Raw genomic sequence first — 113,885 nt, forward strand, 5'->3', positions numbered from 1 at the left:
GATGCGGCACGGGAAGTGCTGATCGCCGACATGACGGTCGCCTACAAGCTGTTCCGCGAGACCTTCACCAGCAAGGTCACCCTCGACCGGGAAAAGAACGAGATCCTGGTCGAGTATCTCGACGGGCCGTTCCGGCATCTGGAAAACCGCTGGAGCTTTTCGGATCTGGATGGCGCGCGCTGCAAGGTGCAGTTCTTCATCACCTATGACTTCAAGAGCCGCACGCTGGCCTCACTCATGGGCGCCATGTTCGACATGGCCTTCCGCAAGTTTGCCTCGGCCTTCGAGGCGCGTGCCGACGATGTCTATGGCCCGCCGAGGCTTGCCTGAGCTTCGGCGCAGGCCCGGCCTGCATGTGAGGAGCTAGCGCGCCTCGAAGGACTTGCGGATCTCCTGGAAACGGAACTTGCGCTGCACCGGCTCCTTAGCGGCCGCCTTTTCATCCTTGGGCGCAAGATCAAGGTCCTTTAGCGTCACCTGCTGCTGCGGGTTCATGCAGACGGGCGACCAGCCGGTTCCCAGATTGGTCTCGATGGCCAGCGCATAGCCAAGATCTGCTTCCTGTTCTGACCAGGCAACTGTCCTCGGGCGGACCCAATAGACCGTGTCGCAATACATCACCTGGACGAAACCAACCTGCGGACGGCGAAGCAGCTGATGGCTGCCGCGAAAGCGGTTCATCTTGTCACGCGAGATGATGTGAAATTCTTCGGCCGTACGCGCACTGTTTGCCATCGCGGGCGGGGCCGCAAAACCGAGAACACCGAAAAGGATGACAAACCACTTCACGACAGGATCCAATCGATTGGCCGGATTGCGTTCTGCAATCAGGGACGCTCGACGCCATTTTGCGTGACAACCGTTTATTAACGATGAGTATCGGCGCTCAAAATTTAATAAACAGTTACGTAGCCGGGCGCGATGGATCGCGTCCGGTGAAATGGTCTGGATTGTCTGTCGTGTTCAGCGACTGTGGTAGGTGCTGGAACTCTTGCTGTTGCCGGTCTTGCTCTTGAAGCCGTTGCTGATGTGCTGGAAGCGGTTCTCGAGCTTCGGCTGCTCGTAAGAGCCGCCATTTGCAACGATGAAGTCGTCCGCCTGAATTCCGATATCAGCGAGGCGAACCTGCTCCTGTGCGTCCTCGCAAAGCGGGCGCCAGCCTTTGCCGGCATTATATTCCAGCGCAACCTTGCGGCGGTTTTCGGCTTCCATGTGGGTCCAGGCGACAGTGGTCGGGCGCACCCAGTAAGTGCGTCCGCAGTAGGTGGCAGAGACATAGCCCTGGCCGGGCTTGTCCAGCACCTTGTGACTGGCGGAAAATGTTCCGTCAGTTTGCCGCGAGATCAGAAAGAAGTCACCCGGGACAGGCATGTCCCCAGCACTGGCCGAAGCGCCAAGCAGCGCGAGCCAGAGCGACGCAATCATTGCGCGCATATGTACCTCTGCATTTGGCGGAGCAGTTGTTTCAGCTCCACACAAGCTTCGGACATTAGCGGTCAGAGTTTGAAGAGCTCTTCAGAATTTCCGTAAAATTTGAAACAAGCTGGAGCGCGACACGGATCGCATCCGCCCGAATGGCCGCGCGTCCAGCGTCCGCAAACAGATGGGCCTCGGCCTCAGTTGATTGCCCGCGTGCGGCACAGGCGAAATGCACGGTCCCGACGGGCTTTGCCGCCGAGCCACCACCCGGGCCAGCAATTCCCGTGATGGCAACCGCAATATCGGCCCTTGAGCGGGCGAGCGCACCTTCGGCCATGGCGATGGCAACCGGCCGGCTGACCGCCCCATGCTCCGTGATCAGCGCCATCGGAACGCCGAGCATCTCGGCCTTGGCCTCGTTGGAATAGGTAACAAAACCACGGTCCAGCACGGCCGAAGATCCCGGCACTTCGGTCACCAGCCCGGCAACGAGACCGCCGGTGCAGGATTCCGCCGTTGCCAGCTTCAAACCGGCCTCGGCCATGCGCTTCACCAGGTCGGTGGACGCTGCCAGCAGGGGATCAGGATCTGTCATTCAAGGGCTCCTGCTCGCGGGGGATGGATCAGGCCTCGTCCTGCCCGGCAGGCAGACGCACGGTTGCGGTTGCGAGGGCTGCGATGCCCTCCTTGCGTCCGGTAAAGCCCAGACGCTCCGAGGTGGTTGCCTTGACCGAGACCCGGCCAAGGGGCAGGGCGCAGATCTCGGCAATCCTTTCGCGCATCGCATCACGCACAGGCCCGATCTTGGGGGCCTCGCAAACGATGGTCACATCGAGGTGAGCGACCTTGCCGCCCCGCGCCGCCACCAGGTCCAGCGCATGGATCAGGAACTGGTCCGAGGCCGCGCCTTTCCATTTCGGGTCGGAGGGCGGGAAATGGGCTCCGATGTCCCGGTCTGCAATTGCACCCAGGATGGCATCGGTCAGCGCATGCAGCACCACATCGGCATCTGAGTGGCCGGCGAGTTTGCGCTCATGCGGCACGGCGATCCCGCCAAGGATGACCGCATCACCGGCTTCAAAGGCATGCACGTCATAGCCGGTGGCCACACGGATATCGGGGTAGTTGGACCAGTCGGTCATGCGGGGGCGCTCCTGTTCAGCGTTGCCGCGAACCGGTCCACATCCATGCGGGCCCGGTCCAGATCGGCTCTCGTGGTGATCTTGTAAGTCTCGGCGGCGCCTTCCACCAGCCTCACTTTCAGGCCGGCCCATTCGGCAAGCGATGTGTCATCGGTAAAGGCGGTTTCGCCTGCGGCAAGGGCCGCGTGGTGGGCGGAGACAATCTCAGCAAGGCCAAATCCCTGCGGTGTCTGCGCCGCCCACAATCCGCTGCGGTCAACTGTTCCGGTGGCAAAGCCGTCCGGTCCGGCCCGTTTCAGCGTGTCGTGGACGGGGAGGGCGGCAAGCACGGCAAGATCGCCTGCCCGCAGCGCGGCCACCAGTCGCGTCACCACCTCGGCCGGCAAGAATGGCCGCGCCGCATCGTGGATGAGCACGTGGCGAACATCATCGCGACCGGCGGTCATCGCCTCCAGCCCCAGACGTACCGACGCCTGGCGGGTGTCGCCGCCAGTCACAGCCGGTAGCAAGCGCGCAGCCGCATCTGGAGACAGCGCCATGCGGGCCTCATCGTAGAGCGCATGGTCATCCGCATGGATCACCACCTGGACACGGTGAATATCCGGGCACGCACACAGCGCCTCCAGCGTCCAGGTCAGAACCGGCAGGCCTGCGAGCGGCAGGTACTGTTTCGGGGCGCTGTCGTCGGCAAGCTTCAGCCGTGTGCCGCGGCCTGCAGCAACGACGAGCGCATCGACGAGGGGAGGGCTTGTCATGGCGTTCTGTCCAGGAAGAGGGGCAAAGCTGCGGGGTTGCAGTGAACTGCCTGCAGATAAAGGCTTTCACCCGGAGCGCTCAACCGGTTATTTGCCGCACTTCCGCTCTACCGGAAATATGACGCTTGCCGCAGCGCAAAAAATGACTACTCTGTAGGCAGAATGAAACTTGCACACGATATGAGCACGATCAGCGCCTTTTCCCCAGCCGACCCCTTGGTCATCGGATCGCATCGCCTGGCGAATCGGGCGTTTCTTGCGCCGATGTCCGGCGTCTCCGACCTGCCGTTCCGCCGGCTCGCCGCCCGCTTTGGCGCTGGCGTCGTCGTCTCGGAAATGGTCGCCTGCGAGAGCCTTGTCGAAGGCGACGCCGAAACACGGACGCGCGCCGAGGGCGATGGCCTTGACCTGCATGTCGTGCAGCTTGCCGGCCGCGAGGCCCACTGGATGGGCGAGGCGGCCCGCATCGCCGAGGATGCCGGGGCCGACATCATCGACATCAACATGGGCTGCCCGGCCAAGCGCGTGACCACCGGCTATTCCGGCTCGGCGCTGATGCGCGATCTCGACCATGCCCTGACGCTGATCGAGGCAACCGTGCAGGCGGTCAAGGTACCGGTGACTCTGAAGATGCGGCTGGGCTGGGACCGGGATTGCCTGAACGCACCGGATCTTGCCCGCCGGGCCGAGAATGCCGGTGTCCAGCTCGTCACGGTGCACGGCCGCACGCGCAACCAGTTCTACAAGGGCGAGGCCGACTGGAAGGCGATCCGCGCTGTCGTCGAGGCCGTCACCATTCCAGTGATCGCCAACGGCGACTGCGTGTCCATCGCGGCCGCCGGGGACATGCTGGCGCAATCGGGGGCCGCCGGCGTGATGGTCGGGCGCGGTTCTTATGGCCGGCCCTGGCTGCCCGGACAGATCGGTGCCCATCTCAACGGCACGCCTGTGCCATCTGCTCCTGAAGGGGCAGCGCTCGCGGACCTCGCGCTCGAGCATTATGACGCGCTTCTGTCCCTCTACGGACTGGAGCTCGGCCGGCGCATCGCCCGCAAGCATCTGGGCTGGTATCTCGACCAGACCGACAACGTGCCCGGCGCCCTGCGCGCCGAGATGATGACCAGCGACAGTCCGGCCCGGGTGCGGGATCTGGCGCGGTCCTGGTTTTCCTCGCAGCCCTCAAGGAGCGCCGCATGACGACGCCTGCGCCCAGATCCCAGGACGGCCGGACGGCCGCCCTGACCACGGATGGCCCGACCATTCTCGATGCCCTGCCGCATCCGGTGCTGCTGGTGGCCCCGGACGGGGTGATCGAGGCGGCCAACATGGCGGCCGAGATCTTCCTGCGGTCCTCCGTCTCGGTGCTGCGCCGGCATCCGATTGACTATTTCGTGCCCTTCGGCAGCCCGCTGCTCACATTGATCGAGCAGGTGCGCGAGCGCGGCGCGCCCGTGAACGAATACAAGGTGGACATCGGCTCGCCGCGCATTGGTTCCGACCGGGTCGTCGACATTCACGCAGCGCCTGTGTCTGACCGGCCCGGTGCGGTGGTGCTGATGTTCCAGGAACGCACCATGGCGGAGAAGATCGACCGCCAGCTTACCTCGCGCGGCGCGGCGCGCACCGTCACGGGCCTTGCCGCCATGCTGGCGCATGAGATCAAGAACCCGCTCTCCGGCATTCGCGGCGCAGCGCAGCTCCTGGAACAGTCCGCCAGCGAGGACGACAGGGCGCTGACCCGCCTGATCATGGACGAGACCGACCGGATCGTGAAACTCGTCGACCGGATGGAGGTCTTCTCCGATGAACGGCCGATCGAGCGCGAGCCGGTCAACATCCATGTGGTGCTCGACCACGTGAAGCGGCTCGCCGACAGCGGCTTTGCCCGCGGCAAGCGCATCGTCGAGGATTACGACCCCTCGCTGCCCTTCGTCTATGCCAACCGTGACCAGCTGGTGCAGGTGTTCCTGAACCTCGTCAAGAACGCCAGCGAAGCCATCGGCAATGATCCGGACGGCGAGATCCGCATTACCACCGCATTCAGGCCGGGCGTGCGCCTTTCGGTGCCCGGCACCAGCGACAAGGTCAGCCTGCCGCTGGAGTTCTGCGTCAAGGACAACGGCCCCGGCGTGCCGGACGACCTGATGCCGCATATTTTCGAGCCCTTCATCACCACAAAGACCAACGGCTCGGGCCTCGGTCTGGCGCTGGTGGCCAAGATGATCAGCGATCATGGCGGGGTGATCGAATGCGAAAGCGTGCCGCGCCGCACGGTGTTCCGCATCCTCATGCCTGCCTTCATTGAACCCGAAACCCCCTTCATCGACAGGACCGCCTGACCATGCCGACCGGGACCATTCTTGTTGCTGACGACGATGCAGCAATCCGCACGGTGCTGAACCAGGCCCTGTCCCGGGCCGGCTACACGGTGCGCCTTACCTCCAACGCTGCCACCCTGTGGCGCTGGGTCAGTTCGGGCGACGGCGATCTTGTCGTGACGGACGTGGTCATGCCGGACGAGAACATCTTCGACGTGCTGCCGCGCATCAAGAAGCTCCGGCCAGACCTGCCGGTCATCGTCATGAGTGCGCAAAACACCTTCATGACCGCCATCCGAGCGTCGGAGAAGGGGGCTTATGAATATCTTCCCAAGCCCTTCGACCTGAAGGAACTCACCAGCATCATCGCCCGCGCGCTGGAGGAGCCCAAGCAACGCCGTCCGGTCGAGACAGAGGACATGGGCGAGAACATCCCGCTGGTCGGCCGCTCGCCGGCCATGCAGGAGATCTACCGCGTCCTTGCCCGCCTGATGCAGACGGACCTGACCGTCATGATCAACGGCGAGAGCGGCACCGGCAAGGAGCTGGTCGCCCGCGCGCTGCATGACTACGGCAAGCGCCGCAACGGGCCGTTTGTCGCCATCAACATGGCCGCTATCCCGCGCGACCTGATCGAGGCTGAGCTGTTCGGCCACGAGAAGGGCGCTTTCACCGGCGCGCAGGCCCGTTCTTCCGGGCGGTTCGAGCAAGCGGACGGCGGCACGCTGTTCCTCGACGAAATCGGCGACATGCCGATGGAGGCGCAGACCCGGCTCTTGCGCGTGCTGCAGCAGGGCGAATACACCACGGTCGGCGGTCGCACCCCGATCAAGACCGACGTGCGCATCATCGCTGCCACCCATAAGGACCTGCGCCAGGCGATCAACCAGGGCCTGTTCCGCGAAGACCTGTTCTTCCGCCTGAACGTGGTGCCGATCCGCCTTCCGCCGCTGCGCGAGCGCGTTGAGGACATTCCGGATCTGGTGCGCCACTTCTTCGCGCTGGCGGAGAAGGAAGGCCTGCCGGCCAAGCAGATCGATGCGGCCGCGATGAACCTGTTGCGCCGCTACCGCTGGCCGGGCAACGTGCGCGAACTGGAAAACCTCGTTCGCCGGCTCGCTGCGCTCTACCCGCAGGACGTGATCGGCGAAGGGCTGCTCGAGCAGGAACTGTCGACGCCGGTCGTGTCGCAGGCCTCCGAGGAACAGTCCGGCGAGATCAACCTCAGCCAGGCGGTCGAGCGTTATCTCAACGGCTATTTCGCCAATTACGGCGATGCGCTGCCGCCTCCGGGGCTCTACCACCGCATCCTGCGCGAGATCGAGTATCCCTTGATCGGCGCAGCCCTGGCGGCCACGCGCGGCAACCAGATCAAGGCGGCAGAACTCCTCGGCGTCAACCGCAACACGCTGCGCAAGAAGATCCGCGACCTCGACGTCCAGGTGCTTCGCTCAAGCCGCTAAAACGGCATTGCTCCCTGCCTCTGCGATGTTTCACCGCGCAGCGGCGATGGAACGGCGGAAGCGGGCGGCGGCGAGGGTGAACAGCGTCAGGCCGACGATGGTGATCATCACCAGCTTCGGCCAGATGATGGCAGCGCCCGCACCCCGGTAGAGCACCGCCTGTGCCATCGCCACGAACTGGGTCGAGGGCACCAGGCTCATGACCATCTGCAAGGCCTCCGGCTGGCTTTCGAGCGGGGTCTCGCCGCCGGACAGGAGGTTCATCGGCAGCACGATGAGGATGAACAGAAGGCCGAACTGCGGCATGGTTCGAGCCAGCGTGCCAAGCAGGATGCCGAGGGCCGAAGCGAAGAACAGGTAGAGCACGGTTCCGGCAAGAAACAGGGGGATCGAGCCAGCCACCGGCACCTTCAACAGCCCCTCGACGACAATCCAGAGTGAAAAGGCGACGACGGCGACGATCACCAGGCCGTTGGCCCAGACCTTGGCCATCATGATCTCGAAGGGCGTCAGCGGCATCGCTAGGAGGTGTTCCAGCGTGCCATGCTCGCGCTCGCGGATGACCGCCGCACCGGTGAGCACCACAGTCAGCATGGTAACGTTGTTGATGATCTCCATCACCGAGGAAAACCAGGCGCCGGTCAGGTTGGGGTTGAAGGCATAGCGCAGCACCAGGTCGAGCGGCATGTCCTGTGACAGGCCAAGGCTGCCCGCAAAGCGGTTCAGCTCCTGACCCAGCGCATTGGCAATGAAGTTGGCCCCGATCCCGGCCTGCATCATGGCGGTGGCATCGATGTCGAGCTGGAGTGTGGGAATCTTGCCCGCGCGCACATCCGCCTCGAAGCGCGACGGGATCACCAGCACGAACGAGTAGGTTTCGCTGTCGAGCGCCGCGTCGATCTTGCCATAGGAGATCCGCTCCGGCGGCAGGAACTCGGGCGGTCGCAGCGCCTCCACGAGCCGCAGGGACAGCTGAGAGCGGTCCTCGTCCACCACTGCGATGGAGACGTTGTTGAGATCGCTCTTCATGCCCTCGGCGGCCATATAGACGCCGCCGGTAAAGGCCCAGAGGATCAGGATCAACAGCACGGGATCGCGCCACAGCGACAGGATTTCCTTGAGGCCCAGGCGGTAGATGGTGGCAAGACGGCGCATGGCTCAGCGCTCCTGTTTCGGCAGCAGGAGGACGCAGGCAATGAGCAGCAAGGGGGCTGCCGGCAGCAGCGCCAGGAAGCTGCCTGACAGTTCCGCAAAGCCCAGTCCCTTGGTGAAGGTGCCGACCGCGATGGTCATGAAATGCGCCGTCGGATAGATCGCGCCGATGAAGGCTCCGGCTCCTTCAAGCGACGACACCGGCTGCATCATTCCGGAGAATTGCACCGCCGGCAGAACCGTGCCGATGGCCGTGCCAAAGATTGCGGCGACCTGTGTCGAGGTAAAGGTCGAGAACAGGAGGCCGATGGACGTCGTGGCGAGGATGTAGAGCACTGCACCGAGCGTGAGCGCTGCGAGGCTGCCCTTGATCGGTACCCCGAACACGAACACGGCGATCAGCGTCATCAGCACGAAATTGATAAGCGCCACAAGAACATAGGGTGCCTGTTTGCCGATCAGGAACTCAAGGCTGGTCACCGGCGTGACATAGAGATTGGTGATCGAGCCCAGCTCTTTCTCGCGCACCACGCTGACGGCAGTCAGGATGGCCGGGATGAAGACCAGGAGCAGCGCCATGACGGAGGGCGCCATGGCGTTGATGCTCTTGAAATCCTGATTGTAGAGGAACCGGGGTTCGATGGTCGCAACCCCGAGCGGCGGGGCTTCGCCTTGCTGTTGCCGATACTGGTCGACCAGATAGGCCCGGTTCAGCCCCTCGACATAGCCGGCAATCGTCTCGGCCCGGAACGGCATGGCCCCGTCGATGGTGGCAGCAATCTGAGGCGTTTCGCCTCTGAGCAAGGCCTTGCCGAAGCCGGGAGGGATCTCGATGGCGAGCGAGATGTCGCCGGATCTTAGGCGCGGCAGGATCTCCGCCTCGGACCGGATCGGCGCCTGTTCGGCAAAATAGCGAGAGCCGGAAAAGCTCTCGGCATATTGCCGGCTCTCGCGCGTCCGGTCCTGATCCAGAACGGCATAGGTCAGCTCGTTCACATCGGTGGTGATGCCATAGCCGAACACCAGCATCAGCAGCATCGTTCCCATGAGGGCGACCGCCAGCCGGACGGGATCGCGGCGCAATTCCTTGGCCTCGCGCAGCGAATAGGCCATCAGGCGGCGGCGCGACAGAAACGAAAACGGCGCCCGGCGTTTGCGGGCAGGGGCGTTGTCCACTGCGGGCATTGGCGCCGTTGTTGTGTCCTGCGGTGCAGCACCGGCCGGTGGTGCCGCGGATGCCGGTCCCTCCGGGCTTGCCGCCTCAAGGCAGGCGATGAAGGCATCCTCCAGATTGGCAGCACCATGGTCGCGGATCAGGTTCTGTGGCGTGTCGCAGGCCAGGACCTTGCCTGCATGCATCAGCGAAATGCGGTCGCAGCGTTCGCCTTCATTCATGAAATGCGTCGACAGGAAGATCGTCACCTGGTCCTGCCGGGCCAGGGTGATGAGCAGCTGCCAGAATTCATCACGCGCCACCGGATCGACGCCCGACGTTGGCTCGTCAAGGATCAGCACATCCGGGCGGTGCACGATGGCCACCGCCAGCGACAGGCGCTGGCGCACGCCAAGCGGCAGCGCATCGGGCAGCGTGTCCGCATGTTCAGCGAGGCGAAAACGGTCGAGCAATTCACCGATACGGGTCGTCACGTCGGCGGCCGGCATGTGGAAGAGCTGCGCGTGCAGCGTCAGGTTCTGGCGCACGGTCAGCTCGCCATAGAGCGAGAAGGCCTGCGACATGTATCCGACCCGTTTTCGGCTCTCCAGATTGGCCGCGTTGACCTTTTCGCCGAACAGGAAAGCCTCGCCCTCTGTTGGAGGAAGAAGGCCCGTCAGCATCTTCATCGTTGTCGACTTGCCGCAGCCATTCGACCCCAGGAACCCGAAAATCTCGCCCTTGCGGATCTCGAAGCTGACGTGATCGACGGCTGTGAAGGCCCCGAAGCGCTGCACCAGATCCCGGGCAACGATGGCCGGCTTGTCGGCATTGCCGGTGAAGGGCGGCACGATCAGTGCCTCATGCGGCCGGCCGGCGCGCTCCGGCAGGAGGTTGACGAAGGCTTCCTCGAGCGTTGCCCCCTGACCTTGCGCCTTCAGTTCCGCCGCCGTGCCCTCAGCCAGGATCCGTCCGGCATGCATGGCCACCAGATGCTCGAACCCTTCGGCCTCGTCCATATAGGCGGTGGCGACGATCACGGTCATGCCCGGCCGATCCGCGCGGATGGTCTCGATCAGCGTCCAGAACTGGCGGCGTGACAGCGGATCGACGCCGGTGGTCGGCTCGTCCAGGATCAGGAGGTCCGGGTCATGGATCAGGGCGCAGCACAGCCCGAGCTTCTGCTTCATGCCCCCGGAGAGTTTTCCTGCTGGTCGGTCCAGAAAGGAAAACAATCCGGTCGCCCGCGTCAGATCGGCAATCCGGCGTTGCCGCTCGGTCCGGTCCTGTCCAAACAGACGCCCGAAAAACTCCAGGTTTTCGGCCACCGTCAGGTCCATGTAGAGGTTCTTGCCGAGACCTTGAGGCATATAGGCGATGCGCGGCAGCACCTTGCGGCGCGCGCGCGATTGCGACAGGTCGGCCCCAAGCGCCTGGACCTTGCCACCCTGGCATTTGCGCGCACCTGACAGCAATGCCAGCAAGGTCGACTTGCCGACGCCATCGGGTCCGATCAGTCCGATTGTCCGGCCAGCCGGCACATCAAGCGACACGGCATCGAGGGCCAGAACCTTGCCGTAGCGATGGGTGACATCAACCAGCCGGGCGACCGGGAATGAGGCAGGGGTATCCGTGAACGGGGTCATGGCTGCCTCACGGCTGTTGCGGCAAGCGAACCTCTAGCATCGTCGGCCATGGTACGGGCGGCGCCATCATGACATAGGCCTCACCCGGCAGGCCGGTACGGACCTTGTCGATATGCTGGGCGAGCAGGGCTGGATCGATCTTCAGCTTGACGCGGAACATCAGCTTGTCCCGTTCGGACCGCGTCTCCACCTCGCGCGGGGTGAACTGCGCGTCGGCGGCAACGAAGGACACAGAGGCTGGGATGACGAATTCAGGTGCCGCATCCAGCACGATCCGCGCTTCGGCTCCGATCAGAACACGCCCGACGCTGCCGGTCGGCAGGAACACGGTCATGTAGACATCGCCAAGGTTGAGCAGCGTCAGCACCCGCCCGCCGGCCGCGACCACTTCGCCCGGTTCTGCCAGCCGGTACTGAACCCGCCCGGCGATCGGGGCGGTCAGCGTGCTGTCATTGATGAGCGTCGCGATCCGGCCAACTTCCGCAGCCGCGGCAAGAACCGTGTTTTCGGCATTGGCGAGCTGGGCGCGGACGGCGGCGAGTGCCGCGGCGGCGGTTTCCCGCGTCGTCTGGCGCTGATCCACTTCCTGCTGCGAGATATGGCCATTGCCGAGCAGCGTGCGGGCGCGTTCCAGCGCCTGGTCTGCGTATTTGAGTTCGCTTTCGCGCTGGACAATCTGGGCCAGAACCGTGTTCACGGCCTCGCGCGCGGCGGCCTCCTGGGCGAGCGCCCCGCGCCGCATGGCTTCCAGTTCCGACGTGTCGACCCGGGCGAGGACCTGACCGGCCGCAACGAGATCGCCTTCGGCGACCATCACCTCCATCACACGACCACCGGTGCGGGTCGCGATCTGGACGGTTTCCGCCTCGATTCGCCCGTTCGCTGTGGCGATGCCGTCCGGCAACGCGGAACGCCCCTGCCACCACCACCATCCGCCAGCAGCGCCGGCGATCAGAACAAGGGCCACCAGGGCCAGAAACTTTACGCGCGTGGTCATCTTGTGCGCCCCTCAACCTCAAGATTCCCCTCGAGAGTTATGCAGTGCACTCGAGGAACTGGCAATGCAGCTTGGCCTCCGTAGTGCTGCGGACCTGGGGGGCGAACCATCGTCCGTTGGCCGCAATCCTGTCGCAATTTGGCAACAAGGTGTGGTAACCATGTCGCTCTCGACATGCTGATTTGCCGATGGACCAGCCTGCAGCGACAGGCCCCACGCCTTGACCCAACCCAGATGCCACAGACGCGATGAGGACGGATGATACTGGAACGTGATCCGCGCGCGGATGTGGATCAGGGCTCGCGCGGCAAGCTTGGCCGGCGCGTCGGCCTCGCCGTCATGATCCTGTCGCTCGTCTCGATTGCCGTCACCTTCATGGTGCTGACGGGGGCGACGCCGATCGAGCCGACGCAGCAGGTCGTGAAGCTGTCGATGCTGGTCAACGGCCTCTTGGCCAGCGGGCTTGTCGCGGCGATCCTTCTCGAAATCTTCAAGCTGCTGCAGGCTCGGCGCAAGGGCCGGGCTGCAGCGCGGCTGCATGTGCGCATTGTCGCCATGTTCAGTCTGATTGCGGCCGTCCCGGCACTGCTGATGGCCGTCGTCGCCACGATCACGCTCGATCAGGGGCTGGACCGCTGGTTCGAGCAGCGCACGCGCCAGATCATCGACAACGCGCTTACCGTCGCCCAGGCCTATCTGCAGGAACATGCGCATGTGCTGCGCGCCGACCTGACAGCCATGGCCAGCGACGTCGACCGCGCCCGCGGCGTCTATGACTACGAGCCGACCCGGTTCGATTCCTTCTTCACCACCCAGGCGCAGCTGCGCGGTCTGCTCGCCGCCTTCGTGATGAAGGAGGACGGCACGGTCGTCACCCGCGTGGTGCTGGATCCGCGCGCCAACATCCTGCTGCCGCCCAATGACACCTATGCCAAGGCCAACGCCGGCGAGCCGGTCCTCATCGCGCCGGGCTCGTCAAACCTGGTCGGCGGGGTGATGAAGCTGCAGTCCTTCGAGGGCATGTATCTTTATGTCACACGCGGCATGGATCCGCGCGTGACCGAGTATCTACGCCTCGCCGAGGAAGGGGCGACCGAATACACCAAGATGGAGGAAACCCGGTTCGGGGCCCAGGTGGCTTTCGCGCTGATCTATCTCGGGGTTGCGCTGATCCTGCTGCTGTCCGCCATCTGGATCGGTTTCGGCTTCTCCAGCCGGCTTGTCGCGCCGATCCGCCGGCTGATCTCTGCCGCTGACCAGATCTCCAAGGGCAATCTCTATGTTGAGGTCGTGACCGAGAAATCCGAGGGGGACCTCGCCAATCTCGGCTCGACCTTCAACAACATGACCGGCCAGCTGCGTGGCCAGCGCGATGCGCTGCTGGCTGCCAACGAGCAGATCGACCGCCGCCGCCGCTTCACCGAAGCTGTGCTGTCCGGGGTGACGGCATCAGTCATCGGCATTGACGACGAGGGCGCCATCACGCTCGTCAACCGTTCCGCCCGTGCCCTGTTGCAGATCGAGGAGAGCGATGCACTCGATCGGCCGATCTCTGAGGTCATTCCGGAGCTGGCCGAGTGCGTCGCCGTCGCGATCCACAAGGAGACCGAGCGGTTCAAGGAAACCCAGATCACCCTGGTGCGGGGCGGGCGCGAGCGCACCGTCAATGTCCGCATCACGACCGAGCAGTCGACCCGGCGCGAGCATGGCTATGTGGTCACGCTGGACGACATCACAGACCTTGTCTCCGCGCAGCGCAACTCGGCCTGGGCCGACGTTGCCCGCCGCATTGCCCATGAAATCAAGAACCCGCTGACGCCGATCCAGCTGTCGGCCGAACGCATCCGGCGCCGCTATGGCAAGAAGGTCGAGGACGACCGTTCCGTCTTTGACCAGTGCATCGACACGATCATCCGCCAGGTCGGCGACATCGGGCAAATGGTCGACGAGTTCTCGTCCTTTGCCCGCATGCGCAAGCCCAGCAAGGCGCGGGCCGATCTGCGCAACATGGTGCGCGAGGCCGCCTTCCTGCAGACGGTCGGCAATCCGGATATCGAGATCCGCACCGAGCTTCCCGAAGGTCCGATCGAGGGCTTTGTCGACCAGCGCCTGATCGGGCAGGCGCTTACCAACGTGATCAAGAACGCTGCCGAAGCCGTCGCGGGCCGCACCGGCGAGAACCTGCCCAAGGGCCGGATCCGCATCGTGCTGCGGGCCGAGGGCGACAGGCAGGTGATCGACGTGATCGACAACGGTGTCGGCCTGCCGACAGAAAATCGCCAGCGACTGCTGGAGCCTTACATGACGACCCGGGAAAAGGGCACCGGGCTTGGACTTGCGATCGTGCGCAAGATCATGGAAGACCACGGGGGCGGCATCGAACTGCTCGATGCGCCCGGTGTCTGCGAGGGCGAGTGCGGGGCAATGGTCCGGTTGATCATCGGGCCTCAGGATGCGGCGGCGGAGGGGGCTGCCGTGTCACCAAACCACGACATCAAGCAAGAAGAAGTGACCGGCCATGGCCTATGACATCCTGATCGTGGACGACGAGACGGACATCCGCGAAATGATCGCGGGCATTCTCGACGACGAAGGCTACGGCACGCGCACCGCGTCCGACAGCGACACGGCTCTTGCCGCCATCAAGGACCGGCGCCCCTCGCTCGTCGTGCTGGACATCTGGCTGCAGGGCAGCCGGCTGGACGGACTGGCGCTCCTCGACGAGATCAAGGCGCAGGACAAGGATCTGCCGGTTGTCATCATCTCCGGCCATGGCAACGTGGAAACCGCCGTTTCGGCGATCAAGCGCGGCGCCTACGACTATATCGAGAAGCCGTTCAAGGCCGACCGGCTGCTGCTCATCACCGAGCGGGCGCTGGAGGCCTCGAACCTGCGCCGCGAGATCCGCGACCTGAAGCAGCGCTCCGGTGACACGGCCAAGCTGATCGGCGAGTCCAATGCCATCCATCAGCTGCGCCAGACCATCGAGCGGATCGCCGGCACCAACAGCCGCATTCTGATTTCCGGACCATCCGGTGCCGGCAAGGAGCTGGCGGCGCGTATGATCCATGACCTGTCGCCGCGCTCGAAGGGCCCCTTTGTCGCGCTGAACGCCGCAACCATCACGGCCGAGCGCATGGAAGAGGAGCTGTTCGGCGTCGAGGACGAGAAAGGCAACCTGCGCAAGGTCGGCGCGCTCGAAGAAGCGCATGGCGGCACGCTCTACCTCGACGAGGTCGCCGACATGCCACGCGAGACCCAGGGCAAGATCCTGCGCGTGCTCGTTGACCAGACCTTCACCCGCGTTGGCGGGGCCACCCGAGTCCAGGTCGACATCCGCATCCTGTCATCGACAGCGCGCAATCTGGAGCAGGAAATCGCCAACGGTGCGTTCCGCGAGGACCTCTATCACCGTCTCGGCGTGGTGCCGCTCCGGGTGCCGGGCCTGGCTGAACGGCGCGAGGATGTACCGGTTCTGGTGCGTCACTTCATGGAGCAGATCTCCTCCAGCGCCGGCCTGCCGATGCGCCGGATCGGCGAGGACGCCATGGCCGTGCTGCAGACCCACGACTGGCCGGGCAACATCCGCCAGCTGCGCAACAACGTCGAACGATTGATGATTTTGACGCGTGCCGATCCGGCTGCCGTGATCACCGCCGATCTGCTGCCGGCCGAAGTAGGGGCGATGCTGCCCAATCTTCCCTCGAACGGCGGCGGCGACCATCTCATGTCTGTGCCCCTGCGCGAGGCCCGTGAAATCTTCGAGCGGGATTACCTCCAGGCGCAGATCAAGCGCTTTGGCGGCAACATTTCGCGCACGGCCGAATTCGTTGGAATGGAACGATCGGCCTTGCATCGCAAGCTGAAGTCGCTAGGGCTATCGTGAAGCGCGTCTTGGCGCGGTGAGTCTATCCGGAGTTCAGGCCGATGAAGGTCGTTATTTGCGGGGCAGGGCAGGTCGGTTACGGCATTGCGGAGCGTCTGGCGGCTGAGCAGAACGATGTCTCGGTCATCGACTCCTCGCCCAAGCTCGTCAACGCCATCAGCGACCAGCTGGATGTGCGCGGCTTCGTCGGAAATGGCGCGCATCCTGATGTTCTGGCGCAGGCCGGCGCCGATCAGGCCGACATGATCATCGCCGTCACGCTTTATGACGAGGTGAACATGGTCGCCTGTCAGGTGGCCCATTCGCTGTTCAACGTGCCGACCAAAGTCGCGCGCGTGCGCGCCCAGAGCTACCTGCAGGGCCGCTGGCGCAACCTCTTTGCCCGCGAGCACCTGCCCATCGACGTCATCATCTCGCCGGAAATCGAAGTGGGGGACATGGTGCTGCGCCGGCTGGCGCTGCCGGGAGCCGCCGAGACGGTGCGTTTCGCCGACGACCAGGTCGTGATGGTCGGCATCGTCTGTCAGGAAGATTGTCCTGTTGTGGACACCCCGCTGCGCCAGCTGACGGACCTGTTCCCTGATCTTGGCGCCGTCGTGGTCGGTGTCTTCCGCGGTGGCAAGCTGTTCGTGCCGAAGAGCTCCGACCAGCTTCTGGTCGGCGACCTTGCCTATGTCGTCGCACGGCGCGACCAGGTCCGCCGCACGCTCGGCATTTTCGGCCATGAGGAACCGGAGGCCAATCGCGTCGTCATCGCCGGTGGCGGCAATATCGGCCTGTACGTTGCCAAGGCGCTGGAGCAGCGCCAGTCCAAGACGCGCATCAAAGTCATTGAATCCTCGCGCGAACGCGCCGTCGGCATTGCCAACGAGCTGAAGCGCTCGGTCATCCTGCATGGCTCGGCGCTGGATCAGGCGATCCTGGAGGAGGCGGACGTTTCCTCGGCCGACACGATGGTCACGCTGACCAACGACGACGAGGTCAATATCCTGTCCTGCGTCATGGCCAAGAAGATGGGCTGCCGCCGCAACCTGTCGCTGCTCAACAACCCGAGCTATCCGGCCTTTGCCAATGCATTGGGAATAGATGCCTACATCAGCCCGCGTACGGTGACGATCTCGCGTATCCTGCAGCACGTCCGGCGCGGCCGTATCCGCGGCGTCCATTCGCTGCAGAATGGCGCTGCCGAGGTGATCGAGGCCGAGGCGCTGGACACCTCGCCGCTGGTCGGCCGGCCGCTGCGCGACATCGACCTTCCCGATGGCATCCGCGTCGGGGCGGTGTTCCGGGGTGGCAAGGTGCTGATGCCCAATGGCGACATGCAGATCCAGGCTCGCGACCGCATCGTCATCTTCGCGATGGCCAACCGGGTGCGCCAGGTCGAGCAGATGTTCCGCGTCAGTCTCGAGTTCTTCTGAGCCGCAAGGCTCGCGCTGTTTTTCTTTCGTTGCAGGGATGTGATCCGATGAGCCGAGTTGCCTATGTGAACGGGGAATATGCCCGCCACGCCACTGCTGCCGTGCATGTCGAAGACCGCGGCTATCAGTTTGCCGATGGCGTCTATGAGGTCTGTGAAGTCTGGCAGGGCAATCTGGTCGACGGCCCGCGGCATCTGGACCGCCTGGAGCGGTCCTTGCGTGAGCTGCGCATCGACATGCCGATGTCGCGTGCGGCGCTCACCTTCGTGATGAAGGAAGTCATCCGCCGCAACCGGGTCCGCCATGGGCTCGTCTACATGCAGGTGACACGCGGTGTGGCCCGCCGGGATCATTTCTTCCCGGCTGATGACATCGCCCCTTCGATCGTGATCACCTCGAAGTCGACCAATCCGCGCGCCGGCGACAAGCAGGCAGAGACCGGCATTGCGGTCGTCAGCCATCCGGAAAACCGCTGGCCGCGCGTCGACATCAAGACCGTTGGCCTGCTGCCGAACGTGCTTGCCAAGCAATATGCGCGCGAACACGGGGCCAAGGAGGCCTGGTATGTCGATGCCAACGGCTATGTCACGGAAGGCGGCTCCACCAACGCCTGGATCGTCACCAAGGATGGCGTGCTTGTCACCCGGCCAGCCGAAAGCGGCATCCTGAAGGGCATCACCCGTTCGGTCGTGCTGGATCTGGTCGCCCGCGAGGGCATCCGCTTCGAGGAACGGGCCTTCACGGTTGAGGAAGCCTTTGAGGCACGCGAGGCCTTCGTGACGGCCGCCTCCACGCTGGTCATGCCGGTTGTGCAGCTCGATGGCCGGCCGATCGGCAATGGTCATCCCGGCAGCATCGCAACCGGACTGCGTCAGGCCTATCACAGCGCAAGCCATCTGGAAGAAATCCAGTAAACGTGTGAAATAGTAGTGGGGCAGTATGGCTGACTTGATATAGACTCAATCCGTGGACCCGGTTTTTACCGGGAGAGGCGGCAGCGTTTGTGTTCAGGGCCTCGCTTCCCGAGCCAGATAAAAGCAATTGTCAGATGCCACGGCCGGATCTGGCAGAAACAGGATAAGAAGACTCATGGCTGAGCGTGCGCAGAATCTCCAAGACACCTTCCTCAATCATCTTCGCAAGCAGAAGACCCCCCTCACGATCTTCCTGATCAACGGCGTCAAGCTTCAGGGTGTCGTGACGTGGTTTGACAATTTCTGCGTTCTTCTGCGTCGGGATGGGCACTCGCAGCTCGTCTACAAGCATGCGATTTCGACGATCATGCCGAATGGTCCGGTTCAACTGTTCGAGCCGGGCGAAGAAGGCTCCGACAAAGCGGGCGCCTGATTGACGCAGTCCACATCCTCCGACGATCCCTCGGACGACAACCGGCGCGGACCTGCTGCGCCGGATGACCTCCGGCGCGGCGAAACTGCGCCCGGCGACAGAGGTCCAGACCTTGACCGGCGCGCTCCTTTGTCCCGGGCGCTGGTCATTGAACCGATCACCCCGGAAAAGACCGCGCGAGGCACTGAAGCCGACCTCGCATCGACGCGCAGCCCGGAAGCCCGGCTGGAAGAAGCCGTCGGCCTGTGTGCAGCCATTGATCTCGACATTGCCGATGCGCTCATCGTGCGCGTGCAGAAGCCGCGACCGGCGACGCTTCTGGGCACTGGCAAGGTTGAGGAGATCGCGGCCCTGGTCGAGGCGCATGAGGTCGATGTCGTCGTGGTCGACCACGCGCTGACGCCGATCCAGCAGCGCAACCTGGAAAAAGAGCTGAAGACGAAGGTGATCGACCGGACCGGTCTGATCCTGGAAATCTTTGGCGCCCGCGCCCGCACCAAGGAAGGCCGGCTGCAGGTCGATCTGGCCCATCTCAGCTGGCAGAAAAGCCGGCTCGTGCGCTCCTGGACCCACCTTGAACGCCAGCGCGGCGGTGTCGGCTTCATGGGCGGCCCTGGCGAAACCCAGATCGAAGCCGACCGCCGCCAGATCCAGGAGAAGATCCTGCGGCTGGAGCGCGAACTGGAGCAGGTGCGGCGCACCCGCGACCTGCACCGCAAGAAGCGCAAGAAGATTCCCCAGCCGGTGATCGCGCTGGTCGGCTACACCAACGCCGGCAAGTCGACGCTGTTCAACCGGCTGACCCGCGCCGAAGTCTTCGCCAAGGACCTGCTGTTTGCAACGCTCGATCCCACCCTGCGCCGGATCAAGCTGCCGCACGGCCGCGAGGTCATCCTGTCTGACACCGTGGGCTTCATCTCGGAACTGCCGACCCATCTGGTCGCCGCCTTCCGCGCGACGCTGGAAGAGGTGCTGGAAGCCGATCTCATCCTGCATGTGCGCGACATCAGCCATCTCGACACCGAGGCGCAGGCCGTCGACGTCTCAAGGACGCTCGAGGCCCTTGGCGTCAGCCCGCAGACCGGCGCACCCATCGTCGAGGTCTGGAACAAGATCGACTGCCTGGACGGTGAGCGGCGCGACAAGCTCCTCGCCGCCAACGGCCCTGAGGGTGCCATCGCCCTGTCAGCGCTCACCGGCGACGGTGTCGACGCCTTGCTGGAGCGGATCGAGAATTTCGTTGCCATTGGCGATGACCGGTTCGATCTCGTTCTTCCCGTCACCGACGGTCACCTGCTGGCCGGCCTCTACCAGATCTCCGAGGTTCTGGCGCGCGAGGACACGGACGAGGGCATCGAGCTGACCGTGCGCGTCTCCGACAAGCAGCGCGGCAACTTCCGGGCGCGCTATGGGGCGTTCATTGAGGGGGCGGAGTGAGGGGCTGGAGCTCCTCGCTTGGCTTGATGACAAACCTCGACCTCTCCGAAGTCATCCCGGCCAAGCGCAGCGCCGAGCCGGGTCCGGAGAGTCCAGGTATCGATGTTTCCATCCGCTCATCCCTGAGAGACCTCGGCTCTCCGGTCCCGGCTCGAGCTGACGCTCGTCCGGGATGACGGCGGGTAGGCTTGTCGGAGGCCTGGGCAGGGGAACTGTCGGCAGGTGCTCCTACCTGATCACTTCCCCTTCGCCGCCTGCCACACCGCTTCCATCTCATCGAGCGTCATGTCCTCCAGCGCAACGCCGCGGCGGGTGGCTTCGGCTTCGATGGCGGCAAAGCGGCGGCGGAACTTGGCATTGGTCCGCTTCAGCGCGTCTTCCGGCTCCACTTCCAGATGACGGGCAAGGTTTGCCAGCGCAAACATGACGTCGCCCATCTCGTCCTTGATCGCATCCGGCACGTTGCCGGTGACAGCAGGCGCCGTGTGGTCCTTCAGCTCGGCTTCCAGTTCGTCGAGCTCTTCCCGGATCTTGGCGATGACGGGCGCAAAGCTGTCCCAGTCGAAACCGACCCTTGCGGCCCGCCGCTGGATCTTTTCTGCCTCCATCAGGGCCGGGAAGGCGGAGGGCACCGCATCGAGATAGCCAGGTTCCGTATCGGGTAGCCCCAGAGCCGCGCGGCGCGCCTTGCGCTCGGCCTTTTCCTCGGCCTTGATGCGGTCCCACATGCCCTTGGCCATGCCGGAGGTGCGGGCGGTGTCGTCGCCAAAGACATGCGGATGCCGGCGGATCATCTTCTTCGTGATCGCTTCCACCACATCGGGAAAGCTGAACGCGCCCTGTTCCTCTGCCATGCGGGAATGGTAGACCACCTGCAACAGCAGATCGCCCAGTTCCTCACGCAGGTCATCGAGGTCGTTGCGGCTGATCGCCTCCGCCACCTCGTAGGCTTCCTCGACCGTGTAGGGGGCGATGGTGGAAAAGTCCTGTTCCAGGTCCCAGGGGCAGCCCGTAACCGGGGTGCGCAGCGCTGCCATGATGTCGATGAGAACGGAAATGTCGCGGCCGGGCTTCATGGCGGTCCTCGCAAGGCAGATCAGACGGAATCAACTGGCCGGGAGCCTACAGGCTTCCCGGCCAGGTGCCTATGCCGGTTCGGCCCGCTCAGCCGCGCTGCGAGGGATGCCAGAACGTTGCGATGCGCTCGATCAGGGCAACAGCCGCATAGAACAGCGACCCGGCGAGCGCTGCGACCGCGATCTCTGCCCAGACCATGTCGAGGTTCATGCGTCCCACTTCCGTGGAGATGCGGAACCCCATGCCGACGATTGGCGTGCCGAAGAACTCGGCCACAATCGCGCCGATCATGGCGAGGGTGGAGTTGATCTTCAGCGCGTTGAAGATGAAGGGCAGGGCCATGGGCAGGCGCAACTTGACCAGCGTCTGCCAATAGGAAGCCGCATAGGTGCGCATCAGGTCCTTCTGCATGGCGTCAGCTGCGGCAAGCCCTGCGACTGTATTCACCAGCATCGGGAAGAAGGTCATGATGATGACGACTGCTGCCTTGGACGGCCAGTCGAAGCCGTACCACATCACCATGATCGGGGCGACGCCGATGATCGGCAGGGCCGAGACCAGGTTGCCGATGGGCAGCAGGCCCCGGCGCAAGAACGGCACCCGGTCGATCAGGATGGCCACGACAAAGGCGCTGCCGCAGCCGATGGCATAGCCGGCTAGCACCGCCTTCAGGAACGTCTGCTGGAAATCGGCCCAGAGCACCGGCACCGAATTGACCAGCCGCGCGCCAATGGCGCCGGGGGAGGGCAGCAGCACCTGCGGGATGCCGGCACCGACCACGACGAGCTGCCACAGCACCAATAACGTCGCGCCGAAGATCAGCGGGATCGCCAGATTGACCAGCTTCTGCGCGGATGGCGACAGGCCCCGCCAATGTGCCATCCGCTCCACGAACAGCCAGCTCGCAAACCAGGTGGCAATGGTGAGATACCAGAACCCGGGTGCCGCCAGTCCTGGATGGTTGGCGACAGTCTCGATCAGAAACCACGCCGACAGGAGCGTGACGAGGCCGATCACCAGATCCCCGACGCGGTGCCGGGCAAAGCCGAGGCTGTAGCGCACGCCGAGAATGGCGAGCACCGTGACGACGATGGACAGGCGCGGCAGGTCGAGCGCGCCAAGATCCGGCTGGAAGGCCGTGCCGGTGAGGCCGAGCACCGCGAAGACCAGCACGCCGATGGCAAGGCGCGCGGGCGTGTCGAACCGGGGAAGGCTGGTGGCGATCGAGCTCATCGGTTCATCCCCATTTTCGCAAGCGTCGCCTTTTCAAGAAGGCCGATCAGCGCCACCAGGCTGCCGGCAACGACCGAGGCCACCACCAGCGCCGACCAGATCTGCACCATCTGGCCGTAATAGGATCCGGCAAGCAACCGCGCGCCAAGACCGGCCACAGCCCCCGTCGGCAGCTCGCCGACGATGGCACCGACAAGGCTTGCGGCAATGCCGACCTTCATCGAGGCAAAGAGATAGGGCACCGCATAGGGCAGCCGAAGCTTCCAGAAGGTCTCGGCCCGGCTGGCGCTGTAGGTGCGCATCAGATCGAGATGGATGAGCTCGGGCGAGCGCAGGCCTTTCACCATGCCGACCGTCACGGGAAAGAAGGACAGATAGGTCGAGATCATCGCTTTCGGGATCAGCCCGGAAATGCCGATGGCGTTCAGCACCACGATGATCATCGGCGCAATGGCCAGGATCGGGATGGTCTGCGACGAGATCACCCAGGGCATCAGCGACTTGTCCAGCACCCGCGAATGCACCACCAGCACGGCGAGCCCGATGCCGAGCAGCGTGCCCATGACAAAGCCGGTCAGCGTCGAGGAGAGCGTGATGCCGGTGTGATAGATCAGGCTGCGGTTGGAGGTGATCTTCTTGTTGACGGTTGTGTCCCAGATCTCGACGGCCACCTGTGCCGGTGAGGGCAGGATGGGCCGCTCCTGCGCCAGCGTATCGTTGACCAGCTGCAGGAATGGGACATCAGTCTGTCCGGCGCGGGCGTAGATGTCGCGCTGGAACGGCGCATTCAGGGCAACGGCCGCCACATACCAGATGGCGACAATCGCCAGCAGGACCACCAGCACCGGGCCGACAGTGCCGGACATCAGGCCGAGCAAAGGGAGAAAGGGGGCGGACGGCGGCCTCAGTCGTCATAGGAGTGTCCTGCCTTCAGCCCTTCGCGCACGCGGTGGGCGACTTTCAGGAACTCCGGCGTCTCGCGGATATCAAGCGTGCGCTGGCGGGGCAGGTCACTGTCAATGATGTCATAGATCCGGCCGGGGCGCGGACAGAGCACCACGATCTTGGTGGAGAGATAGACCGCTTCCGGGATCGAGTGGGTGACGAAGACCACCGTCTTGTTGGTCTTGGCCCAAAGCTGGTGCAACTGGTCATTCAGGTGATCGCGCACGATCTCGTCGAGGGCACCGAAGGGTTCGTCCATCAGCAGCAGCTTCGGCTCGACAGCGAGCGCGCGGGCGATGGACGCACGCTGCTGCATGCCGCCCGACAACTGCCATGGGAATTTTTTCTCAAACCCCTTCAGGTTGACCAGCTCCATATTGCGCGCAATCCGCGCCTCACGCTCCTTCGCATCCAGCCCCATGATCTCCAGCGGCAGGGCGACATTGCCGGCGATGGTCCGCCAGGGATAGAGCGCGGCTGCCTGGAACACGTAGCCATAGGCGCGGTTCAGCCGCGCCTCTTCAGGGCTCATGCCATTGACTGCAATCCTGCCGGCAGTCGGCTGCTCCAGATCGGCAATGACGCGCAGCAGCGTGGTCTTGCCGCAGCCCGACGGACCGATGAAGGAGACGAAGTCGCCCTCGTCGATCTTCAGGTCGATGTTGGACAGCGCATGGACCGGTCCGTCGTTGGTCGCGAAGGTCAGCGACAGCTTCTCGATATCAATCACAGGCCCGGCCCGGTCCCCATGTGGGGCGGGGGTATAAAGTTGAGCGGCAGTGTTCATTTCATATCCCCTGGATTGCCCTGGTCCGTCCTGCTCATATGTTGGTGGCGTGCCAGCGGTCCTTGCGCGCCAGTCCTTGCTCAAACCCCGCTGGCGGGAATGCCGGTGCGTTCCACCTTGCGCGGGGCGACCAGGTCCTTCCAGGTCGACAGGGCCTTGTTGACGGCTGTGACCGGCGGGCGGGCGACGAACTCGCCGTGGCCTTCCCGGGTGTTGACCTTCGTCTCTTCAATGGCCACATGGCCGCGGGTGAGCGTGAAACGCGGCAGGCCCTTCACATGCTTGCCCTCGAAGACGTTGTAATCGATGGACGATTGCTGGCTGGCGGCCGAGATCGTCTTTTCCCGGTTCGGGTCCCAGACGACAATGTCCGCGTCGGCGCCCACAAGGATCGCGCCCTTCCTCGGATACATGTTGAGGATCTTGGCGATGTTGGTCGAGGTCGCGGCGACGAACTCGTTCATCGTCAGGCGGCCGGTCGCCACACCATAGGTCCACAGCATCGGCATGCGGTCTTCAAGCCCCCCGGTGCCATTGGGGATCTGGGTGAAGTTGCCGATCCCCGTGCGCTTTTGCGCCGTGGTGAAGGCGCAGTGGTCCGTCGCCACCACCTGCAACGAGCCCGAGGAAAGGCCGGCCCACAGGCTGTCCTGATGCATCTTGTTGCGGAACGGGGGCGACATGACGCGGCGGGCGGCATGGTCCCAGTCCGGATGGGCATATTCGCTGTCATCGAGCGTCAGATGCTGGATCAGCGGCTCGCCAAAGACGCGCATGCCCTTGGCCCGGGCGCGGCGCACGGCTTCGTGGCTCTGCTCGCAGGACAGATGCACCACATAGAGCGGCACGCCCGCCATATCGGCGATCATGATGGCGCGGTTGGTGGCCTCGCCCTCGACCTCTGCGGGCCGCGAATAGGCATGCGCCTCAGGTCCAGTGTTGCCTTCTGCCAGAAGCTTGGCCTGCATCTGGGCCACCACGTCGCCGTTCTCGGCATGAACCATGGCGAGTGCCCCCAATTCCGCGCAGCGCTGGAACGAGGAGAACATCTCGTCATCATCCACCATCAGCGCGCCCTTGTAGGCCATGAAATGCTTGAAGGAGTTGATGCCCTTCTGGCGAACGACGGTCTCCATGTCGTTGAACACCTGTTCGCCCCACCAGGTGACCGCCATGTGGAACGAATAGTCCGCCGTCGCCCGGCTGGTCTTGTTGTGCCACATGGACAGCGCGTCGAGCAGCGACTGGCCGGGGGAGGGCAGGCAGAAGTCGACCACCATGGTGGTGCCGCCGGCAAGCCCGGCGCGGGTGCCGCTTTCAAAGTCATCGGCCGAATAGGTGCCCATGAAGGGCATCTCGAGGTGGACATGCGGATCAATGCCGCCCGGCATGACGTAGCAGCCGGTCGCGTCCAGCACCTTGTCGCCGGAAAGGCCCTTGCCGATCTCGACGATCCTGCCGCCCTCGACCTTCACGTCGGCTTCGTAAGTCAGGTCAGCGGTCACCACGGTGCCGCCCTTGATCACAGTGCTTGCCATGTCTGTTCCCCTTTGTAGTTGCGCGATGCTCCGCGACCCTTGTTCTTTTTTGGTCCCTCGGCTCTCCGGTCCCGGGTCTCGTTTCACTCGCCCGGGATGACGCTGAACAATCTCAATCGGGTCGTCATCCCGGGCGTAGCGAAGCGAAGACCCGGGACCGGAGAGCCACGGTCTCTCAACGTCACCTGTTCAGATCACCGTACAAGTCCTGCCACTTCGGGTTCATCTTTTCGATCAACTCAAATTTCCACTGCCGGTGCCATCGCTTGATGCGTTTTTCCTGCGCAATCGCGCTTTCCACTTCGCTGTACTCTTCATACCAGACCAGTGATTTGACTCCGTATGTTGATGTAAACCCGGCGACTTTCCCATCGCGGTGCTCGTAAATCCTTTTTCCCAGTTCTGTCGTTACGCCAGTGTAAAGCGTCCCGTACGGTCTGGAGGCCAGGATATAGACCCACGCGGGCATTGCCTGTTCTCGCTTTTCTGTCTGCGTCCTCGGCTCTCCGGTCCCGGGTCTCGTTTCACTCGCCCGGGATGACGAAGATTGCATTGCTTGATCTTGACGATCTTACGTCACTCACCCAACCACTTCCGCCGTCTCCAGCACCGCATGCAGCAGCACGTCGCAGCCGGCGCCGGCCCAGTCCTTCGAGATGTCTTCCGCCTCGTTGTGTGACAGGCCGCCGACGCAAGGGCACATGATCATGGTGGCGGGGGCGACCTTGGCCGCCCAGCAGGCGTCGTGGCCCGCGCCGGAAATCAGGTCCATGTGGCTGTAGCCGAGCCGCTCAGCTGCCGCCCGCACGCTGGACACGAGTTTCGGATCGAAGGTCACCGGATCGAAATGACCGACGGCCTCCACAGAACAACCGACGCCGAGCGCCTCACAGATTTCGGCGGCTTCGGTTTCGATGCGGGCGCGCATGGCGTTGAGCTTGGCGAGATCCGGCGTGCGGATGTCGACCGTGAAGACCACCTTGCCCGGCAGCACGTTGCGCGAGTTGGGCGAGAAATTCACCTGACCGACGCCGCCGACCGCGCCGGGCTGGTTCTCCATCGCCACGGTCTGGACCATTTCCATGATCCGCGCCATGGCCAGTCCGGCATTGACGCGCAGGTTCATCGGCGTCGAACCGGTGTGCGCTTCACGGCCGGTCAGGGTGAACTCAAGCCACCACAGGCCCTGGCAATGGGTGACGACGCCGATCTGCTTGTCTTCGGCCTCCAGGATCGGGCCCTGCTCGATGTGCAGCTCGAAATAGGCGTGCATCTTGCGCGCGCCCACCTCTTCCTCGCCGACCCAGCCGATGCGCTTCAGCTCCTCGCCATAGGTCTTGCCCTCCGGGTCCTTGCGGCCATAGGCGTAGTCCAGGCTGTGCACGCCGGCGAAGACGCCGGAAGCGAGCATGGCCGGGGCAAAGCGCGCGCCTTCCTCGTTGGCCCAGTTGGTGACGACGATCGGGTGCTTCGTCCTGATGCCAAGGTCGTTCAGCGTGCGCACCACCTCGAGACCCGCCAGAACACCGAGAACGCCGTCATACTTGCCGCCGGTCGGCTGGGTGTCGAGATGCGAGCCGACATAGACGGGCAGGGCGTTTGGTTCGGTGCCCGGGCGGGTCAGGAACATCGTCCCCATCTTGTCGACGCCCATCGTCAGGCCGGCGTCCTCGCACCAGGACTGGAACAGCCTGCGGCCTTCGGCGTCGGCATCAGTCAGGGTCTGGCGGTTGTTGCCGCCCGCGATCCCCGGCCCGATTTTCGCCATGTCCATCAGACTGTCCCAGAGCCGGTCCGGGTTGATCCTGAGGTTCTGTCCCAGTGCTGCCATGATGCCGTTTCCCTGAAGCTGTGGTCCGTGTGATCTTGCTGCCTTGCCGTCAGTCGAGGCTGGGGAAGGTGAAGACCGCGCCGTCCTTGATGCCGGCCGGCCAACGGGTGGTGACCGTCTTCATTCTTGTGTTGAAGCGCACGCCTTCCGGCCCGTAGATCGAGTGATCGCCGAACAGCGACCGCTTCCAGCCGCCGAAGGAGAAATAGGCCACCGGCACCGGGATAGGCACGTTGATGCCGACCATGCCGACCTCGATCCGGTCGGCAAAGGCGCGGGCCGCGTCGCCGTCACGGGTGAAGATCGCGGTGCCGTTGCCGTATTCATGCTCGTTGATCAGCGTCAGGGCTTCCTCGTAGCCCTTGGCCCGGACGACCGAGAGCACCGGACCGAAGATCTCTTCCTTGTAGATCGTCATGTCCTTCGTCACCCGGTCGAACAGGGTGCCGCCAACGAAATAGCCGTTCTCATAGCCCTGAAGGCTGAAGCCGCGGCCATCGACCAGCAGCTTGGCGCCTTCCTTGACGCCCTGGTCGATGTAGCCCAACACCTTGCGCTTGTGCGCCTCGGTGATCACCGGGCCCATGTCGGCCGACTTGTCCGTGGCCGGACCGATCTTCAGCGCCTCGACGCGAGGGATGAGCTTTTCAACCAGCGCGTCCGCCGTCTTCTCGCCGATCGGAACCGCGACGGAGATCGCCATGCAGCGCTCGCCGGCCGAGCCATAGCCCGCGCCCATCAGCGCGTCGGCCGCCTGGTCCATGTCCGCATCCGGCATGATGATCATGTGGTTCTTGGCCCCGCCAAGCGCCTGAACGCGCTTTCCGTGGGCAGTGCCGGTGGAATAGACATATTCGGCAATCGGCGTGGAGCCGACGAAGGAGATCGCCTTCACGGCCGGATGCTTCAGGAGCACATCCACCGCTTCCTTGTCGCCGTGCACGACATTGAGCACGCCCTCGGGGAAGCCCGCCTGCCGGAACAGGTCGTAGACGAACATGACTGCGGAGGGATCGCGCTCGGACGGCTTGAGGATGAAGGTGTTCCCGCAGGCAACCGAGATCGGATACATCCACAGCGGCACCATGGCCGGGAAGTTGAACGGCGTGATGCCGGCAACGACGCCGAGCGGCTGGCGGTCGCAGTAGCTGTCGATGGCGGGGCCGACGTTGCGGGCAAACTCACCCTTCAGAAGATGCGGGATGCCACAGGCAAACTCCACCACCTCGATGCCGCGCGCCACTTCGCCAAGCGCGTCGTCATGGGTCTTGCCGTGTTCGGCGGAAATCGCGCGGGCAATGGCATCGGTGTTTTCGGTGAGCAGTTCCTTGAAGCGGAACATGAAGCGGGCGCGCTTCAGCGGCGGCGTGTCGCGCCAGGCCGGGAAGGCGGCCTTGGCCACCGCAATGGCGTCCGCCACCTCGGCTGCCGACGACAGCCCCAGCTCGGCCACCTGCTCGCCCGTCGCCGGGTTGAACACCGGCGCGACGCGCCCGGAATTCGACACGACTTCGCGGCCGCCGATGGCGTTGTTGATCTTCTTCATGGTCTGGATCCCCGGACTGTCCCTGGCGGACTTGTTGTCTTGTCTGGAAGGGCCCGCGCGTATCCGCGCGGGCCAAGAGTGCCGTGTCAGATGTTGCTCTGAAGCACGGTGCGCAGCTTGCCGAACAGCTCGTCGATCTGCGCCTTGGAAATGATCAGCGGCGGCGACAGGGCAATGATGTCGCCGGTGGTGCGGATCAGGAGGCCATCGTCATAGGCCTTGAGGAAGGCCGAGAACGCCCGCTTGGTCGGCTCACCGGCAATCGGCTCCAGCTCGATGGCACCGATCAGGCCGAGGTTTCGCACATCGATGACCTTCGGGCAGTCCTTGAGCGAATGCACCGCGTCTTCCCAGTAGGAGGCAAGCTCTGCCGCGCGGGTCAGGAGGCCTTCTTCCTCGTAGGTGTCGAGCGTGCCGAGGGCGGCAGCGCAGGCGACCGGATGGGCCGAGTACGTATAGCCGTGGAACAGCTCGATCATGTGTTCCGGACCCGTCATGAAGGTCTCGTAGATCTTGCTGCTGCAGAACACCGCGCCCATCGGGATCACGCCGGAGGTGATGCCCTTGGCCGTGGTGATCAGGTCCGGAACGACGCCGAAGTAATCCGTCGCAAAACCGGTGCCGAGGCGCCCGAAGCCGGTGATGACCTCGTCGAAGATCAGGAGAATGCCGTGCTGGTCGCAGATTTCGCGCAGGCGCTTCAGGTAACCCTTCGGCGGGATCAACACGCCGGTGGAGCCAGCCACCGGCTCGACGATGACAGCGGCAATGGTCGAGGGATCATGCAGCTGGATGACCTTGATCAGGTCATCGGCAAACTCGGCGCCATGCTCCGGTTCGCCCCGGGTGAAGGCGTTGCGGGCGGGATCATGGGTGTGGCGGATGTGGTCGACGCCGCCCAGCATGGTGCCGAAATGCTTGCGGTTGTTGACGATGCCGCCAACCGAGATGCCGCCAAAGCCGACGCCATGATAGCCGCGCTCGCGACCGATGAGACGCGTGCGCGACCCCTGGCCGATGGCGCGCTGATAGGCGAGCGCGATCTTCAGCGCCGTGTCGACGCTTTCCGAGCCGGAGCCGGTGAAGAACACATGGTCAAGCGGGGAGGGCAGCAGGGCAGCCAGGCGGGCAGCCAGTTCAAAGGCGCGCGGATGGCCCATCTGGAAGGCCGGCGCATAGTCCATCTCGGCCACTTGGCGTTGCACGGCCTCAACGATGCGCGGGCGGCCATGGCCGGCGTTGCAGCACCACAGACCCGCCGTGCCGTCCAGCACCTGGCGGCCGTCAGCGGTGGTGTAGTGCATGTCCTTGGCACCCACGAACATACGCGGGGCCTTCTTGAACTGCCGGTTGGCAGTGAACGGCATCCAGAAAGCTTCAAGATTGTTCGGAATGGCAGCGGTTGCAGCCGTATCAGACATGGTTCCTCCTTGCCGATCCATCGCTTGCGGACCGGTCTTGGCAGCAGCATTCAGCGCACGCGGACGGATCGAGCCGAACGCGGAAAGCACCCGAGCCTAGCAGCGGCGGGCGGACTTGTCCGGGATCGTCTTCAGTTTTTCCAATCGTGCTGTTCCCACTGGTCCTGCCGCTCTCTTGGCGGTGCTGGCAGGTCCGGTTGTCTCTCTGGATCGCGCCGTCCATTATGTTCGGATCTTGACGCTTGTCGTTGGACCGTGGCTGGCTTTCAATGACATCCTGTCCAGGCTATGCAGCCGGGGCGAGGCGTCCATGAAACCTGACCAAACGGTCAAATTGAGCCTATGAATACTTGACCAAACGGTCAAGATGATAATTTCATCGGCCAGATGATTTTCCCGGCACCCGCTTGCCGGAATACGACCTGCCGAACGCAGGGGAAACGGGAGCGCATGGATCGCAAGGTGTCCACCAGAAGTGCAGCACGGGCGGAAACGGAACGGGCGATCCTGTCGGCAGCAGAGGCCGTGTTTGCCGAGCATGGCTATCGGGGCGCAACGACCGGAATGATCGCCGAGCGGGCAGGGATCCCGAAAGCCAATCTGCATTACTATTTCGCCACCAAGGAGGCGCTCTACCGCCAGGTCGTGGAGAACATCTTCATGATCTGGCTTGATGCCGCCAACTCCTTCGATGACTGCGAGGACCCGGAGGAGGCGCTGACCCATTACATCACCACCAAGATGGACATCTCGCGCCAGCACCCGATGGGATCCAAGGTCTGGGCCAACGAGATCCTGCACCGGGCGCCGGTCATCCAGGACTATCTCGAGACGACCTTGCGCGAATGGACCGCCACCCGCATCGCCATCATCGAGCGCTGGGTTGGGGAAGGGCGCATGGATCCGGTCGATCCGCGCACGCTGCTCTACATGATCTGGTCGACCACGCAGCACTACGCCGACTTCATCCACCAGATCGAGACCCTGAACGACGGCAAGCCGCTGAGCGATGACCAGTTCGCCATCGCGAGGGATAATGTGGTGCGCATCATCCTGTCCGGTGTCGGCATCCGGGCGAGGGCCGCAAGCAGCGTCAAGGCGGGGGCAGCCAGATGAGCCCGACGCGCAGCACACCGAAATCATCTCCCTTGAAGCGCAAGCCCGGCCTGCGCAGCGCGCCAGCTGCGCGGCAGGTACCAGCCGACAGCGATGCCAAGCCGACCCGCATCCAGGAACGCAACCGCGCCCGTATTCTGGAGGCGGGCCTTTCCGAGTTCTCCCGTTTCGGCTTTGGCGGGGCGACGATCGAGAAGATCGCTGCCGGGGCAGGGATGTCGAAATCGAACCTGCTCTACTACTACCCGACCAAGACAGTGATCTACGAAGCCGTGCTCGAGCACATCCTCGACACCTGGCTGGCGCCGCTGCGCATGCTGGACGTAACCGGCGACCCAGCGGCAGAGCTGGCGGATTACATCCGGCAGAAGTTGAAGATTTCAGCCGAGTGGCCTGAGGCGTCACGCCTTTTTGCCTCCGAGATCCTGCAAGGAGCGCCGCAGGTGAAACCCGTGCTGCAGGGCTCGCTGCGCCTGCTGGTGAGCGAAAAGGCAGCCGTCATCCGCGCCTGGATCGCGGCAGGCAAACTCAAGCCGCATGTGGAGCCGGTGCATCTGATTTTCCTCATCTGGTCGGCGACGCAACATTACGCAGATTTCGAGACCCAGGTTCTTGCGCTAACCGGCAAGACGCTGAAAGACGAGACTTTCCGCGGCGAGGCAGAAGCAGCGCTTGTCGCCACCATTCTCGGAGGCGTGCTGGCATGAGCGACCGGGAGCCCCCAGTGCCGCCGGCGCCGCCGGTTCCACCAGCCCCGAGGCCACTCGAGATCGCGCCGGAAAGCCGCCGCATCACGATCAAGGGACGGCTGCATATCGACGAGCGCGACCTCAGCGAGGAGTTCATACGGGCGTCTGGACCGGGCGGGCAGAATGTCAACAAGGTCTCGACCGCGGTTCAGTTGCGCTTTCAACTTGACAACAACCGTACGTTGCCGGATGATGTAAAGCAACGGGCAGGGGAACTGGCCGGCAGCCGTCTGACACAGGCCGGTGAAATCCTCATTCAGGCCGACCGGTTCCGCACGCGCGAACAAAACCGCGAAGACGCGCTGGCCCGGCTGATCGAGCTTCTGGTCAAGGCCGCACACCGCGACAAGCCCCGCAAGGCAACCCGGCCGACGCTTGCCTCCAAGAAGCGCCGTGTCGACACGAAGAAACAACGCGGCGGCATCAAAAAGCTCAGAAGTGGCCGGCCGGATAGCGACTGAGCAGGACTGAGCTGGCGCGACAGCCGGCCCTGTCCCAACCTCGGCGTCATCCCGGGCGAGTGCAACGAGACCCGGGACCGGAGCGCCGAGGCTTCAAAAGGAAGCCATGAACTCGACGTGGTGCGATCGATTCAGCGATCTGAACACGCGAAGCCGAAAAGACCTGGGCTCTCCGGTCCCGGGTCTGCGCTTCGCTCCGCCCGGGGTTGTTTGTTGTCCGAGGTGCTAGGGTAAAGGGGAAGCTGCGACCCTTAACCCGCAGCTTCAGCGTCAGGCGACCGTCCCGGGGTCGGGTTTTCACCCGCTGTCATCATGGCTCCCTGACGCTTCCCTTTTCCCGCTTGGAGAGTTGATTGGGCCTCTGGTTGACACCCACGCCCGCAAACAATCCGAAGCACGTCAAGGATAGCACGGCCATGCCCGCCCTGCAGCAGCCTCCCGCCCATGTCTGCGGCTTCGATGTCGCCAAGGACAGCATCACCGCCTTCGACACCGCCACCGGCCGTGTCACGACCTTCCCCAACCGCTCCGCCAGCATCCGCAAGGCGCTGACAGGCCTGTCGGCCGACTGCCTGTGCGTGTTGGAGCCGACCGGCGGCCACGAGCGCCTGCTGGTGGGCGAACTGACGGCAGCAGGCCTTGCCTGCCACCGGGCCGATACCGTTAAGGTCAAGGCATTCAGCCGGTCCTTCGGCCGTCTTGCCAAGACAGACGCCATCGATGCCCAGGCTCTGGCCCGCTATGGCGAGGAGCGCTGGAAGACACTCGCCCTGTTCACGCCGGCCGATGAGACCCAGAGCACACTCGCCAGCCTCAATGCCCGCCGTCAGGAGCTTCTCGCCCTCAAGGTGGCCGAGCAGAACCGCTCAAAGATCCCCGGAGAGGGACCTGGCATCGCGATCATCCGCCGCTCCTGCCAGGTCATCCTGCGGGCGATCCTGCACGAGATCGAGGCCATCGACGCCGCCATCGAGGCGCTCGTCGACGCCTCGCCGCAGCTCGCCCGCCGGATCGAGGTCTGCTGCTCCCTGCCGGGCGTGGGCAAGCGCACCGCCATCACCCTCGCCGCAACCATGCCGGAACTGGGAACGATGGACCGGCGCCAGGCCGCAAGCCTCGCCGGGGTCGCCCCTCATCCCAAGGACAGCGGAACCCTCAAGGGATATCGCCGGATGCACGGCGGACGCTCCACCGTCAAGCCGGCCCTCTTCATGGCCGCCTTGTCCGCAAGCCGCGCAAACGGGCCATTAAAGGAGGTCTATCAAAGGCTTATCAACAACGGGAAGAAGCCAATCCTCGCAATCGCCGCCCTCATGCGAAAGATCATCGTCATCCTGAACGCAAGGATCAGGCAAAACGCACAACAACAGAGTTGATGACCGGGGAAACACGGGCGCTCGCCCAACACACTTGCGTCATCCCGGGCGAGTGCAACGAGACCCGGGACCGGAAAGCCGGGGCAGCGCAATGGCAACCGGAGCTGTCTTGCTCGTCCCTAAGCAAGAAGATGCTGTGCAGGCCTGCTGCAGCATCGGTGAGCCTCGTTCCAGGGGGCTGTCGACGGCACATGCACCCACGGCTCTGCCCATATCCGTAATTCGCATAAGATATATTATGGAACATATTTTGACGGATTGCCCAGTGAGCCTTTGGCTTCCTTGGCCCATGTCGCAGCCAGAGCTGCAAGGCCCACGCCGCGCCATCCGTTATGAGCCACGACGACGCAGGCCTCGGCCGAGTGATCTGGGGGCAACCAACGTGCCGTCCAGATCCATGCAGCTAACACCTCAGGATCAGCGGCTGTCCAGTCTGCTGCAAACGTCAGACCAGCGCCGTGTCCGGCACATAACGGCGCCATGGCTGGGAATACCGAACACTCACGTTGCGCGGGATACCGACTGAAGTTTCAACGGACTGAAGTGGCACTGGCGTTCCTGATACAGGGCTGTCAGATCGGCAGTGATGCCAGCAGTGATCAGATGACCGATCGGATCGGATTGCAGCAGCTGCAAACAGACATAGCCAATCAACACGTCCAAGGACCTTGCCGATTTCCGGCGATCAGGACTTGACTTCCTAAAGAAAAAAGCGTAACCTATTGAAATATATTGACTTTAATTGTTTTTCCAGGCGTTAGCGTGACGCAACCATCACGCCTGCGCCGACCATCAGCATGCCCGCACCTCGGTTAAGCGTCCGGATCCTTCCCGGGTCGCCCAGTGTTGTCTTTGCCTTGTGGCCAATCAGCACGTGGCCACCGATCACCACAGCCTCGATTAGGACGATGACCAGCAGCAGTTCCATGACGTTGATCACGGACAGCGGCTGCAAGCCAAGAACGCCGGGCAGAAGCGCCAGATAGAAGACCGGCATTTTCGGGTTGGACACATTGAGCACGATGCCCATCAGGAACAGTTTGACCAGCCCTCCCCGCATCCGGTGCGGCGCGACTTCCGGCTTCGTGAACCACATCCGGACGCCGATGTAGACCAGATACAGCGCGCCGGCATACTGGATGAAGCGGAGGTTCTGGTTCATCGCTTGCGCCAGCGCGTTGAAACCGACCGCCGCCATCACCACGAACAGGACGATGCTGCAGACGACCCCAGAGCCATAGGCAATGCCATGCATCGGGCCATGGCTCACAGTCTTTGACAAGATGGTCAGATTGTCCGGCCCGGGACTGGCGGCGAAAACGAAAAACGCCATGCCGAATGCCAGCAAGCTCATCGGATCCATGGCACCTCCTGTTCGCCCCGCATTTGTCCCCGGGTCCCGGCACCGTCCCGCCAGCGCAACTGAGGCAGTCGACTTGCCCGGTGCATCGGGCTCAGGCTAGCTCATCATCCCTACCTTGCAGTGCCTTGCGTGCCGCGTCCAGCCCATGGCCGGCCCGGCACAGCGCCGCAAGGTCCTTGCGGTCGCGGTCGCGGCGGGCGGCATCGTCTTCCTCAGACCATCCCTTGCGCCACGGACCAAGGCGGCGGCGCTGTGCGTAGCGGCGCGCAGCTGCGGCCGCATCGGTGTCATCGCGGGCGAGTGTTTCCTCGATGACGCCGCGGCTCACCCCACGGGCGCTCAGTTTCGCGGTGATCTGGCGGCTGGACGCGCCCTTGCGGCGCAGGCTGGCCACCTTTGTCTCGGCGTAGACCTCGTCATTGACGAGCCCGGACCGCGCGGCTTTCTCCAGCACGATCTCGACAAGCGGAAGAAACTCGGCCACATCGCGCTCATGTGCCCTGGCTGCCTTCTCGACACGCCGTGTCAGCACCCGGCGCAGGTTGGCGAGTGACGTGGCGTAGCGCTCCAGATAGGCCAGCGTGATCCGCGTCAGCCGCTCTTCGGTCGGCACGCGTGGCTTCTTGCGCACAGGTTTTGCGAGGTCGGACATGGGCGCGAGCCTACCGGATTCGCCCCGTGTCTGCCGGTGCGAATGCGGATGCCCGCTCAGTGGCCCCCGCCCCCGCCGCCCATGGGCTTGGGCCGTTCGACGAAGAAGATCGCCGCCAGCAGCGACAGGAACAGCAGCGTCAGGATCAGGAACACGTCGATGAAGGACATCAGGAACGCCTGTTTCGTCACCATGCCGCTCAGCGCCTTCAGCGCCGCAGTGGCCGCATCATCGCCGAGGCTCTGATAGGTCTGGGTCAGGCCGGCGAGCGTTTCGGTCACCGGGGCCCGCGCGCCGTTGACGCTTTCCTGCAGCCGCGCGTAGTGGAAATCCTGCCGCTGACTCAGCACCGTGTTGATGATGGCAAGGCCGACCGCACCGCCCAGGTTGCGCGTCAGGTTGAACAGACCGGAGGCATTCTTGATCATCTGGGGCGGCAGCATGCCGAGCGCGATGTTGTTGATCGGCACCATGCACAGCATCAGCGACGAGCCGCGCAGGATCTGCGGCAGCAGCAGCTCGTAGAAATCCCAGTCCTGCGTGATTCCGGTCATCAGCCAGGTGCCGGCGGCAAACCCGGCAAAGCCGATGCCCATCATCACGCGCGGATCCAGCAGCGACATCAGCCGTCCGGCCAGTGGCGCGGTCAGGAACATGGCCAGGCCGCTGACGAACATCGTCTCACCGATCTGCAGCGAGGTGTAGCCGCGCACGCCCGCCAGATAGACCGGATAAAGATAGGTGAGCCCGTAGAGCCCGATGCCAAGGACGAAGCTGAACAGGCTGCCCATGGCGAAGTTCTTGTTGGAAAAAGCCGTCAGATCCACCACCGGCTCACGGGCGGTGAAGGCGCGCCAGAAGAACACGGCGGCGCCCATCAGCATGACGGCCGTGAACAGGACGATTTCCTCGCTCTGGAACCAGTCCTCGCCGTTGCCTTCCTCCAACACGAACTCCAGCGAGCCGAGGAACACCGCCATGGCGGCAAAGCCGACCCAGTCGAAATGGTCGAACAGGCTGAGGTCGGGCTTGTCGAAGTCGATGAGCGTCACGGCCGCCAGCGTCACGAAGACGCCGGGCACCACGTTGATCAGGAACAGCCAGTGCCACGAGCCATAGTCTGTGATGTAGCCGCCAAGCGTCGGGCCGATGGTGGGCGCAAGCGTGGCGACGAGGCCGATGATCGGCGAGATGACGTTGAACTTCTCGCGCGGGAAGATGAGATAGGCCGTGGCAAACACCGTCGGGATCATGCCGCCGCCGAGAAAGCCTTGCAGCGCGCGCCAGACGATCATCTCCTCGATGGAGGTGGCGGTCGCGCACATCAGGCTCATCAAGGTGAAGCCGGCGGCCGAGATCGTGAACATCCAGCGCGTCGACAGCATCCGCGACAGGTAGCCGGACAGCGGGATCATGATCACTTCGGCGATCAGGTAGCTGGTCTGGATCCAGGGAATGTCGTCGGAGGATGCCGCCAGCCCCGCCTGGATTTCGGCAAGCGACGCCGAGACAATCTGGATGTCCAGGATCGCCATGAACATGCCGAAGACCATGCAGAGGAAGGTGAAGAGCTTGCGCCCTTCCCCGCCCCGGCTTGGCGCGTCACTGCTGGTCGCCGCTGCGCTGGTCATGCCGGGCCTAGTGCAGGCTGGCCGTGGCGGCGGGATCGGCAGCGCCCGTGCGGGTGTCCACTTCCACCACCACCGACATGCCGGCACGCAGAGCCTCGGCGCCCTTCTGGCTCATCGGCACGGTGATGCGAACGGGCACGCGCTGCACCACCTTGGTGAAGTTGCCCGTGGCATTTTCCGACGGCAGCAGCGAGAACACCGAGCCTGTCGCCGGGGATATGCTGTCGACAGTCGCCTCCAACACCAGTCCCGGATAGGCATCCACCTTCACCGCCACATGAGCGCCAGGGCGGATGTGGCCGAGCTGGGTTTCCTTGAAATTGGCGTCAATGCGGGTGTCGGTCAGCGGCACGATGGCCGCAACCCGGCTGCCCGGCTGCAGCAACGTGCCAACCTGCGCCGCCCGGTTGCTGACGATGCCCGCGACCGGCGCCCTGATGACGGTGAAGCTGAGGTCATACTCGGCCTTTTCCAGCTTGGTGCGGGCCGCAGCGATGGCCGCCTGCGCCTCACGCTTCTGGCCTTCCAGCACGCGGATATTGGCGCGGGCGACGTCGACAGCCGCTGTGGCGCTCTTCAGGTTGGCTTCTGCACTGCGCAGGTCGGCGATGGCCCCGTCGAGGCTTGCCTGGCTCGTCACCTTGCCTTCGGTCAGCCGGATCTGACGGTCGTGGTTGGCGCGGGCCTCGTCCGCCCGGGCCTGCATCGCTGCGACGGTCGCGGTGGCCTGGTCGACCGAAGCGTGCGCGGCCGTAATCTGGCTCGCGATCCGGTCAACCGTCGCCTCGGCGCTGGCGATCTGGTCCCGAGCGCCCTGCACGGCCAGCCGGTAGTCACCGTCATCGATGCGCGCCAGGATATCGCCTGCCTCGACGCGCTGGTTGTCGTTCACCTCGATGGCCGCGACGTAGCCCGAAACCTTGGACAGGACCCCGGTGATGTCGGTGGCAACATAGGCGTCGTCCGTGCCTTCCATGAAGCGGCCCTCGGTCCACCAGCCGTGGCCGACCCAGGACACGCCGCCAAGCGCCACCAGCGCAATCACGCTGAGAATGGTCTTTGCCTTCGCCTTGCGCCGGCTGCGATCGGACGGGATCGGCGACGGGTCTCCGGGGTTGTTCCGGGCACGGGTGGGGGAATGTGCTTCCGGTTGACCTATCGGAGACCCGCCGCCCGTCGCCGTCGCCTGGGGCGACCGGCGATCCGGGTCTGCTGCGGTGGAGGCAGCGGAAGTGTCAATCGAGGCGGGGACGCTGTCGGACACGGGGGTGATCTTTCCTTGGAACCGCACTGCGCGCCAAAAGGGGCATTGCGTATTGACTGAACGGTTCGGTCAATGGCTTATAGCGCTGTGCCCGCCCCCTTGCAAGAGGCCGGACATCGCCAAAAAGCACAACTGCAAGCGTCCAGTGGCGGGAGCAGCTGGCAAATTCGGGGCATTCTGGCAGGAAGTGACCGCGAATCTGGCACTCTTCCGCCAGATCGGGTCTCGGGGTTTGACAGGATCGGGCCAGATACGTACGAACCGGAACAAACGGCAGCAGCCCTGCCCTTCAACCATGGACACGAGATGACACGCGGAGCCACCAGGCCAACAGCCACGCCGGAAGCCACGCAAGCAGCCACGCAAGCAGCCACGTCGGCAGATGACCGGCAGGACAATGCCAAACGGCAGCAGATCCTCGACGGCGCGCGCCGCGTGTTCCGCGCCAACGGCTTCGACGGCACCAGCATGGATGCGGTCGCCCGGGAAGCCGGCGTGTCAAAGGGCACGCTCTACGTCTATTTCGACAGCAAGGAAGCCCTGTTCAAGGCGCTGATCCTGAAGGACCGTTTCGACCAGCCGGAAAGCTGCCTGCAGATCCCGGCGACCATCGGCGACCTGGAACACGACCTCAAGACCATCGCGGGCCTCTATCTGGCTAGGATGATGCAGCCGGACATGATCTCGATGCTGCGCATGGTCATCGGCGCCACTGAGAAATTCCCTAAGTTTGGCCCGCTGTTGTACGAGGAAGGCCCGCTGCGCGGGCGCGAGAACCTCAAGGACTTCCTGCGCCCGCATATCGCCGCCGGCGCCCTGGAGATCGAGGACGAGGACGTGGCCGCCTGGCACTTTCTTGACCTGTGCATCGCCGGCACGCTGCGGCGCATGCTGCTGAACGTCGGTGACGCCCCCACCGACGCGGAGCGAACCGCCACGGTCAACGCCGCCGTCCGCGTTTTCCTCAAGGCCTACGGGCGGAGCTAGCCGACCGAGATCCTGCCCTCGCCGAGGCGCAGCACCATGCCGTCATGGGCCGGAATGACGCCCCTGGGCAGTTCCTGCGTCAGGGCCGCGTGGTCCATGTCGTTGTGCATGTTAGTCAAAATGGCCTGCGCCGGCTGCAGGTCGGCGATCCAGCCGAGCGCGTCAGCGAGCGAGAAATGGCTCGGGTGCTGGGTCCGCCGCAGGGCGTCGATGATCCAGAGCCTGAGCCCGGCAAAGCGCGTCACCGCCTCCTCCGGAATGCCGGAGACATCGGGCAGATAGGCTACATCGTCGAAGCGGAAGCCGAGGGCATCGATGTCGCCGTGATGCACCTCGATGGGCAGGAAGCGGATGTCCCCTCCCTGCCCGCTGATCACCGTCTCCACATCCTTCACCAGCCGGAATTCGTCGAGGATCGGCGGATAGGACGAGCCCGGCGGCGTCTCGAAACAATAGCCGAAGGCCTCGCGCGAGCGGCGCGAGGTTTCCGCGTCCATGTAGACGGGAATGCGCCGGCGCTCGCGGATGGCAAACATGCGCAGGTCATCGATCCCGTGCAGATGGTCGGCGTGGGCGTGGGTGTAGAGCACGGCGTCGACGTGATCGACCCCGGCGTCCAGCAGCTGCTCGCGCATGTCCGGGCCGGTGTCGATCAGAACGGTCGTCACCCCGGCCTCACCGATCCGGCGCACCAGGATCGAGCAACGCCGCCGCCGGTTCTTCGGATTGCGCGGATCGCAGCTGCCCCAGTCATTGCCGATCCGGGGCACGCCGCCGGACGAGCCGCAGCCGAGGATGGTGATTTCCAGCTCTGCGCTCATGCGGCCTCCGGGCGCGGCACCTTGGAAAACAGTCGGAAGAAGTTCTCCGTCGTCTGCCGCGCCATCTCCTCCGGCGATACCCCATGCACCTCGGCCAGCGTCTCGTTGGTGAAGGCGGTATAGGCCGGTTCGTTGCGCTGGCCGCGCCGGGGCTGCGGCGCCAGATAGGGGCTGTCGGTTTCCACCAGCAGCCGGTCGCGCGGCACGCTGGCGGCAATCGCGCGGATCTCGTCGGAGCGCTTGAAGGTCAGGATGCCGGAGAAAGACACATAGAGCCCCAGCTCCACCCCGCGCCGGGCGAGCTCGGGCCCCGACGAAAAGCAGTGCAGCACCGCCGGGAAGGCGCCCTTTTCCATCTCGGCGCTCAGGATGGCGATCATGTCATCATCGGCATCGCGCGAATGGATCACCAGCGGCAGCTGGGTCCGGCGCGCCGCCTCGATATGGGTACGGAGCCCCTCGGCCTGCGCCTCGCGCGGCGACTTGTCGTAGAAATAATCGAGGCCGCATTCGCCGATGGCGACCACCTTCGGGTGCGCCGCCAGCCGCTCCAGCTCATCGGCGGTGATGTCCAGTTCCTCATGGGCGTTGTGCGGATGGGTGCCGACCGAGCAATAGACGCTGTCGTAATGTTCCGCGATTGCAAGCACTTGCGGGAACTTTCGCACGCGGGTCGAGATCGACACCATCAGCTTCACCCCGGCCGCATGCGCGCGCGCGATGACCGCATCGCGCTCCTCGGCAAAGTCGGGGAAATCCAGGTGGCAATGACTGTCGACAAGCATGGGACATCCTGTGGAAAACGACTGTAAAACTCTGTTGGTCACCTGTGAAGGAAAAGCCTCGGCGCGTCCGGCTTCCCCTGCTCAGGTCCTGATCCGGCACACCTGCCGCTTGCCGCAGCGCCCCTCTCCCCCCTTGAGGGGGAGATGTCTGCGACAGCAGACAGAGGGGGGTGTCAGCCTGTCGACACGAAACCACGTCCCGGAAGATCGGAGGGACCGTTACCCCCCCTCTGCCACCCTAACGGGGGCATCCCCCCTTAAGGGGGGGAGAGGGGTGCTGCGGCAAACGGCTCGGCATCGCCCAAGGGGCCAGACCCGGGCTTTCGCCCCTCCCCCTTAGCCCTCGCCCGCCTCTGCCTCCGGCTCGACATAGCGCGGGAAGGCCTGTTCCGGCTTGGTGATGGCAACGCCCGGAGCCAGCCGCCCGGCCGAGCCAAGCGTTGCAAAGCTGCGCTGGCCCGCCGGAACCTGCAGGCCATCAAGCAGCTTGGAGGCCGCCAGCGGCGTCACCGGCTGGGCCAGGATCGCGATCTGGCGGATCACCTCGGCCGTGACATAGAGCACGGTGTTCATGCGCGCTGGATCGGTCTTCTTCAGCGCCCAGGGCTCTTGCGCGGCGAAATAGCGGTTCGCCTCGGCAACGCAAGCCCAGACGCAATTGAGCGCATGGTGGATCTCCTGCTTGCCAAATGCCGCGCGGCAGGTCTCCAGCATCGCGTCCGCCTGATCCAGCATCGCCTGGTCGGCCTCCGAGAACGCCCCCGGCTGCGGCAGCGTGCCATCACAGTTCTTGGCAATCATCGACAGCGAGCGCGAGGCCAGGTTGCCAAGGTCATTGGCCAGATCCGCATTGATGCGGTTGACGATTGCCTCGTGGCTGTAGTTGCCGTCCTGCCCGAACGGCACCTCACGCAGGAAGAAATAGCGCGTCTGGTCCAGTCCGTAATGCTCAACCAGGTTGAACGGATCGATGACGTTGCCGACCGACTTCGACATCTTCTCGCCGCGGTTGAACAGGAAGCCATGTGCAAAGACGCGCTTCGGCAGCGGGATGCCTGCCGCCATCAGGAAGGCCGGCCAGTAGACCGCGTGGAAGCGGATGATGTCCTTGCCGATGACATGCACATCCGCCGGCCAGTAGGCCCACTTCGGATCGCTCTCATCCGGGAAACCGACGCCGGTGATGTAGTTGGTGAGCGCGTCGACCCAGACATACATCACATGCCGCTCGTCGTCCGGCACGGGGATGCCCCAGTCGAAGGTGGTGCGCGATACGGACAGGTCCTTCAGGCCGCGGCTGACGAAGCTGACGATCTCGTTGCGGCGCTCCGACGGGCCGATGAAATCGGCGTTGGCCTCGTAATGGGCCAGCAGGCGATCCTGATAGGCGCTGAGGCGGAAGAAATAGCTCTCCTCCTCGACCCATTCCACCGGCGTGCCCTGCGGGCCGTAGCGCACACCGTCCGGGCGAAGCTCCGTTTCGCCTTCCTGATAATAGGCCTCGTCGCGGACGGAGTACCAACCCGAGTAGCTGTCCTTGTAGATGTCGCCATTGGCCAGCATCCGGCGCCAGATCTCCTGGCTCGACTTGTAGTGCCGCTCCTCGCTGGTGCGGATGAAGTCGTTGTTGGTGCAGCCGAGCGTCTCGACCATCGCGCGGAACCGGGCCGAGTTGCGGTCAGCCAGCTCGCGGGGCGTAATGCCTTCCTTGCGCGCCGTCTGCAGCATCTTCTGGCCGTGCTCGTCCGTGCCGGTCAGGAAGAACACGTCCTTCCCGTCCAGCCGCTGGAACCGCGCCATGGCGTCCGTCGCAATCGCCTCATAGGCATGGCCGATATGCGGCACGCCATTGGGATAGGAGATCGCGGTGGTGATGTAGTAGCGAGGCTTGTCGGTCATCAGGGTCGGGCGCTTTCAGCGAGGGGCGGACAGGGTTCGGAGTAGGACCGGGCAAAGATCAGCGGCGGCGACGCGTTGGAGGAACGCTCAACCCGGCATTCGCATGACTTCGGAAAGGCTCCGGAACACGTCGATCACAACCTGTTTCTTGTCGAGATTGAGCGCTTCGGCATCGGCCGCCGCGCGGCCCATCTTTTCCCATACCTCCGTCCACCTGACAAGCCGGGAGGGGCTGGCAAGATCAGCTCCGGTCAGGCGCTTGTGCAGCCAGTCACGGGCCACGACAAGGAATGCATCCCAGTTGTCGGTCTGGCCCCGCGCCGCCACAAGATCGGCGAAGGCATGCAGCTTGATGACGTCGATCTGCGGCAGCCGGTCGGTTAGCGCCAGGAAGCCGCGGTTGACGGCCAGCCCCTCCCCGCCCATCAGCAACAGGGCAGACCGCAGGCTGCCGTCGGCAAAGCGCGCAACATCGGCCAGCGTCGCCGCGTCCGGGCGCTCGCCAGATACAGCCGGCAGCGCCTGTTCCAGCACGGCTTGTGGCAGCGGCATGAGGTCCAGCCGCCGGCAGCGGGAGCGGATCGTCGGCAGCAGGCGTCCGGGCGCATGCGAGAGCACCAGGAACAGGGAATTGGCCGGCGGTTCCTCGAGAATCTTCAGGAGCGCATTGGCCGAGGACGCATTCATGTCGTCGGCCGCATCCACGATACAGATGCGCCAGCCGGCGCCCGAGGCCGTGGTGCCAAAGAACGACACGGTGCGGCGCACTTCTTCCACCGGCAGCGCCTGCTTGAAGCGCTTGCCCTTGTCGTCCCAGGGGCGGCGCAGATGCAGGATGTTGGGATGGGCGCCGGCCGCCACCTGCCGCGCCACAGGATGCTCCGGCGCCACAGCCAGGCTTTCGGCCGCCGCTACGGCCGGTGAGAACCGGTCGGGATGGGCCAGCGCGAAGCGGGCAAAGCGGAATGCCAGCGTCGCCTTGCCGATGCCCTTCGGCCCGCCGATCAGCCAGGCATGGTGAAACCTCTGCGAGCCATAGGCCCCGATCAGTTCCCGCTCGGCCGCGTCATGGCCAAACAGGTGCATCTGGGCCCGGGGCAGATCGACACCATCGATGTCGTCGATTTCGGGCGCGGCCTCGATTTCCTGGACCCTAGCCATGTCCGGCCAGTCCCAGCCGCGCTTCCACCGTCTGCCAGATCGCGGCTTCGACCGTGACCGCGTCGCCCGTGCCGTCAACGACGGCAATCCGGTCCGGCTCGCTATCGGCCAGCTCCAGGAACAGCGCCCGCCGCCGCTCGTGAACGGCCAGCGTGTCGGTCTCAAAGCGATCCGGTGCGGCACCGGCCGGATTGTAGCTGCGCGCCTCAACCCGCTTCAGACCGATCTCGGCGGGCACGTCGATCAGGATCGTCAGATCCGGCTTGAGCCCGGCGGTCGCTGCAAGTTCCAGCAGATCCAGCATCTGCCGGTCGACCCCGGCCTCGCCCTGGTAAACCCGGGTGGAATCGGCGTAGCGGTCACACAGGACCCAGGCTCCGGCCTCCAGCGCGGGGCGGATGGTGGCATCGACGTGGTCGGCGCGGGCGGCAGCAAACAGCATCGCCTCACCGCGCGGCCCGAGGCTCTTGGCCTTGCCGGACAAGAGCACCTCACGGATCACTTCTGCGCCGGGCGACCCGCCCGGTTCACGCGTTACCGTCACGGCCAGCCCGGCCTTCTCCAGCCGCTCTCGCAGCCGGCGGATCTGCGTCGACTTGCCTGCGCCCTCGCCGCCCTCAAAGGTAATGAACCTGCCGCGCACCCTGACCTCTTGCCTGACGCAGCCCGAAAGCCGCCGGTTTCCTTACATCCAGCCGAACAGAAGTTCGGTCACGCCATTCAGCGCGCGCTGGCTCAGCGTGCCTTCAGCGATGCCGTCACCCGTGACCAGCGGTGCCTTGTAGACCACTGCGTCATCCGGGCCAATGACCCTCAGCTCTCCCGCCGGCGCACCGGGCGCAACCGGGGCCAGCAAAGGCCCCGAATAGACGAGCCTCAACCGGTAGCTCATGCTGGCGCCGAGCGGCAGCAGCACCGCGATCCGGTCCCGTGCCACGAGCGGCACAGCGGTCGCAACACCGCCGAACACCCGCGCTTCGCCCACCCTCGCGCCTGGCTCATAGAGCACCACCGTCGCAAAGCTGTCCCAGGCCGTATCGGCAAATTCCTTCAGCGCCGTCAAACGGGCCTTGTCCGTCGGCAGTCCGGCGAGCACGCCGACAATCCGCCGTCCCTCCCGCTCGACCGTGATCAGTCCGGAAAACCCATCCCGCTCCGACTGGCCGCCGCCGAACCCGTCCAGGCCGCGGATCTCGCCCAGGAACGGGTTCTTGTTGCGCTGGAAGATGTTGTTCCAGGTGAACTCCGGCCGGGTGAACAGCTCCAGCCTGTCCCGGTGCTGTCCCAGGAGGTGCCGCCCGAGCAGAGCCATGTCGCGGGCCGTGACGCTCGAGCCGTCGCCATCCTGTCCGGTGGAACTGGCAAAGCGCGAATTGGTCAATCCGATCGCCTTGCCGAAGGCCGTCATCCGCTCGGCAAAGGCCGCATCGGATCCTGACAGTCCCTCGGCCAGGATCAGCGCCGCGTCATTGGCGTTGTGAACGATCAAGCCGGCCAGCAGATCCGCCACGGCGATCTGGCTTTTCACGGCGGCAAACATAGTTGCCCCGCGCGACGGCGCTCCGCCCGTGCGCCAGGCATGTTCCGAGACGGTGTACAGCGTCTCAGCGCTGATCTCGCCTTTGGCCAGCGCATCGAACACCACCGCAGCCGTCATGATCTTGGCGAGCGATCCAGGCGAAAACGGCTTGTCGGCCTCCTTGGCGAACAAAAGCGTGTCGGCAGTCGTGTCATAGAGATAGGCGATGGGCGCCTTGGTCGCGACGACTTCGGCGGCCGCAACAGGGAACGCCAGCAGTCCGGCCACCAGCACCCAGAGGCTCAGGCAAAACGCCCGGAACCAGTCGAGGAAACGCTCAGACGCCACGCGGCACACCCTCCCCGCCCTAGACCACCACCGCAGGATTCGGCAGGCCAGTCAGAGGCCGGACAAGTCTAGCGATTCAGGCTGCTGAGGGGAACAGAAGTTGCCTCGAAGGCGGAGAAGGCCGAATGCGCGCCGGAGATGCGGGTGTTGGCCGCATAGGACGAGATCGCGCCACCCAGAAGCAGGTTGCGCGGGCCATTGCCAGCTGGCTGCAGGCCGTCAAATGGCGAGGAGACAGGCTGGGGAGCGTAGGCTGCCGGCTGCGACAGGCCCTGCGCCGGAAGACGGACCGGTAGCGTGCCGAGGCTCTGCGGCGGTGTGCCAAGGGCCGGTGCGGCGGCCGGGGTGCTGCCGTAGGATACGGGCTGGACACCGCCCGTGGGCAGTGTGGCAGCGGGCGCGGCCGGAAGGCTCGCCGGAACTGCAGCCGGCTGGAACTGGCCGCTGGTCGTGACTGTCGATGCAGAGGCCACCATGACCGACGCAGCGCCGGCCTCGAAGGCGGCAGCCGGATCGAAGGCGACCTGATAGGCCGGATTTGCAACCGGCGTCGAACCGGAGGCGCTGGCAACCGTGATCGTCGCAGCCATCAGGAACGGACGCGGAGCCGGCGCGCGGATGTCACCGGTTGCCGGTGCCGCGCCGAGCGGATCGGCGGCGGAGGCAACCTGAACGGCCGCGACCGGTGCAGCAGCCGGAGCCACGGCAGGAGTTGCCGGCGGCGTTGCCTGCGCAATCATCGTACCCGGCATCGTGCCGCCCGGCGTGACGGCATCCGGTCCATTGTAGGACGCCATCAGGAAAGCTTCGTCCTGGCCATGCAGCGGCGCCCGGCCGACATACTCGACCTTGACCTTGGCGACACCGGTGGACTTGGTGCCAAGCATGTGTGCCACGCGCTGCGACAGGTCGATCTCGCGGTTGCCGTGGAAAGGGCCACGGTCATTGACGCGCACAACCATCGAGCGTCCATTCGCAAGGTTCGTCACCCGCGCATAGGACGGCAGCGGCATGGTGGTGTGCGCGGCTGTCAGCGAATTGCGGTCATAGACCTCGCCATTGGCCGTCTTGCGGCCATGGAACGCCTCGCCATACCAGGAGGCAAAGCCGGTCTTCTTGTAGTTCGGATCTTCCTTGGGATAGTACCAGCGGCCGGCCACCTTGTAGGGCTTGCCGGTGATGTCGCGGCCACCGCCCTTCGGCACGGCCTGGCCATCGGCGACGACGCGCGGGCTGGCCTTCACACCATATTTGGATTCCGGAAAATACTCGCTGGAGCGCTTCTTCGGCGGGGTCGAGGCGCAGCCGGCCAGAGCCAGCGCAGCCGCCACCGCAACAAGAACGCCTGAAGTCACCTTGCGGGACGAAGACCGGCTGGACGGAGCAAAGCTCGGGTCGAAAGAGGAAACGGATCCAGCATCGCAGCGACCTTGTGCTGCTTCTGTCAGATCGGTCCCGGCTTTCGGGCTCAGTCGGCTCACGCCAATGCCTTGCATACTGCCGTCCCACTCATCACGCGTCTGGCGGCCCCAAGCTCACGCGGTCCAGTTGGCCGGTTGCCCGGCGTTGTGTCTCGCGGTCGTGGCGCGTTTCTGGCTTGCTGCCTGTGTGGTCAGCTTAACCATGAAGTTTTGCGCGCACGCAACAGCCGCACTCCGCCCCCGCAGAATGTGGCTAGCCGCAGTTAACCCCATAGTCGTTACCCGATCCTTAACCAGTCGCCAAGTGCCGATATCGCCACAGGTCCCTGCCCGCTCTCCCTTACGCCGGCAATCCCCGTAAAACGCTGGCTTTGCTGACGTTGCGGCCACTGGATGATCCCGCTCCCGCGTCCCTCCGCCGCCCGTGTCGGGGGCAGTCAGCGCAAGCCGTCGCATTGCAGGCGAGTCGCAAGCCTCGAGGGGCAAGCTTGATTCCGTCCAGGCAAGCCGTCGCGTCCATTCAGCCACCCCGCTGCCGCGGCATCATGCTGCCATGCCGGCCAGCCGGCATTCCCTTCCGTCCAGCCACACCGGCCGCGCCTCTCAAGCATCCGGCCAGCCGGCGAAACCGGGCATTCAGGCACAAGCGCCCGGATTGTGATGACCATCACACTCGCCACCGGATCGGCAATGCTACCAAGGTGTCACTGCAGCCGGCCGCCCCGCCGCGCCGCAGGCTGGGGCCCTCCCGGCAATGGCCGTCGACCCGACCCCTGCCCACATTCGTGGGTCGACGGCCCCCTCCCCAGGGAAACACCTCCCCCCGCTTGACATTCCGGCCCAAAGACGGGAAACGAAACCGACGGAAGAGTGGCCGAGTGGTTTAAGGCACCGGTCTTGAAAACCGGCGAGCGTGCAAGCGTTCCGTGGGTTCGAATCCCACCTCTTCCGCCATTCTCCCTTACTAAGACCTTCTCCCAATCCGGCCGCGGCCGGATTTTTGCGTTGTTTTCGGGAGGGATGGGGCTGGCACTGGCGCAGTCGCCAGGACCGCGGCAATCCGTCTTGCAGGGCCAACATTCTGTAGACCTGATGACTGCGCGCAATTGCTATCGCTTTCAAGATGTACTGAAAGACAGGATTCCGCAGACTTTGCTCGCCGGCATCGCCTCTTTCGTGCTCCCTGTAGCCGCCCCTGGGCCGAACTCGCACGCTTTTTTTTGCGCTGCTCGCAGGTTCCGGCGACGCCTCGCCCGCGGGGCTGAAATTGCACAGGCTTGGCCTGATTGGCTTGCGTGACCGGATCGAGCACGGGTTCAAAGGAGAGCGGCGCTCAGACAGGCAGATCGTTCCATCTGGTCAAACCTGCTTTTCGGCGTTTTCGGGCCATCAGTGCCGCCGTGAATGCGCCAAAAGCGGAACCGGCACCAATCGAAATCATGACCGCGACCGGTATTGGCATACTGTCTCGCGACCATATCGTGCACCAATTAAGAAGGCCCAAGAACGTGCCGAAGTACGAACCATAAACGAACATGTTGGCACCGAAACTACGGTAAATCGTCGGTCGCATTCGCAAGCCGAGCTTGCGCAATAGACGATCGATCGGGGGATTTGCGTCCCATGGTCGTATTCCATGAGCGATGGCGTCCTGAATGGCAAATTCATGCCGTTTCGCAAAATCAGCCCGCATTGAACAACCCTGCATTTTAGATTTACGGCTCTAGATTGAATGAAGACGCCACTCACGTCCGGATTGCAAGCCCATCTCGACGAGAGACAACGACGTACGCCCCCTACTCCACCCCGTCCAGAAACGCCGCGATGGCCGCGAGCGTCGCGCCCTCGTGGCTGCGGTGCGGAAAGTGGGCGGCGTCTCCGATCAGGAGGGAACGCACCGGACCTGCGGAGATATCGGCAATGCGCTTGAGTTGTTCCGGCGAGCCATACTCGTCCAGCGCGCCATGGATCGACAGCAGCGGCTGGCGGATCTTCGCCAGCACCGCGTCTAGGCTCCAGCCGTCGAAGGCTGGAGACAGCCACGAGCCAATCCACGCGTCCAGGACCCAGTCGGTGCGCGCGCCGTGGTATCGCGCCAGCTTCTGCCGCATTGCCGGGTCCGCAAACTGGGTCTCGGCCTCGCGGATGCCCGCTCGGGTCAGGTCTTCCAGAAAGCTCTGGGCCGAGATCGTGATCCCGGCGAGGCATCGCTTCGGGTAGGCGGCCGCAATCGCCAGCGTCATGCCACCGCCGACGCTGTGACCAGCCGCAACAAACCGGTCAATTCCAAACCCGTCGAGAACCGCTCGAAATGCGTGCTCGGCCTCGCTGACGACAAAATCCGGACGAGGCCGGCGATCCTGCGGCGCAGACTGGCCGAAGCCCGGCCGGTCATAGGCGATGACGCGGCGACCGGTCACCTGCGCCAGCTTGCTTGGCAGGCCGCGCCAGAGATCGATGCAGCCAAGGGAGTCATGCAACAGCACAAGGGGAACCAAAGATGACGCCGTCCCCCACTCGCGCGCAACAACCACGCCATAAGGTGTCGCGAGCTGATGGTCCCGCTCCCTGATTTCCGGTGCAGCTTGGTGCCGCGCAGCGGCTGCGCCATTGCTCATTGACAATCCCTCACATGGTCTTGCCGGCTCCTTGTCATGCAGGCGCAGACAATGCGAGCCAGCCAAAAGGCGGGTGCGTGCCCCAGGAGACCGTCTGCCGCTTTCACTCGGCCTGGGTTGCACGCCCGCAGTGCATGCACGAATTTATGGCAATGCAGCAATTTGTTCAAAACCCATCGGTAAAAATAACCCTGCGTAAATAATACCGGTCTATATGTACACCGACCGTTGGGGTGGTCCGTTCCGTCATTGCTGGCTCGCGCCAAGAGCCTGGAAGTCAAGTTCGTTGGAATTGAGGGAGTTACGACGTGCTGAGATTGGTTATGCTTGTGAGCGACCTTGAAGGCTGTCCAGCGCTTCTGCACACCATCGGACAGATGCATCCCGCCGAGATCTTCGAACACCGGGATATCGCCGACGCTGATCTCAAGTCGGCAGACCTCGTCCTTGTCGATCTGGCAGACGCCTCCGACAGCGACCTCGCTGGCGTGCGCGACGCTATTGCCGGAGCCCCGACTGTGCTCAGCATTGGTCTGGTGCGCGCAGGCAACCGGCGTGACAAGGTTCAGGCGGACGCCCTTGGACTGGGCCGCATCTGGTCCCGCACCCGCCCCGTCAAGGACGCGCTGCGCGAGATCGATCTCCAGTTTGGCTCCTATGCCCAGCCTGACTTGCCCGCCTCGACACCTCAACAAACGGCCCGCTCCGTTCAGGCGATGAGTGCAGCGCTCGGTGAATGCGCAACCGCCGTCGTCTCTGAAACGCTGCTGCCGCTGGCCCAGGTCGCGCGCGCCGTCGACGACACGCTCGACGCCTTCCGGCTGGATGGCATGGATGCCTGGATTTCGGCGGTGCAGATGCATCACAGCCACACCTATTGCCATTCGATGCTGGTGACAGGCTATGCGCTGGCCTTCGCCGATGTGCTCGGATTGTCAGAGAGCGAGCGGGCGCTGCTGGGTGCAGCGGCGCTGCTGCATGATGTCGGCAAGGTCTATATCCCCCTCTCCATTCTCGACAAGCCGGCCAAGCTGACGGAAGAGGAATTCGAGATCATCCGCCAGCATCCGATCCGCTCGCGCGAGATTCTCGAAGCCCAGCCGCATGTGTCGCAGGCCGTCATTGATATCGCCGTGCATCACCATGAGTATCTGGATGGCAGTGGCTATCCGGACGGGCTCAAGGGCGATGAGATCAGCCGCGCCGTGCGGATGCTGACGATCTGCGACATCTACGCCGCACTGATCGAGAAGCGCGCCTACAAGCCGGCCTACAGCCCGCGCCAGGCCTATGGCGTGCTGGTTGATCTTGGCAAGAAGATCGACCAGCCGCTGCTCAAGTCCTTCCGGTCCGTTGCCTTTGAAGTCGACAAGGCTGCCTCGGTCAAGCGCAAGGCCAGCGCGTTCGGCTGACACTTGCGCCAGCGCGCAAGGCTGTTGAGCTGACCAACCTGCCGATCACGACGATGTGAGCCTTCGCCGGCGAAGCCTTGCGCACCCGCCACAGCGCCCCATATCGGTTGCAAGTGTCCACCCCCGCGTGGACTGCCAGCCGCAAAGGGCCTGCCATGCGTCTCACGCCCCAACCTGTGTTTTCCTCGGATCCACGCATTGCCGCGCGTCAGAAAAAACGTCTGGCGGAAGAGGCCAAGGCCTCGCGGCAGCAGACGCTGCGGCTTGGTCTGCTGACCGGCGCCGGACTGGCCCTTGCTGCACTTCTGGCCCTTTCGGGTATGGCAAAGGCGGAGACTGTCGTTTCGCAGCAGGCGCGCTTTACCTTGACCGATGTGGCAACCGGACTCGAAAATCCCTGGTCGCTGGCTTTCCTTCCCGACGGCCGCATGCTCGTCACCGAGCGCGCCGGAAGGTTGCGGCTTGTCACATCCGAAGGAGAGGTCAGCGCGCCGCTGAACGGCGTTCCGGCCGTCTACGACACGGGCCAGGGCGGCTTGCTGGACGTCATTCTGGATCCTGAGTTTTCTAGCAACAGCACGATCTATCTGTCCTACGCCGCTGCCTCGGGCCGCCTTGGCACGACAGCGATTGCCCGTGCCACGCTGGCGGACGGCGGCCTGCGCGATGTCACGGTGCTGTTCACCGCGAAAACCAAAGGTTCGAACGGGCGCCATTTCGGCTCACGTCTCGCCTTTGGACCGGACGGCTACCTCTATGCCAGCATTGGCGATCATGGCAGCGATGAGACGGCGCAGGACCTGTCGCTGCACTCCGGCAAGGTCATCCGCATCACCCGCGACGGTCAGCCGGCTCCCGGCAACCCGTTCCAGGGCCAGCCGAATGCCCTGCCGGAGATCTACACTTATGGCAACCGTAACCCGCAAGGTCTGACTGTCGCCCCGACTGGAGCTCTCTGGGCCCATGAACACGGGCCGCGCGGCGGCGACGAAATCAACGTGCTGAAAGCCGGTGCCAATTACGGCTGGCCGGTCATCACCCATGGCCGCGCCTATTCGGGTTTCAGCATCGGTGAAGGCACGGAAAAACCGGGGATGGAACAGGGCATCCACATCTACGTGCCCTCCATCGCCCCGTCCGGCTTGGCTTTTTATTCCGGCAAACGTTTCCCCGAATGGCAGGGCGATCTTTTCCTCGGCGCGCTGGCCGAGGCACCCATCTCAACCGCCTTGAGGTGAAGGACGGCAAGGTCGTGGCTGAGGAACGTCTGCTGGTGGATCTGGGCGAACGCATCCGCGATGTGCGCAGTGGCCCGGACGGCAACCTTTATCTTCTTACCGATTCCGAGGATGGCCGCCTGATCCGGATCGCACCGGCAAACTGACCTGCGCTCGGCCTCAGGGACGCGGAGGTTCCTTGGACCCCGGCGTCACCACGTCCACCGCAGCACCGGCGGCGCTGGTGGTCACACCAACTGCTGTGCTGGCAACAGTCGTCACGCCGATCGCCGCCGTTGAAACCACCGCACCACCAACCGCGATGGCGGCACAGCCTGGCAGGAGACCAGTCATTGCGACAAGTGCCACTGCGGCAACAGCTCTGTAAATGCGCATCCTGATCCCCTGCCCTGGCCCACTTGGCCGCAAACCCCATCCTGCAATGGACGAGGCCGCAGGAAAGCGCAAGGTCCCTGTCGGGTGGAGTGCTCAGGCGCCAGAGCTGCGCGCCAGATGCGGCAGGATGAAGGGCGTGTCATCGCGAGGGGCTTCGTTGACCGCCAGCGGACAGCCATAGACCGCCGACAGAACCGGACCCGTCAGGGTCTCCCGCGTCGGACCGGCGGCGAGGCACCGCCCGCCGCGCAGCGCCACCACCTGATCGGCATACATCGCGGTCAGGTTGAGATCATGCATCACCGCCAGAACGCCACCGCCAGCGCGGGCATAGGCATGGGCCAGATCCATGATCTGGATCTGGTGGTGGATGTCGAGGCTCGACACCGGCTCATCGAGAAACAGCCAGCACGGCTTTCCGCCCCGCACCGGCTCCCAGATCTGCACCAGCACGCGGGCAAGCTGCGTGCGCTGCTGTTCGCCGCCGGACAGCGTCTCAAAGAACCGGCCGCCAAACCCGTCCAGCCCGACCCGCGCCAGCGCCTCGCCAATCAGTGCCGGTTCACGCTGCCTTGCGTGAAAGCCGAGGCTGACCACTTCGCTCACCGTCATGGGAAAGGTGATCGTGCCGTGCTGCGGCAGGACCGCGCGGTAGCTGGCCATTTCGACGGCCGGGGTCTCGGCGATCTCGCGCCCGTTCAGCCTTGCACGCCCCTGATAGCGGGTCTCACCGGACAGCCCCTTCATCGTCGTGCTCTTGCCCGAGCCATTCGGCCCGATGATTGCGGTCACTTCGCCTGCCCGGGCGGTAAAGCTCAGATCGTCGACGATCACGCGGCCGCCAAGGCGCACGCTGACCTGTTCCAGCACCAGCTCGCTCATCATGTCATCCAAGCGAAAAGCCCCTGCGTGTCAGCAGGATCCAGAGGAAGAAGGGGGCTCCGGCCAGGGCCGTCAGGATGCCGATCGGCAGCTCCGCCGGTGCCACGATGATGCGCGCCACCGTGTCGGCCGCAATCAGCATGATCGCACCCAGCAGCGCACAGCCCGGCAACAGATAACGATGGTCCGGCCCGATCGTGAGGCGCAGCAGATGCGGCACGACAATGCCGACAAAGCCGATGCCCCCACTCACCGCGACGCTCGCGCCCGTCGCGGCTGCAACGGTCACGATAGCAAGACGTTTCTGGCGCTGCACGTTGACGCCGAGATGCCCGGCGGCCGCCTCGCCCAGAACCAGCGCGTTCAGCGCGCGGGCGAGCAGCGGACTGAGCAGCAGCACCAGCGCAATGACCGGGCCGGCGGTCAGGATCTTGTCCCAGGTGGCACCTGCCACCGAGCCGAGCCCCCAGAAGCTGAGATCGCGAAGCGCGCGGTCATCGGCCACAAACACCAGCAGCCCGAGCGCGGCCCCCGCCAGTGCCCCGAGCGCGATTCCGGCCAGCAGCATGGTGGCAATGTTGGTTGATCCGCCGCGCGTGCCGATCCGGTAGAGCAGCATCGTCGATGCCAGCCCGCCGAGGAAGGCGGCGACCGACACGGCGTGATTGCCGAAGAGCCCGAAAACCGGCGCCAGCACGCCGCCGCCCAGCACGATCATCAGCGCCGCGCCAAGTCCTGCCCCCGCAGACACGCCGACAATGCCGGGATCGGCCAGCGGATTGCGGAACAGCCCCTGCATTACCGCGCCGGACACCGCCAGCGAGGCGCCGATCAGCGCGGCCATGATGACGCGCGGCAACCGGATGTCTGCCAGCACGATGACGTCGCGCAGCAGCAGCGGATTGTCCGTCGGCCGCTCGCCCGACAGGATCAGCCGCAGCGCCTCGCCATTGGCCCAGCCTGTCGAACCAATCGAGACCGCACCGAGCATCACGAGCACCAGGCAAACCGCCAGCAGGACGAGGGCAACGCGTGCGCGGGGAGCACGGTCACCCTCGACCCTGGTCCGGCGGACCGGCGAAAACACAGCCGCGCTGGAGGTAAGCGTCATTGCGCCGCCGTCCCGGGACGACGCAGGGCCACGGCAAGCTCGCGCACCGCACCGGCCGTGCGCGGTCCGAAGCCAAGCAGATAAAGCCCGTCCATCCGCACCACGCGGCGTGTCTTGGCGGCCGGTGTCAGGGCAAGGGCGGGGTGGGCGAAAAGCTCGTCAGCCTTGGCATCATGCTGCCCGCCCCGGTCCATCATCAGCACCACATCGGGCCGGAGGTCGGCAATCGCCTCATCAGTCAGCTGCTTGTAGCCGGCAAAGGCCTCGACCGCGTTGACGGCGCCCGCCATGCGGATGATGCCATCGGCCGCCGTGTCCTTGCCCGAGGCCAGCACGCGGCCGCCATTCATCGACAGGACGAACAGCACCCGCGGCTTCTCCGGCATGTCCTCTGCTTCCGCCGTCGCAGCGGCCAGATCCGCCCGGACGGCTGCCGCCAAGGTCGCCGCTTCATCCTGAAGCCCGAGGGCCTCACCCACCCGGTCGATCTTCGCCAGGATCCCCTCTGCGGTGAAGCTTTCAGGCACCATGGCCAACGGAATCCCGGCCTTCTTCAGCACATCCAGCGCCTCCGGCGGCCCGCTGCCTTCCAGCGCCAGGATCGCATCCGGCGACACGCCGAGCACGCCTTCGGCGTTCAGCGCGCGGATATAGCCCGCATCCGGCAAGCTCATCGCTTCCGGCGGATAGGTGCTGGTGCTGTCCCGCGCCACCAGCCGGTCCTCGGCCTTCAACGCATAGACGATCTCGGTGACCGAGCCCCCGATCGACACGATGCGCTTCGCACCGGTCAGATCCGAGGTCTCGGCCGCCCAGGCGGACGACAGGCTCAGCGCCAGGCCGACATTCAGCACGGCCGCGGCGATCAGGGCCACTGCCTTCGGGCGGGAGAAAGAGATGACTGGACGCATCGTTCCTCTCCCCCTCAGGCGACCGCAAGCTGGCCGACGCGCGGCAAGTGCTCGATCAGATCGCGCCAGTCGGAGCGCTCCTCACGGCCTTCCTTGCGCAGGCCAAAGAACTGGATGATCTGCTGGCCATCGGCGTCAAAGGCCTCGAGCGAGGTAACATGCCCATTGTCGGCGTTCTTGCGCACGGCCCAGACCTCGGCAATGTGATCCAGCCGCAGATGCAGGTGGAAGGTCGGATCGAGGACATTGATCCACGGGCCCATTTCCTTGATCTGGCTCACCGGCCCCGAATGGATCTGGATGCAGCCCCGGCTGCCGACAAAGCACATGATCGGGATGTCGTTGTCAGCGGCCAGCCGCATCATCGCGCGCACCGCATCGCCATCGACCTTCCAGGCCCACTCCTCGCCGACGAGTTCAAAGGCGTTCAGGCGGTGCAGGTCCATGTCACGCAGCAGGCCAAAGAACTGATGCGTATCGGTCATCGCGCTCCAGCGCCGCCGCAATTCGGCCGCCTTGGACGTGTCCAGCGCCGGACGCTCCGGACGGAGCGCTGCAACCGGCACGACGCCAAGCCCCGCGCTCTGGTCCGCATGGGTCAGGTCTTTGACCAGCGCCTCAAAGGCAGCCACATCGGAGGTCGCCCGCAGGTGGATCTTGTGCACGGCATCGCCATGGGCGTCGAACACCTGGATGCTGCGGCGCGGACCGGATTCCCCCGGCTTTTCCACGGCAAAGGCATGCACCCAGTGGGACGGGAACATGCGCGTATCGATCGCGCTGCCCAGCATCATGGCCGCCCGGCTGCCATCGACAAACTTCTCGAACGGCCCGATCTTCTCGTGCACGGCGCTTTCGTTGCGCGTCAGGGCCATTACCTCGCCCATGGCCTTCATGCCGTTGCAGATCCCGGACAGGGACGGTGTCAGACGGATCACGCCCTCGCCGCAGAAGGCCGCAACCAGCTCGGCCTCGCTGACGCCCAGGTCCCGTGCAAGGTCCCGCTCGCGGCGCTCCGGATGGGCTGCAACAGCAGCGCGGATCGCCTCCGGTCCCGGACGCTGGGCCGAAACATGTCCCGCAACTGGGCTCTGGCTTGTGGTCATGGCTTTCCCCTCTTGTTCGCGCGGCAACCGGTCAAGGCGGTGCGGCACGGGCCGTGATTTCCTGTCCCTCCGGGACATCCTGTGTACGGGGACCGGCCGGATCGTCCTTCTAGCTGGGGATGACCTGGCGGGGTTCGGCTCTTGCCGGTCCTCATTGTGACGCCGCAGCCACGCCGGATTGCAAAGGCACGCCGCAGGGCTCGTTCAATAGTTGACTTGAATATTCATCTTTTGTATCGACCGCAATACCTGAATGCGATATTCAGGAAACACAATCCATTTCAGGGACAAGCAAGCTCGCGCCAGCCAGTCCGAAGACAGGGGCTTTTTCGATGGTGACGGCGCGCAAGCATGTGACGTATCTGATGGGGGGTGTCGCCCTTCTGGCTCTGGCGGGCACCACGTCCGCCCTCGCGCAACAGGCCGCGCCTGCCTCCGCACCGGCCGCAAAGACCGAAGCCCAGACAACGGCACTGCAACGCCTCGTCATCGGTGCCGGCCGTGAAAAAGTCGCCATCGACACGCCCCAGGCCGTCACGGTCATCAACCAGGAACAGATCGACGACGAACAGGCCAACACGATTGGCGACTTTTTCCGCCAGACGCCCGGCGTCACGATTGCCGGTTCCGACCGTATCGGCGGCCAGGCATACAATATTCGCGGCGTGGGCGAACTCAGCGCGGCGGACGAGTCGAAGATCATCATTACGGTCGATGGAGCCACGAAGTTCTACGAGCAGTACCGGCTTGGCTCCTTCTTCTCTGATCCTGAACTCTACAAGCAGGTTGAAGTCCTTCGCGGCCCGGCCTCGTCCACGCTGTATGGCGCGGGCGCTATCGGCGGCGTGATCAATTTCGTCACCAAGGACGCCTCTGACTTCCTGTCGCCGAACGAAAAGGCCGCACTGCGGCTAAAATCGATGTTAGATTCCAACAAGGAAGGCCTGATGACATCCGCCGTGTTGGCGGCGCGCCTCGGCGCTCAAACCGAAGCCCTCATCAACGGGAACTTCCGTCGCTCGAATGACTTTGACGCGGGCGGCGGCCGCAAAATTCCAGGGTCGGCATTCGACTCCTTCTCCGGCCTCGCCAAGGTCACCCATCATTTCGGCGACAATAATGAGCAGAGCGTCCGTCTGTCCTATGAGCGTTGGCAGAGTGATGCCGATAACACAGCCTATTCTCAGACGGGTACGCTTACGGACTTCGGCAACATCGACCGGGAGATCACCGACCAGACGCTGGTGTTTGCCTATGAAAATCCGGCGCAGGGCAACCCGTTCCTGGATCTGAAGCTGAACCTGTCGGTATCTGATACAAAGGTTGAGCAGGACAAAGCGACCGCTCGCATCCCGTCGGCTCTGTTCCGGGACAGTGAATATGGCTATCGCACCTGGCAGGCAAAACTCGAAAACACCTTCGAGGCCCATGGCGAGAGCTTCGACAACTTCCTGACGCTGGGCACCCAGCTGTCCTATCAGCAGCGGACCGGCAAGACGAAGGGGGGCACCGGCTGGGTCGACTTCCATCCGGAAGGCACCGACCGCAAGATCGGCGTTTTCCTGCAGAACGAATTCATCTGGAACGAGAAGCTGACGATTATTCCGGGCGTCCGCCTCGATCACGTCTCGCTCGAACCCGACAGCCGCATCCCGGGCGCCCGCTCGCAGTCGGATCTGGCTTTCTCGCCCAAGATCGCGGCCATGTACAAGTTCACCGAGAGCTTCTCGGTCTTCGGGTCCATTGCGCAGACCGAACGTCTGCCGACGCTGGATGAAATGTTCACGACGGGCGCGCGGAGTGCCGCATATCCCGGCGGCCGGTCTGTAAGCCTCGGGCTCAAGAAGGAAAAGTCGCTCAACTATGAAGCCGGCTTTGCTGTTTCCGGACAAGAGCTGGTTCAGGAAGGCGACGCCTTGCAGTTCAAGACGACGGCTTTCTACAACGACCTGACCAACATGATTGCGACAAACCAGTTGCGTGGCCATCCTGTTGCCGTTCCGTATTTCGTAAACATCCATCAAGCACATATCTACGGCGTTGAGCTCGAAGCAGACTATCAGTCAAAATATGCCTTCGCCAACTTTGCTTACAGTGTCGTCCGTGGCAAGGACGAGAAGACGAAGCAGCGACTGACCTCAATTCCGGCAGATACCCTGTCGGTTACGCTCGGCGCGCGCGTTCCTGACTATAATGTGAGCTTTGGCTGGCGCGGTCTGTTTGCCGCAACCGCTCCGCAGAGCCGCGATATCTCATCCGGAACGATCAAACTGTCTACAGCGGGCTACGCCGTCCACGATGCATTCGTGTCCTGGACAGCAGATGAGAACAGCCAGCTCAAGGGTTGGGAAGTTCGCGCAGCTGTCGAGAACATCTTCGACAAGCGTTACCAGAACAATCTCGCCGGTGACCCAGGTCGCGGGCGGACGTTCAAGCTCACCGTCAACAAGCAGTTCGGGTGGTAAGAATGCGATTTGCACGTCAACTGGAAGTCTTCGCCGCCGTTTCGCTCACCGTTGCGGCCCTCCTTGCCAATCCGGCCCATGCGGCGGATGGCAAGGGCGTGACGCTGGAGCTGAACAAGGCCGCCGCCGCGAGCAACGGATGCCTGCTGACCTTCGTGGCCAGCAACGCCACCGGCGCGGCGCTGCCTTCGGCCGGCTTCGAGTTCGTGCTCTTCGACAAGGATGGGCTGGTGGACCGCATGACGGTGTTCGACTTCGGCGCGCTGCCGGAGGGCAAGACCGTGGTTCGCCAGTTCCAGATCCCGGGTGGGACCTGCGAGAGCATCGGTTCGATCCTGGTCAACGGTGCGTCAGGCTGCGGTGGTGCCACGGCCGCCTCGCCGCTCTGCGCCGCCCCGCTGTCCACCGCCTCCCGCACGCCCATCAGCTTCAACAAGTAGGATATCTGCCATGCTGAGCGCCGCCCTGCTGCAACCTGTTACGGATCTTCTGGACCTCGGTGGTCCGGTCGTCGTCCTGATCGCGCTGATGTCGGTCGTGGCGCTCGCCATCATCCTGCTGAAGCTTGTCCAGTATGGCACCTGCCGCACGGCCCGTCCCGGACGGGCCCGCCTTGCGGCCCGCCTGTGGCGACAGGGCCGCAAGCGCGAGGCGGCAAGCCTTCTTGACCAGCCGGCGGGCGCCGCCGAGGAAGCCGTTGCCAATGCCATGCATCTGTCGCTGGCCGGTGGCATGGACCGTTCCGACATCGAGACCGAGATTGCCCGCATCGCCACCGCGCGTCTGCATGGCCTGCAGGGTGGCTTCAAGGCGCTTGATGCCATCGCCCAGCTTGCTCCGCTGCTTGGCCTGTTCGGCACCGTGATCGGCATGATCGAGGCTTTCCAGTCGCTGCAGTCCGCCGGCAGTTCCGTTGATCCGTCGCTTCTGGCAGGCGGTATCTGGGTCGCGCTCCTGACCACGGCCGCCGGTCTTGCGGTCGCCATGCCGGTCTCGGCCATCCTGTCGATGTTTGAGAGCTGGGTCGAAAGCGAGCGTGTGGCGATCGAAACCATCTGCGCCGAAATCCTGGTCGCCTTGCCCGGAACACCCGGCCTGAGCCACCAGACGGCCTCTGTTGCCCCTGTCGCTGTCGGACAGGCGCCTGCCGTCGCGATCCGGGCCTCGCATGCACATTGACAAGCCGGCGCCCCGCCGCAGACCCCTGTCGATGACGTCGCTGATTGACGTCATCTTCCTGCTGCTGCTGTTTTTCATGCTGTCCTCGACCTTCACCCGGTTTGGGTCTGTCGACTTTGGCGGGACCGGCAAGGCTGGCGGCAGCGGCGTTGCCACGACACCCGACATTCTCGTCATGGTTTCAGGCGAAGGACTGCGCATCAACGGAACGGTCGTCAGTCCGGATGCGGTCGATGCAGATCTTGCTGGGTACCTCGCGAAGGGCGCAAAATCCGCGATGATCCTGCCGCGCGAGGGGGCCAACGCCCAGGCCCTGGTCGATGCTGTCGAGGCGCTGCGCCGGGCCGCAAGGCTGTCCGGAACCGACCTGACCCTCACTGTCGCCCGCTGATCTGCCACAAGGACCTTATCCCGTGATCCGCCTCGAACGCGACAAGCCGACGCGCAAGATGGAAACCACCATCTCGCTGATCAACATCGTCTTCCTGATGCTGATCTTCTTCCTTGTTGCCGGCCAGCTTGCCCCCCCGCTCGACAGCGCCGTTACCCTGACCGACGCCCGGGACGCTGAATCCCTGCCGCCACCCGATGCGCTGTTCGCCCATGCCGACGGCCGCCTGACCTTCCGTGGCGCAGACATTTCTGCCGACGCCTTTGTCGCCGACCGGCGCGTGCGCCTGACAACCGACGCACCTGAAATCCTCCTCGCCGCCGACCGGGAGCTGGACGCGCGCAAGCTCGTCGAGGTCGTTGATGCCCTCAAGCAGGCCGGCGCTGCAAGGGTCAAGGTCGTCACCCGGCGGATCGCGCCATGAGACTGCGGCCGTGGCACATTGGCCTCGCTCTCGGCCTGTCGCTGACCTTCCATCTCGGTGCCGGCGTGATTGCCCTGACGCGCGAGGAAACGCCTCAGCTTGCCGGCGGCGGCGTCCAGATCGGCGCGGATGTCGGCACGGCCTTTGACACCGTCATCCAGTCCGGTGATCCCAGCGATACCGTTGTCGCCGCAACCCAGCCCGACACGCTCACCCCTGAGACCCCGGACCCCGAACCGCAGCCGCAACCGGCCGAGACGCCGCCCGTCGCCCCGCCCGTAACTGAGCCGGTCACCGAGCCGGTGAGGCCCACCGAGGCCCCGCGTCCCCCCGTCGCCGCCATCGAGCCGGCACCTCTGCAGCCTGCGGCTGACCCCACCCCGCCGGTCGCAGCGCCTGTCGTCCTGCCCGAGCCCCTTGCCGCTGACCCAACCGCAACGCTGGCACTTGCCGCCGCAGCCCCGAGCGCCCCACCCGCACAGAAACCCGCCGAGCCGGTCCCCGCCGTCGCCCCTTCATCGCTCGCGCCCGTAGTTCCCGTCGAGGCGGTGAAGCCACTGCCCGAACCGGTAAAGCCCGAACCGGCCAAGCCCGAGCCGAAAAAAGCTGATACGCCCAAGCCGAGAAAGCCGAGCAAGCCGGCTGCGGCCAAGGCGCGTACCGCCGCCGCCCAGACCAGTGCCAAGACCAACGCCAAGACCAGTGCGCCCGCCGCGCCCGCACAAGGGGGAGCCGGTGGCCAGTCGAACGTCACCGCGCTTGCCGGTGGCGCCGGGCGGATCGGCACGGGCGATGCGGAAGGCAATTCCGACGTCACCAATTATCCCGGCCAGATCAGCCGCGCCTTGCGCCGTGCGCTTTACTATCCGCCCTCGGCCAAGCGCCGCCGCCTGACCGGCGAAACGCTGGTGTCCTTCGTCGTGGCGAAGGGCGGCAACGCCTCCTCGATCCGCGTCGCCCGCAGCTCTGGCGTGCCTGAACTGGACGAAGCCGCACTTGAAACCGTGCGGCGGGCCGCGCCCTTCCCGGCCATTCCCCCTGCTGCACGCCGCGACAGCTGGACCTTCACCATTCCGATCGCATTTCGATAGATTGATGACACACCTGAGCCTTGTGAAACCTCTGCTGACTGCCGTATGACTTGTGAAATGCCCGCCAATACGGGCCACAAGGAGCCGTCATGTCTTCCGTGTCATCCCCAGACGTCATCTCGCCAGATCTGATGGTGGCCCGCGACGGGCTTGATCCGGCGCTGCGCGGCACCCTCTGGCGCCACCGCAAGACGCAAGGCACCTACCGGATCCTCGGCAAATGCCGCATCGAGGCGACAGGCGCGGAGGCCTTCCTGTATCAGGGCCACGATGGCACGATCTGGGCCCGGCCCATGGATGAATTTCTCGACGGTCGTTTCGAACAGCTTGAACAGGAGCCAAGGCCATGAGCCGGTGGATGATGCGCCAGCGCTGCATGCTGGCCGGAGCAGCTCTCCTTGGTCTGGCGGCTCAGCCTGCCTTGGCCAGTGAACTTGTGCTGCAGGATGGCAACTGGACCCTGTCCTGCGACACGGACGGTCTTTGCATTGCCGACAGCTTCGTCTCGGTCGGCCAGGATCATTACCTGCGCCTGGCACTGGAGCGCCCGGCAGATCCATCAGCGGACATGGTGCTGGAGTTCCAGTCCTCGCTGACCCCGCCGGTCGGTGGCAAGCTCCGCCTCTGGGTGCCGAGCGAGGACTACCGCATGGTCGGCGACATCACCAAGGAGCCTTCGGACGGCAAGGTCCGCTTCGGCGGCATCACGCCGAACGAGCCGATGATGATGGCGCTGAAGGCCGCTGCCACCGCCACCGCCGTGGTCGAGCTGCCGAACGGCAAGCAGACCGAGATCGCCGTTTCGCTCGATGGCTTCACGCCCATCTTCGCCCTGATGGATGACGCCCAGGGCCGCATCGGCCGCAAGGATGCGGTCGTCGTGCAGGGCCCGCGTGACCCGGCCGCCGGCCGCTATTTCCTCTCGTTCCGCCCGGGCGAGACCCAGGTCGTCCAGTCGACCGTGACGGATGACCGCCGCGTGCCGATCACCGAGACGCGCAAGCTGGCCACCCTTGCCGACATCCCCGACCGGGTGCGCGAGGCGGTCGCCGGCGGGCCCGCCTGCCCCCTGCCCGACACCATCGAGAGCATCGGCGGCACCTTCTATGGCATCGACGAGCGCAGCGGCATCTGGGAACTGCCCTGCTTCCTCGGCGCCTATCAGGGCACCTTCGTCTATGTCTATTCCATCCTGCTCGACGGCGACCTCAACGCCGCCCTGCTGCATTTCCAGGGCCCGCCGACCGGCGAGCCGACCGAGGACCCGGAAATCATCAGCCCGATCTTCGATCCGAAGACCTCGCTACTGACCTCCTTTGCCCGCGCCCGCGGCGTCGGCGACTGCGGCCGCTTCGAGACCTATGAGCTGGTGTTCCTGGAAGGCGAAAGCATCGGCTGGGACGCGCTGGAACTGCGCGAAAAGAAAGACTGCAACGGCGTCGACGACGCGCCGGAGTCCTATCCCCTGATCTGGAAACGCGAAGGCTGAGCCAGCCGCTCAGCCTGCCACGCGGTCTTCCAGGCGGAAGCGGAAGATCCGCGCGATCTGCGCCAGTGCGGTTGCAAACTCGGTCGCCGGATCATTGCCGATCCGGCTCTCGAAGGCGGCCAGGATCATGTCCTTGGTCGCGCCCTTGACGGCGAAAATGAACGGAAAGCCGAACTTGTCCTTGTAGGCGCCATTGAGCGCCGTGAAGCGGGCAAACTCGTCCGGGCTGAGCCGGTCAAGGCCTGCCCCGGCCTGTTCCTTTTTGGAATCCTCGGCCATTTCGCCGGCAATCGCAGCTTTCCCGGCCAGATCCGGATGCGCCCGGATCAGCGCCAGCTGCCGCTCCCGCGGGGCCGCCTGCATGGCCGCGTCAAAGGCCGCGACCAGTGCCTCGCGGCTGGCAAAGGGCCGGCGTATGGCCGCCAGCTCGGCAACCCAGGGCGAATGTTCGGCCACATCGCCGAAGTGCCCGAGAAACGCCTCGGCGCTCAGGCCGTTGACGGCGTCGATACTCAGCTTTGCGCTCATCGGACTTGCCAGCCTCACTTCTGCTGCGCGATCCAGGCGCCGAGCGTCTGCCGCTCGGCATCGGTCATGCCGGTCTCGTTGCCAAGCGGCATGGCATCGGACTGCACCGCCTGCGCCATGATCAGATCGGCATAGCGCTTGAGATCGTCAACCGTCTCCAGCCGCACCTCCTTCGGAGCCTCGCTGAAGCCCTCGTGGGTCGGCGTCGCCGCATGGCACATGACGCAATGGGCCTGCGTCACCTTCAGAACGTCGGCATCCGCCACCGTGCCAGCGCCGGAAAAGTCGCGCGGCGCGGTCATCACCAGCGCGGCCACAAGTCCAAGGGCCGCCACCGGCAGCGACCACCAGTAACGGGCAAACGGGTCGCCGGCCTCATGCCGGTTGAGGAAGTGGCGCACCATGCCGCCGATGACGAGGACCAGCGCCACCAGAATCCAGGCATGCGGATGCCCGGTCAGCATCGGATAATGGTTCGAGACCATCATCAAAAGCACCGGCAGCGTCAGGTAGTTGTTGTGCACCGACCGCTGCTTGCCCATCTGGCCAAGCTTTGGATCGGGCGCTTCCCCGCGCAGCAGGCTGCCGACGATCTTCTTCTGGTTCGGAATGATCACGCCGAACACGTTGACGGCCATGATCGTGCCAATGAAGGCCCCGACGTGGATCAGCGCACCACGGCCGGAGAAGACCTGTGTGAACAGGTAGGAGGCTCCCAGGATCAGGATGATGAGGCAGCCAGCCAGCAGCGGCGTGTTGCGCCCGATGGCCGAGCGGCACAGCCCGTCATAGATGAACCAGCCGGCGGCAAGGCTTGCGACCGAGATCAGCACCGCCTCGCCTGGCGTCAGGACAAGTCGATTGGGATCAATAAGATAGGTCGATGCGTTGAAGTAGTACTGCACCACCAGAAGGGCAAAGCCCGTGACCCAGGTGAGATACGCCTCCCACTTGTACCAGATCAGGTCCTCCGGCAGGTACGACGGGGCCACGGTGAATTTTTCCACGTGGTAGAAGCCGCCGCCATGCACTTCCCAGGCCGTACCATAGACGCCCTCGCGCATGCCCTCTCGCTTGCGCAGGGCGAGGTCCAGCGCGATGAAGTAGAACGACGCGCCGATCCAGCCAATGCCGACAACCAGATGCGCCCAGCGAAGCAGCAGGTTGAGCCAGTCAGCAGCAAAGGTCATCAGCATGGCAATCTCTCTGGAAATTTCGGTTTTTATGCAGCGAACGGAACCTGAGATCCCGTCATTCTTGGCCAGTGACACCATCAACGGCGTCCCAGCTTGAGCAGTCCCCCGCCCTCAGCGGCTCCCCAACCCGAAGCCGTCATCCCCGCCTTGTGCGGGGATCCACCCCCACGGGCAGAGCGAACAACGACCAACCGAGCCCGGCGAGACGCCCGATGGATCCCCGCACGAGGCGGGGATGACGCCGGAAACCGGGCAGGCTGCCAGAAGACAGGCTCCGCGCTTTCGTCAGGTGACGCTTGAGCAAGAACACAATGTCTCCGTCAGCGGTTTCGCCAACCCTCAGCGGTCAACGCCACCCCTCAGCGGTCAACGCACCCCCTCAGCGGCACCCACCGTCAGCCGTCATCCCCGCATTGTGCGGGGATCCACCCCCACGGACAGAGCGAACAACAACCAACGGAGCCCGGCGAGACGCCCAATGGATCCCCGCACAAGGCGGGGATGACCCGGGAGACGGGGCAAGCTGCCAGCAGACATGCGCCGCGCCTTAGTCAGGTGCCGCCGGAGCAAGAACACAACGTCTCCGTGAGCGGTCTCCCACCCGAAGCAGTCCCCCGCCCTCGGCGGCACCCCACCTTCATCGGTTCTCCACCGGCAGCGGCTCCCCGCCGTCAGCAGTACGCGCCCTCAGCGGCACCCGACCCTCAGCCGTCATCCCCGCCTTGTGCGGGGATCCACACCCACGCACAGAGCGGACAACAACCACCTGAGCCCGGCGAGACGTCCAATAGATCCCCGCCCAAGGCGGGGATGACCGCCGGGAGGAACGGTCCCGCCAGACGGCACATCCCGGGACAAAGGCAGGGGCGCCAAGAACGCCCCTGCCCGCTTGCCTGTTACTGCGGCAGCTTGTCGTCGATGCCCTTGATGTACCAGTTCATGCCAAGGATCGCGCCGTCGTCTAGGCGAACGCCGGCAGCAGCTGCTTCCGTGCCGTCCTGCTTGATGATCGGACCGGTGAACGGCTCCCAGCCGCCCTTGATCTTCTCTTCGGTGGCCTTGGCCATGGCGACAACGTCATCCGGCAGGTTGGTGTAAGGCGCCATTACAACATGGCCTTCCTTCAGGCCGTGCCAGGTCTGCTTGCTTTCCCACTTGCCGTCGAGAACCGCCTGCACGCGCTCGATGTAGTACGGGCCCCACTCGTCGACGATCGCGGTGAGCTGCGACTTCGGCGCAAAGGCGATCATGTCGGAGGCCTGGCCAAAGCCCAGCACGCCGCGCTCGGCCGCCACCTGCAGCGGAGCTGTGGAATCGGTGTGCTGCGAGATGATGTCCGCACCCTGGTCGATCAGCGCCTTGGCAGCGTCAGCTTCCTTGGCCGGGTCAAACCAGGAGTTGGCCCAGACGATCTTGACCTTGAAGTCCGGATTGACGGACTGGGCGCCAAGCAGGAACGAGTTGATGCCGGAGACCACTTCCGGGATCGGGAACGAGCCGATGTAGCCGGCGGTGCCCTTCTTGGACATCTTGGCCGCGATCTGGCCGAGGATGTAACGGCCCTCGTGGAACTTGGAATTGTAGGTCGCAACGTTCTTGGCGGTCTTGTAGCCGGTTGCGTGCTCGAACATCACTTTCGGGTACTTCTGCGCCACCTTCAGGGTAGGGTTCATGTAGCCGAAGGAGGTGGTGAAGATGATGCCGCAGCCTTCACGGGCGAAGCGCTCGATGGCGCGCTCGGCGTCAGCGCCTTCCGGCACGCTTTCCAGATAGGCGGTTTCCACCTTGCCGGCGAAGTGCTTTTCCATGGCCTGACGGCCCTGGTCATGCTGGTAGGACCAGCCGAAGTCGCCGACCGGGCCGACGTAGATGAAGCAGGCCTTCAGGTCAGCGGCCTGGGCGGCAGAGCCGGCAGCGGCAAGGGCGACAGCCGCGACAGCAGCTTTCAGGATGTTCTTCATTGTGACACTTCCCCTTTGGTTTGGGACTTCGGATTGAAGCTCAGGCGGATCATGGTGTTCCCGGCCGGAACCGGACCGCGACGGTCCCGGCGGCTGACGCGGTGGTCAGCGATCAGGTACGAACGGCTTGCCAAGGCATGCGGGCGTGTTGACCAGCGTCAGGCGGCGGTTCGACGAAATGAGCACCAGCACGACGATGGTGGCAAGATACGGCAGGCTCGACAAGAGCTGCGAGGGCACGCCCGCACCGACGGCCTGAGCATGGAAGGTCAGCACCGTGACCGCGCCGAACAGATAGGCGCCTATCACCACACGCCAGGGCAGCCAGGAGGCAAAGACCACCAGCGCCAGCGCGATCCAGCCGCGCCCCGCCGTCATGTTTTCCACCCATTGCGGCGTATAGGCGAGCGACATGTAGCCGCCGGCGAGACCCGCGCAGCCGCCACCGAACAGCACCGCGAGGAACCGCACCTTCAGCACCGACAGGCCAAGCGCATGCGCCGAGGCATGGTTGTCGCCCACCGCCCGCAGCACCAGGCCTGCCCGGGTCCGGGCCAGCGCATAAGCCACCGCAATGACGATGGCGACGGACATGTAGACGATCGGATCCTGACCGAAAATCACCGGCCCGACGAAGGGCAGGTCACTCAGGAACGGCAGGTCCAGCTTTTCCAGCTTGAGGCCCGGAACACCGATGAAGGCTTCACCGATGAGACCGGACAGGCCAAGCCCCAGCAGCGTCAGGGCAAGACCCGTGGCCACCTGATTGGTGACCAGCACCAGCACCAGGAACCCGAACAGCGCCGACAGTGCCATACCGGCGCCGATGGCCCCCAGGATACCGAGCGTGCCTGAGCCGGTGAGATTGGCAACGGCAAAGCCGGTCACCGCGCCCATGATCATCATGCCCTCGACGCCGAGGTTCAGGACGCCGGAGCGTTCCACCACCAGTTCGCCGATGGCCGCCAGCAGCAGCGGCGTTGCCGCGGTGATGACAGTCAGGAGGATGGCTTCAAACATGGGCGTGGCCTCCCTTGGCCGTCTGGCCGAATTGCAGCTTGATCCGGTAGAGGATGAGCGTGTCGCAGGCGAGCACGAAGAACAGCAGCATGCCCTGCACAACGCTTGCAATCTTGTCCGAAATGCCCATCGAGGCCTGCACGCTCTCCCCGCCGATGTAGCTGAGCGCCAGCACGAAACCGGCGACGACAATGGCGAGCGGATTGAGCCGGCCGAGGAAGGCAACGATGATCGCGGTAAAGCCATAGCCCGGCGAAATCGTCGGCTGCAGCTGGCCGAGCGAACCGGCCACTTCCATGATGCCGGCAAGGCCGGCAAGGCCGCCCGAAACCATGAAGGCAAAGACGGTCATCCGCTTCTGCGAGAAACCGGCAAAGCTGCCCGCACGCGGGCTCTCGCCGAGCACCCGGATCTCGAAGCCCTTGAGCGTCCGCGCCAGCAGCAGCGACAACAGGATGGCGACAGCAATGGCCGCGTAGAGCGAGACCGACAGGCGACCATCACCAATGGTCGGCAGCATGGCCGAGGCGGAGAACAGCGCCGTCTCGGGGAAATTGAACCCGGCCGGATCGCGCCAGGGGCCACGCACCAGATAATCCAGCGTCAGGTTGGCGACATAAACCAGCATCAGGCTGACGAGGATCTCGTTGGTATTGAAGCGGATTTTCAACACTGCCGGAACCAGCGCATAGAGCGCGCCGCCCGCCGCACCAAACAGCAGCATCAACGGCAAGGTCAGGCCGTTGTCGAAGGCGGGAAACAGCACCGGCAGGACGGACCCTGCAAGGGCACCCATCACGAACTGTCCTTCGGCGCCGATGTTCCAGTTGTTGGACAGGTAGCAGATCGACAGGCCGCAGGCGATCAGCACCAGCGGCACCGCCTTGACCAGCAGCTCCTGCAAGGACCAGAGGTCGGTCATCGGCTCGATGAAGAACTTGTACAGCGCAAGACCAGCGTCATGCCCGGCGATGGCAAACAGCAACGCGGCTGACAGCATGGTCAGTGCCACCGCGATCACAGGCGACAGCCCGGTCATGAGCCGGCTGTGTTCTGCCCGTTTGATGAGAACAATCCGCATCATGCCCCTCCCGCTGCCGCCGTCACTGGCGCAGGTGCTGCCGTGCCAGCCTCGGCTCCGCCGGCCATCAGCAGGCCGATGCGCTCGCGCGTCATCGCGGCAGCCGGTTCCGCTGGCGACAGGTGGCCGCGTGAAATGACGGCGATCCGGTCGGCGATTTCGTAGATTTCATCGAGGTCCTGGCTGATCACCAGCACCGCCGATCCCTTGCGTGACAGGTCCACCAGCGCCTGACGGATGAGCGCGGCGGCACCCGCGTCGACGCCCCAGGTCGGCTGGTTAACGATCAGGACACCCGGATTGCGGCTCATTTCGCGGCCGACGACGAATTTCTGCAGGTTGCCACCCGACAGCGAGCGGGCCTCCGGGTCGTCATGCGACATGCGCACGTCATAGACCTGCTTGATCCGCTTCTCCATCTCGCCGATCCGCCCGAAGGCGACGAAGCCGCCCTTCACCAGGCCGTCATCGGTGGCATGCCGCGTCAGAAGAATGTTCGAGGACAGACGGAACCCCGGCACCGCGCCATGGCCGAGCCGTTCCTCGGGAACGAACGCCGCGCCCCGCTGGCGACGGCGGGTGATGCCCTCCTGGCCGCAAGGCGTGCCATCGATCGTGACCATCCCGGCCGCCGTCCTGCGCTCGCCGGTCAGGGCATCAAACAGCTCGCCCTGCCCGTTTCCGGCAACACCGGCAATCGCCACCACCTCGCCCGCCTTCACCTCGACCGTTACGCCGGTCAACGGCACGGCAAACGGTGTCGCAGGTGCAAGACTGAGCGAACGGGCAGACAGGCGGACCGGAGAGGTCTCGTTCGGCCGGCTGGCCGCCGCCACATTGGCAATCTCGGCGCCCACCATCATCCGGGCCAGCGAGCCCGGCGTCTCCAGCGTCGGATCACATTCCGCCACCACCTTGCCATGACGCAGGATCGTGGCGTGGTGGCAGATGCGCTGCACCTCTTCCAGCCGGTGGCTGATGTAGAGCACCGCGCAACCTTCCGAGGCCAGGCGCTTCAGGGTGAGGAACAGCTCGTCGGCTTCCTGCGGGGTCAGGACCGAGGTTGGCTCGTCCATGATGATCAGGCGCGGCGCTTGCAACAGGCAGCGGACGATCTCGATCCGCTGGCGAATACCAACGGGAAGATCGGCGACCAGCGCGTCCGGATCGAGCGGCAGGCCGTACTCGCGCGAGACGGCACGAATTCTCTCGCCAAGGCTGCGCATTGTCCCGGGTTTCTCCAGCGCAAGCGCGATATTCTCCGACACGCTCAAGGCTTCGAACAGGGAGAAATGCTGGAACACCATCCCGATGCCGAGCGACCTGGCCGCTGCCGGAGAGGCCACCCGCACCGGCTTGCCCTGCCACTCGACGCTGCCCGCATCAGGCTGCAGTGCGCCATAGAGGATCTTCACGAGCGTCGATTTGCCGGCGCCATTCTCGCCCAGCAGCGCGTGGATTTCGCCCTTGTTGATGACGAGATCCACATCCGCGTTGGCAGCGATACTGCCAAAACGCTTGGTGATGCCGCGCGCGGCGAGGAGGATTTCAGCGCCCGCGCGCCGCCCTCCGCCACCGGGCGGGGCGTTGTTTGTGCCCTCTTCTGCCGCTGCAGTGCTGCTGTCCACGCCGTCCCCCCGGAAGTTCCTACGCTTGGCGGTGTTATTGTCTTAGCCCTGAGCCTAGCGCAAGAGTTTGATTGGATAAGGTTTCCCCGTTTGCTGCCTCATTTTTGACCAGCAGTTCCACGGCAATCGAAGCCGCAATCGCTGCCGGCAGCTTGGACGAGACGCCCCCCGCCCCGACCGGGCAGACCATGGCGGCGACTGCCGCAGGGGCGAGGCCACGTTTGCCAAGCCGGCTGACAAATCGCGCCCGTTTGGTCGCGCTGCCGATCACGCCGACATAAGGAAATTTGCTAATCCCCAGCGCCACCGCCGCGATGTCCTCATCAAGCGCATGCGAATGCGTCATGATCAAAATAAAGGCATCATCAGGGGCCTTGTCCACCAGTTCTGCCGGCCGGTCATGGGCAATGCAGGTCAACTGCCCCGGCATCGCCCCCGGAAACATGTCCGCCCGGCTGTCGATCCAGGTTACCGTAAACGGCAGCGGTGCCAGAGCCAGAACCACCGCCCGGCCAACATGCCCGGCTCCGAACAGCCAGACGGGTCGTTCAAAAGCCCCGAACCATTCCAGTACACTTCCGTCTTCGGCCTGAACAAAGGCGGCGGAAGGGCCTGCGGCGTTCATCGCCGCGAGCTTGCGCTGCCCCGTGACGGGATCGCGCCTTGTGAGAAACCGTCCCCCCATCGCCTCGCGCTCAGCCAGGGCCGAAACATCGGCCAAGTCCTTGGCCGAAAAGGCTTCAATGGCGACTTCGACCCGCCCGCCGCAGCATTGGCCGAGGTCAGGCCCGAGCGAAACCCGCCGCAGGACAAGGTCACTCCGTCCATCTGCAATCGCCGCCCGGGCCCAGCGGATCGCCTCGAACTCGAGCGTTCCGCCTCCGATCGTGCCCGACAATCCGCCATCGGCCCGCACGATCATGCGGGCACCCACTTCCCGCGGCGCCGAGCCGGCCACCTCCGCCACCGTGACAAGGGCGCAGGCCCTGTCGCGGGCGAGGCAGTCGGCTATCCGGCGCCACAGGCTCATGCGGCCCCTCCTGACTTCATCGCCCGGACGGCCTTCAGGATGGCCTCCGGCGTAGCCGGCGCATCGAGCGGGGGAACATGTCCCGGCCGCAGCGAGGCAATGGCGTCGGTGATGGCGCAGAACACCGAGTTGGCGAGCATCACCGGCGGCTCGCCCACGGCCTTCGACCGGTAGATCGTCTCTTCCGGATTGCCCGGACTGTCGTAGAGCTCGACCTTGAAATGATCTGGAATGTCGGATGCCGTCGGGATCTTGTAGGTCGAGGGGGCGTGGGTGCGCAGGCGACCTTGACCGTCCCAGACAAGCTCTTCCGTGGTCAGCCAGCCCATCCCCTGAACAAAGCCGCCTTCGATCTGGCCAATGTCGATGGCCGGGTTGAGCGAACGGCCCACATCATGCAGGACATCCACCCGGTTCACGACCATTTCTCCTGTCATCGTATCGATGGTCACTTCACTCATCGCCGCACCATAAGCGAAATACAGGAATGGCCGGCCTGTTGCCGTCTCACGGTCCCAGGTGATCTTCGGGCTTGCATAGAACCCGGCATCCGACAGATGCACCCGCGCCTGATGCGCCGCCCGCGCCAGCTCGGCCAGCGAGACTTCACTTGTCCCGGCAAACACCCGGTTGTTGCGGAAGCTGACAGCCGCAGGCGGACAGCCATAGCGCTCGGCGGCAAAGGCCGTCAGCCTTTCGCGGATGGTGCGGGCCGCATTTCGGGCGGCCATGGCGTTGAGGTCAGTGCCGGAGGACGCGGCGGTCGGTCCCGTGTTTGGCACCTTGGCCGTGGTGGTGGCGGTGATCGCGACCTTGTCGAGCGTCACACCCAGCTCGTCGGCGACCACCTGCGCCACCTTCTGGTAGAGCCCCTGCCCCATCTCGGTGCCGCCATGGTTCAGATGCACTGAACCGTCGGTGTAGAGATGCACCAGCGCCCCGGCCTGGTTGAGATGCTTCAACGTGAAGGATATCCCGAACTTCACCGGCGTCAGGGCGAGGCCCTTCTTCAACACGTGGTTGCGGGCGTTGAAGGCGCGCACCTCGTGCCGCCGCTGCCAGTAGTCGGCGCGGTCCTCCAGCTGCTCCACGATGGAATGCAGCGTCTGCCATTCCTCAACTGGCATGCCGTACGGCGTCGTGTTGCGGCTGGCGTCATAGAAGTTGCGCTTGCGCACCTCGAGCGGATCGAGACCGAGCGTGATGGCGATGGCATCGATGATCCGCTCGGCCGCCAGCATGCCCTGCGGACCGCCAAAGCCCCGGAACGCCGTGTTCGAACAGGTATCGGTGCGCAGCCGCCGCGACCGGATCACCGCGTCCGGATAGAAATAGCTGCTGTCGGAGTGGAACATCGACCGGTCAATGACGCCCAGCGACAGGTCGGCGGAATAGCCGCAGCGCGCCAGCAGTGTCATGTCGACGGACTTGATCCGGCCGGTGTCATCATGGCCAACCGCCCAGTCGACGCGGAAATCATGCCGCTTGCCGGTCATGATCATGTCGTCATCCCGGTCGAGCCTGATCTTGCAAGGCTTGCCAGTGGCATTTGCGGCGAGCGCCGCAAGGCACGCCCACTGGTTCGCCTGGCTCTCCTTGCCGCCAAAGCCTCCGCCCATGCGGCGGATTTCAGCCGTGACCAGCGCATCCGGCAGCGCGAGAACCTTGGCCACCACATGCTGCACTTCGGTCGGATGCTGCGTGGACGTGTGCACCAGCATGGAGCGGTCTTCGCCTGGCAAGGCCATGGCGATCTGGCTTTCCAGATAGAAGTGCTCCTGGCCGCCGACGCGGAACGAGCCGGACTGCCGGCGTTCGGCTGCGGCAAGTCCGGCCTCCGGATCGCCCCTGCGGAACTGGTAGTCAGGCAGAACGGTCACATTTGCGGCTTCGGCGTCCTCCACCGTCATCACTGGAACCATGGCCTCGACGTCGATGCGCGCAAGGCGCGCCGCACGCCGCGCCGCGTCCCGCGTTGTCGCCACGACAGCAAAGACAACCTGGCCGTAAAACAGGATCTCGCCATCGGCCAGCACAGGATCGCCGCCGATGGACGGCGAACAGTCGTTGAGACCGGGCACGTCCTGCGCGGTCAGGACAGCGACCACGCCGGGCGCGCTGCGGACCGCATCAAGATCAACCGAGACAATCCGGCCCCGCACGGCCTGCCGCGCCCAACCCGGCACCACATGCAAAAGGCCCTGAGGCTCCACGAGATCATCGATGTAGAGCGCCGTGCCCGTGACGTGCTTTTCGGCGCTGTCATGCGGCAGCGACTTGTGCACATGGGTCAGGTCGGGTGTCACCAGGTGGCTGTCATGCGGCATGTTCATGGTCCTCACCGGACTGGTGCGCTGCACCGTTCAGGCGGATTGGCTCGCTTGCTCCGCTGGCTTCCATCAGTGCCTTGGCCAGCAGCGCCCGCGCGGCTTCCATGCGGTAATCCGCACTCGCCCGCATGTCGGTGATCGGGGTGTAGTCAGACGACAATTCGCGGATTGCCGGTCCCCAGGTGCTCGGATCATCAAGGCTTGCGCCGGTAAGCGCCGCCTCGGCGCCTGCAGCCCGCCGGGGTGTTGCCGCCATGCCGCCAAAGGCAATGCGCGCCTGCGTGATTTCAGCCCCTTCAACTGTGAAGCGGAAGGCGCCCATCACGGCGGAGATGTCCTGATCGAACCGCTTGGACACCTTGTAGCAGCGATAGAACTGGTTGGCCTCGGGCCGGGGAATATAGAGGCCTGTGACGAATTCGGCTGTGCCCCGGTCCTGCTTGCCGTAATCGAGGAAAAATTCCTCAAGCGGCAGGCTGCGCTGAGTATCCCCCTGCTGCAGTTCCAGTGTTGCCCCCATAGCGATCAGCGCAGGTGGCGTGTCGCCAATCGGCGAGCCATTTGCAATATTGCCGCCAATTGTGCCGGAAGCGCGCACTTGCTTGGATCCGATCCGCCGCAGCAATTCGGCAAGATCCGGCGCGAGCCGGCCCATCGCAGCCTCGGCGGTGGCATAGGTGACGGACGCCCCCAGGAACAGACCGGCGGTGGTTTCCTCGATCCGGTTGAGGCCAGCGACGCGGCCAAGATGAATGATCTTCGGCAGCGACTTGAGGCTCTTGGTGATCCACAGGCCGACATCGGTCGCACCAGCAACCAGCGTCGCATCCGGATGCTGGCCATAGATCGCCGCCAGACCTTCGACGGTCACGGGCGCGGCAAAGAAGCTCTCGGGCGTCCCGATGAAAATATCGCGGGAATCAGCGAGACGGCGGAGCGCCTCGCGGGTTTCGCCTGCGCGCCAGGCAAAGGCGTCATCAGCGGCCTCGAAACAGGACGACAGCGCCGCGTCGATGATCGGCCGATAGCCGGTGCAACGGCAGAGGTTGCCGGCTAGCCAGTCGGTGACCGCCTTGCGGCTCCTGGCCATGCCTTCCGCATGGTAGAGAGTGAAAAGGCTCATGATGAAGCCGGGCGTGCAGAAGCCGCACTGAGACCCGTGCAGGTCACGCATGGCCTTCTGCACCGGATGCAGCCGGCCTTCGCTGCTGAGATCCTCGACCGTCACCAGTTCGGCGCCATCGATCATGCCGAGCAGAAGGATGCAGGCATTGACGGGCTGATAGACCAGCTTGCCCGCAACCAGCCGGCCAAGTGCCACCGTGCAGGCGCCGCAATCCCCCTCACCGCAGCCTTCCTTCGTTCCGGTCGCCCTTTCGGTCAGGCGCAGATAGTCCAGAACGGTGTCCATCGGCCCGACATCGGCGAGTTCAATGACCTTTCCGGACCGGAGAAAGCGGATCGTATCGCGCATGGTTCAGCTGCCCCGATAGGTGGAATAGCCGTAAGGCGAGAGCAGCAAGGGCACATGGTAGTGGTCCTTGGCCGAGGAAATGCCAAAGCGGATCGGAATGATGTCAAGGAACAGCGGTTCGGTCAGGGCAGCGCCACTGGCCTTCAGATAGTCACCGGCGAAGAAGCGCAGCTCGTAAATGCCGGGGCCAAACTCGGCGCCTTCCAGGATCGCGCCATCGACGCGGCCATCCGAATTGGTCTCTACCCGGCGCAGGCGCGAGGGCTTTGGCTCAACGGCCCACAGCTCGATCACAAGCCCTGCTGCCGGACGGCCCAATGCCGTATCCAGCACGTGCGTCGTCAAACGCCCCATACTTCATTCTCCCTCTGGCGTCGTCCTGCGTTGCGCTTGGTGCGCGCCGTCTGTCGCGGCGGTTTGCCGCAGGGCAACCAACAGCAGGTTGCCGCAATTTCGACCTTGAACATAGAACCATTTGCGAAGCCAATCGATGCCTAAATGGCATCAATTGCCGGCAAGTGATCCTTCAACGTGATCAGGGCATGATCGAAAAACATGCCTGGCGCCAAGGCCAGCGCCCGCATCGACGACGTGACGATGGCAAAGCGGTCCTGCTGCAGCGGCGCATCGGTGAGCGGCCGGAACACAAGCGTGCCTGCCGCCAGATCCTTCTCCAGCCCGATTCGTGTCTGGAAACTGATGACCATGCCGCGCCGGGCCAGCGCCCGCATGAAGCTCAGGGAGTTTGCCTCGACATAGGTCCTGAGCGTGCCCGGGATCCGGGCCAGCGCCGCATCGAGGCGGGTGCGGAGCGACAGACCCCGCGCCGGCAAGGCAATCGGGTATCTGAGGCAATCGGCGAGGGTCAGGGGATCGCTCGTTGATGCCTCGTGATCAGGCGCCATCACGGCACCGATCGGCAGTTCATGGGCAAAGGCAATCGACAGCGCCGCATTGCGCGGCGGGTCAAAGGTGAAGCCGACATCGGCCTCGGCGGTCTCGACCAGATGCGCCGCCTGCTGGGCCGAGGTGACCGTCACGGCGACATGGATGCCGGGATAGGTCTTGCGAAACGAACCGATGATGTCCGGCAGAATGGTCTCGGCGAGGCTTTCCACCGTGGCAACCGAGACCGTGCCCCGGCGCAGCCCCTTGAGGGCATCGAGTTCAGCGACCGTGCCCTCAAAGTCGGAATAGGTGCGCCGCACATGGGCCAGCAGGACCTCGCCGGCCGGAGCCAGGCGCAGGCCACGCCCGACCCGTTCGAACAGGGCAAGATCCAGCGCTTCCTCAAGCCACAGGATCTGCCGGTTCACCGCCGACGAGGCGACATTCAGCTCGCGCGCGGCCGCGCGGATCGAACCGAGTTCGGCGACGGCTGCAAAATAGCGCATGGCCGGAGCATACAGGCTGCGCGACCGGTCTCCCCCCTGCGCCATCCCGGTCAGCCGGGCAGCAGAACGGTGGTGCCGGTGGTCCGGCGTCCTTCCAGATCGGCATGGGCGAGCGCTGCGTCGGCCAGTGCGTATTCCTGATTGATGCCGATGGTCACGACGCCCCGCGACACCACATCGAACAGGTCTCCGGCGGTTTCCTCCAGATCCGCGCGGGCCGCGATGTAGCTGAACAGCGTCGGACGGGTTGCAAACAGCGACCCCTTCTGCGCGAGGAGACCGAGGTTGAAGTCGGCAATCGGGCCGGATGACTGGCCAAAGGAAACCCAGAGGCCACGCGGCTTCAGGCAGTCAAGCGAGCCCGGATAGGTATCGCGCCCGACCGAATCATAGACCACATCGCAGCCCTTGCCGCCGGTGATGTCCTTCACCCGGGCGACAAAGTTTTCGCGGTTGTAGTTGATGACATGGGCGTAGCCATGCGCGCGCGCCAGCTCTGCCTTGTCATCCGAGCCAACCGTGCCGATGACCGTGGCCCCCAGATGGGCGGCCCATTGTCCGGCGATGAGGCCGACGCCTCCGGCAGCCGCGTGGAACAGCAGTGTGGTCTGCGGTCCGACGCGGAAGGTGCTGCGCAAAAGGTAGCGGGCGGTCATGCCTTTCAGCATCATGCCGGCCGCCGTGCGGTCATCAATGGCATCGGGCAGGCGCACCAGCCGGTCTGCCGGAACCACCCGTTCCTGCGCATAGGCGCCAAGTGGGCCGACATAGGCAACGCGGTCGCCAGGTGCCACATGGGTCACGCCCTCCCCGGTCGCCACCACGACGCCGGCGCCCTCGTTGCCCGGAATGAAGGGCAGACCGTTCGGTGCCGGATAGAGGCCGGAGCGGAAGTAGGTGTCGATGAAGTTCAGGCCGATGGCGGTATGCCGGATCAGCGCCTCGCCGGCGCCCGGGGCGGCGACACTCACCTTTTCATAGGTCAGAACATCCGGACCACCCGTCCGATGAACGAGGATTGCCATGGTCATGCGCCGGTCTCCCGAAAAAAGGAAAAGCTCGTGTCAGTGCTGCGACAGGTTGGCCTTGCGGCGGCGCGCCTTGGCCAGGACGTTGATGATCTCGACCATCGCCGAGAAGGCCATCGCGAAATAGATGTAGCCGCGCGGGATGTGGAAGCCGAGGCCGTCGGCAATCAGGGCGACGCCGATCAGCATCAGGAACGACAGCGCCAGCATCTTGGTCGTCGGGTGGGCTTCAATGAAGCGCGAGATGGTTCCGGAGGCCGCGTACATGACGGCCATGGCGATGACCACGGCGGCGACCATGACGCCGATCTGCTGCGCCATGCCGATGGCGGTGATGATCGAATCGACCGAGAACACCATGTCGATGACGATGATCTGCGCGATCACCGCGGCAAAGGTCGCGGCGACCGGCGCCTTGCCGGCCTCTTCCTCATGCTCGATGCCCTTGTGGATCTCGTGCGTTGCCTTGAACAGCAGGAACAGGCCGCCCGCGATCAGGATCAGGTCGCGCCAGGAGAAGCCGTGATCGGCGATGGTGAAAATCGGCGCAGTCAGGCCCACCAGCAGGGTCAGCACTGAAAGAAGCGCGATGCGGAAAATGAGTGCCAGGCCAAGGCCGATCTGACGGGCCTTTTTCGCCTGCTCCGCCGGGAGCCTCGCCACCAGCACCGAGATGAAGACGATGTTGTCGATGCCGAGGACCACTTCCATCACGGTCAAGGTGAGGAGACTGGCCCAGATCTGCGGATCCGCCATCCATTCAAGCATCGATCAACTCCCTGCTCAGAAATAGCGCTCCAGCGCCTGATGCAGGGCAGATACTGTCAGAAGATACAGGCTGGACAAGGCGAAAATGACCGCTTGCGGTTCGGTGAGGCTCATCTCGTTGAACAGGCCAACGCCGGCGATCACCAGCCAGGCAATGGTCATGGCCAGGGTCAGCGGACGCCAGCGCTTGACGCGGACCGGATGGACGAAGCGGACCGGCATGAAGGTGAAGACGCAGCAGGCCAGCACGACGGCAATCGTGAAGCCCTGGCTCGGCGACAGGAGCATCAGGCCGAAGACGACCATGTTCCAGCAGGCCGGGAAGCCCTTGAACGCCTTGTCGTGGGTCTTCATGCCGTTATCGGCAAAATACAGCGCGCCGGTGAAGACGACGAGCCCGCCACAGATCCAGTTCCAGGGCTGGTCCAGCATCGGGCTGGCGGACAGGGCGAAGGCCGGGAGGAAGACATAGGTGGCGTAATCGATGACGAAGTCGAGCGAGGCGCCCGACCATCGCGGCAGGCGCTCGGCAATGTTGAACCGGCGTGCCAGCGGGCCATCGATGCCGTCAACCACCAGGGCAAGACCAAGCCAGGCGAACATTTCCTGCCAGTTGCCGCGCGCCCCGGCGAGCAGCGCAATCAAGGCGATCGGCGCGCCGGAGGCAGTCAGAATGTGGATCAGGAACAGCGCCGGTTCAGCTCTGTGCTTGTCAGGAGTGATATCGGTCACGACGGTTCGTCTTCCATTCATCCGGCCACTTGCCCCGCGCGCGTCGGGCGAAAGCACCCGACGGACCCAGGGCAGCGCGGCACTCCGCGCGGCAATTCAGCAACAGGCTCACCAGGCGACAGGCTTGGCATACGGCAACAGGGCCAGGGAGCGGGACCAATGCCCGTCACACGGCAGTCCCGCAGACCGCCGGAACGGCTGCAGGCTTCGCATTATTTCAATTTCATGACGTGTTGAACAGTCCCTTCACGGGGAAAACACAATCGGGCGTTTTCGGAAGGGAAGTCAGTCCCGGTGCGTCAGCTCAGGGCACCGGTCGCCAGGGCCAGGAGCAGCGCTCCCCAGACGACGAATACAACGCCGATTGCCTTGTAAAGCCATAGGCTTGGGACGTTCTTCTCAACGACCATCAGCACGCCGAGCACGGCGACCCAGACAATGTTCATCACGCCAACGGCAAACATCACCGTCATCATTGCCCAGCAGCAGCCAAAGCAGGCCAATCCCTGAACGGCCCCCTCTCGCACCAGCGACATCGCCGAACCGTCCGGGCCAATGCTCTGCCAGCGCGGCACCCAGCAGCGCGACAGGCAGGCCATTTTCGCCGGCGTGAACTGATAGACACCGGCAGCCAGCAATGTCGTGCCCGCCAGCACCAGGCTCACTGGCGCCATCATCGGCGACAGCAAACCGGCGCGGGACAGAACAAGCTGAACGACCGTGGCCAGGATCGCGTATCCGGCCCAGATGATCAGATAGCCCGACGCCAGCAGGGCCGTAGTCAGGACGAGACGACGATGCGGCCAGCGGGCCGCGTGGGCCAGGAACACCGGCAAGGCGCTTGGCAGCATCATCGCCAGTGTCATCATCAGCCACATGAGCAGGACCAAACCGGCATCTCCTGCCAGACTGGTGCCATCCGGCATGCCGAAGGTGGCGACCGACCCGGGCAGGCACAGCACGGCAAGCGCGGCGCGGGCCTCGGCCGGCAGACCTGCAAACATGTTGAAACTGTTGAGAAGTCCCATGCCGGGACCGGCTTCGGTCATATCCATGACTGGCACCATGGCGACGACCATTGCCACGAGATAAACCCAGCCGGCGAGCGCCAGAACGGCAACCAGCAGGCTGACGATCCAGCGGTCGCGCCGCGTGGCTTCAGCCACCGTGGACGGGCGCTCGGGTCGGACGGTCAACGGCTGGTCGGACATGGGTTCTCGGTGAGCCTCTTGCGGCGGGTGACTTGGACTGGCTGACGGGCGTTGCATCACCGGCGTGATCATACGCCCCGCAGGATGCCAGTTCTAGCCGACAAGCCGAAGGAGCGCTTTGCGTCAGGTCAAGGCCTGGACGGGCTCGGGCGGGCAATCTGTCCCAGGGGCCAGGGCTTGCAAATCGCGGCGGACACTCCATTCTCCCGCTCAACACCATGCCTGAAAGGTCCAGATGCGATGAACACTGTGGCGGATCGCGATCCCCTGTCTTCCCCCCGGCCCGAGCAGGACGTCGTCGTGATCGGGGCTGGCCCCTCGGGCATGACCGCTGCCATCCTTCTGGCCCGCCGTGGCCTTCGCACGACGCTGGTTGCCCCCGCCGTCAACCGGGAAGACGGACGCACCACGGCCCTGCTGCAGGCCTCGGTCAACCTTCTGGACGAACTTGGTCTCTGGCAGGACATCGCCCCGCGCGCCGCGGCCCTCGCCCACATGCGGCTGATCGACGACACCGGCCGGCTGATCCGCGCCCCGGAAGTCACCTTCGATGCCAGCGAACTGCAGCTTGAGGCCTTCGGCTACAACGTCCTGAACAAGGACCTGAACGGCATTCTGGAAACGGCAGCGGGGAAGGAGCCCAACCTGACCTTCGTCAAGGCCAAGGTGGAGCGGGTCATCCCCGCAGCCGATCAGGTCAGCATCCACCTCGACGACGGAGCCGTGCTGACGGCAGCGCTTGTGGTCGGGGCGGACGGGCGCAACTCGGTCGTGCGTTCGGCGGCAGGGATCGACGTCCGGCAATGGTCCTATCCGCAGCAGGCTCTGGTCCTCAATCTGGAACATGACCGCCCGCACCAGTCGATTTCGACCGAGTTCCACACGCCGACCGGCCCTTTCACGCTCGTACCGCTGCCGGGACGGATGTCGTCGCTGGTCTGCGTGGTGACGCCGGAAACCGCGCAGCATCTCAAGGCCTACACAGACGATGCGCTGGCGCTCGAGCTGGAACGGCGCGCGCATTCGATCCTGGGCAAGTTCCGGATCGCGAGCGAGCGGCAGGTTTATCCCTTGTCCGGGCTGATCGCCCGGTCCGTCGCCGCGCGCCGCTGCGCCCTGGTCGGCGAAGCGGCCCATGTCTTCCCGCCGATTGGTGCCCAGGGTCTCAATCTCGGCCTGCGCGATGTGGCTGATCTTGGCGACGTGTTGCGCGGCGCAAAGGAGCGGGGCGAGGACATCGGCAGCGACCTTACACTGGCGCGGTACGAGTCCGCTCGCCGCGTCGACATCCAGACGCGAACCACGGCTGTGGACCTTCTCAACCGGTCACTGCTCACCGATCTGTTGCCTGTCCAGGCCGTGCGCAGTCTCGGGCTCTATGCCGCTGGCCGGGTCGGACCGCTGCGCCGGATCCTGATGCGCGAAGGCATCACGCCCGTCGCCGGGCGGCCGCGTCTGTTTTCACGCCTCGCCCGCCGCTGAATGCCAGACCATCAGACGGCTGGCGTCAGCCAGCCGTTGGTGATGGCATAGATGAAGCCGGTGACCGTGAGGACCGAGACCATGGTGCCGATCATGACAAGGCTCGACGCCCGGTTCATGTAGACCTGATACTGCTGGGCAATGACGAACACATTCGTCGCCGGCGGCAGGCAAGCCATCAGAACGGCCGTGGCAATCCACACTGGATCGAAGCCACCAATCCAGTTCAAGAGCAGGAACACCAGCACCGGGTGCAGCACCAGCTTGACGGCCAGCAGGGCCGGCAGCTCGAGCGGAATGCGCCCAATCGGGCGCTGCGCCACGGTCACACCCATGGCAAACAGCGCACAGGGAGCTGCCGTACCACTCAGGAACTTCAGCATCGTGTCCAGACCCTGCGGCGGCTTGAAACCGATGAACGCCGCGCCGACCCCGGCAATGGTCGCCAGGATGAAGGGATGGGTGAAGACCCGGACCACGACCTTCCACAAGGTCCGCGTCAGCGGTTCCTTGTCGGAGCCTGACATGGCCATCATCAGCGGCGCCAGAATGAACATCAGCGTGTTGTCAAAGCACAGCACGAAGGCCGTCGGAACCGTCGCCGCCGGTCCCAGCACGGCCATGGTGAGGCCTGGCCCCATGTAGCCGATGTTTGAATAGGACCCGCCAATCGCCATGATCGTGGATTCGGCGATGTTGCCGCGCGTCGCCAGAACGCCAATGCAGAAGGAAACGGCAAAGACCGTATAGGTGACAAAGGTCGTGGCCGTCACATAGCTGAGATCAGTCAGCTGCTCGACCGGCGTTTCCGACAACAGGCGGAAGAACAGCGCCGGAAGCGCGACATAGATGATGAAGAAATTCATCCAGGCCATGCCGGAGGGCGGAATGTCCTTGATCTTGCCGGCCGCAAAACCAAGGAAGATCAATCCGAAAAACGGGAAGGCGAGCGAAATGACGTCTTGCATGACTGTTCCGGACTGCGCCGCCGGGAGGTAACCCGCTTGCATGGCGATCAGGGCGTTGCTATCAGGCCTAGCCTGTTCCAACCGGACGGTCAATGAACCCGGACCATCGCGCGCCCATCGCTGCCAGGGTCCCAAGACGGATAGCCCCAGACATGCGCCCCTCCCTCCCCCGTCTGTTGACTGCGGTGGCGGCTCGGCTCGAGTGGATGGCCCTTGTCAGCGTGGTCTGGTTGTTCCGTCTGGTTCCGGTCGATGCCGCCTCTGCGGCAATGGGCTGGCTCTGGCGCGTGTTTGCACCGTTCAACGCCCGGCACAAGCGGGCACTGCGGCACCTCGAAGCGGCCATGCCCGAGCTCACCGCCCATGAGCGCCAGCGGATCGTCCGGGGCATGTGGGACAATCTCGGACGTGTGGCGGCGGAGACCTTCCAGACGGATCGTCTGCTGCACCAGCGTACAAGGTTCGAGATCGACATCGACGCGGTCACTGAGGAGCTGTTCGCAGCCAAGGGCGGATGCGTCTTTGTTTCGCTGCACAGCGGCAACTGGGAACTCTGCGTCGCGCCAGCGGTCTGGCAGGGCGTGCCGATCACCGGTGTCTATCAGGCGCTGAAAAACCCCCATTCCGACGCGGTCCTGCGAGGCTTGCGCGAAGAGCTCTATGCCGGCGGCCTCTATTCCAAGGGTCATCAGACGGCCCGCAAGCTGGTCTCGATCCTGCGTCAAGGCGGGGCCGTCGCGATCATGTCGGATCTGCGCGAACGGCGCGGGCTGGTTGTGCCCTTCTTCGGCCAGCAGGCTTACGCGACACCGGTGCCAGTCAGCCTTGCCCGTGCCTGCAACGTGCCGATCATCATGGGCCGCACCGTGCGGCTCGACGGCGTGCGGTTTCGCATCGAGGGACGCGGGCTGATCCTGCCGCGCACCGACGACAAGGACGCCGACATTCAGGCCGGGACCGAGGCTGTCCACGCGCAGTTCGAGGCCTGGATCCGCGAATATCCCGAGCAGTGGATGTGGATCCATCGCAAGTGGTCCGCCTGAACGCCGGACGCGAAGAGCACATCGCCGTCACCATGCACCTGCGCCTTTCGGTCAATGGTTGCGGCGCAGCAAACACGCTATAGCGGCAGGGACATCTTGTTCTGACGGAGGGATCCGACATGAAGACCCCGCGTGCCTTCTACGCTCCGCTTGCCATCGGCGCTCCCGCCCCGTACCGCGACCTGCCGGTCCGCCTCGAGCGGATGATCCATTTCGTTCCGCCGCATATCGAGAAGATGCGGGCCAAGGTGCCGGACCTGATCAATCAGGTCGACGTGATCCTCGGCAATCTCGAGGACGCGATTCCGGCCGATGCAAAGGTCGCCGCTCGCCAAGGCTTCATCGACATGGCCCGGGCCAATGACTTCGGCAAGACCGGTCTGTGGACCCGGGTGAACTGCCTCAACAGCCCCTGGTTCCTCGATGACCTTCTGGAGATAGTCCCGGCCGTTGGCGACAAGCTCGACGTGGTGATGCTGCCCAAGGTCGAGGGGCCCTGGGACATCCACTATCTGGACCAGTTGTTGGCCCAGCTCGAGGCAAAGGCAGGGCTGACCCGCCCGATCCTGATCCACGCCATCCTGGAGACGGCCGAAGGCGTGAAGAACGTCGAAGCCATCGCCACCGCCTCGCCGCGCATGCATGGCATGAGCCTTGGGCCGGCCGATCTTGCTGCATCGCGCGGCATGAAGACGACACGCGTCGGCGGCGGCCATCCGGATTACGCCGTGCTTGCAGACGCCGGCAGCGACGGTGCGCCACGCACGGCCTACCAGCAGGACCTGTGGCATTACACCGTCGGCAAGATGGTTGATGCCTGCCTTTCGGCCGGATTGAAGCCGTTCTATGGCCCGTTCGGTGACTTCTCGGATGCGGCCGCCTGCGAGGCCCAGTTCCGCAATGCCTTCCTGATGGGATGCCTGGGGGCCTGGTCGCTGCATCCCACCCAGATCGACATCGCCAAGCGGGTGTTCTCGCCCGACCCGGCGGAAGTTGCTTTCGCCCGCAAGATCCTCGATGCCATGCCCGATGGCACGGGCGCGGTGATGATCGACGGCAAGATGCAGGATGACGCCACCTGGAAACAGGCCAAGGTGATCGTCGACCTGGCGCGGGTTGTCGCAGCACGCGACCCGATTCTTGCCGAGGTTTACGGTCTTTAGACAGTTGACTATTATGGTGTAAAAGGTCGCCCGTCGCCGGGCTTCAGCTGCCTCCCGCAAACCGAAGCAGCATCGGCGGCGCGGCCCTGTGCACGGTGACTGTCATGCGTACTGCCAAATTCAAGATCGGACAGGTCGTTCGCCACCGGGTCTATCCCTTCCGGGGGGTGATTTTCGATGTCGATCCGACATTTTCCAACACCGAGGAATGGTGGAACGCCATTCCGGAGGATGTGCGGCCCTCGCGCGATCAGCCCTATTACCATCTGCTCGCCGAAAACGCGGAGACGGAATATGTCGCCTATGTTTCGGAGCAAAATCTCGTTCCGGACATGACCGGCGAACCTCTGCGCCATCCGCAGCTTGACGAGATCTTCGTGGAGACCTCGGACGGGTCCTATGTGCCCCGGTCCGTTGGCTTGCACTGACGCGGCGCTCTCAAGGTCCTCTTCAAAGCAAAAACGCCGCATCTGCTGATGCGGCGTTTTGCGTTTCCGGGGAGCCGGAGAACTGCAATCAGTTGCCGGTCGTCGTCTGCTGCTTGTCGATGAGCTTCTGGCGAGCCTCGTCGGCGCGGCGCTGAAGTTCGCTCTGCAGCTGTTCCTGCTTCTTCTGGATCTCCGCAACGTCCATCGGCGCGCCTTCATAGACCTTGGTGAAGCCCGACAGGGTCAGTTCCAGCGGAACCGGCTTGGCCTGCTGGTTCAGCGTGGTCAGGACCAGCTTGGTGCCCTTCTTCATCTGCGCGATGAAGGCTTCGTCGATGACGAGTTCGGAGTAGCAGGCGTTCGGGAAGCAGATGCCGTACTTGGCTTCGGTCTGCTTGCCGGCATCGACCTGCACGCGCAGGCCCGGCTGGATCAGCATGCCGGTCGGGACGGCGATCAGCAGCGTCTTGCGCGCCTCACCGCCGATTTCACGCACGGCGACCGACGACAGGAACTGGCCGGTTGCGGTCCGCAGTTCCTGGGTGATGAGGCAGATTTCCTTGTTCACGTTCGGGTCGGTGTTGCAGACCTTGACCCACGGGGACTCCGGCTCGGCCGTCTGGGCGCTGACACCAGCAACGGAACCAAGCACGGCGAATGCCGCGACCGCACAGCCCGCCATACCCTGCTTAAAAAAACTCATCATCAGAAACCATCCTCGATTGTGCGTTCGCTGTCCCGAGGGCCACTCTCGAACTCATTTGTCCGCGCAGCCGTGTGCCGCGGCCCGGTCCAAAGACCGATCAGGCCAAGCCCCTCCCTGGATCCCCCGATGACCGACGATTACGGCAACAGGGTGACCCGAAATGCGCGGGCCCATGTTTAACCACATCGCCCGCGAATTTCCAGCACTGGAAAGTGCCAAAACAGCAGCAGTGCGCAGGTCATGTGTTAACATCGGCACGCGAGAATCAAGGAGGCTCTAGCGGGTCCATGACCGAAATCCTGCAAAATGCCCGGGCCGCGCGCCTGTCCGTTACGCGCCGTCGGCTACTTGCCGCAGCAATCCCACCGCTTCTGCTGCTGCCGTTTGGCACATCCTTGTTCTGTGGCACGTCGCTGGCCGAGGTCCGTGACCCCGAGGTTCCGGCGGTCCATGCCATCTCCATGCATGGCAGTCCGGCGCTGCCGAGCGGCTTCAGCCATTTCCCGTATGCAAATCCGGATGCGCCGAAGGGCGGCATTTTGACGCTTGGCGTCCAGGGCACCTTCGACAGCCTCAATTCCTTCATCGTCCAGGGCGGCTTCACCAGCGCGCGCGGCATGAAGGAACGTCAGTTCGGCGAGAACATCACCGAAAGCCTGATGATGCGGAACAATGGCGAGGCCTTCTCGCTCTACGCGCATCTGGCCGAATTCGTGCGGATGCCGGACAGCCGCGAGTGGATCGAGTTCACGCTGAACCCGAAGGCCAAGTTCTCCGATGGCACGCCGTTCACGGTCGAGGACGTCATCTTCTCGCTGCAGATCATGCGCGACAAGGGCCGCCCGCCATTCCGCAACTGGTACGCCGAGATCGCCAATTTCGAGGTCATGGGCGAGCGCACCGTGCGCCTGACCTTCAAGAACGGCAACAACCGCGAACTGCCGCTGCTCATCGCGCTGGCGCCGATGTTCTCCAAGAAGGCGACGGACGCGGAGACTTTCGACAAGTCCACCCTGAAGCCGCCGCTCGGCACCGGTCCCTATGTCTTTGCGGAAATCGTGCCCGGCCGCCGCGTCGTGTACCGGCGCAATCCGGACTATTGGGCCAAGGACCTGCCGCAGAAGCGCGGCTTTGACAATTTCGACGAGATTCGCGTCGAGTATTTCCGCGACGAGACATCGCTACAGGAAGCCTTCCGCAAGGGCGTGATCGACGTGCTGCCGTTCGGCAACCCGACGCGCTGGGTCAACGGGTTCGACTTCCCGGCGGCCAAGGAAGGCAAGGTCATCCGCAAGGAGATCGTCAAGGGCACGCCCGCAAACATGCAGGGCATGGCCTTCAACACCCGCCGCCCGGTCTTCGCCGACCGCAAGGTGCGCCAGGCACTGTCGATGCTGTTCGACTTCGAATGGGTCAACCGGAACCTTTACTCCGACCTCTACCAGCGCACCGCGGGCTACTGGGATAATTCCGAGCTGTCGTCGATCGGGCGGCCGGCGGATGCGCGCGAACGCGAGCTTCTGGCCGCCTTCCCGAATGTCGTGACGCCCGAAGTGCTTGAAGGCACCTGGCGGCCGGCGCAGACGGACGGGTCTGGCCGCGACCGTGCCGTGCTGAAGGCCGCGCTGGCGCTGCTGCAGGACGCCGGGATGACGCTCAAGGACCGCGTGCTTGTTGATGCAGCCGGCCAGCCGGTCACCTTCGAGATCATGACCAAGAACGAGGACGAGGAAAAGCTCGCCCTTGCCTACACGCGCGGGCTCGACCTGATCGGCATCAAGGGCAGCGTGCGGACGGTGGATCCGTCGCAGTTCGAAGAGCGCCGAATCAAGTTCGACTTCGACATGGTGTTCTACACCTGGGCCGCATCGCTCTCGCCAGGTGGCGAGCAGGTCGGCCGCTGGTCGCAGAAGGCTGCGGATACCCCGGGCTCGCTCAACATCACGGGCGCGAAAGAGCCGGCCATCGATGCCGTGATCGAGGCGATGGTGGCCGCGCGCAGCCGCGAGGACTTCATCTCGGCGGTCCGGGCTCTCGACCGCGTTCTGGTTTCCGGCGCTTACGCCGTACCGCTGTTCAACACACCTGAGGAATGGCTGGGGCAATGGACACGCGTCGCCTCACCCAAGACCTTCCCGCTCTACGGCTACGAGTTCCCGACCTGGTGGTCGGAGAAGCCCGGCAACTGATCCAGAGGATCGCCTGATCATGATCACGACGCCAGCCGAAACCATCGAGCGCCACAGGCAGACCCAGGCCTGGGGCCGGGTCACGCTCGATGGCCTGTTCCGCAAGGCAGCCGAAGCCAACCCGGACCGTCTCGCCATGGTGGACGCACCCGACCGGGCGGAGTGGACCGGCGGCGCGCCGCGCAGCCTGACCTATGCCGAGGCCGAGGCCGAGATCGACCGCCTGGCCGGTTTCTTTGCGGCTGTCGGGCTGGCGACGGATCATATCATCGGCATGCATGCCCCCAACACGGTCGATGCCGTCATCGCGTTTCTGGCCTCCCTGAGAGCCGGTCTGATCGCGAGCCCCCTGCCGCTGCACTGGCGGCAGAAGGACGTGCTGGAGGCCATGAACCGGCTTGGCGCCAAGGGTCTGGTCGCAGCTGACCGGCTGGAAACCCGGGACACCGGATTTGCCGCGCGCGACGTGGCTGCGGAACTGTTCAGCCTGCGCTTCGTGTTCGGGCTGGGTAAGGATGTGCCGGACGGCCTGATCGACCTTGGGCCGATGCTGGCGGAGATGGGCGACGGCCTGACAGCACCAGCCCTCAACCGCAGCGAGGCTGCGGACCACACCGCAACAATCACCTGGTCGCGCAATGGCATGGCGGCAACGCCTGTCACCCGCAGCCACAACCAGTGGATTGCCGCCGGTTTCATGCCCTACCTGGAAACAGGGATCGAGGATGGCGCGCAGCTGATCGTGCCCTATGCGCTCAGCGGTTTGACCGGACTTGGCGCTGGGCTCGTGCCCTGGCTTCTGAGCTGCGGCACGTTGCACCTGCATCATCCGACCGCCCTGTCCCGACTGGCCGCGCAGGCGGAAGCCGTGAAGGCGGACTACGTTCTTCTGCCCGGCCCGCTCGCTGAAGCACTGGACGCTAAACTTTCCCGCAAGAGCACGACGCTGGTTGCCTGCTGGAGCATCTCGGCTCCCCAGGCTGCAACCTTCGTACCGAAGCATCAGCTGGTCGACCTGCATGTCGCGGACGAATACGCGATGGTGGCGCGGCTGCGGGGCAAGTCGGCGCGCATCCTGCCTGTTCCGGTCGGCCAGATTTCTGTGCCGTCGCACAGTGACAGCGGCCCGGATCTGCTGGAGATCAAGGTCGACGATTCGGAGGATGGCAGGCCTGCGCGGCTTCTCGTTCGCGGCCCGATGGTCCCCGACAGGGGATGGAAATCCGGCGGAGGCGCCGACGAGGGACCTGCAACCGACAAGGCCGGATTTCTTCGCACAGGCATTTCGGTTCGGCTGACCGAGGGCGGTCTTGCCGGATTCGGCATTCCGGGTGAGTACGCTCCGGGCGTGGGCGACCTCAAGGGCATCGACAGGGTGTTCTCGGCCTATCCGGAAGTCAGCGAAGCTGCAGCGTTTCTCGTTGAGGATCCGACGCTCGGCGCAAGGCTTTACGCCGCTCTGGTCGCCAAGCCCGGCTCGGCACCGGATGGCAAGGCGTTCTTCGCCTATCTGGATACCGAGCGCGTCGACCTTGCCAAGATCCCGACGCGGGTGCTGATGCTCTCCGCCCTGCCCCGCAACGAGGATGGCAGCGTTGACCGTGTGCGCCTGGCCTTGCGGGTGCAACGCCTCGCGCAGCAGGTGGCCTGAGCCATGCACGGCCCGGATTGGGAAGGCGACAGTGCGCTTGTGTGGCAGGGCCCGATCTGGCGCATGGGGGGCCCGAAGGGCGCGTCCATGCCGGGTTGGCCGGATGATGTCGATCTTGGAAGCTCAACGGCAAATGCCAACCGCATCCCCGCAGCAGTTCTCCTGCATCTCGACGATCCCGCCGCACGCTTCGGCCTGGCCATGGCGCTGGCAGACATCGGGCGGCTAAGGGCTGAAGTCCCGATCATCGCGCTGACACGCTCCGGGTCTTCCTTGCCAGATCCGTTGCCACGCGCCCATGCCCTAGTGGACGCGAGCATTCCCTCAGATGCGCTGTTCCGGATGATCTGTTCGCTGCAGAGGGCGATCCTGCGGACCGAAGAGGCCAGACTGCGCCGCATGGTCTTCGGCAGGGTTCCCCGTTTTGGTGCAGCACCGCATCACTCGGGCGGCTCCGGTCTGCTGGTCATCGGGCTCGGCAGCCGGTTCATGGACCTGTTCGATGCCAGGGCGCGCAATGTGACCCTGGTGGGCGCGCTGACGGCAGACATGGGCGAAACCTATCTGAGCCAGCGCGCTTTCGATGCGGTCATTCTCGACACGCCCGCCGATGATGCGGCCGACATCATCGAACGGCTCCGGCGCGATGCAAGGTTTGCGCGGGTTCCAGTTCTGGTGATCGCCGAACAGGACAAGGATCTGGATGCACTTTTCCGGGCCGGCGCCAATGATGTTCTGGGCAGCGAACTCGGCAAGCGTCAGCTCGCGGCACGACTGGCTTCCGCGATTCGCCTCGGCCGCCGACGCCGCCTTGCGGACAGGGTTCTGGCCGAAAGCCGGGTCTGGCTGTTGCAGGAGGCAGGCCGCGGCGGACTTCCGGTCGACAAGTATGATCGCTATCTCGCAGGATGCCGCGCGCTGTGCACACCGCGTGGTCTGGTTCTGAGCGAGCTGCACCTGATGCCGAAGATCGAGACGCCGTTGCTGCCATCCGCAGCGCTCTCTGGCGACATGACCGGTGCGATCCTGTCGGTTGCTGACGCGACCAGCCGCGAGGAAGATCTCGTCTGCGCCGTGCGGGGTCTTGGGCCTGTCGCTGTCCTGAAAGGCGAGCAAGGCGGCCCGCTGCTGCAACGGCGGATCGCTGCAATCCTGGGGCAGACAACGCTTTAGGCCATCCGTCGACAACCACTGGTCTTCTGCGCTTTGCCACCTACTTGCACCTATACGCAAGGGTAACTAGTCTTGGGCGAAAGTTGAACCCGGCTGCCATCAGGCGGCTTGCGGGCTCTTGCCATCTGTCACGAGGAGCATTCCATGTCTGAACTCAAGCCCCTCGTGATCGATGTGATCTCCGATGTGATGTGCCCCTGGTGCTACATCGGCAAGAAGCGCCTCGAAAAGGCGATCAAGTCGGTTCCCGACATTCAGGTTGATGTGCGTTGGCATCCCTATCAGCTGGATTCGACCCTGCCGCCGGAAGGCAAGGACCGCGCAACCTATCTGAATGAAAAATTTGGCGGCGCGGAGCGCGCCGAGGCGGCGTACGAGCGGGTGCGGCAAGCCGGGCGCGAGGAAGGTATTCCCTTTGCCTTCGAGAAGATCGAAGTCTCGCCCAACACGCTCGACGCGCACAGGCTCATTCTGTGGTCCCGCTCGGATGACTTGCAGGACGATGTCGTCGAACGCCTGTTCCGCGCCTATTTCGTCGAAGGCCGCAATCTTGCCAAGTCCGAGACGCTGGTCCAGATCTCGGCCGAAGCCGGCATGCAGTCGGATCTTGTCGAACAGCTGTTCGAAACGGACTCCGATCTGGCCAAGCTGAAGCGGCAGATCGACCAGGCCAGCGAGATGGGCGTGACCGGCGTTCCCTTCTTCATCATTGATGGCCGCTTCGCCCTTGCTGGCGCCGAAGACCCGGCCACCATCGCCGCGGCCCTGCAGCATGCCGAAGCAACCCGCAGTGACGAGGACGCCGTCGCCGACGCGTGAGCCTCAGAGCGGGCAACTCTAAATTCAACCGTCATCCCGGACCAGCTGAGCGCTAGCGAAGCGCCGAGCCGGGATCCAGAAATCAGCCGCGCGGAGCGCGACAACTCTGCCGCATGCTTGTCCAGTGCTGAATTACATGAGGTGCGCGCTGACGCTCGCGCAGCCATGCTGGATTCCGGATCTTCGGTTCGCTCCGCTCACCTTGTCCGGAATGGCGGCCCAGATTTGAAATCACGCATCCCCCAAAAAACAAAACCCCGGAGTCGCCACCGGGGTTCTGCAGTTCAGAAGACCTGTGCTGATCAGGCCTTGAGGATCGAGCGGCCGGCATAGCGAGCCTGAGTGCCCAGTTCCTGCTCGATGCGCAGGAGCTGGTTGTACTTGGCAAGCCGGTCAGAGCGGGCAAGCGAACCGGTCTTGATCTGGCCGCAGTTGGTGGCGACCGCGAGGTCGGCGATGGTCGCATCTTCGGTTTCACCCGAACGGTGCGACATCACGGCGGTGTAGCCGGCCTTGTGCGCGGTCTCGACGGCATCGAGCGTCTCGGTCAGGGTGCCGATCTGGTTCACCTTGACGAGGATCGAGTTGGCCGTTGCGCTGGCAATGCCCTGGCGCAGGCGTGCGGTGTTGGTGACGAAGAGATCGTCGCCGACGAGCTGGACGCGGTTGCCGCAAAGCTCGGTGACGGCCTTCCAGCCAGCCCAGTCGTCTTCAGCCATGCCGTCCTCGATCGAGATGATCGGGTAGCGGGCGCTGAGATCGGCGAGGTAGGCAGCCATCTGGTCGGAGTCCAGCGTCTTGCCTTCGCCTTCCAGCACGTACTTGCCATTCTTGTAGAACTCGGTCGAAGCTGCATCGAGGGCGAGGTAAATGTCTTCGCCCGGCTTGTAACCGGCCTTTTCAATCGCCTTCATGACGAAGCCGATGGCAGCGTCGGTCGATTCCAGGTTCGGAGCAAAGCCGCCTTCGTCACCGACGTTGGTGTTGTGGCCCGCGTCCTTCAGCGCCTTCTTCAGCGTGTGGAACACTTCAGCGCCCATGCGCAGGGCCTCGGAGAAGCTCTCCGCGCCGACCGGCATGATCATGAATTCCTGGAAGTCGATCGGGTTGTCGGCGTGGGCGCCGCCGTTGATGATGTTCATCATCGGCACCGGCAGCAGACGGGCGGACGCGCCACCGACATAGCGGTAGAGCGGCAGGCCGGAGGACTGCGCCGCAGCCTTGGCAACGGCCAGCGAGACGCCGAGAATGGCGTTGGCGCCCAGGCGCGACTTGTTCGCAGTGCCGTCCAGCTCGATCATGGTCTGGTCGATGTGGATCTGGTCTTCCGCGTCGAGGCCGCCGATCGTGTCGAAGATCTCACCGTTTACGGCATCGACGGCCTGCTGCACGCCCTTGCCGAGGTAACGGGCGCCGCCGTCACGCAGTTCAACGGCCTCATGGGCGCCGGTCGAGGCACCGGAGGGAACACCGGCGCGGCCAAAGGCGCCGTCTTCCAGAAGAACATCCACTTCAACAGTCGGGTTGCCGCGGCTGTCCAGGATCTCCCGGGCCGTGATGTCGACAATGGCGGTCATATGCGTCTCCCTGTGATGAGCCCGCAGATGGGAGGCTGCGGGAATTGGTCAGTGCGGAACCCAGCGCTCACGTGCGGCGACAAGATCACGCTGCTGCAGACTTGATGACCCGGTCGATGTCGCGCACCTGGCGCAACAGTGCCTCTAGATCCTTGATCGGCACCATATTGGGGCCATCAGACGGTGCGTTGTCCGGATCGTCATGGGTCTCGATGAAGAGGCCAGCAATGCCGGCAGCGGCGGCGGCGCGGGCCAGCACCGGCACCATGGTGCGGTCGCCGCCTGTCGAGGCGCCCTGCCCGCCCGGCTGCTGCACGGAATGGGTCGCGTCAAACACGACCGGCGCGCCAGTGCGCGCCATGATCGGCAGCGCGCGCATGTCGGTGACCAGCGTGTTGTAGCCAAAGGACGCGCCACGTTCCGTCAGGAGCACATTCGGATTGCCGCTCTCAACGATCTTGTCGAGGACGTTCCTCATGTCCCAGGGCGCCAGGAACTGCCCCTTCTTCACGTTGACAACGCGGCCAGTGCGGGCTGCGGCGATCAAAAGATCGGTCTGGCGGCAGAGAAACGCCGGGATCTGCAGGATGTCGACGGCTTCGGCGACCGGCGCACACTGGTCCTCGGTGTGGATGTCCGTGATGACGGGCATACCGAAAGTCTCGCGAATCTCCGCAAAGATCGGCAGCGCCTCCTTGAGACCGATGCCGCGCTTGCCCTTGAGCGATGTGCGGTTGGCCTTGTCGAAGGAGCTTTTGTAGACAACAGGAATGCCGAGCTTGCCTGCGATCTCCTTCACCGCCGCTGCCATTTCCAGCGCGTGATCGCGGCTTTCCATCTGGCAGGGACCAGCAATGAGGCTGAACGGCGCCTGGTTGGAGAAAGTGACATTTCCAACGGTGACGTCCGTGTTGGCGCTCAGCATGGTGGATCCTTCAAGCTATCCTTTTGTCGGAGACCCGACCGGGGTTGCATACCTGCCTTTTCCGCCGCCCGCAACATTCCAGCTGTGCCTGCGTCACCCCAGTTCCAACCTTTTGCGAAATCCGCTATGTCTCACGAGCGTGCGAGGGAAACTTCCCTTGCCGAACCAAGGTTTTGACGCGCGGCCCCGGTCCGGGGCCTATTTCAGGAGCGCATTTTATGAACAGGCCAATCCGCAAGGCAGTGCTGCCGGTCGCAGGTCTGGGAACCCGTTTTTTGCCCGCCACCAAGGCGGTGCCGAAAGAAATGCTGACCATCGTCGATCGCCCGATCATCCAGCATGTGGTGGATGAAGCCCGGGAAGCCGGCATCGAACACATTGTTTTCGTGACGGGCCGCAACAAGCAGGTCATCGAAGACCATTTCGACATGGCCTATGAGCTGGAAGACACCCTGCGCCGCCGCAACAAGACGGCAGCTCTTGAGCTGCTGAACTCCATGCGCCCGCATGCCGGTGCCACCAGCTTCACGCGCCAGCAGGAGCCGCTCGGCCTTGGCCATGCGATCTGGTGCGCCCGCGACATTATCGGCAACGAGCCTTTCGCGATCCTCTTGCCGGACGTGATCGTCAAGTCTCAGAAGAGCTGCCTTGCCCAGATGGTCGAGGTCTATAACGAGACCGGCGGCAACATCATCGCCGTCGAGGAAGTGCCGGAAGACCAGACGCACCAGTATGGCATCGTCAAGCTGGCCGATGGCCCGCGCAAGGCCGCAATGCCGATCACCGGCATGGTCGAAAAGCCGGCTCCGGGAACGTCTCCGTCGAACCTGATGATCACTGGCCGCTACATCCTGCAGCCGGAAATCTTTGGCCTGCTGTCCAGCCAGGACAAGGGCGCCGGCGGCGAGATCCAGCTGACCGACAGCATGATCAAGCTGATGCAGTCGCAGTCCTTCACCTCGCTCGCCTTCGAAGGGCGGTCCTATGACTGCGGCTCGAAGATCGGCTTCCTCGCCGCCAACCTCGCCTTCGGTCTCGACCAGCCGGATCTGGCCGCTGACCTGCTGCCCATGCTGCAGGACGTGATCCGGAACAAGACCGGCGCGTGAGGGTGCGGCCCTTGCCTTCGCAGAAGGCAGCATTCTAAACAGTTCGGGCCGGGCCGGCACAACGGCCCGGCTCTTCGTCTTTTGAGAGCACCCCAGCAGAGACGGTCTTGCCCATGTCCTCCCCCGATGCGCGCGCCACCCTTGCAATCATTGGCCTCGGCTATGTCGGCCTGCCGGTGGCGGTCGCCTTTGCAGCGGCGGGTTATCCGGTCATCGGTTTCGACATCAACGCGCAGCGGATCGGCGAGCTACGGGACGGTCATGACCGCACCGGATCGGTTTCCAGCAATCAATTAGCCAGCGAAACATTACGTTTCACCGGCGAAGAAACGGCGCTTGAGGCGGCCGATGTGGTGATTGTCGCCGTACCGACGCCCGTTGACCGGGCAAAACGTCCCGACTTCGGCCCCTTCCTGTCGGCAGCCCAGGTCGCAGGCCGCAACCTGAAGCCTGGCGCGATCATCGTTTTCGAATCGACCGTCTATCCGGGGGCGACGGAAGAACTGGCGGTTCCCGAGATCGAGGCAGCATCCGGCGGGCGGCTTCACGCCGATTTCCATGTCGGCTACTCCCCCGAGCGGATCAACCCCGGCGATACGGAACGCGGCTTTGCCGACATCACCAAGATCGTCTCCGGCAGCTCCGACGCCGTCACCGACCGGCTCGTCGCGCTCTATGGCAGCGTGGTGACGGCCGGCATTCACCGCGCCCCCTCGATCCGCGTGGCCGAAGCGGCCAAGGTGATCGAGAACACCCAGCGCGATCTCAACATCGCCCTGATGAACGAGCTTTCCGTCCTGTTCCATGCCATGGGCATCGACACGCGCGATGTGCTGGCGGGGGCGGCCACCAAGTGGAACTTCCTGCCCTTCCAGCCAGGTCTTGTCGGTGGTCACTGCATCGGTGTCGATCCCTACTATCTAACCCACAAGGCGCATGAGATCGGGCTGACGCCGCAGGTGATCCTGGCCGGGCGCGGCACCAACGAGCACATGCCGGCCTTTGTCGCCGGCAAGATCATCCAGGCTTGCGTCCGCCTTGGCAGGACCATGCCGCCCAAGATTGCGGTACTTGGCCTCACCTACAAGGCCAACGTACCCGATACGCGCAACTCCAAGGTCGTCGACCTCATCACCGAGCTGCAATCCTTTGGCGCGGATGTGCGGGTTCATGATCCACTGGCCGACGCGGACGAAACCGCACACGAGTATGGCCTCCGCCTGTCCACGCTGGAGGATCTCGCCGGTTCGGATGCGGTGGTTCTCGCCGTCCCGCACCGGGGTTTTGTCGCTGGCGGCTGGGACTTCGTCCGCGGCCTTCTGCAAGACGGCAAGGGCCTCGTGGCCGACCTGCCGGCAACACTGGACCGGACGGCATGCCCGCCCGGCATCACGCTGTGGCGCCTTTGATGGGGACAGTCAAGCAAACGTGATCTCTGGCAAGATCCCGTAGAGGAATTCAGGCGTATGCTGATTTTGTGTCACCTCGAAGGAGACCAGTCATGCGCATGGGTACCTCACTTCTTGCTTTGGTGGTGTGCGGATTTCTTGGATTGTCGGCAAGCGTCACGAGTGTTCGCGCGGAAGGCGTCCTTGATGGCGCCGAGTTCCGCAAGCTGATCCAGGGACAGATGGCGGCCTTCCGCCGCAATGATGCGGCAGGCGCCTTCGCGTTTGCCACCAGTGGTCTCCAGAAACAGTTCCAGAGCCCGGACATCTTCATCGCCATGGTGAAACAGGGCTATCTGCCGGTGTTCCAGCCGAAGGACGTCAGCTTCGGACGTCTGAAGGAAACCGCGCAGGGCCCGGTGCAAGAGGTGTTTGTCACCGGACCTGACGGTGACAACTGGGTCGCGCTCTACAGCTTTGCCCGGCAGGAAGACGGAACCTGGGGCATCTCGGGCTGCGTTCTGCGCAAGGACAGCGGCTCGGCCGCCTGAAGCCCAGACGCCAAGCCCGTCAGAGCGGGGCGATGTCGCCCCGCGCCCAACCCTCTTTGACCGATACACGGTAGTCCTGGAACTGGCCCGCCTCAATGGCATCCCGCATGCCCTGCATCAGTTGCTGGTAATAGGCAAGGTTGTTCCAGGTCAGCAGCATGGCCGCCAGCCCTTCGCCAGCTTTCACCAGATGGTGCAGATAGGCACGTGAATACTGCCGTGCCGCCGGGCAATCACTTTCCTCGTCCAGGGGACGGGGATCGTCGGCGTGGCGGGCATTCTTCAGGTTGATCTTGCCACGGCGGGTAAAGGCGAGACCGTGGCGGCCGGCGCGGGTCGGCATGACGCAGTCGAACTGGTCGATGCCACGCGCGACGCTCTCCAGAATGTCCTCCGGAGTTCCAACGCCCATCAGGTAGCGCGGCTTGTCGACGGGCATGGCCGGTGTTGTGACCTCTAGCATCCGCAGCATCACTTCCTGCGGTTCGCCGACAGCCAGACCGCCGACGGAATAGCCCTCAAAAGGCATGGCAGCCAGGCTTTCGGCGGAGCGAACCCGCAGGTGCGGCACGTCACCGCCCTGCACGATGCCATAGAGCCCCTGCCCCTTGTCGACACCGCCCATGGCCTCGAACTTTGCCCGCGACCGCTCCGCCCAGCGAAGCGACAGCTGCATCGCACGTTCGACTTCCTTTTCCGGGGCCGGCAATGCGATGCATTCGTCGAGCTGCATCTGGATGTCAGAACCCAGCAGGCCCTGGATCTCGACCGACCGTTCCGGCGTCAGGTGATATTTCTGGCCGTCAATATGGCTCTGGAAGCGGACGCCGGTCTCGTCGAGCTTGCGCAGCTGCGCTAGTGACATGACCTGGAAGCCGCCGGAATCGGTCAGGATCGTATGCGGCCACTGCATGAAATGATGAAGTCCGCCGAGCCTTGCCACCCGTTCGGCGCCTGGCCGCAGCATCAGATGATAGGTGTTGCCGAGGACGACATCGGCACCGAGCGCCCGCACCTGATCGGTGTACATCGCCTTCACCGTCGCCTGCGTGCCGACCGGCATGAAGGCCGGTGTGCGCACCTGACCATGCGGCGTGGTGATTTCACCGCGCCGGGCCATGCCATCGGTCGTGATCAGGCGGAACGAAAAACGCTTCGGCGCATCGGTCATGAATTCAGCTCTTCCTCGGATGCGATGCTGCCGCTGGCGGGAAACAGCAGCGAACTGTCGCCATAGCTGTAGAAGCGGTAGCCTGTCTCGATTGCATGGGCATAGGCCGCGCGCATGGTGCCGAGCCCGCTCAGCGCGGACACAAGCATGAACAGCGTTGAGCGCGGCAGGTGGAAATTCGTCATCAGCGCGTCGACCGCGCGAAAACGATAGCCAGGCGTGATGAAGATGCGGGTCTCACCGGCAAAGGCGGCCAGCCCGCCCTGCCCCTGGGCCGCACTTTCCAGAATGCGCAAGGACGTCGTGCCGACCGCAACCACCTTGTTGCCCCGTGCCCGCACAGCCCGAAGAGCTGCCGCCGTTTCTGCGGCGATTTCGCCCCATTCGGCATGCATTTCATGCTCGTTCGTGTCGTCTGCCTTGACTGGCAGGAAGGTGCCGGCGCCGACATGCAAGGTCACGGTGTGACGTTCGATGCCCCGAGCATCCAGCGCGGCAAACAGCCGGTCGGTGAAGTGAAGACCGGCGGTCGGGGCGGCAACGGCTCCCTCCCGCTCGGCGTAGATCGTCTGATAGTCAGTCCGGTCCTGCGCATCCTCACCGCGCTTGGCCGCGATATAGGGCGGCAGCGGGATGTGACCGACGCCATGAATGGCGGCATCAAGATCGGGCCCGGCAAGGTCGAACACAAAGAGGATCTCGCCCGTGTCTTTTTTCTCGGCCACGGTGGCATCGAGCACGCCGGACGGGCAGGCTGTGCCCTCGGCTGGCTGCCCGAAGCGGACGCGATCCCCCACCACAAGCTTCTTCGCCGGCCGGACGAAGGCCCACCAGCGATCCGGGCCGGCGCGCAGATGCAGGGTCGCGCCAATGCCCGCAACCGCGTCTGCGCGTGTGCGCGTGCCCTCAAGCTGTGCCGGGATGACCTTGGTGTTGTTGAAGACCAGCGCATCGCCCGGGGCCAGAAGCGACGGCAAGTCGAGTACGCCGAGGTCTTCCAGTTGCGCGTGTTCTGACGGGCGAACGACAAGCATCCGCGCCGCATCACGAGGACGCGCCGGCCGCAAGGCAATCCGCTCCGGCGGAAGATCGAAGTCGAAGTCGTCTACGCGCATGTCTATAAGTCCAGCCTGATCAGGCAAAAGCACTCGAACCGGGTTGCCATCAGCCAAGCGGGCGCGGCGGTTGATCCGCCACGCCCGCAATCGTGAAACCGTTGACCGGCAGATAGGCCAATCAGGCGTCTGCTGCAACCTTCAGCGAGACGATCTTGTCCGGGTTCTTGACCGGCTCGCCGCGCTTGATCTTGTCGACGTTTTCCATGCCGGAGGTGACTTCACCCCACACGGTGTACTGGCCATCGAGCCAGGGGGCGTCGGTGAAGCAGATGAAGAACTGGCTGTCGCCCGAGTTCGGATCCATCGCGCGGGCCATGGAGCAGGTGCCGCGCTTGTGCTTTTCCTTGGTAAACTCGGCCTTCAGCTTCTTGCCGGAGCCGCCGGTGCCGGTGCCCTGCGGGCAACCGGTCTGGGCCATGAAGCCGTCGATCACGCGGTGGAAGACGATGCCGTCGTAGAAGCCTTCGCGCACCAGTTCCTTGATGCGCGCGACATGGGCCGGAGCCAGGTCGGGGCGCATCTCGATGACGATCGGGCCCTGGGTCGTCTCCATGAGCAGCGTGTGCTCGCTGTCCTTGTATTCAGCCACTTGTATCTCCAGTTCTGTGGTCTGTGGTCCGGAGGCGCTCACGCCTCCTCCTGCGGCCCGGCAATCCGGGCCACGCGAAAAATCAGCTGGCGTCGGCTGCCAGACGCATCTTGATGATCTTGTCCGGGTTGGTCACAGGCTCGCCGCGCTTGATCTTGTCGACAAACTCCATGCCATCAACGACTTCGCCCCAGACCGTATACTGACCATTCAGCCAATCACCATCGTCGAACATGATGAAAAACTGCGAATTGGCGCTGTCCGGATCGGAGGCACGCGCCATGCCGAGCACGCCGCGCTTGAACGGCGCCTTGGAGAACTCAGCCTTCAGATCAGGCTCGTCCGAGCCACCCGTGCCGGTGCCGGTCGGATCGCCGGTCTGGGCCATGAAGCCGTCGATCACGCGATGGAACACGATGCCATCGTAAAAACCGGCCTTGGCCAGTTTCTTGATGCGTTCGACATGCGCAGGGGCCAGGTCGGGGCGCAGGCGGATGGTTACCCGGCCGTCCTTCAGGTCCAGATACAGTGTGTTCTGCGGGTCGAGCGTCTCGGCGCTCGCGGCTGCCGGCAGCAAGGCGAGCGGAAGCAGCAGGGCGATCAGGGCAAGAAAGCGCTTCAATCGGAACTCCATTGGAAGCAACGCGGACCAGACGGCCGCATGTCAGGCGTTGGCAAGGGCGCGGGCGACGAGCGGGCCGGCCACAGGCGCTGGAACAAAGGCGGTGATGTCTCCGCCCATGCGCGCGATCTGGCGGACAAGCGTGGCGGTGATATGGCGGACCGGCGGCGAAGCGGGGAGAAAAACCGTCTTGATATCCGGCGCGAGTGTGCCGTTCATGCCGGCCATCTGCATTTCGTAGTCAAGATCCGTGCCGTCGCGCAGGCCCCGGACGAGCACCAGAGCCCCCTCTTTCCGCGCCACATCGACCACCAGCGTGTCAAAGGCAATAACGGAAATCCGGGCTGTCACATCCGCGCCGAAGGCGGCAAGTGACGAAGCGCGAATCAATCCGACCCGCTCCTCGAAGGTGAAAAGCGGCTGCTTTCCAGGGTGGATGCCAATAGCCACGATCACTTTGTCGGCCAGCGAGAGCGCCTGACCGAGGATGTCGATATGGCCGTTGGTCACGGGATCGAAGGATCCCGGATAGAGAGCGGTGCGGATCATATGAGTTTGATAGCGCCGATGCGAAAAAGCCACAAGCACCGAGATGAAATGCACCGCTGCCAGTTGAGACGAAAGGCCGAGGAAGATGACGCCCGCTGCGAGGGAACAAAAGGGCACCACTGACGTTGTGTCATCAAGCCTTGTCGACACGCAAAGGAGGGCCTGCCATGTTTGGACAAGCCAAAAACCGCTCCAGTTCGATGCTTCGTCTCACGCTTTTCGGCCTTCCACTGGTTATGGCCCTGGCAACAGCTGGCGTCCTGGTGGCCGGCGCTGCGGTCATCGGGACTGCGACTGTCAATGCAGGTCCGAAGGGCGACCGTTTGCCTGCGCAACCGCTGGCCGAGTGTCGCAGTGACTGCCGGTTGACCGTTGGCTCGCAGTCCTGGATCGTCCACGAACCGGCGGAAAATCTCACCACCGTGAGCCGCGGCGCGCTGAAGAGCTAGGCGGTCCGGATCGTTCACACACAGGTGACAGACCATTTACCGGCGCGCCATGGACCTTTTGCCGGCAAAGGCCCATATGAGCCGCATGATGAACATTCTCTCCCATTTCAAACTTCCGAGTGCGCCCGTCCTTGCCTGGCTTGCGGCCGTTGGCGCCTTTGCCCTTCTCGTCGGGGCCAGTGCCGCCCAGATCGACGCACTGACGCCGTCCCTGCCGGAACCGGCAAAGATCGAGCGGGTGCCGAACGACCCATATGGTTGCCTCGAGCTGGAGTTCCTCGCTGAGGACCCGGCATGCGCCCTGCCCCGTGCTCCGCTGCCGGAGCCGGGACCGATGGCCTGAGCGGGACGTTTCCGCTCCGGTAAGACCCTGATATCACGCGACTATCTGAAGGGAACGCAGATCATCTGTGTTCCCTTTTGCTTTGTGGCGCCGACAAACGGCAGTACCGAAAGCCGCAAACCTGTGACCGGGATCACGGTCTTCTTGTGCCGGACATGGTGTTGTCTCCTCACAACCTGACCACTCCGGCAGGGGAGACAGACCCATGAAGATTGAGAAGATCAGCACCCCGAAATCCTCCTCCGACACCTACAGCATGGCCGGAATCGCAGCGCTGCTCGCGGTCGCCATCGTCACCGTGATCGCCTCGGCCGCCTTTGCCTTTGCGCAGATGCCGGCCAATGGAGGAGCTGCTGCCAAGGGCAACCGCCTGTCTTCCGAACTTCCCACCTCCTGCAAGGGCCAGACATGGGGCAACTGGAACGCCAGCTGCCTGGAGAGCCTGTCGGGCAAGACCGGCTTGCGCATGGTCGGTGTGACCACCGTCGCCGAGCAGCCGGATGAGAACACGACCATCCTGGTGCGCCAGTCTCCGGCCAGCTGATCCAAGCGGCACGGCCCCTTCCACCGGGCCGCGCCTCCGCCTCGCCGGCAAGCCGGGACGGATCCGACAATTTGTTGCCAAACTCCCCCAAAACGCCTCCAATTCCCCCCCAGCAAACGACAAAAGGCGCCCCGGTTTCCCGGAGCGCCTTTTTTGTGTCCTGGCCCTTGCGCAGACGGCTTACTCGCCGCCCTCCGACCCGGCTTCACCATCACCGGCGATGTCGCCGTCGGCGTCGTTGTCATTGTCGTCTTCGCTGACGCGTTCAACGGCGACGACCTGCTCGTCAGCGGCGGTGTTGAAGACGATGACGCCCTGGGTGGCGCGACCGGCGACGCGGATCCCGTCAACCGGGCAACGGATCAGCTGGCCACCGTTGGTGACGAGCATAATCTGGTCGCTGTGCTCGACTGGGAAGGAGGCAACCAGCGGGCCGTTGCGCTTGGTTACCGCCATGGCCGTGATGCCCTTGCCGCCGCGGCCGGTCACCCGGTACTCGAAGGACGAGGTGCGCTTGCCGAAGCCGTTTTCCGAGATGGTGAGGATCACCTGCTCGGCGGCACTCATTTCAGCGTACCGCTCCTGCGGCAGGTCACCGGCTTCAGCGCCTGCCTCATCGGCATCATCGGAGGCGGCCGAGCCCTCGTCCGTCTCACCGCGCATCAGGCGGCTGAGCTTGAGATAGGCCGCGCGTTCTTCCGAGGTCGCCTCGAAGTGACGCAGGATCGACATCGAGATGAGCTGATCGTCATCGGCGAGGTTGATGCCGCGCACGCCGACCGAGTTGCGGCCGGCGAAGACGCGCACTTCGGTGACAGCAAAGCGGATGCACTGGCCGGCGGCCGTCGTCAGCATGACGTCGTCGTTCTCGGTGCAGGTTTCGACCGAGACGATGCCATCGCCCTCGTCGAGCTTCATGGCGATCTTGCCGGCGCGGTTGACCTGGGTGAAGTCCGACAGCTTGTTGCGGCGGACCGTTCCCTTGGTCGTGGCGAACATCACGTCGAGATCGGCCCAGCTGTCCTCATTCTCCGGCAGCGGCATGATCGACGAGATCTGCTCACCCGGCTCGAGCGGCAGCATGTTGATGAGGGCCTTGCCGCGCGACGTCGGGCCGCCGAGCGGCAGACGCCAGACCTTCAGCTTGTAGACGATGCCGCGCGAGGAGAAGAACAGGACCGGCGTGTGGGTGTTGGCCACGAACAGGCGGGTGACGAAATCCTCGTCCTTGGTCGCCATGCCCGACCGACCCTTGCCACCGCGGCGCTGGGCGCGGTAGGTCGCCAGCGGCACGCGCTTGATGTAACCGCCATGGCTGACGGTGACGACCATGTCTTCGCGCTGGATCAGGTCCTCGTCTTCGAGGTCTGCGCCGCCTTCCATGATCTGGGTCTTGCGCGGCGTTGCGAATTCCGTGCGGATCTCGATCAGCTCCTCACGGATGATCTGCTGGATCCGCTCGCGGGAGCGCAGGATTTCGAGGTAATCCGAGATTTCCTCGCCGAGCTTGTTCAACTCGTCGGCGATTTCATCGCGGCCAAGGGCGGTCAGGCGCTGCAGGCGCAGGTCGAGGATCGCGCGGGCCTGTTCTTCGGACAGGCGATAGGTGCCATCGGCATTCACCGTGTGGCGCGGATCGTCGATCAGGCGGATGAGCGGTTCCACGTCCCGGGCGGGCCAGTCACGGCCCATGAGCTGGGCCCGGGCGGTTGCCGGATCCGGCGCAGTACGGATGAGGTGGATGACCTCGTCGATGTTGGCCACGGCAATCGCCAGACCAACCAGCACATGCGCGCGGTCACGCGCCTTGGCCAGCAGGAAGCGGGTGCGCCGGCCAATGACTTCCTCGCGGAAGGCGATGAATGCCTTCAGCATGTCGGAAATGGTCATCAGCTCCGGGCGGCCGCCGTTGAGGGCGACCATGTTGCAGCCAAAGCTCTGCTGCAGCGCGGAGAAGCGGTAAAGCTGGTTCAGAATGACGTCGGCAACCGCGTCCTTCTTCAGCTCGATGACGACGCGCATGCCCGAGCGGTCACTCTCGTCGCGGATGTCGGAGATGCCCTCGATGCGCTTCTCGCGCACCAGCTCGGCGATCTTCTCGATCATCGTCGACTTGTTGACCTGGTACGGGATCTCCGTGACGATCAGGGCCTCGCGGCCGGCACGGATCTCCTCGATGTCGACCTTGCCGCGAATGACGACCGACCCGCGCCCCGTCTCATAAGCCGAACGGATACCGGACCGGCCGAGAATGATGCCTCCGGTCGGGAAGTCCGGACCCGGGACGATTTCGAGGAGCTCGCTGAGCGTCATCGCCGGATTGGCCATGATGGCGATGGCAGCGTCGATCACTTCGCCGAGGTTGTGCGGGGGAATGTTCGTTGCCATGCCGACGGCGATGCCGCCGGCACCATTGACGAGCAGGTTCGGGAACTTCGCCGGCAGAACGACGGGCTCGGTCTCGGAGCTGTCGTAGTTTTCCTGGAAGTTAACCGTATCCTTGTCAATGTCGTCCAGCAGCTTGTGGGCGACCTTTTCCAGGCGGCACTCGGTGTAGCGCATGGCCGCAGCCGGATCGCCGTCAACCGAGCCGAAGTTGCCCTGACCATCGATCAGCGGCAGGCGGAGCGAGAAGCTCTGCGCCATGCGGACGAGGGCGTCATAGATCGCACTGTCGCCATGGGGGTGGTACTTACCCATCACGTCACCGACCACGCGGGCCGACTTGCGATAGGGCTTGTTCCACTCGTAGCCGTTTTCATGCATCGAATAGAGAATGCGCCGATGCACGGGTTTCAGGCCATCGCGCACGTCCGGGAGGGCGCGGCTGACGATCACGCTCATGGCGTAATCGAGATAGCTGCGCTTCATCTCATCCGTAATGGAGATGGGGCGAATGTCGGAGGGCAAGGCGCCGCCCGACGAAGGGGAATCCTGATCGGCCAAGGATGCGTTCCGTATGCTTTTTATGTTGCTCTGCTTATAGCCGATTCCGCCCCACCCGCCAAATGGACGGGGGAGATTCGAAGGATAATTTACCCTTACATACCAATGACTTGCAAAGATTGTTCACAGCACCGCGAAAACAATGGGGCCAAAAGGCGGCAATCTGTCAATTGGCTCTGGTATAAGGGACTGAAATGACGGCTGACGCGTGGGGCAATCCATGACCGAATTTCTTCTCAATGCCTTTGCAACCCTGTTCGTCACCATCGATCCGGTGGGTCTTGCACCGATGTTTCTGGCGCTGACCGCAGGCGTTTCCGCACAGGACCGCAAGCGCATTGCCTATCGCGCCACCATCACGTCGGGCATCGTCCTGTTCGTCTTCTTCTTCTCCGGCAAGACCGTGCTGACCCTGCTCGGCATCTCGGTTTCCGCATTCCGCGTGGCCGGCGGCATCCTGCTGTTCGTCATCGCCTTCGAGATGGTTTTCGACCACCGCAACAAGCGCAAGAGCGAGACGGCGGAGAAGGTCGTTGAGCACCACCCGTCCGATCTGAACGCCATGGCGGTGTTTCCTATTGCCATTCCGCTGATTGCCGGACCGGCCGCTATCTCGGCGATCATCCTTCTCGCCAGCCAGGCCCCGACGCAGGTCGCCTATGCCGGCCTTGCCGGCGTCATCGCGACGATCCTCGGCAGCTGCCTTCTGGCATTCCTCTTGGCCGACAAGATCGAACGGATGATGGGCGACACCGTGCAGATGGTCGTGACCCGCCTCCTTGGCGTGCTTCTTGCTGCCCTGTCGGTGCAGTTCATCGCCGACGGCATCATTGCCTTTGCCAACGGCACCCCGGGCTGACGGCAAGCCACCACCAGACACCCAGCATCGCCTGTACCATTCGCGCCGGAGCCAGGGTCCTGAGCCCGGTCAGCGCGTGCCCGGCTGCCGTCCGTCGTCGCGCAGCGCGATGTAGATGGCCGGGATCACCAGCACCGTCAGCAGCGTTGATGAGGCAAGCCCGAAAAGCAGGCTGATGGCGAGCCCCTGGAAGATCGGATCGGTCAGGATGACCGCTGCGCCGATCATGGCCGCCAGCGCGGTCAGCAGGATCGGCTTGAAGCGGATGGACCCTGCTTCCAGCAAGACATCGCGCAAGGGCCGGTCCGGGCTGCGGGCATGGCGGATGAAATCCACCAGCAGGATCGAGTTGCGGACGATGATCCCCGCCAGCGCGATGAAGCCGATCATCGAAGTGGCAGAGAACGGGGCGGCAAAGAGCCAGTGGCCGAGCAGAATGCCGATCAGCGTCAGCGGCACCGGCGTCAGGATCACCAGTGGCAGGGCGAAAGAGCGGAACTGCGCCACCACGAGGAAGTAGATCGCCAGCAACGCAACGGCAAAGGCGGCGCCCATGTCGCGGAAGGTGATGAAGGTCACCTCCCACTCGCCATCCCACAGCAGGACCGTCTGCGCGTCGCTGACCGGCTGGCCATGATAGGCAATGTCCGGCTTCGGCAAGGAAGACCAGTCGGCGCCTTCGATCGCATCCGCGACCGCGAGCATACCGTAGACCGGAGCCTCGAACGTGCCGGCCAGTTCTGCCGTCACGAGTTCGGCCGGGCGGCTGTTGTGGCGATAGATCAGATGCGAGGATGGCTCCTTCAGGAGATGCACCACATCACCGAGTTCAACGACACCGCGGTTGCCCGGCAGCGCGTTCGCAGGCACCGGTGTTGCCAGAAGGCGTTCCCCAAGCGTCCTGTCCGACTTCGGCAGGGCCAGCACGATCTGCAGGGGCGCCCTGCCCTCGCCGCGGTGGGAATAGCCCACCGGCGAAGTGCCAAGCAGTGTCTCGATGGCCGCAAACACATCGCGTTCGCTGACGCCGTGGAACTCGAGGTTGTCACTGTCGAGGGCGATGCGGATCCGTTCGGCCGGCTGGCCCTGGCTCAGATCAATATCGACGATGAAGGGCACGGTTCCCATCAGCTCGCCAATGCGACTGGCAACGGCACGCCGGGTGTCTGGATCAGGGCCATAGATTTCAGCCTGCAATGTCGCCAGCACCGGCGGACCGGGGGGAACCTCCACCACCTTCACGGAGGCACCGGCCGGCAGCGCCACCTGCGCCAGGCGCTGGCGGATGTCCAGCGCCACCGCATGGCTTTCGCGGACACGCTCGCCCTTCGGCTTCAGATTGACCTGCAAGTCTCCCTGCTCGGGCATGTCGCGCAGAAAATAATGGCGCACCAGTCCGTTGAAGTTGAAAGGCGCCGCCGTGCCGGCATGGGCCTGGACCGAGACGATTTCGGACAGGCCTTCAAGGCTCGCCACCAGACCGGACAACTGGCGTTCCGTCGTCTCCAGCGCAGTGCCCTCGGGCATGTCGAGGACGATCTGCAGTTCGGACTTGTTGTCGAACGGCAGCAGCTTGACCGTGACATCACGCGTATAGATCAGCACCGTGCTGGACAGCGTCGCGATGCCCACGATCAGGAGAAAACCCCAGGCACGGCCGCGACTGGCCAGAACAGGCCGCGCCACGCCGCGGAACAGGGCCCCCAAACGCCCGCCGCCGGCGGCTTCCTCATGCGTATGGCCCGCACTGCGGCCGGCGATGCGCAGCATCGCCCAAGGGGTCAGCACCACGGCGACGAAGAAGGAAAACAGCATCGCGGCCGAGGCAACGGCCGGGATCGGGCTCATGTAGGGGCCCATGAGGCCGGAGACGAACATCATCGGCAGCAGGGCGGCAACGACGGTGAGGGTGGCGACGATGGTGGGATTGCCGACCTCGGCAACCGCCGCGATGGCGGCTTGCGCGCGGCTGCGGCCGTCCTGCATGGACCAGTGACGGGCGATGTTCTCGATCACCACGATGGCATCATCCACCAGGATGCCGATGGCAAAAATCAGGGCGAAGAGGCTGACTCGATTGATGGTGTAGCCCATCATCTGGGCGGCAAACAGCGTCAGCAGGATCGTCGTCGGGATGACGATCAGCACGACGAGCCCGGCCTGCCAGCCGATTGCCAGCGCGACAAGGACAACAATGGACACCGTGGCCAGGGCCAGGTGAAACAGCAGCTCGTTGGCTTTCTCGTTGGCAGTCTCGCCGTAGTCGCGGGTGATCTGGACGTCGATCCCCTGCGGGATCATCCGGCCCTTCAGGTCATCAAGGTGGTGCAGCACTTCTTCCGAGATCAGGACAGCGTTGGCCCCTGCCCGCTTGGCAACCGCAATGGAAACCGCCGGAACCTTGGCAAAGCCGCCGCTTTCGGTCGCCTGATAGTGCCAGACGCGCCGCTCGGATCCACCGCCATCGACAACGATCGTCGCCACATCCTTGACATAGACGGGACGGCCGTCGCGGCTGGTCAGCAGGAGGGTGCCGATTTCGCCAATCCCGCCAAGGGTCTGTCCGGCAATGACCTGGACCGACCGGCCATCCTGGCGCACCGTGCCGGCAAGGAACGACCGGTTTGCCCCCTGCAGCTTGCCGACAAGCTGGTCGAGGGTGATGCCATAGCGCGACAGGGCTTCCGGGTCCGGCTCGATCCGGATCTGGCTGGGTCCGGTGCCGACCAGATAGGTCAGGCCGACATTGTCGAGCCGGGCCAGTTCGGTGCGCACTTCCTGCGCCAGGGCGTAGAGCGCTGCTGCGTCCCAGTTCGCCGCCACATCGGGTTGCGGCACAAGCGTGGCGACGACGATCGCCACATCATCGATGCCCCGTCCGACGACCAGAGGTTCGGGGATGCCAAGCGGGATGCGGTCGAGATTGGCGCGGATCTTTTCATGCACCCGAAGGATCGCATTGTCCGACGGAGTTCCGACCAGGAAGCGCGCGGTCACCATCACCCGGTCATCGAGCGTCTGGCTGTAGACATGCTCGACGCCGTCGATGGCCTTGACGATGGTCTCGAGCGGTTCAGTGACAAGCTTGACCGCATCCGGCGCCTTCAGGCCGTTCGCAGGCACCAGAATGTCGACCATCGGCACCGAGATCTGAGGTTCTTCCTCGCGCGGCAGCGTCGCCAGCGAGATGAGCCCGACCACGAGCGAGGCAAACAGCAGCAGCGGCGTCAACGGCGAGGCAATGAAGGCGGCCGTCAGCCGGCCCGAGAGCCCGAGGGCCGGTTCGCGCATCGGATCCTTCTGGCTCATGGCAGCACCACCACATCGCCGGCAGTGAGGCCGCTGAGAATCTCGACAAGCCGCAAGGCTCCGTTCTGGACCTCGCGCCCCCGTTGCACGACCACTTCGGTGGTCGTGCCGGCAGCGTTGCGCAGGGTCACATAGTCAAGACCGTTGCGCAGCCGCAAGGCCTCAGGCGGCAGCGCCAGAACCGGGCGGGTGCCCGTGCCGATCTCGACCGGAACCCGCTCGCCGACGAAGAAGTCTCCCAGCCCTTCGGCAGCCGCATTGGCAATGACACGGCCTTTCGCAAGCTCGGGGTAGACCTTGACGATCTGTCCCTCGCGCGCCGCATCGCCCGTCCTTGCCACGACCTTGACCGGATCGCCCGCGCGCGTGGTGGCAGCGTGGCGTTCAGGCAATTCGAGGCGCAAGAGGAAGCCATCCTCAGCGATCTCGGCCACCGGTTCTCCCGGCAGGATGACCGAGCCGATGGTGACCGGAACCGACAGGACGCGGCCGCTGGTGGCAGCGATCACGTCGCCTTCCCGCTCCTGCTGATCCAGAATGTCGCGCTCCGCCTCTGCCGCCTTCAGGGTCTCGCGCGCCACATCCAGCTGGGTTTCGAGCTGGTCGATGCGGGACTGTGAGATCGTGCCGCGGGCAAAGAGTTGCCGGGCCCGGTTGACCTCGCTTTCAATGTTTGCCGCTTCCGACGAGGTGGCCGCGATCCGGGCATTCAGCGCCTGCCGGCGCAGCGCCAGTTTCTCGTCCAGCACCCGGGCGATGCGGTCGCCCTCGCGCACGGCGCTGCCTTCATCGACGGTCAACTCGACGACGGTGCCAGCGTTGCGCGCCCGGGCAAGAACGCGGACCGAGGGTTCGACCGTGGCATAGACTGACTTCCAGTCGGTGATCTCGGTCAGTTCCAGCTTGAGATCGGCAGCGCTTGAGGGCGCAGCAAAGCCGCTCGCCAGCACAAGAAGGCCGGTCAGAAGCATGACAGGGCGGGCAGTTCGTGGCAGACGGAGGGACAGCGGGGTCAAGGGATGCGTCCTTACTTTCGATTTTTCGAAACTATACGCAAAACCTGCTGGCGGCGCCAGTGTGTAGTTCACACGATGCCCGCTCAGCCCCCGATCAGCAACCGGCAGAGCAGCGTTTTCACCGCCTGTCGCCCGCGCGCGGGAACAAAAAACCCTCCCAGGCTGGACCCGGGAGGGTGATCGTTTCGCCGCTTCTGGCCATTCCAGGCCGCGAACCCAGTCAGGTGCGGATGCCGCCGCGCGCCTTGCGCGTTGCCTCCAGCGCGCGCTGGACGAAGACATCGCGCTCATAAACGTCGTCGTAATAGGCGACCACGCCATTGTCCTGCGGCCAGGCGGTGAAATAGACCAGATACACCGGGATCCGCGCCGTTACCGGCTCGGAGTTGTTCTTGCCGCTGGCGATCTTCTCCGCGATATGGGCGGTGTTCGTGCCCAGCACGGCAGCTGCCATGGCGCGCGGATCGGACAGGCGCACGCAGCCGCTCGAATAGGCGCGCACATCCTTCTTGAACAGATGGCGCGACGGCGTGTCATGCATGTAGATCGCGTGCTTGTTGGGGAACAGGATCTTCAGTTCGCCAAGCGCGTTGTCATCGCCCGGGCGCTGGCGGACGTTGACGTTCATGCGCCCCTGCGCCACCGCAACCCAGTCCACATCGGCCGAAGCCAGCGGCTTGCCGGAAGCGGTCGTCACCTCAAAGCCGGCCCGGTCGAAATAGCCCGGATCCTTGGCCAGGATCTCCAGCTTCTGGTTCACCAGGATCGACCGCGGCACGCCCCAGAACGGGTTGTATTCCACCGTCTCGATCTGGTCATAGAACACGGACGTCTGGGTGCTCTTCGTGCCGATGACGGTGCGCATCGACAAGGGGGCCTTGCCCGGCTCGTAATAGACGGCGGTGAAGGACGGCTGGTTGATGAACACCCGGCGCGCGCCCAGATCCTGCGGCAGCCAGCGGATCTGCTCCAGCGCCAGCTCGGCCTTGGCGATCTTGGCCGACAGGCTGTCGCCGGTCAGGGCGCGGATGGTGCCGACACCGATCACGCCATCGGCATTG

General features: G+C 64.3%; 103 protein-coding genes, 1 tRNA gene and 1 pseudogene (2 of these 105 only partly in view). 42 read left to right on the forward strand and 63 right to left on the reverse strand.

Annotation, left to right across the window (positions count from 1 at the left end; genetic code table 11):
* A protein-coding gene (locus tag OVA12_RS15310; protein ID WP_268138812.1) for a type II toxin-antitoxin system RatA family toxin crosses the window boundary here: on the forward strand, positions 1 to 330 show its 3' portion. 135 nt of this gene lie to the left of the window's left edge; the window shows 330 of its 465 coding nt (coding positions 136–465); the start codon falls outside the window, past its left edge; it ends in the stop codon at positions 328 to 330.
* 33 nt (positions 331 to 363) lie between these two features.
* On the opposite strand, the gene OVA12_RS15315 is transcribed toward OVA12_RS15310, so the two are convergent.
* From OVA12_RS15315 to OVA12_RS15330, 4 genes and pseudogenes are all read right to left on the reverse strand, one after another.
* Entirely contained in the window at positions 364 to 789 is a 426-nt protein-coding gene (locus OVA12_RS15315) for a hypothetical protein (RefSeq protein WP_268138814.1), read from the reverse strand.
* 174 nt (positions 790 to 963) lie between these two features.
* Positions 964 to 1,434 (reverse strand): hypothetical protein, encoded by a 471-nt coding sequence (locus OVA12_RS15320; RefSeq protein WP_268138816.1) that lies wholly within the window; start codon positions 1,432 to 1,434, stop codon positions 964 to 966.
* Positions 1,435 to 1,489: 55 nt separating this feature from the next.
* Entirely contained in the window at positions 1,490 to 2,014 is a 525-nt protein-coding gene (locus tag OVA12_RS15325) for a CinA family protein (RefSeq protein ID WP_268138818.1), read from the reverse strand.
* Positions 2,015 to 2,042: 28 nt separating this feature from the next.
* Positions 2,043 to 3,316 (reverse strand): annotated as a pseudogene (locus OVA12_RS15330) (bifunctional 2-C-methyl-D-erythritol 4-phosphate cytidylyltransferase/2-C-methyl-D-erythritol 2,4-cyclodiphosphate synthase).
* Positions 3,317 to 3,496: 180 nt separating this feature from the next.
* Between OVA12_RS15330 and dusB the strand changes: the two are divergent.
* The 3 genes from dusB to ntrC are packed head-to-tail and all read left to right on the forward strand — an operon-like array spanning position 3,497 to position 7,097.
* Entirely contained in the window at positions 3,497 to 4,513 is a 1,017-nt protein-coding gene (dusB, locus tag OVA12_RS15335; RefSeq protein ID WP_268138820.1) for a tRNA dihydrouridine synthase DusB, read from the forward strand.
* Positions 4,510 to 5,655 (forward strand): two-component system sensor histidine kinase NtrB, encoded by a 1,146-nt coding sequence (locus OVA12_RS15340; protein WP_268138822.1) that lies wholly within the window; start codon positions 4,510 to 4,512, stop codon positions 5,653 to 5,655. The genes dusB and OVA12_RS15340 overlap by 4 nt, the downstream gene beginning before the upstream one ends.
* A gap of 2 nt (positions 5,656 to 5,657) precedes the next feature.
* On the forward strand, positions 5,658 to 7,097 hold the full coding sequence (gene ntrC / locus OVA12_RS15345) for a nitrogen regulation protein NR(I) (RefSeq protein ID WP_106754147.1): 1,440 nt from the start codon (positions 5,658 to 5,660) through the stop codon (positions 7,095 to 7,097).
* A gap of 30 nt (positions 7,098 to 7,127) precedes the next feature.
* Here the strand turns inward: ntrC and OVA12_RS15350 are convergent, their stop codons facing one another.
* Genes OVA12_RS15350 through OVA12_RS15360 form a run of 3 tightly spaced genes read right to left on the reverse strand, consistent with a single transcriptional unit; the run spans position 7,128 to position 12,045 of the window.
* Positions 7,128 to 8,252, reverse strand: coding sequence for an ABC transporter permease (locus tag OVA12_RS15350; protein WP_268138825.1), 1,125 nt, complete (start codon positions 8,250 to 8,252; stop codon positions 7,128 to 7,130).
* A gap of 3 nt (positions 8,253 to 8,255) precedes the next feature.
* Positions 8,256 to 11,048, reverse strand: coding sequence for a ribosome-associated ATPase/putative transporter RbbA (gene rbbA / locus OVA12_RS15355; RefSeq protein ID WP_268138827.1), 2,793 nt, complete (start codon positions 11,046 to 11,048; stop codon positions 8,256 to 8,258).
* A gap of 7 nt (positions 11,049 to 11,055) precedes the next feature.
* Positions 11,056 to 12,045 carry an HlyD family secretion protein gene (locus OVA12_RS15360; protein ID WP_268138830.1) on the reverse strand — a complete coding sequence of 330 codons (990 nt, stop codon included), beginning with the start codon at positions 12,043 to 12,045 and terminating at the stop codon, positions 11,056 to 11,058.
* A 258-nt stretch (positions 12,046 to 12,303) separates the two neighbouring features.
* Between OVA12_RS15360 and OVA12_RS15365 the strand changes: the two genes are divergently transcribed.
* The 6 genes from OVA12_RS15365 (at position 12,304) to hflX (ending at position 20,133) form a co-directional block, all read left to right on the forward strand.
* On the forward strand, positions 12,304 to 14,574 hold the full coding sequence (locus OVA12_RS15365; RefSeq protein WP_268138832.1) for a sensor histidine kinase NtrY-like: 2,271 nt from the start codon (positions 12,304 to 12,306) through the stop codon (positions 14,572 to 14,574).
* Positions 14,564 to 15,931 (forward strand): nitrogen assimilation response regulator NtrX, encoded by a 1,368-nt coding sequence (ntrX, locus tag OVA12_RS15370; RefSeq protein ID WP_268138834.1) that lies wholly within the window; start codon positions 14,564 to 14,566, stop codon positions 15,929 to 15,931. Before OVA12_RS15365 ends, ntrX begins: the two co-directional genes overlap by 11 nt.
* Positions 15,932 to 15,972: 41 nt before the next feature.
* The gene (gene trkA, locus OVA12_RS15375) at positions 15,973 to 17,349 is read left to right on the forward strand and encodes a Trk system potassium transporter TrkA (protein WP_268138836.1); all 1,377 of its coding nucleotides are present in this window, start codon (positions 15,973 to 15,975) and stop codon (positions 17,347 to 17,349) included.
* A 47-nt stretch (positions 17,350 to 17,396) separates the two neighbouring features.
* On the forward strand, positions 17,397 to 18,263 hold the full coding sequence (locus OVA12_RS15380; protein ID WP_268138838.1) for a D-amino-acid transaminase: 867 nt from the start codon (positions 17,397 to 17,399) through the stop codon (positions 18,261 to 18,263).
* Between the two features lie 175 nt (positions 18,264 to 18,438).
* Complete coding sequence (gene hfq / locus OVA12_RS15385; protein WP_268138840.1) at positions 18,439 to 18,696, forward strand: RNA chaperone Hfq; 258 nt, start codon at positions 18,439 to 18,441, stop codon at positions 18,694 to 18,696.
* 129 nt (positions 18,697 to 18,825) lie between these two features.
* Entirely contained in the window at positions 18,826 to 20,133 is a 1,308-nt protein-coding gene (gene hflX / locus OVA12_RS15390; protein ID WP_442793888.1) for a GTPase HflX, read from the forward strand.
* Positions 20,134 to 20,369: 236 nt separating this feature from the next.
* Here the strand turns inward: hflX and mazG are convergent, their stop codons facing one another.
* From mazG to OVA12_RS15435, 9 genes are all read right to left on the reverse strand, one after another.
* Entirely contained in the window at positions 20,370 to 21,209 is an 840-nt protein-coding gene (mazG, locus tag OVA12_RS15395) for a nucleoside triphosphate pyrophosphohydrolase (RefSeq protein WP_268138842.1), read from the reverse strand.
* An 88-nt stretch (positions 21,210 to 21,297) separates the two neighbouring features.
* Positions 21,298 to 22,443, reverse strand: a complete 1,146-nt coding sequence (locus tag OVA12_RS15400) for an ABC transporter permease (RefSeq protein ID WP_268138844.1) — start codon at positions 22,441 to 22,443, stop codon at positions 21,298 to 21,300.
* On the reverse strand, positions 22,440 to 23,309 hold the full coding sequence (locus OVA12_RS15405; RefSeq protein WP_268138846.1) for an ABC transporter permease: 870 nt from the start codon (positions 23,307 to 23,309) through the stop codon (positions 22,440 to 22,442). The genes OVA12_RS15400 and OVA12_RS15405 overlap by 4 nt, the downstream gene beginning before the upstream one ends.
* A 38-nt stretch (positions 23,310 to 23,347) precedes the next feature.
* Complete coding sequence (locus OVA12_RS15410) at positions 23,348 to 24,175, reverse strand: ABC transporter ATP-binding protein (protein WP_268138848.1); 828 nt, start codon at positions 24,173 to 24,175, stop codon at positions 23,348 to 23,350.
* 80 nt (positions 24,176 to 24,255) lie between these two features.
* On the reverse strand, positions 24,256 to 25,713 hold the full coding sequence (hydA, locus tag OVA12_RS15415) for a dihydropyrimidinase (protein ID WP_268138850.1): 1,458 nt from the start codon (positions 25,711 to 25,713) through the stop codon (positions 24,256 to 24,258).
* A gap of 181 nt (positions 25,714 to 25,894) precedes the next feature.
* Positions 25,895 to 26,182, reverse strand: a complete 288-nt coding sequence (locus OVA12_RS15420) for a GIY-YIG nuclease family protein (RefSeq protein ID WP_268138852.1) — start codon at positions 26,180 to 26,182, stop codon at positions 25,895 to 25,897.
* A 111-nt stretch (positions 26,183 to 26,293) separates the two neighbouring features.
* Positions 26,294 to 27,544: a Zn-dependent hydrolase gene (locus tag OVA12_RS15425; protein ID WP_268138854.1), complete on the reverse strand. Its 1,251-nt coding sequence runs from the start codon at positions 27,542 to 27,544 to the stop codon at positions 26,294 to 26,296.
* Positions 27,545 to 27,593: 49 nt separating this feature from the next.
* Positions 27,594 to 29,090, reverse strand: a complete 1,497-nt coding sequence (locus OVA12_RS15430; RefSeq protein ID WP_268138856.1) for a CoA-acylating methylmalonate-semialdehyde dehydrogenase — start codon at positions 29,088 to 29,090, stop codon at positions 27,594 to 27,596.
* Between the two features lie 86 nt (positions 29,091 to 29,176).
* Positions 29,177 to 30,511, reverse strand: coding sequence for an aspartate aminotransferase family protein (locus OVA12_RS15435; protein ID WP_268138858.1), 1,335 nt, complete (start codon positions 30,509 to 30,511; stop codon positions 29,177 to 29,179).
* A gap of 450 nt (positions 30,512 to 30,961) precedes the next feature.
* Here OVA12_RS15435 and OVA12_RS15440 point away from each other — a divergent pair, with 450 nt between their 5' ends.
* The 4 genes from OVA12_RS15440 to OVA12_RS15455 all read left to right on the forward strand — a co-directional run bounded on the left by OVA12_RS15440 (position 30,962) and on the right by OVA12_RS15455 (position 34,213).
* Positions 30,962 to 31,627 (forward strand): TetR/AcrR family transcriptional regulator, encoded by a 666-nt coding sequence (locus tag OVA12_RS15440; RefSeq protein WP_268138860.1) that lies wholly within the window; start codon positions 30,962 to 30,964, stop codon positions 31,625 to 31,627.
* Positions 31,624 to 32,334: a TetR family transcriptional regulator C-terminal domain-containing protein gene (locus OVA12_RS15445; RefSeq protein ID WP_268138862.1), complete on the forward strand. Its 711-nt coding sequence runs from the start codon at positions 31,624 to 31,626 to the stop codon at positions 32,332 to 32,334. Before OVA12_RS15440 ends, OVA12_RS15445 begins: the two co-directional genes overlap by 4 nt.
* Positions 32,331 to 32,837, forward strand: a complete 507-nt coding sequence (gene arfB, locus OVA12_RS15450) for an alternative ribosome rescue aminoacyl-tRNA hydrolase ArfB (RefSeq protein ID WP_268138864.1) — start codon at positions 32,331 to 32,333, stop codon at positions 32,835 to 32,837. Before OVA12_RS15445 ends, arfB begins: the two co-directional genes overlap by 4 nt.
* 416 nt (positions 32,838 to 33,253) lie before the next feature.
* The gene (locus tag OVA12_RS15455) at positions 33,254 to 34,213 is read left to right on the forward strand and encodes an IS110 family transposase (protein WP_268134326.1); all 960 of its coding nucleotides are present in this window, start codon (positions 33,254 to 33,256) and stop codon (positions 34,211 to 34,213) included.
* A gap of 501 nt (positions 34,214 to 34,714) precedes the next feature.
* Here the strand turns inward: OVA12_RS15455 and OVA12_RS15460 are convergent.
* The 5 genes from OVA12_RS15460 to OVA12_RS15480 form a co-directional block, all read right to left on the reverse strand.
* Positions 34,715 to 34,870 (reverse strand): hypothetical protein, encoded by a 156-nt coding sequence (locus OVA12_RS15460; RefSeq protein ID WP_268138867.1) that lies wholly within the window; start codon positions 34,868 to 34,870, stop codon positions 34,715 to 34,717.
* Positions 34,871 to 34,970: 100 nt separating this feature from the next.
* The gene (locus OVA12_RS15465) at positions 34,971 to 35,576 is read right to left on the reverse strand and encodes a LysE family translocator (RefSeq protein WP_268138869.1); all 606 of its coding nucleotides are present in this window, start codon (positions 35,574 to 35,576) and stop codon (positions 34,971 to 34,973) included.
* 91 nt (positions 35,577 to 35,667) lie between these two features.
* Positions 35,668 to 36,228: a RecX family transcriptional regulator gene (locus OVA12_RS15470; protein ID WP_268138872.1), complete on the reverse strand. Its 561-nt coding sequence runs from the start codon at positions 36,226 to 36,228 to the stop codon at positions 35,668 to 35,670.
* 56 nt (positions 36,229 to 36,284) lie between these two features.
* The gene (locus OVA12_RS15475; protein WP_268138874.1) at positions 36,285 to 37,859 is read right to left on the reverse strand and encodes a DHA2 family efflux MFS transporter permease subunit; all 1,575 of its coding nucleotides are present in this window, start codon (positions 37,857 to 37,859) and stop codon (positions 36,285 to 36,287) included.
* 7 nt (positions 37,860 to 37,866) lie between these two features.
* Positions 37,867 to 39,123, reverse strand: a complete 1,257-nt coding sequence (locus tag OVA12_RS15480) for an HlyD family secretion protein (RefSeq protein WP_268138876.1) — start codon at positions 39,121 to 39,123, stop codon at positions 37,867 to 37,869.
* 306 nt (positions 39,124 to 39,429) lie between these two features.
* On the opposite strand from OVA12_RS15480, the gene OVA12_RS15485 reads away from it, so the two are divergent.
* The gene (locus OVA12_RS15485) at positions 39,430 to 40,110 is read left to right on the forward strand and encodes a TetR/AcrR family transcriptional regulator (RefSeq protein ID WP_268138878.1); all 681 of its coding nucleotides are present in this window, start codon (positions 39,430 to 39,432) and stop codon (positions 40,108 to 40,110) included.
* Here the strand turns inward: OVA12_RS15485 and OVA12_RS15490 are convergent.
* From OVA12_RS15490 to OVA12_RS15520, 7 genes are all read right to left on the reverse strand, one after another.
* Positions 40,107 to 40,931, reverse strand: a complete 825-nt coding sequence (locus tag OVA12_RS15490; protein WP_268138881.1) for an MBL fold metallo-hydrolase — start codon at positions 40,929 to 40,931, stop codon at positions 40,107 to 40,109. The genes OVA12_RS15485 and OVA12_RS15490 overlap by 4 nt on opposite strands.
* The gene (locus OVA12_RS15495) at positions 40,928 to 41,716 is read right to left on the reverse strand and encodes a TatD family hydrolase (protein WP_268138883.1); all 789 of its coding nucleotides are present in this window, start codon (positions 41,714 to 41,716) and stop codon (positions 40,928 to 40,930) included. Before OVA12_RS15495 ends, OVA12_RS15490 begins: the two co-directional genes overlap by 4 nt.
* 336 nt (positions 41,717 to 42,052) lie before the next feature.
* Positions 42,053 to 43,615 (reverse strand): methionine--tRNA ligase, encoded by a 1,563-nt coding sequence (metG, locus tag OVA12_RS15500; RefSeq protein WP_268138886.1) that lies wholly within the window; start codon positions 43,613 to 43,615, stop codon positions 42,053 to 42,055.
* Between the two features lie 87 nt (positions 43,616 to 43,702).
* Positions 43,703 to 44,776, reverse strand: coding sequence for a DNA polymerase III subunit delta' (locus OVA12_RS15505; protein WP_268138888.1), 1,074 nt, complete (start codon positions 44,774 to 44,776; stop codon positions 43,703 to 43,705).
* Complete coding sequence (tmk, locus tag OVA12_RS15510; protein WP_268138890.1) at positions 44,769 to 45,419, reverse strand: dTMP kinase; 651 nt, start codon at positions 45,417 to 45,419, stop codon at positions 44,769 to 44,771. Before tmk ends, OVA12_RS15505 begins: the two co-directional genes overlap by 8 nt.
* A 42-nt stretch (positions 45,420 to 45,461) precedes the next feature.
* Complete coding sequence (locus OVA12_RS15515; protein ID WP_268138892.1) at positions 45,462 to 46,643, reverse strand: D-alanyl-D-alanine carboxypeptidase family protein; 1,182 nt, start codon at positions 46,641 to 46,643, stop codon at positions 45,462 to 45,464.
* A gap of 68 nt (positions 46,644 to 46,711) precedes the next feature.
* The gene (locus OVA12_RS15520) at positions 46,712 to 48,124 is read right to left on the reverse strand and encodes a septal ring lytic transglycosylase RlpA family protein (RefSeq protein WP_442793881.1); all 1,413 of its coding nucleotides are present in this window, start codon (positions 48,122 to 48,124) and stop codon (positions 46,712 to 46,714) included.
* A gap of 804 nt (positions 48,125 to 48,928) precedes the next feature.
* Between OVA12_RS15520 and OVA12_RS15525 the strand changes: the two genes are divergently transcribed.
* A tRNA-Ser gene (locus OVA12_RS15525) sits at positions 48,929 to 49,018 on the forward strand.
* 379 nt (positions 49,019 to 49,397) lie between these two features.
* Here OVA12_RS15525 and OVA12_RS23995 read toward each other — a convergent pair.
* Positions 49,398 to 49,772, reverse strand: a complete 375-nt coding sequence (locus OVA12_RS23995; protein WP_442793882.1) for a DUF6404 family protein — start codon at positions 49,770 to 49,772, stop codon at positions 49,398 to 49,400.
* A gap of 88 nt (positions 49,773 to 49,860) precedes the next feature.
* Positions 49,861 to 50,682: an alpha/beta fold hydrolase gene (locus OVA12_RS15530; protein WP_268138894.1), complete on the reverse strand. Its 822-nt coding sequence runs from the start codon at positions 50,680 to 50,682 to the stop codon at positions 49,861 to 49,863.
* A 308-nt stretch (positions 50,683 to 50,990) separates the two neighbouring features.
* Here OVA12_RS15530 and OVA12_RS15535 point away from each other — a divergent pair, with 308 nt between their 5' ends.
* From OVA12_RS15535 to OVA12_RS15545, 3 genes are all read left to right on the forward strand, one after another.
* A complete protein-coding gene (locus tag OVA12_RS15535; RefSeq protein WP_268138896.1) occupies positions 50,991 to 52,094 on the forward strand; it encodes an HD-GYP domain-containing protein in 1,104 nt (367 codons plus the stop codon).
* A gap of 155 nt (positions 52,095 to 52,249) precedes the next feature.
* Complete coding sequence (locus OVA12_RS15540) at positions 52,250 to 53,332, forward strand: PQQ-dependent sugar dehydrogenase (protein WP_268138897.1); 1,083 nt, start codon at positions 52,250 to 52,252, stop codon at positions 53,330 to 53,332.
* A gap of 14 nt (positions 53,333 to 53,346) precedes the next feature.
* On the forward strand, positions 53,347 to 53,478 hold the full coding sequence (locus tag OVA12_RS15545; protein ID WP_268138899.1) for a PQQ-dependent sugar dehydrogenase: 132 nt from the start codon (positions 53,347 to 53,349) through the stop codon (positions 53,476 to 53,478).
* A gap of 13 nt (positions 53,479 to 53,491) precedes the next feature.
* On the opposite strand, the gene OVA12_RS15550 is transcribed toward OVA12_RS15545, so the two are convergent.
* From OVA12_RS15550 to OVA12_RS15570, 5 genes are all read right to left on the reverse strand, one after another.
* Positions 53,492 to 53,707 carry a hypothetical protein gene (locus tag OVA12_RS15550; RefSeq protein ID WP_268138901.1) on the reverse strand — a complete coding sequence of 72 codons (216 nt, stop codon included), beginning with the start codon at positions 53,705 to 53,707 and terminating at the stop codon, positions 53,492 to 53,494.
* 93 nt (positions 53,708 to 53,800) lie between these two features.
* Positions 53,801 to 54,592: a heme ABC transporter ATP-binding protein gene (locus OVA12_RS15555; RefSeq protein ID WP_268139434.1), complete on the reverse strand. Its 792-nt coding sequence runs from the start codon at positions 54,590 to 54,592 to the stop codon at positions 53,801 to 53,803.
* 1 nt (position 54,593) lies between these two features.
* Positions 54,594 to 55,700: a FecCD family ABC transporter permease gene (locus OVA12_RS15560; RefSeq protein WP_268138903.1), complete on the reverse strand. Its 1,107-nt coding sequence runs from the start codon at positions 55,698 to 55,700 to the stop codon at positions 54,594 to 54,596.
* On the reverse strand, positions 55,697 to 56,611 hold the full coding sequence (locus OVA12_RS15565; RefSeq protein WP_268138905.1) for a heme/hemin ABC transporter substrate-binding protein: 915 nt from the start codon (positions 56,609 to 56,611) through the stop codon (positions 55,697 to 55,699). The genes OVA12_RS15560 and OVA12_RS15565 overlap by 4 nt, the downstream gene beginning before the upstream one ends.
* Positions 56,612 to 56,625: 14 nt before the next feature.
* Positions 56,626 to 57,717, reverse strand: coding sequence for a hemin-degrading factor (locus tag OVA12_RS15570; RefSeq protein WP_268138907.1), 1,092 nt, complete (start codon positions 57,715 to 57,717; stop codon positions 56,626 to 56,628).
* A gap of 332 nt (positions 57,718 to 58,049) precedes the next feature.
* Between OVA12_RS15570 and OVA12_RS15575 the strand changes: the two genes are divergently transcribed.
* The 8 genes from OVA12_RS15575 to OVA12_RS15610 all read left to right on the forward strand — a co-directional run bounded on the left by OVA12_RS15575 (position 58,050) and on the right by OVA12_RS15610 (position 64,756).
* Complete coding sequence (locus OVA12_RS15575) at positions 58,050 to 60,182, forward strand: TonB-dependent receptor domain-containing protein (protein ID WP_268138909.1); 2,133 nt, start codon at positions 58,050 to 58,052, stop codon at positions 60,180 to 60,182.
* Between the two features lie 2 nt (positions 60,183 to 60,184).
* The gene (locus tag OVA12_RS15580) at positions 60,185 to 60,622 is read left to right on the forward strand and encodes a hypothetical protein (RefSeq protein WP_268138911.1); all 438 of its coding nucleotides are present in this window, start codon (positions 60,185 to 60,187) and stop codon (positions 60,620 to 60,622) included.
* A 10-nt stretch (positions 60,623 to 60,632) separates the two neighbouring features.
* Positions 60,633 to 61,361, forward strand: coding sequence for a MotA/TolQ/ExbB proton channel family protein (locus OVA12_RS15585; protein WP_268138913.1), 729 nt, complete (start codon positions 60,633 to 60,635; stop codon positions 61,359 to 61,361).
* A 31-nt stretch (positions 61,362 to 61,392) separates the two neighbouring features.
* Positions 61,393 to 61,752: a biopolymer transporter ExbD gene (locus tag OVA12_RS15590; RefSeq protein ID WP_268138915.1), complete on the forward strand. Its 360-nt coding sequence runs from the start codon at positions 61,393 to 61,395 to the stop codon at positions 61,750 to 61,752.
* Positions 61,753 to 61,774: 22 nt separating this feature from the next.
* On the forward strand, positions 61,775 to 62,176 hold the full coding sequence (locus tag OVA12_RS15595) for an ExbD/TolR family protein (protein WP_268138917.1): 402 nt from the start codon (positions 61,775 to 61,777) through the stop codon (positions 62,174 to 62,176).
* Positions 62,173 to 63,267, forward strand: a complete 1,095-nt coding sequence (locus OVA12_RS15600; RefSeq protein ID WP_268138919.1) for a TonB family protein — start codon at positions 62,173 to 62,175, stop codon at positions 63,265 to 63,267. The genes OVA12_RS15595 and OVA12_RS15600 overlap by 4 nt, the downstream gene beginning before the upstream one ends.
* 89 nt (positions 63,268 to 63,356) lie before the next feature.
* Positions 63,357 to 63,617 (forward strand): DUF1653 domain-containing protein, encoded by a 261-nt coding sequence (locus tag OVA12_RS15605; RefSeq protein ID WP_268138921.1) that lies wholly within the window; start codon positions 63,357 to 63,359, stop codon positions 63,615 to 63,617.
* Positions 63,614 to 64,756, forward strand: a complete 1,143-nt coding sequence (locus OVA12_RS15610; RefSeq protein ID WP_268138923.1) for a DUF1176 domain-containing protein — start codon at positions 63,614 to 63,616, stop codon at positions 64,754 to 64,756. The genes OVA12_RS15605 and OVA12_RS15610 overlap by 4 nt, the downstream gene beginning before the upstream one ends.
* Positions 64,757 to 64,765: 9 nt before the next feature.
* Here the strand turns inward: OVA12_RS15610 and uraD are convergent, their stop codons facing one another.
* The 15 genes from uraD to OVA12_RS15685 all read right to left on the reverse strand — a co-directional run bounded on the left by uraD (position 64,766) and on the right by OVA12_RS15685 (position 82,137).
* On the reverse strand, positions 64,766 to 65,284 hold the full coding sequence (gene uraD, locus OVA12_RS15615) for a 2-oxo-4-hydroxy-4-carboxy-5-ureidoimidazoline decarboxylase (protein ID WP_268138925.1): 519 nt from the start codon (positions 65,282 to 65,284) through the stop codon (positions 64,766 to 64,768).
* Between the two features lie 14 nt (positions 65,285 to 65,298).
* A complete protein-coding gene (locus tag OVA12_RS15620; RefSeq protein ID WP_268138927.1) occupies positions 65,299 to 66,480 on the reverse strand; it encodes a urate hydroxylase PuuD in 1,182 nt (393 codons plus the stop codon).
* 896 nt (positions 66,481 to 67,376) lie between these two features.
* Positions 67,377 to 68,441, reverse strand: coding sequence for a BMP family ABC transporter substrate-binding protein (locus OVA12_RS15625; RefSeq protein ID WP_268138929.1), 1,065 nt, complete (start codon positions 68,439 to 68,441; stop codon positions 67,377 to 67,379).
* Positions 68,442 to 68,546: 105 nt separating this feature from the next.
* A complete protein-coding gene (locus OVA12_RS15630; protein WP_268138931.1) occupies positions 68,547 to 69,461 on the reverse strand; it encodes an ABC transporter permease in 915 nt (304 codons plus the stop codon).
* On the reverse strand, positions 69,454 to 70,545 hold the full coding sequence (locus OVA12_RS15635) for an ABC transporter permease (protein ID WP_268138933.1): 1,092 nt from the start codon (positions 70,543 to 70,545) through the stop codon (positions 69,454 to 69,456). Before OVA12_RS15635 ends, OVA12_RS15630 begins: the two co-directional genes overlap by 8 nt.
* Positions 70,542 to 72,089: an ABC transporter ATP-binding protein gene (locus OVA12_RS15640; RefSeq protein ID WP_268139436.1), complete on the reverse strand. Its 1,548-nt coding sequence runs from the start codon at positions 72,087 to 72,089 to the stop codon at positions 70,542 to 70,544. Before OVA12_RS15640 ends, OVA12_RS15635 begins: the two co-directional genes overlap by 4 nt.
* A 115-nt stretch (positions 72,090 to 72,204) precedes the next feature.
* Positions 72,205 to 73,200: a xanthine dehydrogenase accessory protein XdhC gene (gene xdhC, locus OVA12_RS15645; RefSeq protein WP_268138935.1), complete on the reverse strand. Its 996-nt coding sequence runs from the start codon at positions 73,198 to 73,200 to the stop codon at positions 72,205 to 72,207.
* Entirely contained in the window at positions 73,197 to 75,527 is a 2,331-nt protein-coding gene (gene xdhB / locus OVA12_RS15650; protein ID WP_268138937.1) for a xanthine dehydrogenase molybdopterin binding subunit, read from the reverse strand. Before xdhB ends, xdhC begins: the two co-directional genes overlap by 4 nt.
* A complete protein-coding gene (xdhA, locus tag OVA12_RS15655) occupies positions 75,517 to 77,004 on the reverse strand; it encodes a xanthine dehydrogenase small subunit (protein WP_268138939.1) in 1,488 nt (495 codons plus the stop codon). Before xdhA ends, xdhB begins: the two co-directional genes overlap by 11 nt.
* 3 nt (positions 77,005 to 77,007) lie before the next feature.
* Positions 77,008 to 77,358, reverse strand: coding sequence for a hydroxyisourate hydrolase (gene uraH, locus OVA12_RS15660; protein WP_268138941.1), 351 nt, complete (start codon positions 77,356 to 77,358; stop codon positions 77,008 to 77,010).
* A gap of 140 nt (positions 77,359 to 77,498) precedes the next feature.
* Complete coding sequence (locus OVA12_RS15665) at positions 77,499 to 78,398, reverse strand: LysR family transcriptional regulator (protein ID WP_268138943.1); 900 nt, start codon at positions 78,396 to 78,398, stop codon at positions 77,499 to 77,501.
* Positions 78,399 to 78,448: 50 nt separating this feature from the next.
* On the reverse strand, positions 78,449 to 79,429 hold the full coding sequence (locus tag OVA12_RS15670; protein WP_268138944.1) for a quinone oxidoreductase family protein: 981 nt from the start codon (positions 79,427 to 79,429) through the stop codon (positions 78,449 to 78,451).
* A gap of 33 nt (positions 79,430 to 79,462) precedes the next feature.
* Complete coding sequence (locus tag OVA12_RS15675; RefSeq protein ID WP_268138945.1) at positions 79,463 to 80,194, reverse strand: TerC family protein; 732 nt, start codon at positions 80,192 to 80,194, stop codon at positions 79,463 to 79,465.
* Between the two features lie 15 nt (positions 80,195 to 80,209).
* On the reverse strand, positions 80,210 to 80,926 hold the full coding sequence (locus tag OVA12_RS15680) for a CDP-alcohol phosphatidyltransferase family protein (protein ID WP_268138946.1): 717 nt from the start codon (positions 80,924 to 80,926) through the stop codon (positions 80,210 to 80,212).
* A gap of 299 nt (positions 80,927 to 81,225) precedes the next feature.
* Complete coding sequence (locus tag OVA12_RS15685; protein WP_268138947.1) at positions 81,226 to 82,137, reverse strand: DUF2182 domain-containing protein; 912 nt, start codon at positions 82,135 to 82,137, stop codon at positions 81,226 to 81,228.
* 240 nt (positions 82,138 to 82,377) lie between these two features.
* Between OVA12_RS15685 and OVA12_RS15690 the strand changes: the two genes are divergently transcribed.
* Positions 82,378 to 83,619 carry a UbiH/UbiF family hydroxylase gene (locus OVA12_RS15690; RefSeq protein WP_268138948.1) on the forward strand — a complete coding sequence of 414 codons (1,242 nt, stop codon included), beginning with the start codon at positions 82,378 to 82,380 and terminating at the stop codon, positions 83,617 to 83,619.
* An 11-nt stretch (positions 83,620 to 83,630) separates the two neighbouring features.
* Here the strand turns inward: OVA12_RS15690 and OVA12_RS15695 are convergent, their stop codons facing one another.
* Positions 83,631 to 84,587: an AEC family transporter gene (locus OVA12_RS15695; RefSeq protein WP_268138949.1), complete on the reverse strand. Its 957-nt coding sequence runs from the start codon at positions 84,585 to 84,587 to the stop codon at positions 83,631 to 83,633.
* Positions 84,588 to 84,739: 152 nt separating this feature from the next.
* Here OVA12_RS15695 and OVA12_RS15700 point away from each other — a divergent pair, with 152 nt between their 5' ends.
* From OVA12_RS15700 to hspQ, 3 genes are all read left to right on the forward strand, one after another.
* Complete coding sequence (locus OVA12_RS15700; RefSeq protein WP_268138950.1) at positions 84,740 to 85,630, forward strand: lysophospholipid acyltransferase family protein; 891 nt, start codon at positions 84,740 to 84,742, stop codon at positions 85,628 to 85,630.
* Between the two features lie 119 nt (positions 85,631 to 85,749).
* A complete protein-coding gene (locus OVA12_RS15705) occupies positions 85,750 to 86,793 on the forward strand; it encodes an HpcH/HpaI aldolase/citrate lyase family protein (protein WP_268138951.1) in 1,044 nt (347 codons plus the stop codon).
* Positions 86,794 to 86,897: 104 nt separating this feature from the next.
* The gene (gene hspQ / locus OVA12_RS15710) at positions 86,898 to 87,221 is read left to right on the forward strand and encodes a heat shock protein HspQ (protein WP_268138952.1); all 324 of its coding nucleotides are present in this window, start codon (positions 86,898 to 86,900) and stop codon (positions 87,219 to 87,221) included.
* A gap of 88 nt (positions 87,222 to 87,309) precedes the next feature.
* On the opposite strand, the gene OVA12_RS15715 is transcribed toward hspQ, so the two are convergent.
* A complete protein-coding gene (locus OVA12_RS15715) occupies positions 87,310 to 87,927 on the reverse strand; it encodes an invasion associated locus B family protein (protein ID WP_268138954.1) in 618 nt (205 codons plus the stop codon).
* A 287-nt stretch (positions 87,928 to 88,214) separates the two neighbouring features.
* Between OVA12_RS15715 and OVA12_RS15720 the strand changes: the two genes are divergently transcribed.
* From OVA12_RS15720 to OVA12_RS15735, 4 genes are all read left to right on the forward strand, one after another.
* A complete protein-coding gene (locus OVA12_RS15720; RefSeq protein WP_268138956.1) occupies positions 88,215 to 90,116 on the forward strand; it encodes an extracellular solute-binding protein in 1,902 nt (633 codons plus the stop codon).
* Positions 90,117 to 90,135: 19 nt separating this feature from the next.
* The gene (locus OVA12_RS15725; protein WP_268138958.1) at positions 90,136 to 91,767 is read left to right on the forward strand and encodes an AMP-binding protein; all 1,632 of its coding nucleotides are present in this window, start codon (positions 90,136 to 90,138) and stop codon (positions 91,765 to 91,767) included.
* 3 nt (positions 91,768 to 91,770) lie between these two features.
* Positions 91,771 to 92,940 carry a response regulator gene (locus OVA12_RS15730; RefSeq protein ID WP_268138960.1) on the forward strand — a complete coding sequence of 390 codons (1,170 nt, stop codon included), beginning with the start codon at positions 91,771 to 91,773 and terminating at the stop codon, positions 92,938 to 92,940.
* A gap of 144 nt (positions 92,941 to 93,084) precedes the next feature.
* Complete coding sequence (locus tag OVA12_RS15735) at positions 93,085 to 93,759, forward strand: DsbA family oxidoreductase (protein WP_268138962.1); 675 nt, start codon at positions 93,085 to 93,087, stop codon at positions 93,757 to 93,759.
* A 302-nt stretch (positions 93,760 to 94,061) separates the two neighbouring features.
* Here the strand turns inward: OVA12_RS15735 and eno are convergent, their stop codons facing one another.
* The gene (gene eno, locus OVA12_RS15740; protein ID WP_268138963.1) at positions 94,062 to 95,336 is read right to left on the reverse strand and encodes a phosphopyruvate hydratase; all 1,275 of its coding nucleotides are present in this window, start codon (positions 95,334 to 95,336) and stop codon (positions 94,062 to 94,064) included.
* Positions 95,337 to 95,421: 85 nt separating this feature from the next.
* Complete coding sequence (gene kdsA / locus OVA12_RS15745) at positions 95,422 to 96,261, reverse strand: 3-deoxy-8-phosphooctulonate synthase (protein WP_268138965.1); 840 nt, start codon at positions 96,259 to 96,261, stop codon at positions 95,422 to 95,424.
* Between the two features lie 218 nt (positions 96,262 to 96,479).
* Between kdsA and galU the strand changes: the two genes are divergently transcribed.
* From galU to OVA12_RS15760, 3 genes are all read left to right on the forward strand, one after another.
* On the forward strand, positions 96,480 to 97,370 hold the full coding sequence (gene galU / locus OVA12_RS15750) for a UTP--glucose-1-phosphate uridylyltransferase GalU (protein ID WP_268138967.1): 891 nt from the start codon (positions 96,480 to 96,482) through the stop codon (positions 97,368 to 97,370).
* A 113-nt stretch (positions 97,371 to 97,483) separates the two neighbouring features.
* Positions 97,484 to 98,779, forward strand: coding sequence for a nucleotide sugar dehydrogenase (locus OVA12_RS15755; protein WP_268138969.1), 1,296 nt, complete (start codon positions 97,484 to 97,486; stop codon positions 98,777 to 98,779).
* Positions 98,780 to 98,871: 92 nt separating this feature from the next.
* Entirely contained in the window at positions 98,872 to 99,309 is a 438-nt protein-coding gene (locus tag OVA12_RS15760; RefSeq protein ID WP_268138971.1) for a DUF4864 domain-containing protein, read from the forward strand.
* A gap of 19 nt (positions 99,310 to 99,328) precedes the next feature.
* On the opposite strand, the gene tgt is transcribed toward OVA12_RS15760, so the two are convergent.
* The 5 genes from tgt to coaD form a co-directional block, all read right to left on the reverse strand.
* Entirely contained in the window at positions 99,329 to 100,480 is a 1,152-nt protein-coding gene (tgt, locus tag OVA12_RS15765; protein ID WP_268138973.1) for a tRNA guanosine(34) transglycosylase Tgt, read from the reverse strand.
* A complete protein-coding gene (gene queA / locus OVA12_RS15770) occupies positions 100,477 to 101,595 on the reverse strand; it encodes a tRNA preQ1(34) S-adenosylmethionine ribosyltransferase-isomerase QueA (protein ID WP_268138975.1) in 1,119 nt (372 codons plus the stop codon). Before queA ends, tgt begins: the two co-directional genes overlap by 4 nt.
* Positions 101,596 to 101,716: 121 nt before the next feature.
* A complete protein-coding gene (locus OVA12_RS15775) occupies positions 101,717 to 102,151 on the reverse strand; it encodes a peptidylprolyl isomerase (protein ID WP_268139438.1) in 435 nt (144 codons plus the stop codon).
* Positions 102,152 to 102,269: 118 nt separating this feature from the next.
* Positions 102,270 to 102,821, reverse strand: coding sequence for a peptidylprolyl isomerase (locus tag OVA12_RS15780; RefSeq protein ID WP_442793883.1), 552 nt, complete (start codon positions 102,819 to 102,821; stop codon positions 102,270 to 102,272).
* Between the two features lie 30 nt (positions 102,822 to 102,851).
* Positions 102,852 to 103,358 carry a pantetheine-phosphate adenylyltransferase gene (gene coaD / locus OVA12_RS15785; protein WP_442793884.1) on the reverse strand — a complete coding sequence of 169 codons (507 nt, stop codon included), beginning with the start codon at positions 103,356 to 103,358 and terminating at the stop codon, positions 102,852 to 102,854.
* A gap of 167 nt (positions 103,359 to 103,525) precedes the next feature.
* On the opposite strand from coaD, the gene OVA12_RS15790 reads away from it, so the two are divergent.
* The 3 genes from OVA12_RS15790 (at position 103,526) to OVA12_RS15800 (ending at position 104,694) form a co-directional block, all read left to right on the forward strand.
* A complete protein-coding gene (locus tag OVA12_RS15790; protein WP_268138979.1) occupies positions 103,526 to 103,807 on the forward strand; it encodes a hypothetical protein in 282 nt (93 codons plus the stop codon).
* 88 nt (positions 103,808 to 103,895) lie between these two features.
* Positions 103,896 to 104,150, forward strand: a complete 255-nt coding sequence (locus tag OVA12_RS15795; protein ID WP_268138981.1) for a hypothetical protein — start codon at positions 103,896 to 103,898, stop codon at positions 104,148 to 104,150.
* A gap of 205 nt (positions 104,151 to 104,355) precedes the next feature.
* The gene (locus tag OVA12_RS15800; protein WP_268138983.1) at positions 104,356 to 104,694 is read left to right on the forward strand and encodes a hypothetical protein; all 339 of its coding nucleotides are present in this window, start codon (positions 104,356 to 104,358) and stop codon (positions 104,692 to 104,694) included.
* A gap of 180 nt (positions 104,695 to 104,874) precedes the next feature.
* On the opposite strand, the gene gyrA is transcribed toward OVA12_RS15800, so the two are convergent.
* Positions 104,875 to 107,565 carry a DNA gyrase subunit A gene (gyrA, locus tag OVA12_RS15805; protein WP_442793889.1) on the reverse strand — a complete coding sequence of 897 codons (2,691 nt, stop codon included), beginning with the start codon at positions 107,563 to 107,565 and terminating at the stop codon, positions 104,875 to 104,877.
* A 295-nt stretch (positions 107,566 to 107,860) separates the two neighbouring features.
* On the opposite strand from gyrA, the gene OVA12_RS15810 reads away from it, so the two are divergent.
* Positions 107,861 to 108,499 carry a MarC family protein gene (locus tag OVA12_RS15810; protein ID WP_268138987.1) on the forward strand — a complete coding sequence of 213 codons (639 nt, stop codon included), beginning with the start codon at positions 107,861 to 107,863 and terminating at the stop codon, positions 108,497 to 108,499.
* A gap of 69 nt (positions 108,500 to 108,568) precedes the next feature.
* Here OVA12_RS15810 and OVA12_RS15815 read toward each other — a convergent pair whose 3' ends face one another.
* The 3 genes from OVA12_RS15815 to OVA12_RS15825 all read right to left on the reverse strand — a co-directional run.
* Positions 108,569 to 111,808, reverse strand: coding sequence for an efflux RND transporter permease subunit (locus tag OVA12_RS15815; protein WP_268138989.1), 3,240 nt, complete (start codon positions 111,806 to 111,808; stop codon positions 108,569 to 108,571).
* On the reverse strand, positions 111,805 to 112,824 hold the full coding sequence (locus OVA12_RS15820) for an efflux RND transporter periplasmic adaptor subunit (RefSeq protein ID WP_268138991.1): 1,020 nt from the start codon (positions 112,822 to 112,824) through the stop codon (positions 111,805 to 111,807). The genes OVA12_RS15815 and OVA12_RS15820 overlap by 4 nt, the downstream gene beginning before the upstream one ends.
* Positions 112,825 to 113,044: 220 nt before the next feature.
* A protein-coding gene (locus OVA12_RS15825) for a L,D-transpeptidase family protein (protein WP_268138993.1) crosses the window boundary here: on the reverse strand, positions 113,045 to 113,885 show its 3' portion. It continues 911 nt past the right edge of the window; the window shows 841 of its 1,752 coding nt (coding positions 912–1,752); the start codon falls outside the window, past its right edge; its stop codon occupies positions 113,045 to 113,047.

The organism is Pannonibacter sp. SL95, assembly GCF_026672425.1.
Lineage (GTDB): Bacteria > Pseudomonadota > Alphaproteobacteria > Rhizobiales > Stappiaceae > Pannonibacter.

Coding starts and splice junctions, on each gene's coding strand:
- eno (WP_268138963.1), bottom strand. CDS start 95,336: ATGACCGCCATTGTCGACATCACGGCCCGGGAGATCCTGGACAGCCGC.
- OVA12_RS15810 (WP_268138987.1), top strand. CDS start 107,861: ATGACCGAATTTCTTCTCAATGCCTTTGCAACCCTGTTCGTCACCATC.
- OVA12_RS15380 (WP_268138838.1), top strand. CDS start 17,397: ATGAGCCGAGTTGCCTATGTGAACGGGGAATATGCCCGCCACGCCACT.
- OVA12_RS15470 (WP_268138872.1), bottom strand. CDS start 36,228: ATGTCCGACCTCGCAAAACCTGTGCGCAAGAAGCCACGCGTGCCGACC.
- OVA12_RS15430 (WP_268138856.1), bottom strand. CDS start 29,090: ATGAAGAAGATCAACAACGCCATCGGCGGCCGCGAAGTCGTGTCGAAT.
- uraD (WP_268138925.1), bottom strand. CDS start 65,284: ATGAGCGCAAAGCTGAGTATCGACGCCGTCAACGGCCTGAGCGCCGAG.
- OVA12_RS15570 (WP_268138907.1), bottom strand. CDS start 57,717: ATGACCACAAGCCAGAGCCCAGTTGCGGGACATGTTTCGGCCCAGCGT.
- OVA12_RS15620 (WP_268138927.1), bottom strand. CDS start 66,480: ATGCTGATGACCTTTGCTGCTGACTGGCTCAACCTGCTGCTTCGCTGG.
- ntrC (WP_106754147.1), top strand. CDS start 5,658: ATGCCGACCGGGACCATTCTTGTTGCTGACGACGATGCAGCAATCCGC.
- OVA12_RS15705 (WP_268138951.1), top strand. CDS start 85,750: ATGAAGACCCCGCGTGCCTTCTACGCTCCGCTTGCCATCGGCGCTCCC.
- OVA12_RS15530 (WP_268138894.1), bottom strand. CDS start 50,682: ATGAGCAATGGCGCAGCCGCTGCGCGGCACCAAGCTGCACCGGAAATC.
- OVA12_RS15815 (WP_268138989.1), bottom strand. CDS start 111,808: ATGAGCCAGAAGGATCCGATGCGCGAACCGGCCCTCGGGCTCTCGGGC.
- OVA12_RS15440 (WP_268138860.1), top strand. CDS start 30,962: ATGGATCGCAAGGTGTCCACCAGAAGTGCAGCACGGGCGGAAACGGAA.
- OVA12_RS15635 (WP_268138933.1), bottom strand. CDS start 70,545: ATGATGCGGATTGTTCTCATCAAACGGGCAGAACACAGCCGGCTCATG.
- hydA (WP_268138850.1), bottom strand. CDS start 25,713: ATGGCAAGCACTGTGATCAAGGGCGGCACCGTGGTGACCGCTGACCTG.
- OVA12_RS15665 (WP_268138943.1), bottom strand. CDS start 78,398: ATGCGCTATTTTGCAGCCGTCGCCGAACTCGGTTCGATCCGCGCGGCC.
- trkA (WP_268138836.1), top strand. CDS start 15,973: ATGAAGGTCGTTATTTGCGGGGCAGGGCAGGTCGGTTACGGCATTGCG.
- OVA12_RS15790 (WP_268138979.1), top strand. CDS start 103,526: ATGTTTGGACAAGCCAAAAACCGCTCCAGTTCGATGCTTCGTCTCACG.
- OVA12_RS15575 (WP_268138909.1), top strand. CDS start 58,050: ATGGTGACGGCGCGCAAGCATGTGACGTATCTGATGGGGGGTGTCGCC.
- OVA12_RS15495 (WP_268138883.1), bottom strand. CDS start 41,716: ATGCTTGTCGACAGTCATTGCCACCTGGATTTCCCCGACTTTGCCGAG.
- OVA12_RS15580 (WP_268138911.1), top strand. CDS start 60,185: ATGCGATTTGCACGTCAACTGGAAGTCTTCGCCGCCGTTTCGCTCACC.
- OVA12_RS15690 (WP_268138948.1), top strand. CDS start 82,378: ATGAACACTGTGGCGGATCGCGATCCCCTGTCTTCCCCCCGGCCCGAG.
- OVA12_RS15700 (WP_268138950.1), top strand. CDS start 84,740: ATGCGCCCCTCCCTCCCCCGTCTGTTGACTGCGGTGGCGGCTCGGCTC.
- OVA12_RS15425 (WP_268138854.1), bottom strand. CDS start 27,544: ATGGCAGCACTGGGACAGAACCTCAGGATCAACCCGGACCGGCTCTGG.
- OVA12_RS15795 (WP_268138981.1), top strand. CDS start 103,896: ATGAACATTCTCTCCCATTTCAAACTTCCGAGTGCGCCCGTCCTTGCC.
- xdhB (WP_268138937.1), bottom strand. CDS start 75,527: ATGCCGCATGACAGCCACCTGGTGACACCCGACCTGACCCATGTGCAC.
- hfq (WP_268138840.1), top strand. CDS start 18,439: ATGGCTGAGCGTGCGCAGAATCTCCAAGACACCTTCCTCAATCATCTT.
- uraH (WP_268138941.1), bottom strand. CDS start 77,358: ATGGGGCGTTTGACGACGCACGTGCTGGATACGGCATTGGGCCGTCCG.
- OVA12_RS15590 (WP_268138915.1), top strand. CDS start 61,393: ATGACGTCGCTGATTGACGTCATCTTCCTGCTGCTGCTGTTTTTCATG.
- xdhA (WP_268138939.1), bottom strand. CDS start 77,004: ATGCGCGATACGATCCGCTTTCTCCGGTCCGGAAAGGTCATTGAACTC.
- OVA12_RS15630 (WP_268138931.1), bottom strand. CDS start 69,461: ATGTTTGAAGCCATCCTCCTGACTGTCATCACCGCGGCAACGCCGCTG.
- OVA12_RS15725 (WP_268138958.1), top strand. CDS start 90,136: ATGATCACGACGCCAGCCGAAACCATCGAGCGCCACAGGCAGACCCAG.
- OVA12_RS15365 (WP_268138832.1), top strand. CDS start 12,304: ATGATACTGGAACGTGATCCGCGCGCGGATGTGGATCAGGGCTCGCGC.
- rbbA (WP_268138827.1), bottom strand. CDS start 11,048: ATGACCCCGTTCACGGATACCCCTGCCTCATTCCCGGTCGCCCGGCTG.
- OVA12_RS15325 (WP_268138818.1), bottom strand. CDS start 2,014: ATGACAGATCCTGATCCCCTGCTGGCAGCGTCCACCGACCTGGTGAAG.
- OVA12_RS23995 (WP_442793882.1), bottom strand. CDS start 49,772: ATGCAGGGTTGTTCAATGCGGGCTGATTTTGCGAAACGGCATGAATTT.
- OVA12_RS15445 (WP_268138862.1), top strand. CDS start 31,624: ATGAGCCCGACGCGCAGCACACCGAAATCATCTCCCTTGAAGCGCAAG.
- arfB (WP_268138864.1), top strand. CDS start 32,331: ATGAGCGACCGGGAGCCCCCAGTGCCGCCGGCGCCGCCGGTTCCACCA.
- dusB (WP_268138820.1), top strand. CDS start 3,497: ATGAGCACGATCAGCGCCTTTTCCCCAGCCGACCCCTTGGTCATCGGA.
- OVA12_RS15600 (WP_268138919.1), top strand. CDS start 62,173: ATGAGACTGCGGCCGTGGCACATTGGCCTCGCTCTCGGCCTGTCGCTG.
- OVA12_RS15760 (WP_268138971.1), top strand. CDS start 98,872: ATGCGCATGGGTACCTCACTTCTTGCTTTGGTGGTGTGCGGATTTCTT.
- galU (WP_268138967.1), top strand. CDS start 96,480: ATGAACAGGCCAATCCGCAAGGCAGTGCTGCCGGTCGCAGGTCTGGGA.
- OVA12_RS15435 (WP_268138858.1), bottom strand. CDS start 30,511: ATGTCTGATACGGCTGCAACCGCTGCCATTCCGAACAATCTTGAAGCT.
- OVA12_RS15685 (WP_268138947.1), bottom strand. CDS start 82,137: ATGTCCGACCAGCCGTTGACCGTCCGACCCGAGCGCCCGTCCACGGTG.
- OVA12_RS15730 (WP_268138960.1), top strand. CDS start 91,771: ATGCACGGCCCGGATTGGGAAGGCGACAGTGCGCTTGTGTGGCAGGGC.
- hspQ (WP_268138952.1), top strand. CDS start 86,898: ATGCGTACTGCCAAATTCAAGATCGGACAGGTCGTTCGCCACCGGGTC.
- OVA12_RS15555 (WP_268139434.1), bottom strand. CDS start 54,592: ATGATGAGCGAGCTGGTGCTGGAACAGGTCAGCGTGCGCCTTGGCGGC.
- OVA12_RS15485 (WP_268138878.1), top strand. CDS start 39,430: ATGACACGCGGAGCCACCAGGCCAACAGCCACGCCGGAAGCCACGCAA.
- OVA12_RS15490 (WP_268138881.1), bottom strand. CDS start 40,931: ATGAGCGCAGAGCTGGAAATCACCATCCTCGGCTGCGGCTCGTCCGGC.
- OVA12_RS15505 (WP_268138888.1), bottom strand. CDS start 44,776: ATGGCTAGGGTCCAGGAAATCGAGGCCGCGCCCGAAATCGACGACATC.
- OVA12_RS15565 (WP_268138905.1), bottom strand. CDS start 56,611: ATGCGTCCAGTCATCTCTTTCTCCCGCCCGAAGGCAGTGGCCCTGATC.
- OVA12_RS15755 (WP_268138969.1), top strand. CDS start 97,484: ATGTCCTCCCCCGATGCGCGCGCCACCCTTGCAATCATTGGCCTCGGC.
- OVA12_RS15410 (WP_268138848.1), bottom strand. CDS start 24,175: ATGAACACTGCCGCTCAACTTTATACCCCCGCCCCACATGGGGACCGG.
- OVA12_RS15695 (WP_268138949.1), bottom strand. CDS start 84,587: ATGCAAGACGTCATTTCGCTCGCCTTCCCGTTTTTCGGATTGATCTTC.
- ntrX (WP_268138834.1), top strand. CDS start 14,564: ATGGCCTATGACATCCTGATCGTGGACGACGAGACGGACATCCGCGAA.
- metG (WP_268138886.1), bottom strand. CDS start 43,615: ATGACCGACAAGCCTCGCTACTACATCACCACCGCGATCTCCTATCCC.
- xdhC (WP_268138935.1), bottom strand. CDS start 73,200: ATGAGCCTGTGGCGCCGGATAGCCGACTGCCTCGCCCGCGACAGGGCC.
- OVA12_RS15400 (WP_268138844.1), bottom strand. CDS start 22,443: ATGAGCTCGATCGCCACCAGCCTTCCCCGGTTCGACACGCCCGCGCGC.
- OVA12_RS15720 (WP_268138956.1), top strand. CDS start 88,215: ATGACCGAAATCCTGCAAAATGCCCGGGCCGCGCGCCTGTCCGTTACG.
- OVA12_RS15675 (WP_268138945.1), bottom strand. CDS start 80,194: ATGCTTGAATGGATGGCGGATCCGCAGATCTGGGCCAGTCTCCTCACC.
- OVA12_RS15465 (WP_268138869.1), bottom strand. CDS start 35,576: ATGGATCCGATGAGCTTGCTGGCATTCGGCATGGCGTTTTTCGTTTTC.
- OVA12_RS15775 (WP_268139438.1), bottom strand. CDS start 102,151: ATGGAGACGACCCAGGGCCCGATCGTCATCGAGATGCGCCCCGACCTG.
- OVA12_RS15405 (WP_268138846.1), bottom strand. CDS start 23,309: ATGTCCGGCACTGTCGGCCCGGTGCTGGTGGTCCTGCTGGCGATTGTC.
- OVA12_RS15360 (WP_268138830.1), bottom strand. CDS start 12,045: ATGACCACGCGCGTAAAGTTTCTGGCCCTGGTGGCCCTTGTTCTGATC.
- OVA12_RS15800 (WP_268138983.1), top strand. CDS start 104,356: ATGAAGATTGAGAAGATCAGCACCCCGAAATCCTCCTCCGACACCTAC.
- OVA12_RS15475 (WP_268138874.1), bottom strand. CDS start 37,859: ATGACCAGCGCAGCGGCGACCAGCAGTGACGCGCCAAGCCGGGGCGGG.
- OVA12_RS15625 (WP_268138929.1), bottom strand. CDS start 68,441: ATGAAGAACATCCTGAAAGCTGCTGTCGCGGCTGTCGCCCTTGCCGCT.
- OVA12_RS15420 (WP_268138852.1), bottom strand. CDS start 26,182: ATGCCCGCGTGGGTCTATATCCTGGCCTCCAGACCGTACGGGACGCTT.
- OVA12_RS15320 (WP_268138816.1), bottom strand. CDS start 1,434: ATGCGCGCAATGATTGCGTCGCTCTGGCTCGCGCTGCTTGGCGCTTCG.
- OVA12_RS15585 (WP_268138913.1), top strand. CDS start 60,633: ATGCTGAGCGCCGCCCTGCTGCAACCTGTTACGGATCTTCTGGACCTC.
- OVA12_RS15550 (WP_268138901.1), bottom strand. CDS start 53,707: ATGCGCATTTACAGAGCTGTTGCCGCAGTGGCACTTGTCGCAATGACT.
- OVA12_RS15715 (WP_268138954.1), bottom strand. CDS start 87,927: ATGATGAGTTTTTTTAAGCAGGGTATGGCGGGCTGTGCGGTCGCGGCA.
- OVA12_RS15670 (WP_268138944.1), bottom strand. CDS start 79,429: ATGACCATGGCAATCCTCGTTCATCGGACGGGTGGTCCGGATGTTCTG.
- OVA12_RS15735 (WP_268138962.1), top strand. CDS start 93,085: ATGTCTGAACTCAAGCCCCTCGTGATCGATGTGATCTCCGATGTGATG.
- mazG (WP_268138842.1), bottom strand. CDS start 21,209: ATGAAGCCCGGCCGCGACATTTCCGTTCTCATCGACATCATGGCAGCG.
- OVA12_RS15340 (WP_268138822.1), top strand. CDS start 4,510: ATGACGACGCCTGCGCCCAGATCCCAGGACGGCCGGACGGCCGCCCTG.
- OVA12_RS15350 (WP_268138825.1), bottom strand. CDS start 8,252: ATGCGCCGTCTTGCCACCATCTACCGCCTGGGCCTCAAGGAAATCCTG.
- gyrA (WP_442793889.1), bottom strand. CDS start 107,565: ATGAAGCGCAGCTATCTCGATTACGCCATGAGCGTGATCGTCAGCCGC.
- tgt (WP_268138973.1), bottom strand. CDS start 100,480: ATGACCGATGCGCCGAAGCGTTTTTCGTTCCGCCTGATCACGACCGAT.
- OVA12_RS15610 (WP_268138923.1), top strand. CDS start 63,614: ATGAGCCGGTGGATGATGCGCCAGCGCTGCATGCTGGCCGGAGCAGCT.
- OVA12_RS15780 (WP_442793883.1), bottom strand. CDS start 102,821: ATGGAGTTCCGATTGAAGCGCTTTCTTGCCCTGATCGCCCTGCTGCTT.
- OVA12_RS15560 (WP_268138903.1), bottom strand. CDS start 55,700: ATGACGCTTACCTCCAGCGCGGCTGTGTTTTCGCCGGTCCGCCGGACC.
- queA (WP_268138975.1), bottom strand. CDS start 101,595: ATGCGCGTAGACGACTTCGACTTCGATCTTCCGCCGGAGCGGATTGCC.
- OVA12_RS15455 (WP_268134326.1), top strand. CDS start 33,254: ATGCCCGCCCTGCAGCAGCCTCCCGCCCATGTCTGCGGCTTCGATGTC.
- kdsA (WP_268138965.1), bottom strand. CDS start 96,261: ATGCTGAGCGCCAACACGGACGTCACCGTTGGAAATGTCACTTTCTCC.
- coaD (WP_442793884.1), bottom strand. CDS start 103,358: ATGATCCGCACCGCTCTCTATCCGGGATCCTTCGATCCCGTGACCAAC.
- OVA12_RS15605 (WP_268138921.1), top strand. CDS start 63,357: ATGTCTTCCGTGTCATCCCCAGACGTCATCTCGCCAGATCTGATGGTG.
- OVA12_RS15540 (WP_268138897.1), top strand. CDS start 52,250: ATGCGTCTCACGCCCCAACCTGTGTTTTCCTCGGATCCACGCATTGCC.